Genomic DNA, 111,506 nt, shown 5'->3' on the forward strand with positions numbered 1-111,506 from the left:
ACCCAGGTGGGTTGGAATCCCTCTCCACGGAGGGGGAGGATGCCAAATATACGGCCTCACCGCCTCCGTGAACGCCCCGCCTCGGCGGGGCGCTTCCATCCTGCCCCCGTTGTCCCGGACGTCTTCCTCACAGCGACCCAGACGCACCGCAGCACTACCCTCTACGTGGCCCCACCGATCGTCCTCGCCCTCGCCAAGCACCCGGCCGCCGAGCGCTACGACCTCTCCACGGTCCGGCACATCCTCTCCGCCGCCGCGCCCCTCGACGCGAAGCTCGCCGCAGCCTGCTCCGCCCGCCTCTCCCTGCCGCCCGTCGTCCAGGGTTACGGCATGACCGAACTCTCCCCCTGCTCCCACCTGGTCCCCCTCGTCCAGGCCGCCGTCGCGCCCCCCGGCACCGTCGGCAAACTCATCGCCGGCACCGAGATGCGGATCGTCTCGCTGGACGACCCCGGCAAGGAGGTCGGCGTCGGTGAACCAGGCGAGATCGTCATCCGGGGCCCGCAGGTCATGAAGGGCTACCTTGGCCGCCCCCGGGCCACCGCCGACATGATCGACGCGGACGGCTGGCTCGCCACCGGCGACATCGGCCATGTCGACGCCGACGGCTGGCTGTATGTCGTCGACCGGGTCAAGGAGCTGATCAAGTACAAGGGCTTCCAGGTCGCCCCCGCCGAACTCGAAGCCCTCCTCGTCACCCACCCCGGCATCGCCGACGCCGCCGTCGTCGGCCACTACAACGACGACGGCAACGAGGTGCCGCACGCCTTCGTCGTCCGCCGGCCCACCGCCCGGGACCTCTCCGAGGGCGAGGTGATGATGTACGTCGCCGAACGCGTCGCCCCCTACAAACGCGTCCGCCACGTCACCTTCGTCGCCGACGTGCCCCGCGCGGCCTCCGGGAAGATCCTCCGCCGCGAACTCAGGGAACGCCTGTGACCGACCTGATCCACCGTGCCCACGACCGGGGCATCACCACCCTCACCCTCGACTCCCCGGCCAACCGCAACGCCCTCTCGGCGAGGCTGGTGGGGGAGCTGTCGGACGCGCTCACCCGGTGCGGCGAGGACGACGACGTACGCGCCGTCGTCCTCACCCACACCGGGAACACGTTCTGCGCGGGCGCCGACCTGCGGGACCCGCCCGACCCGAAAGCCATGGTCACGCTGCTCCGCCAGATCCTCGAACTGCCCAGACCCGTCGTCGCCCGCGTCACCGGCCACGTCCGCGCGGGCGGCCTCGGCCTGCTCGGCGCCTGCGACATCGCCGCCGCCGGACCGCAGGCCGGGTTCGCGCTCACCGAGGTCCGCATCGGCGTCGCGCCCGCCGTCATCTCCCTCACCCTCCGCCCCCGCACCGACCCCCGCGCCCTCGCCCGCTACTCGCTCACCGGCGAGACCTTCGGCTCCGCCGAGGCCGCCCGCATCGGGGTGCTCACCACGGCCGGCGCCGATGTCGACGACCTGCTCGAACCCGTGCTCGACGGACTGCGCCGGGCCTCACCGAGGGCCCTGGCGGAGACGAAACGCCTGCTCACGGCTAAGGTGCTGGAGAACTTCGACCTGGACGCGGGCGAACTGACCAGCCTCTCGTCCCGGCTGTTCGCCTCCGCCGACGCCCGCGAGGGCATGACGGCGTTCCTCGAAGGACGGGACCCGGGATGGGTGTTGTGAGCGTGACGGAAACAGGCCCTGGTGTGGATCGCGGCCCCAAGCAGGACCGCAGCCGCGTCACCCGTCAGCGCCTCCTGGAAGCCGCCGTGGCCTGCCTCGCCGAACACGGCTGGGCCGGCTCCACCGTCTCCGCCGTCGCCGAACGCGCCGGCGTCTCCCGGGGCGCCGCCCAGCACCACTTCCGCACCCGCGAGGACCTCTTCACCGCCGCCGTCGAGTACGTCGCCGAAGAGCGCTCCCTCGCCCTGCGCGCCCTCTTCCCCGAGGGCGCCGCCGACCGCGGGGACGTCGTCGCCGCCGTCGTCGACCTCTTCACCGGCCCCCTCTTCCGCGCCGCCCTCCACCTCTGGGTCGCCGCCTCCAACGAGGAACAGCTCCGCTCCCGCGTCACCGAACTCGAAGCCCGCGTCGGCCGCGAGACCCACCGCATCGCCGTCGACCTCCTCCGCGCCGACGAGACCGTCCCCGGCGTCCGCGAGACCGTCCAGGGCCTCCTCGACATGGCCCGCGGCCTCGGCCTCGCCAACCTCCTCACCGACGACACCGGCCGCCGCGACAAGGTGGTGGCCCAGTGGGCGGCCATCCTCGACGAGAAACTCGGCTGAGCCGCCCCGGGACATCAAGGGCTCGACCTCAGGAGCTCGACCTAAGGAACTCGACCTGACCTCGAAGGCGCATCCGTGAGCCGCAACTGGGCCCCGGGGTGCGGCCGTTCCTACCTGACGATCAACCGCATGCCCTCCGGCCAGCCGTCCAGATTGTGCGCCCCGTCGTTCCAGGACTCCGCACCGCACTGACCGCTTCAGGTGACACGGAAGACCGGCCAGCCGATCTCGGTGCGCCACGCAGCGGGATCGCTTGTGTCACGGGGGCCGACAACGTAGACCTCCCGTACCGGCCCGGCCACCGACATCGCGTTCTCCACCACCCAGGTCCCGAGTTCGCCGTACGTGACCTCGACGCCGTCGTGCTCGCCGACGTGGGTGGTGACGGCCAGTTCCGCGGCCGGCAGAGTCATGGGGTGCACGCGTCCGGTGCGAGGTGGCGCAGCGGTCGGCAGGTAGACGACCGCGTGGCCGCGCTCCTGCTCGAAAAGAGCGTTGTCGTAGCTGCCGCCCGGCGGTCCGGTCACGGCGGCGCCGACGGCTGCCTCCAATTCGGCCATCGCGCCTGCGTACCAGGTCGCGATGTCGCGATGTCCGACTACGGCCTCTACCGCCGCGACCGTCCGGGCGGGCTCCGCACGCAGCTCGACGTCGATCGGCGCGGGGTCGGGCCGGAGCAGGCGGCGCAGCGACACGACCGCGGCCCGGGTGCGGTCGAGCGTGTCCTCGAGGCGTTGCAGGTGGTCCGTCACCAGGGCCGCCCGGACACCGGGGTCGGGGGTCCGCAGGATCCGCTGCACATCGCTCAGGGGGACGTCGAGCTCGCGGAGCCGGTGGATGACCTGTGCGGTCGGGATCTGGTCCACGCCGTAGTAGCGGTAACCGGTGGTCTCGTCCACTACGGCGGGTTCCAGCAGGGCCGCCTCGTGATACCGGCGCAGGGTCCGTACGCTCAGGTGGGTCAGCCGCGAGAAGTCGCCGATGGTCAGCATCCCGTCATTCTGAACGCTCCCCCTGGGGGAGAGTCCACGGCTTGACCCTCCCCCGCCGTGAGGTCACACGGTGGGCTCATGACACAGCACACCGATCTCCCGTCCGATCTGCTCCCGACCACCGTGCGCGAGTTCTTCGCCGCCCACATCGTCCGCGACGCCGACACCGCCTCGTCGTTCCTCGCCGAGGACGCGGTGATCGTCGACCAGGACGAGACCTTCCGTGGCCGAGAGGAGACCTACGCGTTCCTGCGGGACGCCGGGTCCGAATTCGCATTCACAACCGAGCAGATCGGCGCTCACCGCGTCGATGACGCCCACTGGGTGGTGACCGTGCGGCTCGAGGGCACCTTCCCGGGGGGCGTCGCCGAGCTCGACTACCGGTTCGCGCTGCGGGACGACCTCGTCGCCGAACTCGTCATCGCCAACCACCCAGCCTGACCGAATCCGCACCACCCCGATCTTCAGTGGAGAGAAACATGTCTGGTTCGGATCGCGATCGTCTCGACGGTCGCCGGGCGCTGGTCACGGGCGGTTCGAAGGGCTCGGGGAAGGCCGTCGTGGAGAGACTGCGAGAGATGGGTGCCGATGTGTACGTGGCGGCGCGGACGATGCCCGACGGGTACGAGCACCCTGACCGATTCATCGAAGCGGACCTGTTGACGATCGAAGGCACCGATGCCGTGGCCGCTCGCATCGCAGAGGCCGGCGCACTCGACATCCTGGTGCACGTCGTCGGAGGGACGTCGACGCCGCCTGGTGGATTCGCGGTCATCACCGATGACCAGTGGCTCACCGAGCTGAACCTCAACCTCCTTGGAGCGGTGCGGCTGGATCGAGCTCTTCTCCCGGCAATGATCAGGGCCGGGTCGGGCGTGGTGCTGCATTTCACCTCGATCCAGCGTGAACTGCCCCTGTATGACGCGTCCTTGGCGTACGCAACAGCGAAGGCCGGGCTGCGCACATACAGCAAGGGACTTGCCAATGAGCTCGCACCGCGCGGCGTACGGGTCAACGCAATCAGCCCCGGCGGAATCGAGACCGAAGCCTACGAACAGTTCGTGGACCGGATCGCCGAGGGCAACGGACTCACACGCGAAGCGGCCAAGCAGACCATCTACGACTCCCTCGGAGGGGTACCCCTGGGACGATTCGCGAACACCGAGGAGATCGCGGACCTGGTCGGGTTCCTGGTCTCGGACCGCGCCTCGGCCATCGTAGGAGCCGAGTACGTGATCGACGACGGCACCGTCCCTACCGTCTGAGCCGGGCACCGGCTCCGAGCAGCCACTCGCGAACAGCTCGATCCCAGGCGGAACCCCCTCCTTTTGACCACCAGATGGCGGGCCGCATCGGCCACGTGACATCTGTCGACGACCCGTGAGCCGGGGCAGGCAGACACCCAGTCGACCACCGCAAGGAGAACACATGACCACTCACTTCACGGACCGGTCATCCGCCCAACTGGTCGGACCGCCCCCGCCCTTCGACCCGGAGCTCGCTCCCGTGCTTGCCCGTGCGGCAGACCTCTCCGGTCTGCCGTCCACGTTCATCGACGTCGGGTCGGCCGAAACGTTCCGGGACGAGGGCGTCGCCTACGCAAGCCGTATATGGCAGGCGGGCGGCCGCCTCGAACTGCACGTGTGGCCCGGTGGGTTCCACGGGTTCGACGTCGTGGCCCCCCATGCCGTGATGTCGCAGGACGCCATCGCCGCCCGAGTGGCATGGCTGCGCCGTCAGCTCTTGGTCTGACACGCAGCCTCGGCCGGGTAACGCGAAAGCGCGAGGCCAAGGAGCCCTCAGGGACTCAGCCGCTCCACCCGCCACGACCCGTCCGGCTCCGCCACGTACCGCAGCCGGTCGTGCAGCCGGTTCCACCGCCCCTGCCAGAACTCCACACTCTGCGGCACCACCCGGAAACCACCCCAGTGCGGTGGCACCGGCACCTGCTCGCCCTCCGGATAGCGCGCGAGCAACTCCTCGTACGCGGCGTCCAGTTCGGCCCGCGAGGAGATCACCGACGACTGCGCGCTGGCCCACGCCCCCAGCTGCGACCCGTGCGGCCGCGTCCGGAAGTACGCCGCCGTCTCGTCCCGCCCGGTCCGTACCGCCGTCCCCGTCACGATCACCTGCCGCGCGAGCGCGTGCCAGGGGAAGAGCAGCGTGACGTACGGGTTCACCGCCAGGTCACGGGCCTTGCGCGAGTCGTAGTTCGTGTAGAAGACGAAGCCACGCGCGTCGTAGGCCTTCATCAGCACCGTACGGGAAGCGGGGCGCCCCTCGGCGTCGGCCGTCGACACCACCATGGCGTTCGGCTCGAACACCGCCCCCTCCTGCGCGGCCTGGAGGAACCACCGCCCGAACTGCTCCATGGGACCGGCGGCCAGCTCGCTCTCGTCGAGCCCGTCGGCACGGTACTGCTTGCGCATGAGAGCCGGATCGTGATCGTTCACATGGTCATCCTGCCGTATGAACGGCAGGCCGGAGGAGAAGTGGCACTGAGTGCCGCCGACCCTCCCCAATCCTGGCACTCAGGCGTATGGTGCAGGAACCGCCTGTCGCACACATCAAGAGGAGCCGCCTGATGTCCGACTTCGTACCCGGGCTCGAAGGAGTCGTCGCGTTCGAGACGGAGATCGCCGAACCGGACAAGGAAGGCGGCGCCCTCCGCTACCGGGGCGTCGACATCGAGGACCTGGTCGGCCACGTCTCCTTCGGCAACGTCTGGGGCCTCCTCGTCGACGGCGCCTTCCGCCCCGGCCTCCCGCCCGCCGAGCCGTTCCCCATCCCCGTCCACTCCGGCGACATCCGCGTCGACGTCCAGTCCGCGCTCGCCATGCTCGCCCCCGTCTGGGGCCTCAAACCCCTCCTCGACATCGACGAGGAGCAGGCCCGCGCCGACCTCGCCCGCGCCGCCGTCATGGCCCTCTCCTACGTCGCCCAGTCCGCCCGCGGCCAGGGCCTGCCCATGGTCCCCCAGCGCGAGATCGACAAGGCCCAGTCCGTCGTCGAACGCTTCATGATCCGCTGGCGCGGCGAGCCCGACCCCAAGCACGTCGCGGCCGTCGACGCCTACTGGACCAGCGCCGCCGAACACGGCATGAACGCCTCCACCTTCACGGCCCGCGTCATCGCCTCCACCGGCGCGGACGTCGCCGCCGCCCTCTCCGGCGCCGTCGGCGCCATGTCCGGCCCCCTCCACGGCGGCGCCCCGTCCCGCGTCCTCGGCATGATCGAGGAGATCGAACGCACCGGCGACGCCGACGCCTACGTCAAGCAGGCCCTCGACAAGGGCGAACGCCTCATGGGCTTCGGCCACCGCGTCTACCGCGCCGAGGACCCCCGCGCCCGCGTCCTGCGCCGCACCGCCCGCGACCTCGGCGCCCCCCGCTTCGAGGTCGCCGAAGCCCTGGAGAAGGCCGCCCTGGCCGAACTCCACGCCCGCCGCCCCGACCGTGTCCTCGCCACGAACGTCGAGTTCTGGGCGGCCATCGTCCTGGACTTCGCCGAGGTCCCGGCGCACATGTTCACGTCGATGTTCACCTGCGCCCGCACCGCCGGCTGGTCGGCCCACATCCTCGAACAGAAGCGCACCGGCCGACTCGTGCGCCCCTCCGCACGCTACGTGGGACCGGGCACGCGCAGCCCCCAGGAGATCGAGGGCTACGCGGACATCGCCGCGCACTAGCGGACGGGACCGTACCGTCACGCGGGGCTGAGCAGCCCCGCGTGATGCCGCTCGGCGACGAGCGGATGCGCCCGCAGCTTCCCCTTCAGCTCGTTGAACCCGTACTCGGCGAACAGCGGGTTCCCCGGATCGTCGGTCACACCGGGCGCGGTGGAGGCGTACGGAAAGACCAGCGGCTCCACCCGGGCGTCGAGCCGGGGGTTGTAGAAGAACGGCACGGAGAACCGCTCGGTCGCCCCGGGCGGACTGACGACCCGGTGATGGGTGGCGAGCAGATAGCCGTTCGTCGCCACCTCCAGCAACTCCCCGAGGTTCACGACGAACGCCCCCGGAATCGGCGGCACGTCATGGAACAGCCCGTCCGCCCGCTCCACCTGGAGCCCACCGACCTGGTCCTGCAACAACAGGGTCAGGAACCCGTAGTCCTTGTGGGCGCCCACCCCCTGATCGGCCCCGTCCCCCGCACTCCCCGGATACCGCACCAGCTTCAGATGCGGATGGGCCCCCTCCCCGAAGATCGGGTCGTAGAAATCGGCGGGCGCACCGATCGCGACCAGCAACTCCCGCAGCAGCCGCTGTGCCACGGCACTGAGCCGGTCGATCCACGCGAGCGCGGCGGTCCGCAGCTCCGGCAGGGACGCGGGCCACTGATTGGGGCCCTGGAGCCACCAGTACGCCGGCTCCCCGGGCCCGGGACGCCGGACGGCCCGCTCGGCGCCGATGTCCAACTGGTCCCGCCAGTCCCGACTGCCGCCCGTCCGCTCGTCCCCGGTCCGCGTATAGCCCCGGAAATGCGGCGAGTTGACGTTGTCGAGGGCGAGCCGCTCGGCCTCGGGCAACGCGAAGAACGCCCGCATGGCCGTGTCGAGCCGCCGGATCTCCTCCTCCCCGATCCCGTGCCCGACGAGTTGGAAGAACCCCACGTCGTGCGCGGCACTGTGCAACTGCGCGTGCAGCAGCGCCCGCGCCTCGGGCCCGCGGTCGGCGGCGGAGAGATCGATGATGGGCAACTGGAGGTACGACGACGTGGTCGCTGAGTTCGTCATGAGATGCGTCCGTGCGTGAGAAGGAGGAACTGCCGGAACCGGGCCCTGAGATCAAAGATCCAAAAGATCGCTGATCTGAACCTGGACCTGAACTGGACCTGAACTGGACCTGAACTGGATCTGGGATTCAGCCGGAAGCCCGACAGCCCATGCTCGTGACGCGCACGAAGTCCACGTGCCGGCGTCGAACGAGTATCGGAAGCATGGTGAAAGCATACTGCGCCCTACGAAACGCAGACGACCCGCAGACTCTGGGTCCCTCCGCCCAGAAGGCGAAGAAGCCGGCCGGACGTACCGGCGAGTCTGCGGGTCGGGTGACTACTTGAGATTGGGCCGGCTGCGCGCTCAGTACGCACTGGTCCGGCACCGCACTGTGTGTGGTGCAGGGCCGCTAGCCCGCAGCCACCTCGTGCGTCCGGGTTTCATACATGTACCCGATCACCTCCCTTCTCACGTGCCCATCACTCTAGGAAGCGAGGTGGAGGCGTTCAAGCGCTTTTTTCGCAGGGATTCTCGAGGATGCCGTCGCGCCTGGCGTAGCTGTAGCCGTCGCCCCGTTGCAGCAGCCGAAGATGCCGGTGGCTGACGTTGATCCGGCCGACGGGCGCGGCGAGATTGTGCTGGCCCCGGGCCCGGACGGAGATGTGCCCCACCCACGTACCCGCCCACTTTCCGGACGGCACCGTGGCCTGCGCGAGATCCCCGCTGACGAACCCGTAGGGCCGCTTGCTTCGAGCCCTCCTGAGCCGCGGAAGCCGCCCGCCGGACCACCCGCGAGGCGTTTCCCGGCGACCCCCGGCCCCTGCCTTCCGACCCTCGCCGCCGCGCTTGCCTCGACGGCTCGCCGAGTCTCCCCCGGCGACCCTGCGGTTGCCTGCTCCGATGCTTGCCCGTGTCTCCCGGCGACCCGACCCAGCCGCGTCCGCTCCGACGGCTCGTGGTGCTGCCGGCGTCCTGCGGTGCCTGTTCCGATGACCTGCCGAGTCTCCCGCCGACCCCGCCGCGCCTACTCCGACGACCGTTCCAGTGCCTCCAGGTCCAGGGCCGCCGCGATGTGTATGGCTACGTCCTCCGCGTAGATCGCGTCCGTGCGTTCGAACGGGGTGCGGCCCGCGCCGCGGAGGAAGGTGACCACGCCGAGGGTGCGGCCGCGGCTGCGGAGGACCGCGCAGAGGGCGTGCACGGTCTCCGGGGGCCACTGGCGTCCCATGGCCCAGTCGCGGGCCGTCTCCGGTGCGGCCGTACCGGCGCTGGCGCGGACCGAGCCGGCGCGCTCCACGCACTGCAGGGCGGGGTGCCCGGGGCCGTAGCGGACGGGGATGCCGGCGTGGCCGGCGAGATGGCTGGGGCCGGGCCGGCCGGAGGGTGTGGCGGCGGCGCGGACGAGCCGGGCGGGCCCCTCGCCGTCGGCCATCGACCCTCCGGCCACGCGGTCGATGAGGGCGTGGTCGGCGAAGCCGGCGAGGGCGAAGTCGAGGTGGACGGTGGCGGCCTCGCCGGGGTCCTCGCACTCGGAGGCGGCGCGTGCGGCCCGATGGAGCTGGTTGACGCGGAAGCGGAGCTGCGCGGCCTCCTGCTCGGTCTGTTTGGACTCGGTGATGTCCTGGAAGAGCCAGCCGACGCCGAGCGGTACGGGCTCCTCGGCGAGGGGCGAGGCGAGGCGGAGGAATCCGCTGCGCCAGCACCGCCGTTTCTCGCCGTCGGGGGTGCGCACACCGACCCAGATCTCCGCGGGCGCGGGCGGAGCGCCCTCGGCGAGGACGTGGGTGAGGGCGCTCTCCAGTTCCTCGGCGCCTTGGGCGAGCAGCTCGCCGAGGGGGCGCCCGAGGACGGCCGTGCGGCCGATGCCGAGGGAGCGGGCGGCGTGGGCGTTGACGACGGCGGGGCGCAGGTCGGCGTCGACGAGGACGACGCCCCAGGAGGCGTCCTCGAAGAGGGCCTCGCTGAGCGCGATGGACCGTTCGAGGTCGATCTGGGCGTGGACCTCGCTGAAGGCGCAGTAGAGGCCGGCGGGCTTGCCGTCGGGTCCGCGTACGGCGGCGGACTGGGTGCGGACCAGGACGCGCCCGCCGTCCTTGGTGACCAGGGCGAACTCGTGCACCTGCCGGCCGCTGGCGTGCATGGCGGCCATCAGCCGCCCCTCCACCTCCTCGGCGTCGGCGGTGCGCACCGCCCACCCGGCGAAGCCGCGGCGGCCCACGGCCTCCTCGGCGCTCCAGCCCAGGATGCGTTCGGCCTCGCGGTTCCAGTGGGTGACGACGCCGTCGGCGTCGAAGGCGCAGAGGGCCGCGTCCATCCCGTCGAGGAGGGCGGCGAGGAGGTCGGAGCCACCGAAGTCCGTGGAATCCGTGGAGCCCTCGGTGCCTTCGGTGTCCTCGGTGTTCACCGTGCCCTCGATGTCCTCGGTGTCCTCGGTGTCGTCGTTCGTCGGGCCGTCCCGCTCGGGCTTGTCGGGCCCGAGTTCGTCGGTGGCCCCAGTACGCCGGGAAGCACTCACCTGAACCCCCTGCAGGCTGCGTTGCGTCCGCATGTACGGCTGGTACGGCGCGTCGGTTCGCTCACTCGCCATCATTCAACTCGAACGTGACCCAGCCCACATCCGCTTCACGCAAGATTTGGACGAAATCGTTGTACGCCGGATTTCCTCCTCACCCTTCTCAGCGTTCCCACGATTCCAGGGATGCAGTCAGCGGAGGTAGAAGATCCGATCTCCGTACTCGCGCATCACCCGGTCGTTCCAGTCGAGCCCGCCGTCGACGTTGCCGGAGCGCAGGAGGGGTGGTTCGACGCCCCGATCCGCGAGGGAGGCGGCGGCGGTGGCCATGACCGACTGCAGGATCGCCGAGGTGACGACGGTGGAGGCCGGGGCGAAGGGGGCGGGGATGGTGTCGAGGGTGAGTTCGGCGTCGCCGACCGCGATCTTCGAGTCGAGGACGAGGTCGCAGTGGTCCTTGAGGAAGGTGCCGGAGGAGTGGCGGGACGTCGTGCGCGTGGCGTACGCGACCGAGGTGACGCCGATGACCTTCGCGCCCAGTTCGCGGGCGTGCGAGGCCATCTCGACGGGCAGCGCGTTGCGGCCGGAGAGCGAGATCACCACGAGCAGGTCGCCGGCCCGCAGCGGGCTGCTGTCGAGCACGGCGGTCGCGAGCCCGTCGACCCGTTCCAGCGCGGATCCGAGGGTGGCGGGCACCACGTCCACGCCCACGGCGCCGGGGACCGCCAGCAGGTTCATCAGCGCGAGTCCGCCGGCCCGGTAGACGAGGTCCTGGGCGGCGAGCGAGGAGTGGCCGGCGCCGAAGGCGAACAGGCGTCCGCCGTCGACGACCGTGTCCGCGATCAGCTCTCCCGCCGCGGTGATCGACTCCGTCTCCTCGTCCCGTACGCGTTCGAGCAGCCCGATCGCCGCGTCGAGGAACCGCCCACCCGCCGTGCCGCCGTCCAGTCCCATGCGCCGACCCCTCCGCCTTCCGCGAGTCCTTGGTGACGCCGATCACGTTAGTGGTCTGGACCAGTGGGGTGTCAATACCGAGGGCACGGGCGCAGCCCCTGCTCTCCAGGGGTGCCGGGAAGTGCGCGAGCAGCCCCACTCACCCGCACCCGCATCCCGGCCTCGGCCGCCCACCCTCAGGGGCGAGCCGGCCCCGGAAAGTGGGGCGCCAGGTCACAAATCGGCCACCTGACCGGGCTCATACCGTCGTCGTTCCCCCGGCGCCGCCCGGTTGTCAGTCGGATGCGTAAGAATTGGGTCCAGGGCCAGCGCAGCAAGCCGCAGCAAGCCGGTGTGGCCGTCGCAGCCTCCGGCTGAATCTCATCGAGGGGCACGTATGTCCGGACTGATCGATACGACGGAGATGTATCTCCGCACCATCCTCGAGCTGGAGGAGGAAGGTGTGGTCCCCATGCGCGCCCGGATCGCCGAGCGGCTCGACCAGAGCGGCCCCACGGTGAGCCAGACGGTCGCGCGCATGGAGCGCGACGGCCTGGTGTCCGTCGCCGCGGACCGTCACCTGGAGCTCACCGAGGAGGGCCGTCGGCTGGCGACGCGTGTGATGCGCAAGCACCGCCTCGCGGAGTGCCTGCTCGTCGACGTGATCGGTCTGGAGTGGGAGCAGGTGCACGCGGAGGCGTGTCGCTGGGAGCACGTGATGAGCGAGGCGGTCGAGCGCCGCGTCCTGGAGCTGCTGCGCCACCCCACGGAGTCGCCGTACGGCAACCCGATCCCGGGCCTGGAGGAGCTGGGCGAGAAGGACGGCGCGGACCCCTTCCTGGACGAGGGCATGGTGTCGCTGGCCGACCTCGACCCGGGGACCGAGGGCAAGACCGTCGTCGTGCGCCGTATCGGCGAGCCCATCCAGACGGACGCCCAGCTGATGTACACGCTGCGCCGCGCGGGCGTGCAGCCCGGTTCCGTGGTGAGCGTGACGGAGGCGGCCGGCGGTGTCCTCGTGGGCAGCGGCGGCGAGGCGGCGGAGCTGGAGGCGGACGTCGCCTCCCACGTGTTCGTCGCCAAGCAGTGACCCTCCCGGGCCCGTAGCCGGGCCCGCACCGGGCCCACACCCGGGTCCGTATCCGGGCTCGCACCGGCATCCCGCGCTCGCCCGTGCCGCCCGCCAGCCCAGCGCCCATGCCCGTCCCTCGCGCCTGCCCCTCACCCCGTCGATCCTCGTCGGGGTCGGCCCGCGCACCCGCTGTTCGACGCGTGTCGGCGGATGTCCGTATCGCCCGCCAACTCCCGGTGCGCAAGGGGGAGTTGTGGTGTAGGAGGCCCGTGTCCGGGAACCCGTCCAATCCAAGATTCAGTGCGCTGAATCGCAGCGCTCGGGCCGTTCGCGTGCGAGGCTTGCGCGTGAGGCATATGACCTGAGGGGCTCTTGGCCGCCCGAGACGAGGATCCCGGGTGGTGAGGGAGGGGGCGGGGCGGATGTGCCGTGGACATGAGGAGGGCCCCGGCGCCGTGCGGCGCCGGGGCCTGTCCTCCCCTGTGCTGACCCGGAGCCCCGAGCTCCCAGGGTCATTCCCCTCGGACCGTTTTCCCCGAGCGGTCCGCCTCCCGTTGAAGATCTCCCCTCGGCGGCGGCGGGCAATCCTTGAGGGAGGTCACTCGAATGAGGGGTGTTGTCGCCAAGAGCGGCATCTTCGAATGTGTATTCGATAACGTGGGTGGCGTGTCGCTGTGTGACCCGCAGCATGACTGATGCGAGCGCCCCACACGTAACGTGTCAACCGATATGCACGCTGTAACACAAGTGCTCGCCGTCCGAGCGGCGCGCACGGCGCACGACAGCAGCTGGAGCAACGGCGAGGCGACGGCGAGAGCCAGGGCGGAAGCGACAGCGGATGCGGTACGGAAGCAGCACGACAGCGGTACGACAGCAGTTGGGACGAGTGGACCGGCCGGCTCGAAGCGGGAGCGAGAGGCGGGAGCGAGCGGTCCGGGCGGGAGTCTGGGGGGTGCCAATGGTGCGGCGCATCGACGTGAGGGGAGCGGGCGGCGTGAGTCTCGCCGCCTGGGAGTTCGGCGACCCGCCCAAGACCGGCGAGAACGAACCCCGGCCGGGGGTGCTGTTATTGCACGGCCTCATGGGCCGCGCCTCGCACTGGGCCCCCACCGCCCGCTGGCTCTCCGAACGCCACCGTGCCGTGGCGCTCGACCAGCGCGGACACGGCCAGAGCGAGAAGCCCGAGCAGGCCGCGTACACCCGTGAGGCCTACGTCGAGGACGCCGAGGCCGCCGTCGAACAGCTGGGCCTCGCCCCGGTCGTCCTGATAGGCCATGCCATGGGCGCGCTGACCGCGTGGCAGCTGGCCGCGCGCCGCCCCGACCTGGTGAGCGGACTGATCATCTGCGACATGCGGGCCTCGGCGCTCGGCGCGGCCTCGCAGCGCGAGTGGGAGAACTGGTTCAAGGCCTGGCCGCTGCCGTTCGCCACCCTCGCCGACGTCCGCAAGTGGTTCGGCGAGGACGACCCCTGGGTGGAGCGACCCAGCCCGTCCCGGGGAGAGTTCTACGCCGAGGTCATGCACGAGGGGCCCGACGGCTGGCGGCCGGTGTTCGAACCCGAGCAGATGCTGACGACCCGTGAGACCTGGGTCTACGACGCGCACTGGGAGGAGCTGACCCAGGTGCGCTGCCCGGCCCTCGTCGTCCGCGGCCTCGACGGGGAGCTGGGACGCGCCGAGGCCCAGGAGATGGTCCGGGTGCTGCCCCACGGCCAGTACGCGGAGGTCGCCGACGCGGGCCACCTGGTCCACTACGACCAGCCGGACGCGTGGCGCGCGGCGATAGAGCCGTTCCTGGACGGCTTCCCGGACTGAGCGCGAGGGCCCAGACACGCTCCTGGCCCCCTTCCAGGTCGCACGGCGGGACACCGCTCCACGGCTCCACCGCACCGCACCGTCCACTGCACAGTCCGCCGCACCGCTCTACCGCACCTCTCTCCCGCCCGTGCCGAAAATCCGTGAAGGTCACGGCACGGCGGCCACCCGCGAGCACGCTACGTCGTGTCACCTATCGCGGAGTCGCCGATGCCGTGCAAGCCCCCGCTCCTCGACGTCGGGACGGTCGCCGAGCTCTACTCGCAACTCGCCGGCGTGCTGGCCGGGTTCGCGCTGGCGGCCGTCTTCATCGTCATCTCCCACTTCCTGGGCGACGCCGCGCCGACCGGCCGCCGGGAAGAAGCGCTCGGCCAGGCCCTTCCCGCGCTCCTCGCGGCCCTGCTCGGACTGATCCTGAGTTCGCTCACCTACTGCATCGTCGCGGCCGACGGGGAGAACGCCGGCCGGGGTGGTGTTCGCCGTGTCCGTCCTCGGCTACGTGGCGTACGGCCGTCCCGGTCTGAACGGGATCCGGGTGCCCGGGGGCGGGGCCATCCGGACGATCGTCGTGGGCGGCCTGTCGGTCGTGGCCCTGTGCCTGCTGGGGGTCGTGACGACGATGGGTCTCGCCGACGCGGGCTGCTCCGTGCCCCTCGGTGCCGTGGTCGCCGTGCTGCTCTGCGGATTCCTCGCGGCCGTCGGCATGTGTGCCTGGCTCTTCACCACCCGCCCACCCCGCCCCACGGCCCCGGTCCCGTCACCCACGACGGCGTCCGTCGGCCAGGCCGTGTCCGTCGGTGCCGTCAGCCTCGTCGGAGGCGCTGTACCGGTCCTGGGGCCCACAGCCATCCGCGGGCGCGGGACCGTCCCACGATGTCGGCGCTGTGCACGGCCGCCACCACCATCATGACCGGCCACGCCAGAAAGGTCGTCCCGAGCTGTGCGTACGCCCCGTCCGTGCCCAGCGCGACGACCACGAACTCGGCCGGGAAGACCAACGCTCCGAGCAGTGCTCCCACGAGGGAGAGCCCCCACACGCGAGTGACGCCGCGAGAAGCCAGAGCCAGGCCCCCAGTGAGGACCAGGCCCATCAACACCCCGGCCACCAGGCTTCCCCCGGAGAGCACAGCCGCGTACCGCAGGTCACGGGCGGCGAGCCGGGTGCCCCCTCCTCCGAGGAGTTCCACAGGGGCCATCACCAGGGCGAGAGCGGCCCAGGGCAGGCTCGGAAGGCAAGCCATCAGCAGACCGACTCTCATACCGCGCCGCAGGATGCCCTGCCTGTCCATACGCCCCCCAGTCTTCGCACGAGCTGCCCGAAGGAGATCACGTGCGTGGCCTGGTCGCCAGTGGGGGGCGGGGCGCGGGGAACCGCGCGGCCGACCACGACCGAGAAGCCCGGTCGTGAAGCCGAGCCGCAGCCCCGACCCGGTGCGTCAGCGGCGGCCGTCCCGGCCGCACGCGTAGGCGAGCGGTGAGATCAGTTCTTCCGCGTCCGGCAGCCAGCGGTTGGCCGGGGTGGGGCGGCGGGCCCACTGCACGGCGCCCCGGGATCCGTAGCGCGTCGGCGGGGCGGCCACGAACTCGCCCTCGCCCAGCGCCTTGAGATCGAGCGCGAGCGGCGACCAGCCCAACTTCCGTACCAGGTCAGGGACTTTGACCGACGCGCCCGGGAGCACGAAGAACTGCATACGGCGGTCCGGCGTCCAGGTCACCGGCCCGAGCGTCAGCTCCATGCGTTCCATACGGGCGAGCGCCAGCAGGCCGGCGGTCTCGGGAACGTCGATCGTGTCGAACGTACGGCCGGTCGGCAGCAGGATCGACGCGTTCGGCTGCTTCGACCAGAGGCGGCGTGCGACGGTCGCACTGCCTGTCGCCTGGGTCGCCCAGTCCTCGCGCGCCGGGTGCGCGCCGGGGGTCGCGCACGCTGCGTTGCCGCAGGAACAGATCTGCACCCCGTCGACGGCTTCCAGCCAAGTGCCGGGGAACACGTCCCAATGGCGCTCTTCGGCGTATCGAACGGCGGTGTCCAGCAGCGATTCGCCACGCTGCTTCGGGATTTGGGCAGCTTCAGGGCCCGCGATGGTCTCTTCCACGATGAACACAACTCTAGCGGTCATCAGGGGTTACGGATGTCACATGCGCGGGGGAGAGCATCGTCAACGGGCCCGGGGCGCATGGGTGCATGTCCGGGGGCGCGCGAGAGGGATCACGAAGTGAGCCGGGTAGCCACGTGTGGGGTACAGCATCCGTGTTTACCCCGGCAATCCTGGCATGTCTCGCATCTTCGGTATGTCGGCGGGGCATTGATCTTCGAGGCCGGATCTTTTCGATACGTGGGTACACGTATGCGACGGGACGCGGTCACTGAAGGCACGTCAACTCGGTGCGTGGGCAAGGCACCACAGCCACAGGGGGTACGCCATGGCCGCAAGGCCGCTCGTCGCCAGGCAGCCGAACGAACGACTGCAGGCGCTCATCCAGGAAGCGGGCTGCTCCAACGCGGGGCTGGCCCGGCGGGTCAACATGTGCGGCGCGGAGCACGGACTCGACCTCCGCTACGACAAGACGTCCGTCGCGCGCTGGCTGCGCGGACAGCAGCCGCGGGGCCGGGCGCCCGCGATCATCGCCGAGGCCCTCGGCCGCAAGCTGGGCCGTACGGTCACCATCGACGAGATCGGCATGGCCAACGGCAAGAACCTGGCGTCCGGTGTCGGCCTGCAGTTCTCGCCCACAGTGCTGGGAGCCATCGAGCAGGTCTGTGAGCTGTGGCGCAGCGACGTGGGCCGGCGGGACTTCCTCTCCGGGTCCTCCGTGGCCGCCTCCGCCCTCGTCGAGCCCAGCCGTGACTGGCTGATCTCGGCGCCGGACTCGCAGGTGGCCCGCTCGGCGGGGCCCAGGGTGGGGCTCGCCGACGTGGCGGCCGTGCGCGCGATGACCCAGGCGCTCGTGGACCTCGACCACCAGTACGGCAGCGGGCACGTCCGGCCGGTCGTCGTGCACTACCTCAACAGCGTCGTCTCGGGACTGCTGGCCGGCTCCTACCGGGAGGCCGTGGGACGGGAGTTGTTCGCGGCGGTCGCCCGACTCACCGAGCTCGCCGGGTACATGGCCGTCGACACCGGTCAACCCGGACTCGCCCAGCGGTACTACATCCAGGCGCTCCGTCTCGCCCAGGCCGCGGGCGACCGCGCGTACGGCGGCTATGTCCTCGCCGCGTCCATGAGCCACCTCGCCGCGCAGCTCGGAAACCCGCGGGAGATCTCGCAGTTGGCACGCGCGGCCCAGGAGGGGGCGAGGGGGCGGGCGACTCCGCGCGCGGAGTCGATGTTCCACGCGGCGGAGGCGCGCGGGCACGCGTTGATGGGGGACGCGCGCGGTGCGCAGGCGGCTGCGGGGCGGGCCGTCGACGCGTTGGAGGCGGCGGATCCGTCGTCCGGGGACGACCCGGTGTGGATCAAGCACTTCGACGAGGCCTATCTGGCGGACGAGTTGGCGCACTGCCACCGGGATCTGGGGCAGGCGGAGGCTGCCGCCCGGCGGGCCGAGGAGTCCTTGGCCAAGCATCCGGAGTCGAGGGCGCGGCGGCGTGCCATCGGGTACGTGCTGCTCGCCACGGCACAGGTGCAGCAGCGGGAGGTCGAGCAGGCCTGCCACACCGGGTTGAAGGCGGTGGAGTTGCTGGGGTCGCTGCGGTCGAATCGGGGCGCCGAGTATCTGGAGGACTTCCAGCAGCGGTTGGAGCCGTTCCGGGAGGAGGCGGTGGTCCGGGAATTCGGTGCGCGCATGGACCTGCAGGCGGCGTAGGCGCTCCGCTCTGAACAGGGGGCCGCAGTTGTTTCGCGGCCGTGGGCCCGGTGGGGGCTGGTCGCGCAGTTCCCCGCGCCCCTTGGAGGGGCTTCGCCCCTCGGCAGGGCGGCGAAGCCGTCCTGCTCGGGCGCGGGTGGTGCGTGGGGTGTCGTTCGGACCCGGTAGCGTGAGTCGACGATTCCACAAGTCCCCCATTCGTAGGAGTCTCGGTGACGCAGAGTGGACAGGGCGAGGAGCCCTCGGCGCGGACCGCGCGCGAAGGCATCGTGCTGCCCTCGGACGGTGGGGCGCCGCTCCACCCGAGAGATCTGCCGCCGGCCCCGCTGCCGCCTGCCCCGGTTCGGCCGTGGGACCAGCAGCGGCAGTGGGGCTCCGAGGAGACCCCGGCGCCGTCCGCCCAGCCGCAGGCCGACCATTGGAACAGTGCGCCCCCCGCGCCGGAGTGGGGAGCGCACGGGGCGCAGGACGCGTACGGCACGGCGGGTGGACACGCCGGGTACGGCGCCCAGGGGGCGTACGCGCCCCAGGGTGACGCGGCCGGTCAGGCGTACGGGGCCTACGACGCCCCGGCCGCTCAGGGCTACGGCACCCAGGGTGGGATGCCGCTGCCTCCCGAGGGGGCGCCAGGGGCGGCCTACGGGGGCGCGGGGTATGGCGGGGCGGGGACGGGTGCGCCGTTGCCGCCGGTCGCGGGAGAGGTGGCCGTGCCGTCCGCCGGGGCGGCGCCCCAGGCACAGCAGCCGCAGCAGCAGCCGCAGAGCGCGCCGCTGCCGCCCGTGGACGAGGGGGCGACCCAGTACATCCCGTTCGTGCCGGCGGCCGGGGCCATGCCGGGGGACGAGGCTGCGACGCAGTTCATACCGCCGGTGGTCGCCCAGGCGCCCGCAGCCGAGGCCGCCACGCAGTTCCTGCCGCCGGTCGGGCCGGGCGCGCTGCCGCCGGAGGCGTCGGGGGACGCGACGGCGTATCTCGGGCGGGTCCCGGACCACGGCACCGGGCATCCGGACGAGGCGGCGACGCAGTACATACCGCCGGTGGCCGCGCAGACGCAGCCGCGCGCCCGGTCGTACGGCGCGCCGGGTTCGCAGCAGGGTCAGCAGCAGCCGGACGTGTTCGACAGCCTCTTCCGGAACGAGCCGGGGGCCGGTGGCGCCCCCGGGTCCACCCAGCAACTGCCGAAGATCGACCCCGGTCATGCCCCGCAGCCGCCGCGGGGTCCGGGCGGCCACGGCGGACCCGGCGGTCACGGAGGCCACGGAGGCCATGGTGGGCATGCCGGGCGGGCCTCCCAGAGGCGAGAGAGCGGGGGCGGCGGGGGCGGTCGTACGAGATCGCGGGTGCCGTTGATCGCGCTCGTCGGTGTGGGGATCGCGGTGCTCGGGATCGGGGCGGGCGCGCTGATGGCCGGGTCCGGGGACGACTCGTCGCCGAGCGACAACAGGCCGGTGTCGGCGTCCGGGGCGCCCGAGGAGTCGGCGTCCTCGTCGGCGGATCCGGCGCGGGAGCAGGCGGTCGCGCTCGACAAGCTGCTGGCGGACAGCGGCGACAGCCGGAGCAGCGTGATCAAGGCGGTCGCGAACATCAAGACCTGCTCCAACCTGGGCCAGGCCGCCACGGACCTGCGGGACGCGGCGAAGCAGCGCAACGACCTGGTCACCCGGCTCGGTGAGCTGCCCGTCGACCGGCTGCCGGACCACGAGGCCCTGACCACCTCGCTGACCAACGCCTGGAAGGCGTCCGCCTCCGCGGACAACCACTACGCCGCGTGGGCGGACCAGACCGCCAGGAAGAAGGGCTGCAAGAAGGGTCAGGCCCGCACCACCGGCCAGACCCAGGCCGGCAACCAGGCCAGTGCCACGGCCAGCGCCGAGAAGACCAAGGCCGCCGAACTCTGGAACAAGATCGCCAAAACCTACACCCTGACCGAACGCCAGGCGGTCCAACTGTAGAAGCCCGGCCCCGGGGCTGCTTGCCGACGGCACCCCGGGTCCCTTGGCGGCCGCACTCCGGGCCCCTTTGCCAGCCGCGCACCTGGGGTCTTTCGCCCGTCCCATCCCGGGCCCTTGGCCGGCCGCGCCCGGGGCCCTTCGCTGGCTGTACCCGGGGCCTCTTGCCAGCTGTACCTGGGGCCTTTCGCCGGTCGCCCGGGCCCTTGGCCAGCCGCACCCTGGGCCCTTGGCCGGTCGCACCCGGGGCCTTTTGCCGGCCGCGCCGGGCCTTTCGTCCGTCCCATCCCGGGCCCTTGGCCGGCCGCACCCGGGGCCTCTTGCCGGCCGCACCCCGGGGCCCTTCGCCGACCGCGCCCGGGGCCTCCCGCCGGTCGCACCCGGGGGCTTTTTGCCCGTGACGCCCGGGGCCCCGTCCGTCACCCCCGGGGGCGTTCGTCGGTCGTGACTCGATCGCGTGACTTCGGCGGTGCGGTCAGTTTGCTGCCTCCACCAGGGTCTTCTCCACGTTCACGAAGTCCCTTCGGGCCGCGATCAGTTGGCCCTTGCGGACGATCTGGAAGGTGACTTCGGGGTTGATGAGGCGGGGGAAGCCGGCGGAGGCGATGAGGTCCTCGAAGCGCCAGCTGAGCGGCGGGGTCAGGCCGCCGGTGCCGACCTTCAGACCGTCGTCGAGGACGCGCCGGATCGCCTGCGCGGTCACCTCTCCGTCACCGATCTTCCGGAGGACGGCCGTCAGCACGGTGTACGCGATCCACGTGGTCTGCACCCCCGGGTCCGCGGGATCGATCCGGTTGTCGCCGAACGCGTGCTCCCGGATCACCTCCTTCATCCGGTCCCACCGCTTGTCGCTCTCCACCGGGTACCAGCCGGTGACGTACGCCCCCTCGTACGGCCCCGACTTCCCCCCGGTCGCGTCGATCACCGTCTGGTCGACGCTGCCCAGGACCGTCCCCGTACGGACGTCCGGGAAGTCCGCGCGGTCGCGGCGGAAGGAGTCCATGAAGGTGAAGGTGCGGTCGCCCAGGGCGGGGACCACGCACCCCTCCGTGCCCGGCTCGGTGCTGGCCCGCCGCAGCGCCTCCCGGGCGTGCCCCCCGTACTCGGTCGCGTCCTCGGCGGCCAGCTGGTCCTCCGACGCGCCGTGGCCGCCGGACCGCAGTCCCGAGTTCAGCAGCAGCGGCAGCTGGTCGCCGGCTATCGAGTCGGGGCGGACGAGGGCGACCGGGCCGCAGTCCTCGGCGAGCTGCTCGCCGAGGCCGGCCATCAGGGAGGCCTGTCCGCCGTTGACCGGGTACGACAGGGCGCTGGCGAACTCGGCGTCGGTGACGCCGTAGCCGCCGATGTACGGGATGCCCGCCGACTCCAGCGGAGTGAGGAAGGAACGGCCGTGCTGACTGTACGATCCGACGACCGCGACGACGTCCTCGTCGGCGGCGCGGCGGGCGCACTTCGCGGCCGTCACCGTCTCGTTCCGGTCGTTGCAGGTCAGGATCCGCAGCTCGCGGCCGTTGATGCCGCCGTTGGCATTGACCCAGCGGGCGTACGCCTTGGCCATCGCGGGCATGCCGGGCTTGTTGGTGGCGGCGGTTTTCTCGGGGGCCCAGGTCATGACGGTGACGGGGCCGTCCCCGGTATCCCCCGTGGTACCGGGGACGACCCCGCACCCGGCGACGAGTGAGGCACACGCCGCCAGCGTGGTGGCTCTGACCAGGCGTGTGGCAAGGCTTGGGGGAGGGCCTGGGATCTGTGGTGTCCGTTGTGCCTGGAAGCCAGTCATGGCTCTGCACGATTCCGCCACACCACCAACCGGGGCGTGACGGACGGTCAACGTGAGGTGACCGGGGGGTGAATTGCGAGGAGCTACGATCGTATTTTCGAGTGGTTTCAGAGAGGAATGCGTGATCGATGACCGTCCAAGGCCCGGAGACCCCTTCCCGTCGTGGGCGTCGCTCGTTCACCATGGGCGGCATGCCACTGAATGACATGCCGTGGTGGCGCTGGCGCAGCAATGTGCGCTCCGCGCTGCACATGCTCTCCGACCCCGCGTTCCAGCAGAACGTCTGGCTGGCCGGTGCCGACGGGTACGGGGACGTCACCGACGCCGTGTACCGCCTGGTCGAGGACACCTGGCTGGACAACTGGTCCGCCGAGAAGTACGTCGGCACGATCTTCCGTGACGCCCAGGAGGCGGCCCTCGTCGACACCGCCGTGCTGCGCGTGCTGCGGATCATGCACCAGGTGGGTCCGGACGCGCCCGTCTCCGCGTACCTCGACCACGAGGCCTGGCCCGAGGCCGTCCGCGCCGCCCGCGAGGCCCACGTACGGCTCTCGATGAGCGACGGCGAGGACCCGGACACACCGCCGCGCACGCTCGAAGTGCTGCGGATCATGACCAGGGCGGCGTAGGGGGCCGTCCGCGGTCCGGCCCTCGGGACGGTTGCCGACGGGGGTACGCCATATGGGACCCTGTCGGGCATGAACGAGCAGTCCACCCGAGCCGCGGCGCCCGCCGACCAGTACGTCCTCACCCTCGCCTGCCCCGACAAGCCGGGCATCGTGCACGCCGTGTCGAGCTACCTCTTCATGACCGGCGGGAACATCGAGGACAGCCAGCAGTTCGGCGACCACGACACGGGTCTGTTCTTCATGCGCGTCCACTTCTCGGCGGACGCCCCGGTGAACGTGGACAAGCTGCGGGCCAGCTTCGCCGCGATCGGTGACTCCTTCCAGATGGACTGGCAGATCAACCTGGCCGACGAGAAGATGCGGATCGTCCTGATGGTCAGCAGGTTCGGGCACTGCCTGAACGACCTGCTCTTCCGGGCGAGCACGGGCGCGCTGCCCGTGGAGGTGGCGGCCGTCGTCTCCAACCACACCGACTTCGCCGAGCTGGTGGGGTCGTACGACATCCCCTTCCACCACATCCCGGTGACCAAGGAGACCAAGGCGGACGCGGAGGCGCGGCTGCTGGAGATCGTGCGCGACGAGAACGTCGAGCTGGTCGTGCTGGCCCGCTACATGCAGGTCCTCTCCGACGACCTCTGCAAGCAGCTCAGCGGGCGCATCATCAACATCCACCACTCCTTCCTGCCGAGCTTCAAGGGCGCGAAGCCGTACCACCAGGCGCACACGCGCGGGGTGAAGCTGATCGGCGCGACGGCGCACTATGTCACCGCCGACCTCGACGAGGGGCCGATCATCGAGCAGGAGGTCGAGCGGGTGGGCCACGGCGTGACGCCCGAGGGGCTCGTCGCGGTCGGGCGTGACGTGGAGTGCCAGGCGCTCGCGCGGGCGGTCAAGTGGCACGCCGAGCGGCGCATCCTGATGAACGGGCGCCGGACGGTCGTCTTCGCCTGAAGCCGGGCGGATGAGTGCGAGCCCGGGCCCGCCGACGCGCTCTACCCGGGTTCCCCGTGGACGTGAGCCGCGGTGAGCGGCGGATCCGGTACGCGGACCCCGGGTCCCTCACATACGGCTCAGGGCCGCCGCCGCGAAGAGCACGTCCCTGATCGCCTCCCGGTCGCCGCCCTGTCCGGCGGCCGCCTCCTCCGGAGGTACGTGCCCGGCGGCGAGCCGGCAGAACTCGACGCCGTCCAGGGCCACGTGGGCCACTTCGTGGTCGGCGGAACCGAGGGCCGCGGGGGAGTCGAGCGGGATCAGCCACTCCCCACCGCCGGAGCCCTCGATCTCCAGGCGGAGGCTGCGGCCGGGGGTGCCGGCCGGTACCAGGTGGCGGCCGGGCGGGGGCGGGGACGCGAGCCCGGTCCTGCGGCGCTCGGCCAGCGACGCGGGCAGCATGCGGGCCGCCAGGTCGATCATGCCGTGCAGATGGCGGCCGGAGGGCGGCTCGTACGGGTAGTCCACGGCCTCCGCGATGTCCTCCGCGTGAATCCAGCACTCGAACGCCCGATCGAGCATCGCGTCCTGGAGGGGAAGCTCGAAGCCGCCGTACGGGACGGTCAGGCGGCCTGACGTGCCTGAGGCGCCTGAGTTGCCGGGGGTGCCGGAGCCGTCGGGGTCGTCGCCGCCCGTGAACGAGGTGGTGCGGACGATGTCGTGGCTCTGTTGCCGCCAGGGGGCGCGCAGGGCGCGGGTGGGCGGGAAGTGGGACGCCTTCCAGTACGCCTCGGTGCGAGCCGCCGGGGAGAGGGCGACGGCGGACTCGCCGGGGCCCGGTTCGAGCCCGTCGTCCGGTCCGAGCGCCGCGAGCGGATCGTCCAGGCCGAGCGCCGCGGCGACGAGCCCGTCGACGGTGAGCAGGTGCGCGATGACCCCGGCGACGGTCGTACGACGGTTCACCGGGCCCGCGCCCTCGAACCAGCGCAGCCGGACGGGGGCGTGCCAGTCGGCGGCGCCGATGTCCTGGAGCAGGGCGTCCAGCCGGGCCGTCTCCGCGTCGTACGGGGCGGCCCAGCGGGGGACGGGGATACGAGGTGGGCGGCGGCGCAGGCAGGCGTCCAGTACCTGGGTGCGCAGGGCCGGGTCGAGGTCCAGGCTCTCCGGCGGGTGCAACAGCCCCACGGCCTCCCGCAGCCGCCGGGCCTCGTCGGCGCAGCCTCCGCACACCCCGAGATGCTCCTCCACCGCCAGCGCCTCATCGGCGGAGCACACCGCGAGGGCCCAGGCCCCGAGCAACGCCTTCAGCACCCGGTGCTCCAGCACGAGGGGAGGGCGGGAGCCGGGGGCCCCGGAAGAACCGGGCGGCACGGGGGTACCGGGGAGAGGGGAAGCCGGCGGAGGCGCTGCCGGGGTGGGGTGCGGCGTTGCGTCGGGCCGTGGGGGCGTCTCCGGGGTGGGGTTCGGCACGGCGTCGGGCAGAGGCATTCCGGTGTCCTCCACGGAGGTGCGCGGCAGCGGTATGCGGGGCGGCCCCACCGGCTCACCACCGCCATCCTGAGGCCCACGCGGCTCGCCCGGCTCCCCGGGCCCGCCCGGTTCGCCCGGCTGGCTCGGTCCGGCTGCCTCACCCGGCCTGCCTGAGCCGTCCGGGCCGTCCGGCTCGCCTGAGCCGTGGGACTCGCCCGGCTCGCCCGGTCCGCTCGGCTCCCCCGGTCCGTCCGACCCGCTCGGGCCGCCCATGCCGCTCGCCATGGTCGGTTCGCCGCGGCCGGTTCCGGGGCCCTCGCCAAGCTCGTTGCCAGCCCTCTCCGAGAGTCCTTCCTCGGGTCCGTTCCTGAACCCTTCCGCGGGCCCTTCCCCGGGTCCGTTCCTGAACCCTTCCGCGGGCCCCTCCTCGAATCCGTCCTCGTCCCGCTCGTCGGGGCCGGTTCGGCCGGCCGGACGGCTTCCGTGGTCGGAGGCGGGTCGTGCGGTCGGGTCGGCGGAACCCGGCCCGGTCGGGCGGGGCGGGGTGGGGGTTCCCCCGTTCTCCGGCTCGGGCGGTTCGTGCGGGCTCGGTGTGGTGGTCATGTGCGGGGCCCGGGTTCGGGTGGGGTGCCGGAGGGGCGGGTGTCGTGGGCGGTGGAGAGGAGCTGGAGGCCGAGGCGGAGGCGGCGTCGGGCCTCGTCCTCGGTGACGCCCAGGTCGGTGGCGGTCTGGCGGTAGTCACGGCGCTGGAAATAGGCCAGTTCCAGCGCGGCCCGCAGCGGGGCGGGCATGGCCTGCACGATGTAGTCCGCGCGGGCCGCCACCGACGCCTGGTGGACCTTGCGTTCCAGGTCCTCCGCCGTGCCCTCGCCGCCCCGGGCGAGCGCGGCGGTCTCGTCGGCCCGCAGCCGCTGGACCGCCAGCCGGTGGGTCAGCGCCGCCACCCAGGACCGCAGCGGCCCCTGCTTGGGGTCGTACGCCTCGGGGTTCTCCCAGAGCCGCAGGAACACCTCGCGCGTGATGCCGTCGGCGCCCCGCTCGTCGCCGAGGACACGGTGGGCCAGCCCGTGCACGAGGGACGCGAACCGGTCGTACAGCTCACCGAGCGCCGCCGCCTCGCCCCGCGCCAGCCGCTGCTGCATCTTGCGGTCCCAGCGGGGCGGTGCGTCCATCGTCGCCATACAGCCCCTCACCCTGCTCTCACCTGCGCCGTTCCTGATGACCGCCCGGTCCGCTGTCGGTCGGCCGTCGGCTGCCCTCCGACCCGATTCCAGCCTGTGCGCACCGCCGTCCCGAATGTAGTCGGCACCGCTGACCGCGCACGCCCCTTTATGGCAATGCGCGCCCCTCGCGGGGCCGGAGGTGGTATGCACCTCACGGGTAAGCCGTTTCCACACCGCCCACGTGGGCGTCCGCCCGCCTTCCGTATGCCTGTACGACCATATGAGGTGCCTGATCTGCACGAATCCAACCGAGCTGGGCCCGTCTGAGTCCAGATCGGATCGATCCTGAAGCCATTCGTGATCAAAGTTCGATCACATGCGACCGTACTCGATGGAAAACGCACCGAAAAGGGCCTGGAATTGGCTCGCTTACCCCGCGCTTTCGCCGGGCCCTCGGTGTTTCATGGAACGACGGCGGGGCAGCCGCGCAGCAGGAAGCGGTGCAGTGGCTTCCGGTTCGGCGACTGAGAGGCATCGCGGTGGCGTTCGAAGTGACCGACGGCGAGCAAGGCGAATGGGCCGTACTGCATGTGTCCGGGGAGATGGACCTGGTCACCTCGCCCGTGCTCCGTCAGCGGGTGCACGAGGCGGTGGCCGACGGCCGCCGAAGTCTCGTCCTCGACCTCTCCGCCGTCGTCTTCTGCGACTCCAGCGGCGTGGGCGTACTGGTCGCCACCCGCCGTCTGATGCGCTCCTGCCGGGGACGGCTCCGGCTGATCCTCCCCGCCGACGGCCGCGCGGGCGGCGGCCCGGCGGAAGGGGCGCACGTCAACCGCGTCCTCGACGCCCTCGGCGTCCGCCGTCTCTTCGACGTCCATCCGGACGTCCCCTCGGCGGTCGCGCCGGACGCGGACGACCGGGCCGACCCCCTGTCGGCCTGACCCCGCACCCCTCCCATGAGCAGTACGTACGTGTGATATGTCCCACTTGGGGTGTCTCGGCGGCCACACAGTTGTCCCGGAATTCCCGCAGTCTTGGTACAAGCGCCGCTTTCCGCTCCGCCCGGGCTTCTGACGTCGTACGCTCCGTCCGAGAAGCACCCCACTTGACGTAAGGCGGGCCCGAGGAGACATGGTCAGCAGCGAGTACGAGCGCAGGATCGCCGCCCGGTTCGCCACCTTCGACCAGGACGGCAACGGCTGGATCGACCGCGAGGACTTCAGCGCGGCGAGCAAGGCGGTTCTCAACGAGTTCGGCACCACCGCCCGTTCGGACAAGGGCCAGGCCCTGTACGGCGGCGCCGAGGCCTTCTGGCAGGGCATGGCCGGCATAGCGGACCGGGACGGCGACCAGCGCATCACCCAGGACGAGTTCGTGAACGGCGCGGTCAAGCGGCTGCGCGACAACCCCGGCCGTTTCGCCGAGATCGCCCGCCCCTTCCTGCACGCGGCCCTCGCCGTCGCGGACGCCGACGGGGACGGCAAGGCCACGGTCGAGGAGACCGCCCGGGTCCTCAAGGCCCTCGGTGCCCCTGAGGAGGTCGCCGCCGCGGCCGCCGCCACCCTCGACACCGACGCCGACGGCAAGGTGGACGAGGTGGAGGTCGTCGACGCCTTCGCCCGCTACTTCACCGTGCCGGAGTAGGCGGGCGGCCGAGAGCGGCCGGCGTCGGCGGTCATGAATAGCGTTCGCGCAGCTTGTACTTGAGCACCTTCCGCAGGGTCTCGTTGCGCGGGAGGGCGTCCACCAGCTCCAGTCGCTCCGGCAGTTTGTGGACGGACAGCCCTTCCGCGCGCAGCCAGCCCGTGACGTCCGGCAGCGTCAGCGCATCGGCTCCCGGCGGCTGTTCGACGACCGCGCACACCCGTTCCCCGCGCTCCGCGTCCGGCAGCCCGATCACCGCCACGTCCTGGACGGCCGGATGCCGGTGCAGCAGGTCCTCGACCTCCTTGGCCGAGATGTTCTCGCCCTTGCGGATGATGACGTCCTTGAGGCGGCCGGTCAGCACCAGATGGCCGCTGTCGGTGAGATGCCCGAGGTCGCCGGTGACGAAGAACCCGTCCGCGTCGAAGGCCGCCGCCGACTGCGCCGGGTCCAGGTACCCCTGGCAGACGGCCTCCCCGCGCAGCCGCACCTCCCCGTCCGGCGCGATCCGGATCTCCATCCCCTCCGGCGGCCGCCCCTCCGTCGTCGCCAGGTTCTCCGCCGAGTCGTCCGGCGCCCCCATCGTGATCATCGGCACCTCGGTCATGCCGTACCCATGGGTGAGCTGGACGCCCATCTCCCGCACGACCGCGTGGTAGAGCTCGGGCGGCTTGGGGGCGCCGCCGCCCGCGAGCAGCCGCAGGGAGGGAATCAGCGGTTCGCCCGGCTGCTTGCGCTGCTCGGTCAGGAACATCGAGTAGAACGCCGTCGACCCGCCCGCCACCGTCACCCCGTGCTTGCGGTACGCCTCCAGCGCGGCCGGCAGCGCGAAGTGCTCGAACAGCACGGCCGGGAAGCCGTAGAGCAGGAGCATCACCATGTAGTCGGGGCCGCCTATGTGCGCGTACGGGAAGGCGATCGAGCCCACGTCGGCCGCGCCGAGCCGCAGGGCGTGGGCGAGGCAGGAGCCGCCCGCGATCAGTGAACGGTCCGTGTGCAGGACGCCCTTGGGGTCGGAGGTGGTGCCCGAGGTCCAGTAGATCCAGCGGACGGAGGTGCCGTCGGCGGGTGGGGCGGGCAGCGTCGCGGGGTCCCCGTCCGGGAGGCGGTCGTACGCCTCGAAGATCCCGCGCGCCTCCAGCCGTCGGGCCATCTCCGTGTGGTCGAAGCCCCGCCACTCGCCCGGGACCGCGAAGAACTCCGCCCGGGACTCCCGGAGCGCGAAACCGACCTCGCGGTCGCGGTAGAAGGGGATGACCGGCGACTGGACGGCGCCGAGGCGGGCCAGGGCGAAGGAGAGCAGGACCGTCTCGATCCGGGTGGGCAGCTGCCAGGCGACGACCGTGCCGGGACGTACGCCCCGGTCGTACAGCCCGGCCGCCACCCGCTCGGCGCCGGACCGCAGTTCGCCGAAGGTCAGAGTGCGGTCGTCCTGGAGGAGCACGGGCCGGTCGGGGGTGAGGCCGGCGCGGCGGTCGAGGAGTTCCCAGAGGGTGCCGGACCCGCTGAGTACGTGGGCGGTATCGGCGGCCTCGGTCGCCTCGGTCGCCTCGCTCACATCGGTCACATCGGGCGCATCGGTCACGGAGGGCCCCCTGCCGCATTCAACTGACGATGTGTCAGATCGTGGGCAGAGCGTAGGGCCGGGCGCCTTGTCGGTCCAGAGGTGCGCCACTAGCCTGCTGGAGAGGACCTAGCTGACGGTCCGTCAGAAATGGCTCGCTGGAGGGGACCCATGACCGAACTGCCCCGCATCATCAGCGTCGACGACCATGTGATCGAGCCCGCGCACCTCTTCGAGACCTGGCTGCCGGAGAAGTACCGCGACCGGGGCCCCAAGCCCCTCACCGCCGGAATCGGTGAGCTCGCGTACGTCGGGGGCAAGTACCAGATCACGATGGACCCGGACGGACCGCCGACCGACTGGTGGATCTACGAGGACCTCAAGTTCCCGTACAAACGGAACATCGCGGCCGTCGGGTTCGACCGGGACGAGATGACGCTGGAGGGGATCACCCGCGCGGAGATGCGGCGCGGCTGCTGGGACCCGAAGGCGCGGCTGGCGGACATGGACCTCAACCACGTCGAGGGCTCGCTCTGCTTTCCGACCTTCCCGCGCTTCTGCGGCCAGACCTTCGCCGAGGCGCACGACAAGGAGGTCGCCCTGGCCTGCGTCCGCGCCTACAACGACTGGATGGTCGAGGAGTGGTGCGGCGACAGCGGCGGCCGGCTGATCCCGCTCTGTCTGATCCCCCTGTGGGACATCGACCTCGCGGTCGAGGAGATCGAACGGAACGCCGCCCGGGGCGTCCGGGCCGTCACCTTCTCCGAGATCCCCACCTACCTCGGCCTGCCCTCCATCCACTCCGGCTACTGGGACCCCTTCTTCGCGGCCTGCCAGGACACCGGCACGGTCGTCAACATGCACATCGGCTCCAGCTCCCAGATGCCGGCCGCCTCCCCCGACGCGCCCCCCGCCGTCCAGGCCTCGCTCTCCTTCAACAACGCGATGGCCTCGATGATGGACTTCCTCTTCAGCGGGGTCCTGGTGAAGTTCCCGACCCTCAAACTCGCCTACAGCGAGGGTCAGATGGGCTGGATCCCGTACGCCCTGGAGCGCGCCGACGACGTCTGGGAGGAGCACCGCGCCTGGGGCGGGGTGCGCGACCTGATCCCCGAACCGCCGTCGACGTACTACTACCGGCAGATGTTCTGCTGCTTCTTCCGCGACAAGCACGGGGTCGCCTCGCTGGACGTCGTGGGCCGGGACAACGCGACCTTCGAGACCGACTACCCGCATGTCGACTCGACCTTCCCGCACACCAAGGAGGTCGCCCTCGACCACGTCAAGGGCCTCGACGACGAGACGGTCTACAAGCTCATGCGCGGCAACGCGATCCGCATGCTCGACCTCGACTTCGACCGCGACCGCGGCCTCGGCACGTAGGGCCCCGGCCGATGGATCTCGCGTACAGCCCGGAGGAGGAGGCGTTCCGGGCGCGGCTGCGGGAGTGGCTGGCGAAGACGCTCCCCTCGCTGCCGCCGAAGCCGTCGCCCGACGACTGGCCGGGGCGGCGCGCCTACGACCTCGGCTGGCAGCGGACGCTGTACGACGCCGGGTACGCCGACGTCCACTGGGACGCCTCGCCGACCATCCGGCTGATCTTCCTGGAGGAGACCGAGAGGGCGGGTGCCCCGTACGTGGGCGCGGGGTTCGTCGGGCTGCTGCACGCCGGCCCCACCATCGCCGCCGAGGGCACCGCCGAACAGCGGGCGCGCTGGCTGCCGCCGATCCTGCGGGGCGAGGAGGTGTGGTGCCAGGGGTTCAGCGAACCGGACGCCGGGTCCGACCTCGCGGCGCTCCGGACGCGCGCGCGCAGGGAGGGCGACGAGTACGTCGTCAGCGGGTCCAAGATCTGGACCTCGCACGCCGAGGTCGCCGACTGGTGCGAGCTGCTGGTGCGGACGGACGGGCAGGCGCCGAAACACCGGGGCATCTCCTGGCTGGCGATGCCGATGGACGCGCCCGGAGTGACCGTACGGCCGCTGCGCACCCTCGCCGGTTCCACGGAGTTCGCCGAGGTGTTCCTCGACGAGGTGCGGGTGCCGGTCGCCAACCGGGTGGGCGCGGAGAACGACGGCTGGCGGGTGACCATGGTGACGCTGTCGTTCGAGCGGGGCACGGCGTTCGTGGGTGAAGTGGTCGCCTGCCGACGGGTGTTGGGGGAGGTCGCGAGACAGGCGCGGGCGAACGGGGTCTGGGACGACGCGGGTGTGCGGCGGCGGCTCGGGCGGTTGCACGCGGAGTTCCGGGCGCTGTGGCGGCTCACCCAGTGGAACGTCAGCGAGGGGGAGGCCTCCGGCGGGGTGCCGGGGGTGGGGGGCTCGGTGTTCAAGCTGCGGTATTCGCGGGCTCGGCAGGAGTTGTACGAGGCGGCTGCGGAGGTGTTGGGGGCGGGTGCGCTCGATCTGGGGTGTGGGTGGGTTCTCGACCGGCTGAGTTCGTTGTCGTACACGATCGCCGCGGGGACGTCGGAGATTCAGCGGAACATCGTGGGGGAGCGGATCTTGGGGTTGCCGAAGGGGTGAGGTGGGACGAGGGCGCCTAGTGGGCTGGGGGCTGGGGTGGGCTGGCGGGTGCTGGTTCGGTGGGGGTTCTCGCGCAGTTCCCCGCGCCCCTGGAAGCGGCGCGTGTCGCACTGCTCGGCGTTGGAGAGGGGCTGTGGGCTTGTGCGGTTTCGACTGACCGAGGATCAGCGGGTGTTGAAGAGCGGCTTCCGGGAGGTGCTGGCCCGGCGCTTCGGGGCGGAGGAGTTGCGGGCCGCCGTCGACGGGGGTGGCGGGCTGGACCGGGGGCTGTGGCGGGAGTTGGGGGAGGTGGGGTTGTTCTCCCTGCGGCTGGCCGAGGACGAGGGCGGGGTCGGGCTCGGGGTGCCGGAGGCCGTGTTGGTGTTCGAGGAGGCGGGGCGCGCACTGCTGCCCGGGCCGCTCGTGGCCACCCATCTCGCGGCGGGCGTGGTGCCGGGCGCGGCGACGGGGGAGACCGTGGTGACCGCTGTCGGGGGTGGCGGTCTGGTGGAGTGGCTGGACGAGGCCGATGCGGTGACCGGCGACGCGGCCGGGGCCGTACCGCTGCGATCGGTGGACCCGTTGACGCCGTTGCACCGGGTGCCGGGGGGCCGTTCCGCCGTCCGCCCTGATGATCTGTTCGTACTGCTCACCGCCGCCGAGCAGGTGGGCACGGCCGTGCGGGCCTGCGAGGCCGCCGTGGAACACGCCCGGACCCGGGAGCAGTTCGGGCGGCCGGTCGGCGCCTTCCAGGCGGTCAAGCACCTCTGCGCCGAACTGCTGGTCCGGGTGGAGGTCGCGCGGGTGGCGGTGTACGCGGCGGCCGTGACCCTGGACCCGGTCGACATAGCGGCGGCCCGGCTGCTGGCCGACGAGGCGGCGGTGCGCGGCGCCCGCGACTCCCTTCAGGTCCACGGTGGTTCGGGGTTCACCTGGGAGGCCGACGTACACCTGTGTCTGAAGCGTGCGTGGGTGCGGGCGGAACGTGGCGGATCAATTACGGAGAGTGAGGAGATGTTGGCGGGAGAACTGCTGAGCGACGCGAGTTGAGCGCGCTGACCAGGGCGGGAAGGGGAATGCGTGGCAGTCGCCCGGTCGAATGTCGCGGAACGTGGCATACCGGAATTACCGAGCGTCGATATCGTGTTGTGTCCTAGGCGTGACTTGTCACGGCCTGGAGTCGGAGTTCCGCTCCGGTACCTTCTGGTGGATGCGAGTGGTTCCGAGGTCGAGCCGAGCCGGTGTTGCCCCTGTGGCGGCCCCGGATCCGGCGGTGCCCGGCGCTCGTGAAGTGGGCCGGAGTCTCGACGCCCCGGTCTGTTCGACTCCCCGCGGCGAGCGTCGCACAGTATGCCGTATGCGTACTCCTTCGCGCTGGAATATGCCCGAAGCGCTTGTTGGGGTGACTGTACGTCAACCATGCTGTCCTGTAAGGGGATCACGTTCCGTGATCCCGGTGCCGATGGTGTCGACGGCGGTGGCGTCGGCCAGGCAGCAGATGACCACGATCGTGGCCCCAGAGGGGCGTGCGGCGATGTGTCCGCCGGTTCGGATGGTGTGAGCGGTGCAGGTGCTTCAAGTGCAGCTGGAGATCCGGCCCGACCCCGCAGAGGTGGGTCGCGCACGGAGATGGGCCCGTGCACGGCTCTCCGGGTCCGGTATAGGGGACGACGAACCGCTCGCCGAGACGCTGATCCTCCTCGTCTCCGAGCTGGTCACCAACGCGGTCGTGCACACCGGGCGTCCGGCGGTGCTGCGGCTGCTGCTGTCCGGCCTCCGTGACGGCATGATCGGCAAGGTCCGCCTGGAGGTCGTCGACGGCAGCGCGTGTCCGCCGGCCCCGCGGTGCGCCGACGGGGACGAGACGGGCGGGCGCGGCCTCGCCCTCGTCGACGTCCTCGCGGACCGCTGGGGCTGGAGCCACGAGGGCGTCGGCAAACGGATCTGGTGCGAACTGGACCGGGTGGTGCCGGGGGCTTCGGGGGCGGCGAGCGGTGTGGGCGCCTCGGGCTTCGGAAGCGGTGGAGGCGTGGCGACGACTCCCGCGGTCTATCCGGCGTGCAGCGCGGCCACGGGTGTGGCGGCGGTGGCCCGGGAGAGCCTGGCGGTGCGCGAGGGGTTGGCGTACGAGGCGGTGTAGGCCGGGGCGAGGAGGCAAGGAGCAGGGGCCGAAGCCCCTGCTTTCAGGGGACGAAACCTCTGCTTCCAAGGGGCGCGGGGAACTGCGCGATCAGCCGCATGTCACCTGGGGTCGCGCGGCGAGGCGCACTCCCGAGTCAACAGGCGCACTCGGTCACCCACATGTGCGCCGCACACGCCTGCGCGTGAGCGCGCTGCGTTGGTCGGCCCCCGGCGGTAGCCGAACCGTGCGCCGGGACGTGCTCCCGTACGCACCGCCGCTACGCCGGTTCCACGCGGCCGAGCCCCCAACGGGTGTTGACGCGCCATGTCCGTTTGATCACGCTTGTGTTCAGCGATTCGCCGCGAGGGGACGACGAGGGTCACGGTCACGGAGGCCCTCGACGAGTGTGGGTCGTGATTCGGCACCGGCTCACCGCAGGGCCCGGGGAACAAGGGCGGGTACGCCGAAGCCGGATGGCGGCGCGCGGTGCCGTGCTCGGGGCGGGCGGCGCGCCGCCAGTCGGCCTGCGCGCCCGCGGGAGGCGGTCTACAGGATGGCGATCGGCGCCACCGGTGTGCCCGTCGCCCCGACGAACGGCTCCGGCATCGCCGAGAGCAGGAAGTCGTACCGCCCTGCTTGTCCACAGGCTGTGGACAACTCCTCCAGGTTCCAGTTCTGGCCCTGCGGCATCCCCATCTCGACCAGGTCGAGCGCGTGCACCGGCAGCCACAGGTCCTCGACCTCCGGAGGGAAGATCTCGAACGTCAGGGTGTCATTGGCGACGGCCGCCACATCACGCGCGTGGAACCACTCGGGGGTGCGCAACGACAGCCCCGGCGACGGGAACGCGTACGCGTGCTTGTCCCCGGCGAGATAGGACCGGATCTGCCCGGTGCGGACCAGCACGATGTCGCCCGCGCGGACCCGGGTGCCCGCCAACTCCTCGGCGGCGTCCAGGTCTTCCGGGGTGACGGCGTGGCCGCCGGGCAGCCGGTCGTCGGCCAGCCCCAGGGCGCGCGGAACGTCCAGCAGGACGCCGCGCGAGACGATGTGCCGCGCCTTGTCGATACCGGCGAAAGCCGCGCCGCCGTGCGGGGTGATCGTGTCCGCGGGACGGCCGTTGTAGATCCGGCCCGAGTGCGAGACATGGGTGAGCGCGTCCCAGTGGGTCGCCGACTGGAGCCCCATGGTCACCGCGTCGTCGCTGCACGCGACCGTGCCCGGACCGAAGATCTCCTGGTTGATCTGCACCATCGCGTGCAGCGGGTTCACCCGGCCCGGCATCATCCCCGTCTGCACGCCGTCCTGCTGCAGGGGCAGCGCGAGCGGCACGCGGCGACCGGAGCGCACCGAGGCGGCGGCCTGCCGGACGACCTCGTCGGTGATCAGGTTGAGGGTGCCGATCTCGTCGTCCGCCCCCCAACGCCCCCAGTTGTTCACGCGCTTGGCGATGTCCGTGAACGCGGCGAACTCCGTGGGCGATGACATCGGGCCTCCCCGGGGGCTTGTGGTGGCGTATCCGGCGGGTCGTAGAATCGCCGTACGAGCAAATCTAACGACCCGTCAGATAACAGTGCATCAGATGTGCGCGACATCGGGTAGCGGTCCGGCAGGCAGCGATTCGGTGATCGGTGGTCCGGCGAGCAGTGGTTCGCCGGGGGACGTGATGAGGGGAAGGGCTCGGGGTGGGACATTTCCTGGCAGACAAGGTCGTCGCCGTCACCGGAGCGGGGCGGGGGATCGGCCGGGCGGTCGCCCTCGGCGCCGCCGCCGAGGGAGCGCGCGTCGTCGTCAACGACTACGGCGTCTCCGTCGACGGCTCCGAACCCACCAGCTCCGTCGCCGAGGCCGTCGTCAAGGAGATCGAGGCGGCCGGGGGCGAGGCGGTCGCCGTCGCCGACGACATCTCCACCATGGCCGGCGGGCAGCGCGTCGTGGACACGGCGGTCGAGACGTACGGACGGATCGACGGGGTCGTGTGCGTCGCCGGGATCCTGCGGGAGCGGATGCTGTTCAACATGGCCGAGGAGGAGTGGGATCCGGTGATCGCCACGCACCTCAAGGGCACCTTCACCGTGTTCCGGGCCGCGTCCGCCGTCATGCGCAAGCAACGGGCCGGGACCCTGATCGGGTTCACCAGCGGCAACCACCAGGGGTCCGTCTCGCAGGCCAACTACAGCGCGGCCAAGGGCGGGATCATCTCGCTGGTACGCAGCGCCGCGCTTGGCCTGCACCGGTACGGGGTGACCGCGAACGCGGTGGCGCCAGTTGCGCGTACGCGGATGTCGGCGGGGGTGCCGATGGAGCTCACCGAGATCGGCGAGCCGGAGGAGGTGGCCGCGTTCGTGGTGTATCTGCTGTCCGAGCGGGCCCGGGAGGCGGGGATCACCGGGCAGGTGTACACGGTCGCCGGGCCGAAGATCGCGGTGTGGGCGCAGCCGCGGGAGTTGCGCGCCGCGTACGCCGAAGGGGGCTGGACGCCGGAGCGGATCGCGGAGTTCCTGCCGGGGGCGGTGGGGGTGGATCCGATGCCGATGCTGGAGCGGGTGGAGGGGATGGCTCGTGCGGCGGCGGATGGGGCGCGGCCGAACGCGTGAGGGGGTGGGGGTGCCTGTGCGTCGGCGGGTACGGGTGCGTCGTGGTTGCTCGCGCAGTTCCCCGCGCCCCTGAAAAGCCGGGGCTGCGCCCCGTGCCTTTCGGCCCGCCGCCGGTCGCCGCACGCGACGGCACACGGTCATCAGCTCGGCGGTCATCCGCTTGGCGGTCATCTTGGAGGCGGCATGGACTTCGGGTTCAGTGATGAGGACGAGGCCTTCCGGGCGGACGCGCGGGCCTGGTTGGGGGCGCACGCCGGGGTGCGCGTGGAGCGGCGGGTCTGGGAGCGGACGCTCGGTGCCGCCGGGTGGGTCGGGCTCGGCTGGAGCGAGGGCGGGTACGGGAACCGGACGGCCACGCTCGTCCAACAGGTGGTGTGGGCCGAGGAGTACGCGCGGGCGGACGTACCAGCCCGCTCCGGTCACATCGGGGAGAAACTGCTCGCGCCGACGCTGATCGCGTTCGGGAGCGAGGAACAGAAGCGGCGGTTCCTGCCGGCGATCGCGCGCGGCGACGAACTCTGGTGCCAGGGGTACAGCGAGCCCGGCGCCGGGTCCGACCTCGCCGGTGTGCGGACGAAGGCGGAGCGCGCGGGGGACGGGTCGTACCGGATCACCGGGCAGAAGATCTGGACCTCGCTCGCCCACGAGGCCGACTGGTGCTTCGTGCTGGCCCGGACCGAGGCGGGCTCCGAGCGGCACCACGGGCTGTCGTTGCTGCTCGTGCCGATGGACCAGCCGGGGCGGATCGAGGTGCGGCCCATCCGGCAGATGACCGGGACGAGCGAGTTCAACGAGGTGTTCTTCGACGGGGCGCACGCCCGCGCGGAGCATGTCGTCGGGGGCGACGGGAACGGCTGGCGGGTCGCCATGGGCCTGCTCGGCTTCGAACGCGGGGTGTCGACACTCGCTCAACAGATCGGGTTCGAGCAGGAGTTGGGCAGCGTCGTGCGGGCCGCCGTGGACAGCGGGGCGGTGGACGACGCCGTCGTACGCGATCGACTCGTGCGGCAGTGGGCTGAGTTGAAGACCATGCGGTGGAACGCCCTGCGCACGCTCGGCGGGGCGGAGGGCGGCGCGGAGCCGGGCGCGCCGAGCGTGGCCAAGCTGCTGTGGGGGCGGTGGCACCGGCGGCTCGGGGAGCTGGCGATGGAGGTGCGGGGCGCGGAGGCGGCCGTCGGACCACGGGAGTGGTCGGCGGCGGAGCCGTACGCACTGGACCCGTCGCAGCAGTTGTTCCTGTTCAGCCGGGCCGACACCATCTACGGCGGTTCGGACGAGGTGCAGCGCACGATCATCGCCGAGCGGGTGCTCGGTCTGCCGAGGGAGCCGAGAGGCTGAGAACACCGAAGGGTGGAGGCCATGCGCGGAGTGGTGTTCGACGGGAAGCGGGCCGAGGTCGTCGACGATCTGGCCGTGCGCGAGCCGGGGCCCGGTGAGGTGCGGGTCGCGATCACGGCCGCCGGCCTCTGCCACAGCGATCTGTCGGTGGTGGACGGGACCATTCCGTTCCCTGTTCCCGTGGTGCTCGGGCACGAGGGCGCCGGGGTCGTCGCGGAGGTGGGGGCGGGGGTCCGGCACGTCCGGCCCGGGGACCACGTCGCCCTGTCCACCCTCGCCAACTGCGGGGCCTGCGCCGACTGCGACCGAGGGCGGCCGACCATGTGCCGGCGGGCGATCGGGCGGCCCACGCGGCCGTTCTCGCGGGGCGGGCGGGAGGTCTTCCAGTTCGCCGCGAACTCAGCCTTCGCGGAGCAGACGGTGGTCAAGGCCGTGCAGGCCGTACGGATACCGGAGGACATCCCCTTGACCTCCGCCGCGCTGATCGGGTGCGGGGTGCTGACCGGGGTGGGGGCCGTGCTCAACCGGGCCAAAGTCGACCGGGGGGACAGTGTCGTCGTCATCGGGACCGGCGGGATCGGGCTCAACGTGGTGCAGGGCGCGCGGATCGCGGGAGCCACGCGGATCGTCGCCGTGGACGCGAATCCGGAGAAGGAGGCGGTGGCGCGGCGGTTCGGCGCCACGCACTTCCTGACGTCCGTGGACGGGGTGCGGGACATCCTCCCCACCGGCGCCGACCACGCGTTCGAGTGCGTCGGCCGGGTCGACCTCATCCGCCAGGCCGTCGACCTGTTGGACCGGCACGGGCAGGCGATCCTGCTCGGGGTGCCGGCCGCGACCGCCGAGGCGTCCTTCCTCGTCTCCTCCCTCTACCTGGACAAGTCGATCCTGGGCTGCCGCTACGGATCGTCGCGGCCGCAGCGGGACATCGCCCTCTACGCCGACCTGTACCGGGAGGGGCGCCTGCTCCTGGACGAACTGGTCACGGCCACCTATCCGGTGGAGGACTTCGCGAAGGCGGCGGAGGACGCGGGGGAGGGGCGGGTGGCCCGGGCGGTGCTCACGTTCTGAGGGGCTTGGGTGCGCTGGAAATTGTGGTTTCGGCGGTCGCGGTGGTTGCGGTGGCTTCGGCGGTGGCGGGGGCGGTCGCGGTGGCGCGGAACGTCCGCCGGTACGCCGTCGGGGTCACTCCCAGCGCCCCTTGCAGGTGCTGCCGCATGGACTGGGCAGTGCCGAAGCCCGCGTCATGGGCGATCTGGTCGATGGTGAGGTCGGTGGATTCCAGGAGGTGGCGGGCGCGTTCGACGCGCTGCTGGGTGAGCCACTGGCCCGGGCTGACACCGACCTCCTCGCGGAAGCGGCGGGTGAACGTGCGTACGGACATGGACTCCCGCGCGGCCATGTCCCGGAGCTGGATCGGTTCGTGGAGCCGCCCCAGGGCCCACGCGCGGGCGGCGGTCGTGGTCGCGCTCTGCGGCTCGGGCAGCGGGCGCTGGATGTACTGGGCCTGACCGCCGTCCCGGTGCGGTGGCACGACCGTGCGCCGGGCCACGTCGTTGGCGACGGCGGTGCCGTGGTCGCGGCGTACGAGATGCAGGCACAGGTCGATCCCGGCCGCGACGCCCGCCGAGGTGAGGACGTCGCCGTCGTCGACGAAGAGGACGTCCGCGTCGACCCGTACCTTCGGGAAGAGCCGCTGGAAGTGCTCCGCGTGGTACCAGTGCGTGGTCGCCGGGCGGCCGTCGAGGAATCCGGCCGCGGCGAGGACGTAGCCGCCGGTGCAGATGGAGACCAGCCGGGTGCCGGGGCGGACGTGGGCGAGGGCGGCGGCCAGTTCGGGGGTGAGGACGCCCTCCTCGTAGACGGGGCCGAGTTCGTACGCGGCGGGTACGACGACCGTGTCGGCGGTGGCGAGGGCCTCCGGGCCGTTCGGGACGAGGACCGCGAAGTCGGCGTCCGTCTCCACCGGGCCGGGCGGCCGGATCGAGCAGGTGACGATCTCGTACAGCGGCCGTCCCGCCGCGTCCCGCGCCTTGCCGAAGATGCGCTGCGGGATGCCGAGCTCGAAGGGGAGCAGACCGTCGAGGGCGAGCACGACGACGCGGTGCGGGGCGGTGGGCATGGCCCGATCCTAGCGAATGCTGTCCTTTCGGCCACTCGTCCGGGATGACCGCAGGTCGGAAGCTTGACGGCATGACCCAGACAGCCGACGAGGCGGACTCCCGAGCCGCAGCCGACTCCCCTACGGCCGCTGAGCCCCGTGCCGCCGCCGACTCCCGATCCGACGCGGGTGCTGATGATGGAACGGGTACGGGAACGGGAGCCGGAGCCGCTGCCCGGCCGGGCCGGATCCACCGGGCCTGGTTCGTCGCCGCCGTCACCTTCGTGACGATCATCGGCGCGGCGGCCTTCCGTTCGCTGCCGGGGCTGCTGATCGATCCGCTGCACGCGGAGTTCGACTGGTCACGGGGCACGATCGCGTCGGCCGTCTCGATCAACCTCGCGCTGTACGGGCTGACGGCCCCCTTCGCCGCCGCGCTGATGGACCGCTTCGGCATCCGACGGGTCGTCGCGGCGGCGTTGACGGTGATCGCGGTCGGGGCCGGTGCCACGGTGTGGATGACCTCGGCCTGGCAGTTGATGCTCTGCTGGGGGCTGCTGGTGGGGCTGGGGTCCGGCTCGATGGCGCTGGCGTTCGCGGCGACCGTGACCGACCGCTGGTTCACCGAACGGCGGGGTCTGGTCTCGGGCATCCTGACCGCGGCCTCGGCGTCCGGGCAGCTGATCTTCCTGCCGCTGCTGTCGTGGATCGTCTCCGAGCGCGGCTGGCGGCCCGCCTCCGTGACCGTGGCGCTCGCCGCGCTGGCCGTCGTGCCCTTCGTCTGGCTGCTGCTGCGCGACCATCCGGCGGACGTGGGGCTGAAGCCGTACGGGGCGCGGGAGTTCGTGCCGAAGCCGGGGCCTGTGCACGGGGCCGCGCGGCGGGCGGTACGGGTGCTGTCGTCGGCGATGCGGACGGGGCCGTTCTGGCTGCTGGCCGGCACGTTCGCGATCTGCGGTGCGTCGACCAACGGCCTCATCCAGACGCACTTCGTGCCCGCCGCCCACGACCACGGCATGCCGATCACGGCGGCGGCCTCGCTGCTGGCGGTCATCGGGGTCTTCGACGTCCTCGGCACGATCGCCTCGGGCTGGTTCACGGACCGCTTCGACTCACGGCGGCTGCTGGCGGTGTACTACGCGTTCCGGGGCGTCTCGCTGCTCTTCCTCCCGATGCTGCTGGCGCCCGAGGTCCATCTCCCGATGGTCTTCTTCATCGTCTTCTACGGCCTCGACTGGGTGGCCACCGTGCCGCCCACCATGGCGCTGTGCCGCGAGCACTACGGCGAGGACAGCGCCATCGTCTTCGGCTGGGTCCTGGCCTCGCACCAGGTCGGCGCGGCCCTCGTCGCCTTCCTCGGCGGCCTCGCCCGCGACGTCTTCGGCGGGTACGACGTGGTCTGGTACGCCTCGGGCGCGCTGTGCGCGGCGGCGGCCCTGATGGCGCTGGTGATCCGGCGAGGACCGGTGGGGCGGACGGGGGTGCCGGTGGGGGCCTGAGGTGCCGGGCGGACGCGGCCGGGAAACCGTGCGGCGCAACGGATTCGGCCGTGGCAGCCTCCCTGTAAGTGGGGAGGGGTGCTGGTGATGTTCAAGGCGGGGACAGCCGGGGTGCCGGACGAGGACGGGGGCGAGAGAGGGGCTCGCGCGGGCGCGGCGCCGTCCGCTGTGTCCATGGCAGTACTGGGCGCGGAGGGCGGGCTGTCGTGCGCGGTCCTTCTTCTGGTCGGACTCGACTCGGGGCGGGCGCCCGCAGCGTCCTTAGGGCTGTTGCTGCTCTCCCCGCTGCTGCTCCTCCTGATTCTTTTCGCTGCCGCCCTCATGAGCGTGGCGTACGTGCTCCCGGCCGTGGCGCTCGCGCACTGGACGGCGCGGCAGCTCACCGGCAGGGTCGCGTGGTGGTGGATCCCGCCCGCCTGCAGCCTCTGGGTGCTGCCCGGCCTGGCCGTACCGTCCTGGCTGCTCCCCGGCCTTGTGCTGTACGCGGCGGCCCTGCCTCCGGCCATGGTCACCCACCACACCCTTGTACGCGCCGACAGGGGCCGCCCGGTGCAACCCTGCGCGGCGATCATCCTCTGGGGCACGCTGGCCACTCTGTGTCTGCTGCTCGTGGGCGGGGCGGTGTCGGCGGCCTAGTCGAGCGTCAAGCCGCCGAATCGGCCCCGGTGGAACAGCAGCGGTGGTGTCGCTTCGGTGTCGGTGCCCAGGGACTCCACGCGGCCCACCACGATCAGGTGGTCGCCGCCCGGGTGCACGGCCTGGATCGTGCAGTCGATCCAGGCGGGGGCGCCGGTGAGGCGGGGGGAGCCCGTCGCGGGGGCCGGGGTGTGGTCGACGTCGGCGAACTTGTCCGCGCCGCTCACCGCGAACCGCCGGCACAACTCGCCCTGGTCCGCGCCGAGTATGTTCACGCAGAACACGCCCGCGCGGGCGATCCGGGGCCAGGTCGTCGACGTACGGCCGACCATGAAGACGACGAGGGGCGGGTCGAGGGAGAGCGCGGAGAAGGACTGGCAGGCGAAGCCGGCGGGGAGGTCGGAGGGTTGACCGTGGAGGTCGCCGTCGGCGTGCGCGCCGGTGCGCTCACCGGGACGCGTGCCGGTGCGTTCACCGGGGCGCGCGGCGGGGGCGTCGGCCGGTGGGGTTCCCGGGGCCGTGATCACCGTGACGCCCGTCGCGAAGTGGCCCAGGACGCGGCGGAACTCGGCCTGGTCGACCGGTGCCCGCTCGTGCTCGCCGACGCAGCGCAGGTCCGGGCGGGGCAGGGCGTCGACGACCGGGGGCGCGTGCGCCGCCCCACGGACCCTGTCCGCCGGGGCCGCTCTCAGATAGCGGACGGCGGCTGCCGCCATTCCCGCGTGTCCCATCACGTGAGTCATTAGAGCTGACGGCCCGTCAGAAGTGAAGGCTCATGCCGACGCGGCCTCAGCCGTCAGCGGCCCTCGAAACGCGGTGTCCGTCGATCCACGAAGCTCGCTACGCCCTCCTGGGCGTCGGCCGTCGTCATGTTGATCTCCTGCGCGGCGGCCTCGGCGGCGAAGGCGGTGGCGCGGTCGGTGTCGAGGGAGGTGTTGACCAGGTGCTTGGTCGAAGCCAGGGCCCGGGTCGGGCCGGCGGCCAGGCGTTCCGCCCACGCGCGGGCCGTCTTCTCCAGGTCCTCGGCGGGGACGACACGGTTGACGAGGCCGAGGCGCTCCGCCTCGGCGGCGGACAGGGCGTCGCCGAAGAACATCAGCTCCTTCGCCCGCCGCGGGCCGATGAGCCGGGGGAGCAGATACGCGCCGCCGCCGTCGGGGACCAGCCCGCGCCGGACGAACACCTCGATGAAACGGGCCTCTTCGGCCGCCAGGACCAGGTCGCAGGCGAAAGCGAGGTGCGCGCCGATACCGGCCGCGGTGCCGTTCACCGCCGCGATCACCGGCTTCTCGCAGTCGAGTACGGCCGCGATCAGGCGCTGGGCGCCGAGCCGGATGACGCGCGCCACGTCACCGGGCACCCGCTCCCCGCCGTCCGTCGCCGAGCCCCGCAGGTCCGCGCCCGCGCAGAAGCCGCGGCCCGTGGCCGTGATCACCACCGCGCGCACGGTGTGGTCGGCGGAGGCCTCGCGGAGGAGCCGGATGAGGTGTTCTCGCTGGTCGGGGGTGATGGCGTTCATCGCCTCGGGGCGGTTGAGCGTGATCCACGAGACGGCGTTGTCAGTGGCGTGCCGTATCAATGAGTCACGGGATTTTTCGGGATGTTCAAGGGGGGAAGCGGACATGTGGGTGCTCCGATTCTTACGGGGAGTGATCGTTCTCCTGGGTGTGTGCGGTGCCTTCCTCGCGCGTCGGCGCTCAGCGGCACACTGCCAGCGCGTCCAGGGCCACCGCCCCCTGCCCCCTCGGCAGCACCATCAGGGGGTTGATGTCCAGCTCCGCTATCTGGTCCCCGAGTTCGAGCGCCATGCGCTGCACGCGGAGCACGACCTCCACGAGGGCGTCCACGTCGGACGGGGGAGCCCCGCGCACCCCGTCCAGCAGGGCCCGCCCGCGCAGTTCGGCGAGCATGGCGTGGGCCTGGTCCTCGCCGAAGGGCGGCACCCGTACGGCGGAGTCGCGGAGCACCTCCACGAGGACACCGCCGAGGCCGACGGTGACCGTGGGCCCGAAGAGGTCGTCGTGGGTCACGCCCACGACCATCTCCACGCCCCGCTCCACCATCTGGCACACCAGTACCCCGTCGAGGGAGACGTCCTCGTAGCGGGCGATGTCGGTGAGTTCGCGATAGGCGTCGCGGATCTGGCTCGCGGAGGTCAGGCCGATCTTCACCAGGCCGAGCTCCGTCTTGTGGGCGATGCTCGCGCCGGACGCCTTCATCACCACCGGGTAGCCGACGAGGCTCGCCGCGCGTACGGCCGCCGCCGCGCTGGTCACCAACTGCTCGCGCGGCACGCGGATGCCGTACGCCCGCAGCAACTGCTTGGCCGCGTGCTCGCTCAGCTGCTGCCCCGGCCGCATCAGCGCCTGCGCCTTGCGGAAGGAGGGCGAGGGGGAGCGGGGTGCCTCGTCGAAGGGGGAGCGGTAGGCGGCCGTGAAGCGGGAGTGGTCGAGGTGGGCGCGGACGGCCGTGATGCAGTTGGCGAAGGTGCGGAAGGTCGCCACCCGGGACGACCCGAGCAGCGTCTCGCGGTACGCGGCCTCGGTGCCCACCGGCGACCCCCACACCACGCACACCAGCTTGTCCGTCCGCTCCGCCGCGTCCACCAGGTCCTGGGCGAGCTTGTCGCTCATGGGCGGGAAGGGGCCGGTGATGGGGCAGATCAGCACCCCCACCTCCGGGTCGTCGAGGATCGCGTCGAGGATGCGGGGGCCGCGCCAGTCGCCCACCGGGTGGCCGCCGTTGTCGACGGGGTTGGCGACGCTCAGATAGTCGGGGATCCACTGGTGCAGCTCGGCCTGCTTGGCCTCGGAGAGTGTGGGGAGGGGCAGTCCGGCCTCGGTGGCCAGGTCGGCGAAGTGCGCGCCCGTGCCGCCCGAGATCGAATAGACGACGACGCCTTCGGGCCTCGCCACGGGCGACCCCGGGACGCGCGGTCGCCCCGCCCGTGCCAACAGGGTCGCCGTGTCCTGGAGTTCGTCGAGCCCGTCGACGCGGATCACTCCGAACTGCCGCATCGCCGCGTCGACGACTGCGTCCGCGCCGGTGAGCTTGCCGGTGTGGGAGGCGGCGGTCCGGGCGCCGGTCTCGGTGCGGCCGACCTTGACGGCGACGACGGGGACACCGCGCCGGGCGGCACGGTCGGCGGCGAGGAGGAAGGCGCGGCCGTCCTTGAGGCCCTCGACGTACGCGGCGATGGCGCCCACCTCGGGGCGTTCGGCGAAGTAGGAGATGAAGTCGGCGGTCTCCAGGTCGGCCTCGTTGCCGGTGGGGGCCCAGTGGGAGAGGCGGATGCCGAGTTCCTGGAGGGAGAAGACGGGGCGGCCCTGGTGGCCGGACTGGGTGATCAGTGCGATCGCCGGGCCGTCGAGGTCGTCGCGGAAGCGCTCGAAGGCGTTGAGGTTGGTGTTGGGGCCGAGCAGCCGCAGGCCGTCGGCCCGGGCCACGGCGGCGGCCAGCCGCTCCTGGGCGGCGGCGCCCTCCGCGCCGGTCTCGGCGAAGCCGGAGGCGAAGGCGACGGCGAACTTCACCTTGGCCTCGGCCAGTTCGCCGATCACGGGGAGGGGGTCGGAGACGAGGAGGACGGCGAGGTCGACCTGTTCGGGCAGCGCGGCGACGGAAGGGGCGCAGGGGATGCCGAAGACCGACTCGCGGGTGGGGTGCACGGGGTGGAGCCGGGCGCCGACGCGTTCGGACCAGGCGAGCAGTTGGCGGGTGATCCCGGTGTTCGGCCGGCCCTCCGCGTCCGAGGCGCCGACGACGGCCACGGACTCCGGCCGGAAGAAGCGGTCCAGATCGGGGACGCCTGCGTACAACGGGCGTCCGCTGACATCGAGGTCGCCGGCCTCGGCGGGCCTGCCGTGCACGACCTGTGCGGGGTGCTCGCCGCACGCGATGGCCCGGGCCCGGCGGGAGTCGGTGGTGAGGGTGCCGTGGGTTGATCCAAGCATCGGTCCGCCCGCTCCTGTGTGACAGCCAATTCAGTGACGTGGCGACGTTCACGTATCTGACGACACGTCAGATTTCAGACTACTGAACTGACGCCCTGTCAGGAATGGGCGTGCGAGCAAAGCTACGCGGCAGTAAGGAGGTTGTACCCATGCTGGGCGGCGGTCAGACCTGTGACCGGGGCGTCCGGCGAACGACGATCCGGCGATCGGGGGCGTCCGCAAACGGCGACTCGGAGATCGGGGTCGCCCGCGAACGACGACTCGGTGATCGGGGATCGAGCTCGCCCGACGCGGGGTGCGTCCGATGCCGACGGGGCCCGCCCGTCGCGGGCGCGCGGGCGCCTGGAAGCGTTCGCCGGCGTTGGGGCGGTGGCCGGACCGTTGGGGCGTTCGCCGGGCCGTGGGGGCGGTGGCCCGGTTGGTCAGCGTGCGGTGCGGATTCGTACGGTGATCGCGTCGAGGGTGGCCACCCCGCCGGTCCTGGTGACCGCCTTGGCGATCTTCTCGGCGTCGAGGGCGAGTTCGCGGAGCATGCCGCTGATGGGGTTGGTGAAGCCGGTGAAGTACAGGCCGGGGGCGTTCGCGGGGGTGCGGGCGCCGTGTACGACGGGCTTCCCGCGCTCGTCGAGCACGTCGAGGTGTCCGACGAGTCCCTCCAGGGCCCGCCGGTAGCCGGTGGCGGCGATCACGGCGTCGGTCTCGACGCGGGTGCCGTCGCCGAGGGCGACCTTGCCGTCCTCGAACCCCTCGACCGGGCCGACGATCTCGACCTTCCCCTTCCGTACGGCGTCGATGAGGCCGACGTCCTGCACGGGGACGGCGCCCTCGTGCACGCGGGAGTAGAGGCCGGTGTCGGGCCGGGCCAGGCCGTGTGCCGACAGGTCCGGCACGCTGAGTCTCGCCATCGGCTTGGCGAGCCGGTCCACGAGGGCGACCGGCAGCCGCCGTACGAGGACACCCGTGTACTGGGCCGCCCACCCGGCGGTCGACCGGCGCACGATGTGCGGGGCCGTCCGCACCGCGAGCCGGACGCGCGCAGCCCCGCCCTCGACGAGGTCGACGGCGATCTCGGCGCCGGTGTTGCCGATGCCGACGACGAGGACGTCCCGGCCGGCGTAGGGCTGCGGGTTGCGGTACTCGGCGGCGTGCACCAGCTCGCCCTGGTACGAGTCCCGGCCGGGCCAGTCGGGGATGTGGGGCGTGTGGTTGTAGCCGGTGGCGACGACGACCGCGCCGCCGGTCAGCTCGCGGCCGCCGGTGGCGTGCAGCAGCCAGCCGGTGCCGTCCGCGCCGCGCTCGACGCGGGAGACCTCGACGCCCGTGACGATCTCCAGCCGGTGCACCTCGGCGTACTTCTCCAGGTACCGCACGACGTCGTCCCGGGAGGTCCACCGGCCGAAGCGGCGCGGCATGGGCAGGCCGGGCAGCGCCGACAGGCGCCGGGTCGTGTGCAGGCGCAGCCGGTCGTAGTGCCGCCGCCAGGACGCCCCGACCTTGTCCGACTTCTCCAGCACGACCGCCCGCACGCCCCGGGCCCGCAGCGCGTACGCGACGGCCAGTCCACCGGGTCCGCCGCCGATCACGTAGACGGGGCGGTCGGCGGGGGCGGGGGTCGCGGGCCCCGCGGACGCGGTGGAGTCGGCGGGGGCAGTGGAGTCGGCCATGTGCCTGAGCGTATTCACCTGCTCACTTGTTGGGTCTCGGTCAAGACCGGAATTGGTTGCGGATTGATCACGGGTGTAGGAGGGGTGGGTGGGGTCGGTGGCGTAGTCCGCTCGGAATGTGGGGGGAGGGTGTCTCCGAGCGAAGTGCAGGTGTTAGGAGTATCCTCCTTAGGGATGTACTCCTAAGGAGGGCCGTGCAGCAGGGACCGCCGGGTAAGCCGTCACACGTATTCGACCGGGCCGCGGAGTGGAACGCCCTCACCGCCTTCGCCGGACGCACGCTGTCGCACGCCATGCTCGGGATCGTCAGCGGCAGACGGCGCATGGGCAAGACCTATCTGCTGCGGGCACTCGTCGAGGAACGGGGCGGGTTCTACTTCGGGGCGACGGCCGGGACCGCGGCGGAGTCCCTGCGTCAGTTCAGCGCCGCGCTCGCTGATTTCGTGGGGTCCCCCGTGCCTTTCTCGTTCGCCGACTGGGACGACGCGGTCTCCTATCTCTTCGGACTCGCCGTGCCCGAGGCGGCGGCCGCCCCCGCCCAACGGGGCGTCCCGGCCGCCGGTCGGCAGGGTGCCGACGCGTCTTCGAGGTCCGGTGCGTCTTCGGCGTCCGGAGCATCATCGGCGTCCGGCGCGCCGTTCCTCGTGGTCATCGACGAGTTTCCGTACCTGGCGAAGGTCGCCCCGGAGCTGCCGTCGCTCATTCAGCGTGAGATCGACCGTTTTCAGGCCGAGCGGAGCACGATGAGGCTTCTGCTGTGCGGTTCGGCGATGTCCGTGATGGGTGGGCTCCTCGCGAGCACCGCACCCCTGCGCGGCCGGGCGCAACTCGAACTCGTCGTACGCCCCTTCGGCTACCGGGCGGCAGCCGACTTCTGGGGTGTCGCGGCCGAACCCGCCCTGGCCGCCCGGCTGCACGCCGTCCTCGGGGGGACGCCCGCCTACCGTCGCCAGTTCCTGGCGGACGACGTTCCGGTGAGCCTGGGGGACTTCGACGACTGGATCTGCCGCACGGTCCTGTCGCCGTTCAGTCCACTCTTCCGGGAAGCGCGCTATCTGCTCGCCGAGGAGGCCGACATCCGTGATACCGCGCTGTACCACTCGGTACTCGCGGCGGTCGCCCAGGGAAACACGACGCGCGGTGGCATCGCGGGCTACATCGGTCGCAAGTCCGTCGACATCTCGCATCCGCTCAACGTCCTGGAGGACAGCCACCTGCTCGCCCGCGAGGCGGACCTCTTCCGGGCGGGGAAGTCGCAGTACCGAATCGTCGAGCCACTGATCAATTTCTACGAGGCGGTCATGCGTCCTTCCTGGACGCGGCTGGAGAGCGGGCAGGCCGCGGAGGTCTGGGCCGGCTCGGCGGAGCGCTTCGCGGCGCAGGTGACAGGGCCGCACTTCGAGGCGATGTGCCGGGAGTACGTGCTCGGTCCGGGGCGGTCCTTGCTGCGTAGCTCCCTGGGGGAGGTCGGCGGCGGTGTGGTGAGCGATCCGAAGACGCGTCGACAGATCCAGGTCGACGTGGCCGTGGTCGAGCAGGGAAGCGGAGGGAGCCGTCCGGCCGTTGCCCTGCTCGGCGAGGCCAAGTGGGGGACCGTCATGGGGATCCCGCATCTGGAGCGGCTGCGTCGGGCGAGGGACCTGCTCGTGGGGCGGGGCATGGACGCGGGGCACTGCCGACTGGTGTGCTTCGGCGCGGCGGGTTTCAGCGACGCGCTCCGAGCGGAGGCGGAGGGCGGACACGTGTCGCTCGTCGGACTGGACGAGCTGTACGGGCGCGCCATGCCGATGGGGTTCGTTCCGTAGAACACGGGGCGGACGGGACTTCGCGGGAGCGCCTGCGGGTCCTGTCGGCCGGTGCGCGTCTCTTGCGCATCCATCCCCCATCCGCTGAACTGACGTACCGTCAGATTCCCGCGTGGGTGCGGAAGGGCGATGTCCATGGAGACGATCTGGCTCAGCGGTGCCGAATGGGTGGCCGTGCTCCGTATCGGGCTCGGGCTGTGGTGGCTGGAGAGCTGGCGGCACAAGGACAAGAGGGCCTGGTTCCAGGAGGGGGCCGGGATCGCCTGGGCGGCGGGGGTCGCGGAGAAGCATCGGTGGGGAGCGGTGCGCGGTGGGTTCGACGTGGTGGTCAGGCCTCGGCAGAAAGTCATGGCCTATGTCGTCGTCTACGCCGAACTCGCCCTCGGGCTGGGGCTGGTGCTCGGATTCCTCACGCCGATCGCGCTCGTCGGCGGGCTGGTGCTCAATCTCCTCTATCTCGTGCTGATGATCCACGACTGGGCCGAGCAGGGGCAGAACTCGATGATGGCGCTCATCTCGGTCGTGGCACTGTTCGGGATGTCGTGGCAGACGTGGTCGGTGGACAGCGCGTTGGGGCTGTTCTGACGCGGGAGGGGAGCCGGATGGTGAGGGGTGGCGAGGGCGTGCGGTTCGATCAGCCGGAGGCCGACGGCCTCAGTCGTACGTACTGGGACGCCGCCGCCGACGGGCGGTTGCTGCTGCGGCGGTGCGGGGCGACGGGCTGTGGACGCGCCCACCACTACCCGCGCGAGTTCTGCCCCTACTGCTGGAGCGAGGACGTGCGGTGGGAGGAGGCCTCCGGGCGCGCCGTGCTCTACACCTGGTCCGTCGTCCACCGCAACGACCTGCCGCCCTTCGGCGAGCGGACTCCGTACGTCCCCGCCGTCGTCGACCTCGTCGAGGGTCCCCGGATGATGACCGAGGTCGTGGAGGAGCCCGGGGAGAAGGTCGGCGAGAAGACCGGGGAGAAGGCCGGTGGGCTGCGGGTGGGGATGGAGCTGGAGGTGGTGTTCCGGGAAGCGGGGGAGTTCGTGGTGCCCGTATTTCGCGCGCGTTCGTGAGGCGGTACGCGTTTCAATGGGCGGGTGAGCCGTACTGATGAGTGTGTGCCGGATCCCTGCCCTGAACCTACTCCCGAACCCTCTCCCGGCCCTTCCACCGGAACGTCCACCGACTCGTCCACCGGCTCTTCCGCCGAGCCGTACGGGCACGGACTGCGCCTGTGTGCCTGGGACGCCGAGTCCGACGCCGATGTCGAGGCGTGGCTGCGGGGGCGTACCGACCCCGATTTCCGGCGATGGAACACCCCTCTGGTGTGGGACGCGAGTTTCGAGGGCGCCCGGGAGTCGCTGCGGCGGCGCGCCGAGTCCGACGCGGAGGGCACGACCGTGGCCTTCCGGATCGCGGACGTGGAGAGCGGCGCGACCCTCGGGCAGGTCGGGCTGAGCGGGATCGACGCGCACATGCGCCGGGCCGTCGTCGGCTACTGGGTGCTGCCCGAGGCCCGTGGCCGCCGGGTCGCCACCCGGGCCCTCGACCTCGCCGCCCGCTGGACGTTCACCGAACTCGGCATCCACCGGCTCGAACTCGACCACGTCGTCGGCCATGCCGCGTCCTGCCGTATCGCCGAGCTGTGCGGGTTCTCGTACGAGGGGCTCATGCGCGGGGCGGCGTTCGCCGAGGGGAGCCAGGACGAGTTCCGGGACGCCCACCTGCACGCCCGACTGGCCACGGACCCGACCCCGGAGGGGATTCGATGAGCTCGGACAACGGAAACGGGAGCAAGAGCGAGAACGAGAGCGGGAACGGGAGCGGGAGCGGGAGCGGGAGCGGGAGCGGGGACGGCATCGTGGACGAGTACGAGACTGTCGACGACCCCGACGGGTACTTCGGGGAAGCCGTCGCCGCGCACTACGACGGCCCCTCGGACGACCCCTCCGACGAGGTGTTCGGCGCGGACGCCGTCAACCCTGTCGTGGACCTGATCGCCGGCCTCGCGGGCGCGCCGGGAGGGGACGCGCGGGCGTTGGAGTTCGGGATCGGCACCGGGCGGATCGCGCTGCCGCTCGCCCGGCGGGGCGTGCCGGTGCACGGGATCGACCTCTCGCGGGCCATGGTGCGGCGGCTGCGGGCCAAGCCGGGCGGCGACGGCATCGGCGTCACCGTCGGGGACTTCTCCACGGCACGGGTCGGCGGTCCCGGGTTCACCGTCGCCTACCTGGTCTTCAACACGATCGGCAATCTGACCACGCAGGACGCGCAGGTGGAGTGCTTCCGCAACGCCGCCGCCCATCTCGTGCGGGGCGGTCACTTCGTCATCGAGGTCGGGGTGCCGGACCTGCGCAGACTGCCGCCGGGGCAGAACGCGGTGCCGTTCCGGGTCGGTCCGCAGCGGCTGGGGTTCGACACGTACGACGTGGCGACGCAGGGGATGCGGTCGCACCATGTGACGGTCGTCGACGGGCGGACGGAGTACCGGTCGATCCCGTTCCGGTACGTCTGGCCGGCCGAGCTGGACCTCATGGCGCGGCTGGCCGGGATGCGGCTGCGGGACCGGTGGGCGGGGTGGAAGGGGGAGCCCTTCACGAACGACAGCACCAAGCACGTGTCGGTGTGGGAGAAGGTCTGAGGGCGAGATGTCGTTCGGTCGACGGGCCCGTGGACATGTCGGCGGGCGTGCCGGTCGACGGGCCGTGGACACGCCGGTGCGTGCCGGTGGGCGTGCCCCTCGGCGGCCTCAGGGCCACAGTAGCTCCGTGGCCCAACCACCGCTTGTGCGAAGGTAGTTGAGCCGTACGTGGCGGCGCTTCGCGTCCCCCTGGAAGAACTCCACCTCGTCCGGCTCCACGACGTACGCCGTCCAGGAGGGCACGGGCACGTCCGGTTCCCGCTCGGCCCGTGCCCAGGCGGCCTCCGAGGCGCGCTCCAACTCCTCGTACGAGGACAGGACCTCGCTCTGGTGCCCCACGAGGGCGGCGGCCAGCGCACCCGTCGACCGGGCGTGCAGGTCGGCGTGGGCGACCTCGGCGGGCTCGACCGCGACAGGGCCCCGCACCCGTACCTGGCGGCCGAGGAGGGGCCAGTAGAAGCCGAGGGACGCGTACGGCCGGTGCGCGAGCTGCCGGCCCTTGCGGCTTCCGGCGTGGGAGGCGAAGTGCCAGCCGCGCGCGTCCACGTCGTGCAGCATCACCGTACGGACGTCCGGCCGCCCCTCCTCGTCGGCCGTGGCCAGCGACATCGTGTGCGGCTCCACCTCCCCGGCCGCCACGACGTCCCCGAACCAGGCGGCGAAGAGCGGCACCGGCTCGGCGGGGGCCGTGGCCGGGTCGAACAGGGGCAGGGCGCTGACCTGCGGATCCCAGACGCGCAGCCCACGCAGCGCCTGGACGAACGCGGACGGCTGGGACGGGGTGGGTGCGGATGCGGATGCGCGGGCGGATGAGGGTGCGGCCTGGGCGTGGAACTCGGGCTGGGGGCGGGAAGGGGGCTCGATCATGGGTGGGACGGTCTCACACCGTGCCCAGGTCGGACGAGACCCACCGTTCGGGGCGCATGTGGATGACGACCTGGTCGCCGTGGTTGGCGGAGGAGAAGTCCACGTACCCGTCGACCTTCTCGGGCGGGAGGTAGCGGGCGGAGATCTCCCGGAGCTCGCCGAGGGTCGCGGGGGTCGTGTCGGTGACGGGGCCCTCGACGGAGACGTAGCGGATGGTGGGCTCCAGCCGGTCGATCATCAGGGTGAAACGTCCGGCGGCCTGGATCAGCCGGTTCTTGCGGGAGTCCCGGCCGGTCATGACCCAGATGTCGCCGCCGGGCTCGTACTGGTACCAGATCGGCACCGTGAGCGGGGCCCGTCCGTCCCCCGCGTCCACCGCCAACGCGGCCACATGAGCCTCGGCCAGAAACTCCTCGCGCTCCTTGCGGGACAGTGCCATGTCACTTCCTCCGGAATGCCTGGGGCGTTCTCTCTGCCGAGTCACCTCAGCAACCCGGCTCCGCCGCCTGTTCCCGGCCGCTCACCCCCGTCCCAGCACCACCGTCCCCGACGAGCAGAACCAGCCACCCGTGCCCGAGGCGACGGCCAGGCCGGGGAGGGCGCCGCTGGGGGTGTGGATCTGGTGGGATCCCGCCTCGCCGCGTAGTTGGCGTACGGCCTCCACCAGCAGGAAGAGGCCGCGCATGCCGGGGTGTTGGGCGGAGAGGCCGCCGCCGTCGGTGTTGACGGGGAGGTCGCCGGTCAGCGTCAGGCGGTCCTTCTCCACGAAGGCGCCGCCCTCACCCTTGGCGCAGAACCCTAGGTCCTCCAGGGCCACGAGGGTCATGTACGTGAAGGCGTCGTAGATCTCGGCGAAGTCGATCTCCGCGGGTCGCACTCCGGCGCGTTCGAAGGCCAGGCGCCCGCTGACCGCCGCCGGGGAGACGGTGAAGTCGGGCCACTCGGACATGGTCGTGTGCGAGGTGTACTCGCCGGTGCCGAGGATCCAGACGGGGGTCGTCGGCCGGCAGTCCCGCACGTACTCCTCGGCCGCCAGCACGACCGCCGCGCCCCCGTCGGAGCGGATGCAGCAGTGCAGCTTGGTGAAGGGGTCGGCGATGGGCGCGGACGACAGCACGTCGTCGACCGTGATCGGCGTGCGGAACATCGCCTCGGGGTTCGCCGCAGCGTTCGCCCGGGCCTGTACGGCCACCGAGGCCAGCTGTTCCAGGGTCGTGCCGTACTCGTGCATGTGGCGGCGCGCGGCCATGGCGTACTTGGCGATCAGGGTGTGCCCGTAGGGGACCTCGTACTGGAGGGGACCGCGCGCCCCGAAGGAGAGGGTGCCGGTCCGGCGCCCCGCCTTGATGTCCGCGCGGGCCGTGGAGCCGTAGACGAGGAGGACGACGTTCGCGTGCCCGGCGGCGATCGCGTCCGCCGCGTGCGCCGCCATCACCTCCCAGGTCGAGCCCCCGACGGACGTGGAGTCCACCCAGGTGGGTCGCAGGCCCAGATACTCCGCCACCTCCACCGGGGCCAGCGTCCCGAGGCCGGCCGAGGCCAGGCCGTCGATCGCGGTGCGGTCCAGCCCCGCGTCGGCGAGGGCCCGGCGGGCCGCCTGCGCGTGGAGCGCGTACGCGGTCGCGTCGTCCACCCGGCCGCAGTCGGACAGGGCGACGCCGGCGATCGCGACGTTTCGTCGGCTCATGAATCTGACGGTACATCAGATCTGGGGTTCGTGAACCTGGGCGGCCTGGGCGGCCCGGGCAGTCTGTGTTGCCTGTGTCGACTTCGTCGGTGACTCTGCGCGCCAGCCCTGTGCTTCGGTGGGCTTCCGGCCTAATATGACGGACCGTCAGATCCGGAGAGCGTAGCTGGGGGAACGGAAGGGGGACCGTCCATGGATGCCCGCTTCACCGCCGAGCAGGAGGAGATCCGGCGCACCGTAAGGGAGTTGCTGCTCAAGCGCTGTGGTCCGGAGGAGGTCCGGGCCGCCGTGCGGACGGAGGCGGGGTACGACGCCGGGCTGTGGGCCGCCCTCTCCGACCAGCTCGGGCTGCCGGGGCTCGCACTTCCCGAGCCGTACGGCGGCGTGGGGTGCTCGATGACCGAACTCGCCCTGGCGGGAGAGGAGGTGGGGCGATCGCTGGCGCCTTCTCCCTTGCTGTCCACCTCGGTCCTCGTCGCTCCTCTGGTCCTCGCCCTCGGCAGCGAGCGGCAGCGTGCCGAACTGCTGCCTCTGCTCGCCTCCGGTCGGCTCACCGGCGCCCTCGTGGTGGCGGGCGGCGCTCTCTCCATCGCGCTGGCCCTGACCGGGGACAACAGGGGTGCCTGGTCGGGCGGCGGTCGGGCCGGCGGCGTCCAGGCACGCAGGGACGGGGACGGGTGGCGGCTCTACGGGGAGGCCGGGCAGGTACTCGACGGGCACAGCGCGGGACTGCTGGTCGTCGCCGCGCACGTCGGGGGGTACGCCCGCTCGCGGACTCTGCTGTTCGCCGTACGGGCGGGGAGAGGGGAGGGTGGGGACGGTGTGGGGGTCGGTCCCGGGGTCGGCGCCGGGGACTGCGGCGGGGACGGCGGTGGGCTCGTGCGGGTGCGGCAGACCTCCGTCGACGAGACGCGACCGGTGGCCCGGCTCGAACTGCGCGATGCGCGGGGCGAGTTGCTGGGTGACGATGACGAGGCTGACGTGCCGGGCGCCCTGGCTCGGGTCGGGGACGCGGCGGCGGCCGTGCTCGCCGCGGAGGCCGTGGGCGCCGCCGACCGGGTGCTGGAGCGGACGGTCGCGTATGTGATGCAGCGGGAGCAGTTCGGGCGGCCGATCGGGTCGTTCCAGGCGGTGAAGCACCGGCTCGCGGAGGTGTACGTACGGGTGCGGGCGGCCCGGTCGGCGGCGTACTACGCGGCCTGGGCGGCCACCGCGGCCCCCGGAGCGGGTGGTCGGGGCGGTGAACGGGGCGGCGAGCGGGTCGGTGGGCTGGCGCTCGCCCAGGCGCTGGAGGCCCTGCGGGTGGCCGCCGGGGAGGGGATCCAGCTGCACGGCGGGATCGGGTTCACCTGGGAGCACGAGGCACAGCTGTACTTCAAGCGGGCGGCCGGGGACGAACTGCTCTTCGGGCCGGTGCACCGGCTGCGGGGGCGGGCGGCCGACGTGGCGGGGGTCTTCACGGGCGAGGGGCGGGCTCGCGACGGTCGGGCCGGCGAGGACTGTGACCGTGCGGGCGGGGAACGTGACGGCCAGGGTGTCGGTGGACGGGGTCCCGGTGGGCGGGAGCCCGACGGGCGGGGTGTACGCGAGGAGGTGCGGGGCTGATGGCTTCGAGAGGTGCTGCGGGGATGACCGTGGGGATCAAGGACATGGGCGTACGGCTGGTGCAGAAGGTGTCCTCGGCACCCGTGTTCGCCCGGGTCGCGCCGCACGTCATACCCGCTCTGGACCGTGCTGTGCACCGGGTCACCCGGGGCCGGGTGCTGCTCAGCGCGCAGTTGCTGCCCGGGGTCGTGCTGACCGCGACCGGTGCGCGCAGCGGCGTGCCGCGTCGTACGCCGCTGGCCTGTATGCCCGAGGACGCGGGCGGCAGTTGGATCCTCGTGGGGTCGAACTTCGGTCGCCCCGGTCACCCTGCCTGGAGCGCCAACCTGCTGGCCCACCCCGACGCCGAGATCAACTGGAAGGGGCAGGACATCCCCGTCACCGCGCATCTGCTGGCCGGTGAGGAACGGGCCGCGGTGTGGAAGGAGTTGCTGCGGTTCTGGCCGCCGTACTCGACGTATCAGGCCCGGGTGGACCGGGAGATACGGGTGTTCCGGATCGTGCGCCGCTGAGGGTTGCCGAGTGCTGCGGGTTGTCGAGCGCTGAGGGCAGCCGAGCGCCGAGGGCAGCCGAGCGCTGAGGGGCCGGTCCCGTGAACGCGGCAGGCGGCACTCCTCGGGTGAGGGTGCCGTCTGCGTGACAGGAATCGCGTCCGGGGGCGTGCCCGGGGGCTCCTGGCTACTTCGTGGGCTTCTTGCCGGTGATGCCCAGGTGGACCAACAGGGCCAGGTTGGGCTTCAGTTCGGCCTGCTTCACGCCCCAGGTCTGGAAGCCCTTCTGGTGGCCGGAGACCGAGGCGAGCATGGCGACGAGGGAACCGGCGAGGGCCGCCGGGTTCACGTCCTTGTCGACGCGGCCCTTGGCCTGGAGCTCGGCGACCGTGTCCGAGAGGGAGTTGGTGACCGAGTTCAGGATCTTCATGCGGATCTTGTAGAAGCGTTTGTCGCCCTCGGCGGCGCCCAGGTCCACGACGCGGAGGATGGCGTCGTTCCTGCGCCAGAACTCCAGGAATCCGTCGACGAGTTCCTGGGCTGTCTGCCAGCCGGCCTTGCCCACCCAGGAGCGGCCTTCGAGGAGACGCGTCAACGTGGCGCCCTCGGCGGCCATTTGCTCGGCAATCTCCAGGACGGCGCCCTCGACGTCCGGGAAGTACTGGTAGAAGGTCGCGGGTGAAGTGCCCGCCTTCCGGGCGACATCAATGACTTTGACGTCCCGGTAGGGCGACGAGCTGAGCATCTCGCTGAGGCAGTCGAGCAGCTTCTGCCGAGTCGCCTGCCCTCGTCGGCCGGCCACGCGGCCGTCGACGGTACGCACTTGTCCTGTCATGCCGTCAGCTTACCGAGGGGTGATCGGAGCGCGATTCGGCCGAGTGCAAATGGGGAGTGTGGGCTTCACCAAGGGGTTCGGGGGGTGGGGAGGGGGTGGTTTGGCCAATTTCTTTCGCCCCCGCCGCCCCTACCCGTCCCATCCTCAAGGGGCTGTGCCCCTTCGACCCCCCAGGTGTCCGTCCGGTGGGGGCTGGTCGCGCAGTTCCCCGCGCCCCTGAAAAGCGGGGCTACGCCCCTGCTTTTCCCCTGGAAAGGGCCGCAGGTCCCTTTCCAGGGGCGGGGGAACTGCACGAGCAACCCCCACGCACCCGCGGCCGCCGGCGCACCCGTACCCCGAGTTCCCAGGCGCCCCACCCGGAGGGCACCCCACGCGAGCGGACGCGCCCGGCGCGCGCGCCGTCACGTACGCCTTTAGCTTGGGCCTATGGCCGATGAGACCCCGTATCCCGAGGGTGTCCCCTGCTGGGTGGACGCCCAGTTGCCCGATGTGGAAGCGGGCAAGCGGTTCTACGGCGAACTCTTCGGGTGGACCTTCGCGGTGGCCCCCGGGAACGGCGCGCACGAGGTGTGGGCGCACGTCGAGGGCGCCCCCGTCGCCGCCCTCGCGCCCAAACCCGACGGCCGCCTCCCCACGGTGTGGACGGTCCACTTCGCGACCCCGGACGCGCTCGCGCTCACCGCCCGGATCGTCGCGGCCGGCGGTCAGGTGATCACCCCGCCCACCCCGGTCGGCGGCCTCGGTACCGCCGCGCTCGCCACGGACCCGGAGAGCGCGGTCTTCGGCCTCTGGCAGGCCGCCGCGCACCCCGGCTTCGGCCGGCGCCACGAGCCCGGCACGTTCGCGTGGGCCGAGCTCTACACCCGTGACACCAAGGCGGCCAACTCCTTCTACGCCCATCTGTTCCACGAGGCCCTCTTCGGCCCGGACGCCACCCCCGACTTCGGCCGCGCCACGCTCACGGACGTCTTCCCGGCGGAGATGCCGCCGCACTTCCTGGTCCACTTCGGCACGGAGGACTGCGAGGCCGCGCTCGGGACCGTCAGCAGGCTCGGGGGCCGGGTGCAGGTGCCGCCGTTCGACACCTCGTACGGAAATGTGGCGGTCGTCACGGACAATCAAGGGGCGTCGTTCGCGCTGCTCCAGCGGACGGACGACAACGGCTGGCGGGAGGCCCCGCAGGCGGCGGATCAGGCCGAACAGCGTCCGGACGAACTGCGCCAGCGAGGGGACGACCGGCGCGAGGACGAGACGCGGTCGGCGGGGGAACGCGCGGCGAACGGCCCGGAGGGTGAGGGCTGACCAGCGGGAAGACCGCCGAGTTGCGCGTTGTGGACAGTGTTGCGGCCGGTTGCGCCTCTGCGGCCATGGGGGAGTGAAGAAACCCGCGGGCGGGCAGGCGTACTGGGTTGTGCGCCGGTGGTACGTCGCCCGCCGAGCAGTCCCACCATCCGGGCTCCCACTTCCCGAGGGGTGGACGACGTGGTTTTGTCCTGAGACACCCCGATCCGCACCCGGGTTAGCAACCTGCCCCCGGTAGCAGGAAGAATCGGGGTGCGTGCCGCCATGGCGGTGCGGTGGTGAGACGCTGCACGGGGTCGCGCGCACAACGTGGGTGACGCGGTCCGTACGGGGAGGTGGCAGGGCAAGTGGTGGATCAGCTGACGCAGCACGATCCGCGGCGGATCGGGCCGTTCGAAGTGCTGGGACGGCTGGGGGCCGGCGGCATGGGGCTGGTCTATCTGGCGCGCTCGGCGTCGGGTCGGCGCGTGGCGATCAAGACCGTGCGGACCGAGCTCGCGGAGGACCAGCTCTTCCGGGTCCGATTCACGCGTGAGGTCGAGGCGGCCCGCGCGGTGTCCGGTTTCTACACGGCCGCCGTGGTCGACGCCGACCCGCGTGCCGCCGTGCCGTGGCTGGCGACCGCGTACGTCCCCGCGCCCTCGCTCGAGGAGATAGTGAACGACTGCGGGCCCATGCCGGTCCAGGCCGTCCGCTGGCTCGCCGCGGGGGTGGCCGAAGCCCTCCAGTCCATCCACGGCGCCGGACTCGTCCACCGTGACCTGAAGCCCTCCAACGTGCTCGTCGTCGAGGACGGGCCGCGCGTGATCGACTTCGGCATCGCCTCCGGGGTGTCGAACACGCGCCTGACGATGACGAACGTAGCCGTCGGTACACCGGCGTACATGTCGCCCGAGCAGGCGAAGGACTCGCGGAGCGTGACCGGCGCGAGCGACGTCTTCTCGCTCGGTTCGATGCTCGTCTTCGCCGCCACCGGGCACGCGCCGTTCCACGGCGCCAACCCGGTCGAGACCGTGTTCATGCTGCTGCGGGAGGGGCCGGACCTCTCCGGGCTCCCGGACGATCTGCGCCCCCTCATCGAGTCCTGTATGCAGATGGACCCGACCGCGCGCCCCAACCCCGCCGACCTCCAGGCGCAGCTCGCGCCCCACCTCTTCGGCTCCGGCTCGGACGACAGCGGTACGGCGTCGGCGTGGCTGCCCGAGAAGGCGGTCAGTCTGATCGAGACCCGCCGGGGCGGACGGCCCGCCGCCAAGCCGCAGCAGGCCTCCGGCGGCCGCAGCGGCGGCGGGGCCCGCCCCGCGCCCGTACCGCCGCCCCCGCCCTCGTACGACCCCGCGCCCGTCGGGCTCGGCGCCCCCGACACCGGGCCGGTGCGGCTCGCCGGCGGTCAGGTGCCCATCGGGCCCGGTCCGCGCGTCGCCGACGCCCGCGCCGCGGCCGTGAAGGCGCCCCCTCCCGAGGCCGGTCTCGCCGCGTCCTGGTCCCGGCCGCGCGCCGGCGTGAACGGCGCCGACCCCGCGCCGGCCGTGGCCCCGCCCGCCCCGGAACCGGCCGCCTCCGGCTGGCGCCCCTGGCGTTTCCGCATGTCGAACGACGTCTGGGGCACCCCGTCCGTCGCCGACGACCTCGTCTACGTCACCTCCTTCGAGGTGCACGCCCTGGACGTGGGCACCGGACGGCGCCGCTTCAAGACCCGGGACGTCGCCTGGTCGATGGCGGTCGCGGACGGACGTATCCACGCCTCCGACGGCCCGACCCTCTTCGCGCTCGACGCCCGCGAGGGCGCCGACCTGTGGCGGCTGTCCACGGACGCCTGGGTGTACTCGCTGAAGGCCGACCGGGGCACGGTGGTCACCGCCACCCGGGGCGGCGGCGTCCAGGGCTGGGAGGCGTCCAACGGGCAGAAGCTGTGGGAGCTCACCGGCGCGCAGACCGACTTCGAGACCCCGGAGGCCGGGCCGGTCGTCCAGGACGGCACGGTCTACGTCTGGAAGGACGCCCGGCTGCGCGCGCTGGAGGCCCGTACGGGCGAGGAGCGCTGGTCGTACCCGATCGGCGACGCGGCCTCCTGCGGGGGCGTCCCGGTGCGGCTGACACCGGCCTCCGACGGCTACGTCTACATCGCCGCCGGCAGCCGCGTCCTCGCCGTCGACATCGCCGGCGGCCATGTCCGCTGGCACTTCGAGGCCCCGGCGGTGTTCCTGTCCGCCCCCACGTTCGCGCCGGGTCCCGCCGTGACGGGCGGCGGTGTCTACCTCGCCGACTACCTCGGCACGGTCTACGCCCTCGACGCGACCGACGGCCGTGACCGCTGGCGCATCGCGACGGAGTCCCGCTCCTCCCTGGAGCCGGTGCTGGTGGCCGCCGGGCACGTCCACGTCGGCAGCGGCAAGGGCCTCTACACCCTGGACGCGGTCACGGGAACGCCCAAGTGGCGCTTCCAGGCGGGCGGCGAGATCGTCGGCGCCCCGTCGGTGGCGGAGGGCCGTATCCACTTCGGCTCCACCGACCACCTCCTCTACACGCTGAAGGCCGACGACGGCCGACTGCGGTGGAAGCTCGCCACGGGCGGAGAGATCACCGGATCGCCGGTCGTCAAGGACGGCGTCGTCTACGCCTGCAGCAAGGACCGGTGCGTGTACGCGCTGGACGCGGAGAAGGGCACGGGGACGGCCCGGACGAGCTGACGGCGGCCCCGGGGCCCGGGGCCCCGGTAACGGCGAAGCCCCTGAAGGAGCGAAGCTCCTTCAGGGGCGCGGCGCCGTGGTGCGGACGCCGTGGGTCAGACGCTGCCGGGTCAGAGAGAGACGCTGACGCTGGCGTGGTTGTACTGGGCGAGGGTGCCCAGGACCTCGTTCTTGACGCCCTCGACCTGGCTGACGAGAGTCGCGTCGCTGACAGCCGTGGGGCCGACGACGAGGCTGGCGTGCGGGTCCAGGCCACCGGAGACGTTGTCGAGCTCGGCGTCGGAGATCTCAACGGTCTCGAACAGGGGAGCGGAGTTCATGAGGAAACTTCCCTTCGCATGGATGATCCATAAGGGGGGTGGCACCGCTGGGGACTAGCGGGCCTCGGCCGCAGGATCAAAGCACGGAGCACGCCGGGCAGCCAGTCAACCGGACTACGCATCCAGTCAGTCGAACGAGAAGGCGACGCATCTGTGCGTGCGCGCACACGACTTGAGGACACCTTCTCCATGTGTGGCGCGGTATCGGACGCGACCGAACACTGCCACCGGCATTCCCGAGCAGGGCACTTCACACCAACCTCACCGATCACACCAACCACAGCAACATTCGGCATGCCCTTGCGCGGACGCGTCGCGCGGCGTGATCCGCCCATGGATTCGCTGTGCAGATTTTCGGAAGCCCGAAACCGAGCCGCCGCCTCGGGCACGGCAGATGCCGCGCGCAGGAGGGTGGAGGGTTACGGAGAAGGAGGGTTACGGAGGCGGTGGGCTCCGCCGCGCCCCGCTCGCCGCTCTCTCGGCCTCGCGGTACCGGTCGCCGGAGGGTCCGCTCGGGCCGTAGGAGGGCTCCCTGTGCTGTTAGGGTGACGTGCGCCTGCCAGGGGACGTGGGTCCTGTTTGCAGGTGTGACATCAAATCGACGCTACTCAACGGGGGTTGAGCTACGTGCAGTCTCGTCATGTCCGGGCAATAGCGGTCTTCGGTATCGCCGTGTTCGCGCTCACCGGAGCACGCGGCTCCGGCGGAGCAGGCTGCTCCGGTGGCTCCTCGTCGTCCAGTTCGTCCAGCTCCAGTGGGGGCGGCAGTGACAGCGGCGGGACGAGCACCACGGGCGGGAGCACCACCACGGGGACGGGCGGATCGTCCAGCTCCAAGGGGGCCGCGCGCGATCTGAAGATCGAGACCTGCGAGTACGACAACGGCCTCGCCGCCCGTGTCCGCGCCACCAACAGCAGCGCGACCAGCACGTACACCTACAAGTTCGAGGTCAAGTTCACGGACACCGACGGCAAGCACGTCGCTACGACCGAGGGCGGCGCCATCCGGTCCGTGCCCGCCGGGGAATCCGACGTCCTCAGCGTCAAGGTGATCGAGGGCTCGGTGGACGACAGCGCCTTCGCGGCTGGTGGCGGCACCTGCAAGCTGACCAACCTGTCGCGTACGGCTGAGTGAGGGCGTCGCTCATGCACGAGCAAACACGGGCGCGCGGACTGAAGTTCGCGGCGATGACGGTGATCGTCGTGCTCACGCTGACCGGATTCTCGACCCGAAGCAGTGGCGGCACGAGCTCCAGCGGCGGCAGCAGCGACGGCGGCGGCGGAGGTGGCTGCAGCAGCTCCTCCCAGGACCACGACAGCTCGTCCTCCTCGTCCGGCGGCAGTACGTCGGGCCTGGGCAAGAGCGATGACGACTACGACGACGACTCGTACGACGACAGCTATGACGACTCGTACGACGACTCGTACGACGACAGCGGTACCGCCAAGCCCCAGGACTCCCCCGAGGACGGCACCGCCAAGCTGATCAGCTGTGCGACCGTGAAGACGCCGTACGCGACCGTCGAGGTCACGAACCCGAACGCGTACGAGGCGGACTTCCTGGTCGAGGTGACCTTCGACGACGGAAAGGACACCTTGGTCGACTCGGTCACCCAGAAGGTCACCGTGCCCGCGAACGGCACGGCCGAGGCCGAGGTGAACGTGGATGCCGGTGTGGTCGCCTCGGTGAAGGAATGCGAGGTCGACTCCCGGGCCCTGTGGACGAGCAGTTGACGGACGCTCCTACCGGACGCGGGCCTCGCCACTCGACCGGCGGCTCGTGAACAACTCGGCCTGCCGGTCCGGCGACTGGTTGCCCAGCGACACCAGGTGCGGGGCGTACGCGAGAGCGTGCGCCCTGGCCGCTTCCTGGGCGGCCCAGCAGGCGCGGACGGTGCCCTGGACCGCCTCCGGGGGGTATCCGGCGATCACCTCGGCGCACCGTAGGGCCGCCGTGACCGCCCCGCCGGGTTCCGTCAGCTCCGAGACCAGCCCCACCTCGTACGCCCGCCGTGCGGACATTCGCTCGGCGGTGCCCATCAGTGCCATGCGCGCTGCCTCGGCGAAGGGCATCCGCTGGGCCATCAGGATCGACTCGAAGGCGCTGACCATGCCGTAGGTGGTGTGGGGGTCGAAGAAGGTGGCGGAGGGGTCGGCGACGAGGAATTCCGACTCGCCCAGGAGGTAGAAGGCTCCGCCGCAGGCCATGCCGTTGACGGCGGCGATCAGGGGTTTCCAGCAGTCGTTGGACTTCGGGCCGATCCTGAGGAGGGGGTCCTCGATCGTGTAAGGGGAGTTCGGCTGCGGGACGGCGCCCGCCGCGTCCCGGTCGAGGCCCGTGCAGAAGGCGCGTTCGCCCGCGCCGGTCACGACGACCGCCCGTACCGTGTCGTCGAACCTCAGCTCCTGCCAGAAGAGGGACAGTTGTTCCGCCGTCGGCAGGTCGATCGCGTTCAGCCGGTCCGGGCGGTCCAGGGTCAGCACCGCCACGCCCGTGGCCTTGTCCGTCGTCGTGCGCAGGGTCACGGCCGCTCCAGTACCCACTGGGGGAGGCCGGTGGAGGTGAACACCACCTGCACCCTGGCCCCGATCCGGATCCGTTCGGCCGGTACCGAGTCCAGGCGGGCGCCCGGCCCGCTCACCAGGTTGCCGACGAGACGGATGCGCGGGGCGTCGGCCAGTTCGACCAGGACGACGTGGTACGGGGCCTGCTCCGCGTAGTCGGGGAGCAGGGGCGGGTGGGGGCGGACGTACGACCAGATGCGGCCCCGGCCCGAGACCCGGCGCCACTCGGCCGCGAAGGAGCGGCAGTGCGGGCAGCAGGGGCGGGGCGGGAAGCGGAACTCGCCGCAGTCGGCGCAGGCCTGGACCCGTAGTTCGCCCTGCGCGGCGTAGCCCCAGAACGGTGCGCCGTCGTCGTCCACCACTGGTGTGAGCATCACAACTCCCGTCGGCCGATGGCTTGTTCAGTTGCGGAGCAGCAGAGCCGAGGTCGGTACCCCCTCGCCCGCCGTCACCAGGCAGGTCGCCGCGTCCGGGACCTGGGCGGTGCTCGTGCCGCGCAGCTGCCGTACGCCCTCGGTGATCAGGTTGAAGCCGTGCACGTACGCCTCGCTGAGGCCGCCCCCGGAGGTGTTGAGGGGGAGCCGGCCGCCCGTCTCCAGGGCGCCGCCCTCGGTGAACGCGCCGCCCTCGCCGCGCGCGCAGAAGCCGTAGCCCTCCAGGGAGAGGGGGATGAGGGCGGTGAAGGCGTCGTAGATCTGGGCGACGTCGATGTCGTCCGGGGTGATGTCCGCGTGCTTCCACAGGTGCCGGGCGGCGGTCCAGGCGGGGCCGGTCAGCGGGTCGTCGTTCCAGTAGTTGACCATGCCGTGGTGCTGGGCGGGCAGGCCCTGGGCGGCGGAGTGGACGTAGACGGGGGTGCGGCGGCAGTCGCGGGCGCGCTCGGCGGAGACCACCACGCAGGCCAGCGCGCCGTCCGTCTCCAGGCAGTTGTCGAAGAGGCACAGGGGTTCGCTGATCCAGCGGGAGTTCATGTACATCTCGCGGGTCAGCGGGCGCTCGTACATGATCGCGGCCGGGTTCTGGTTGGCGCGGTTGCGGCAGGCGAGGGCGACGTTGAAGAGGTGGTCGCGCGTGGTGCCGTACTCGTGCATGTGGCGGCGGGCCAGCATGGCTATCTCGTCGGCGGGGCGGAGCAGGCCGTAGGGGCGGGTCCACTGGGCCGGGGTGGGCAGTTGGACCGTGGTGTTCTTCCACGGGCGGGGGCCGGAGCCGCGTTTGCGGGACCGCCAGGCGACGCCGACCGTGGCTTGGCCGGTGGCGATCGCGGCGGCGAGGTGCGCGACCGTGGCGCACGAACCGCCGCCGCCGTAGCCGACCTTGCTGAAGAAGGTGAGGTCGCCGAGGCCCAGCGCCTTCGCCACCTCGACCTCGTCCGTCTCCTCCATGGTGTACGAGGCGAGCGCGTCGACCTCGTCCGGCGCGATCCCCGCGTCGTCGAGCGCGGCGAGGATCGCCCGGCACGCCAACGCCCGTTCCGTTTCCGGGAGTTGCTTGGCGAAGGGGGTCTGGCCGATGCCGACGATCGCCGTCGCGTCCTTGAGCACGGCCATGGGCGCACACCTCCGCACAGGCTCTGGCGCTGGGGATTCGGGCTGCTGACAGTCCGTCAGGGTACAGCTAATCTGACGGGTAGTCAGCTACCGGTTCGCGGTACGGAGGCCTGCGGTGAGCGGTGACATGGAGGCACGGCGCGGTGAGGCACGGCGCGGTGATCTGGAATGGGGGACCGTCCCGGGGCTGGTCCGCGCGGCGGCCCGGCGGTTCGCCGGGGTCGAGGCCGTCGTCGACGGGCGCACGCGGGTGTCGTACGCGGAGCTGGGCGCCCGGGTGGAGCGCGCGGCGGCCGCGTGCGTCGCGAACGGCGTGCGCGTCGGCGACCGGGTCGCCCTCTGGGCGCCGAACTCCCTGGACTGGATCGTCTCCGCGCTCGGCGCGGTCTCGGCGGGCGCGGTCCTCGTCCCGCTGAACACCCGCTTCAAGGGCGGCGAGGCGGCGGACGTGCTGGCGCGCAGCCGGGCCAAGCTGCTGTTCGTCACCGGCACGTTCCTCGGGACCTCGTACGTGGCCTCGCTCCGGCGCGCGGCGGGCGCGGACGGGGGGCGGCTGCGGGCACCGGGCGCCGGGAGCGTGTGCGAGCGGCCGGGGCCGCTGCCCGGACTCCCGCACCTGGAACAGGTGGTGGTGCTCTCGGACGACGCCCCCGCCGACTTCCGCACCTGGAAGGACTTCCTCGCGAGCGGCGACGGGGTGGGCGCGGCGGAGGTACGGGCGCGGTCGGACGGCCTGACGGGGGAGTCCCCCTCCGACATCATCTTCACCTCCGGGACGACCGGCCGTCCCAAGGGCGCGGTGATCACCCACGCGCAGACCCTGCGGGCGTACGAGGTGTGGAGCGAACTGGCCGGGCTCCGGGAGGGCGACCGCTATCTCATCGTGAACCCGTTCTTCCACACCTTCGGCTACAAGGCCGGGGTGATCGCCTGCCTCATGCGGGGCGCGACGATGATCCCCCAGCCGGTCTTCAACGTGGAGACGGCGATGGCCAACGTGGCCGCCGAGCGGGTTTCGGTGCTGCCCGGCCCGCCGACCCTCCACCAGTCCCTGCTGGACCACCCCGCCCGCGACGACTACGACCTGAGCGCCCTGCGTCTGGTGGTGACGGGCGCGGCGGTGGTGCCGCTCCGGCTCGTCGAACGGCTGCGGACCGAACTGCGCGTGGACACCGTGCTGACGGCGTACGGCCTGTCCGAGGCGTCCGGCATCGTCACGATGTGCCGGCGCGGCGACGAGCCGTCGGTGATCGCGTCGACGTCCGGGCGGGCGGTCCCGGGGGCGGAGGTGCGCGTCGTCGACCCGCTGGGCTCCCCGCTGCCGCCCGGTTCCCCCGGAGAGGTCCTCGTGCGCGGCTTCAACGTCATGCGCGGCTACTTCGAGGATCCCGCCGAGACCGCGCGCACGGTCACCGCCGACGGCTGGCTGCGCACCGGCGACATCGGCGTCCTGGACGAGGACGGCAACCTGCGGATCACCGACCGGGTCAAGGACATGTTCATCGTCGGCGGCTTCAACGCGTATCCCGCCGAGATCGAGCAACTCCTCGGCCTCCACCCGGACGTCGCGGACGTGGCCGTCGTCGGCGTCCCCGACGCCCGCCTCGGCGAGGTCGGCAAGGCGTTCGTCGTCCGCCGCCCGGGATCCCTGGTGACCGCCGACGACCTCATCGCCTGGTCCCGTCGGGAGATGGCCAACTACAAGGTACCGAGAACGGTCACGTTCGTGGGCGAACTGCCGCGCAACGCGAGCGGGAAGGTGGTCAAGGGGGAATTGCGAGGAAAGACAGGCTGACGGCGCTCGTTCCTGAGCGGGTCCGAGGGCGAGGCATGCCCGGTATCACCGGATAGCACGGCCTGGTATCTGGTGATACCGTCCTGGCATGGCCAAGACGCAGATCAACATCCGCATGGACGACGACACCGCCGAGATGGCGCGGCAGGCGGCGGCCACCCGGCGGATACCGGTCAACGAGTATGTCGAGCAACTCATCAGGAACGACAACGAGCAGGTGCGTGCCGTCTTCATGGCTGCCGCGCAGGAGGTGCTCGACGAGTACGGCGATCTCCTCGACGAGATCGAGGGGGAGTCCGGTAGGTGAACGTCGACATCGACCTCGCGTGGATCCTGGAGGTCGCGCAGCGGGCGGGCCAGGGCGACCCCGCCATCGACGACTACGGAGTGGCGGTCGCCGCCGTGGAACGGCATCGGGCGGTGCTCGTCGGTCAGGACGTGTACCAGGGTGTGTACGCCAAGGCGGCGGCCCTTGCCCACTCCCTCGGCCGCATGAGGTGGCTGGAGCGCTCGAACCTCCGGGTGGCGGTCGCGGTCGCCCACGCGTATCTGATCGCCTCCGGAGCCCCGGCCAAGCTGGATCAGCGGCGGGTTTCCGCACTGGCGACCGAGCTGAGGAAGGAGAGCTGCACCGCCGCAAGCGTGGCCGAGGTTCTCCGGTCGTGGGCGGTCTAGGCCCTGTCGTCAAATTCCCGTCGTCGCCCGAAGGGCGGCCCCGCGGCGTCAGGTGCGTGCTCTCGGCGTGCCGGGCACTGACCCGCGTACTGGACGTACTCGGGTCAGTGCCCGGTGCGTCGAGAGTGCGTGCATGGCGTCGCGGGGCAGACGGGAATTTGACGACAGGGCCTAGGGCCCCGGACACACCTCGGCCGCGGTGGCTCCCCCTCCGCGCCACCGCGGCCGATCCCCGTGGATACGGAAGTCCGGTGTGCCTACTTGCCGCCGTCGAGGTCGAGGGCGGGCGGGGCCGGCATGCTGTTGTCCAGGGTGGTGATGGCCTCGGTCCCGACCGGTTCGCTGGGCATGCTGTTGTCCAGAGGCTTGGCGACCGGCTTCTTCGGCGGCGTGGGCATGCTGTTGTCCATCGTCGTGATGGTCGCGGCATCGGTCTTGACCGGTTCGCTGGGCATGCTGTTGTCCTGGGTGGTGTTCTCCGCGTCCGTCTTCTTGTCGCTCATGGCCTGAGTTCCTCTGCTGTGGTGATGGGGCAGGAACGCCCGTCCGGAAGCTCCCCCGAGGGCCGCCGGACGGGCGAACCGGAGCGCACCCTAACCGGTGGCGCCCCAGCTCAGACCGTCTGCCCCCCGACGCGACGGTCTGGCAGGTAAGAGACTGCCTGGCGGAGATAAACGAATACTGAACGTCCGGGAGCCGACGCTCAGACCGCCGGGGAGCGGGCGATCAGCTTGCGCACGGCCGCCGCCTCGTCGGTGGCGCCGCTCTGCTCGTACAGGCTGATCGCGTCTCGCCAACAGGCGCTCGCGCGGTCCGTCTGGCCCACCGTGGACAGGGCCCGCCCCAGGAGCGTCACGATGTGACCGCGCATCCGGTCGCCGCCGACACAGCCCAGGGCGAGGGCCTGTTCGGCGTGCTGGGCGGCGCGCGCGGGACGGTGCGCGGCCAGATGCACCTCCGCCTTGCGGAAGTGGGTGTTCCCTTCCCAGAGCCGCTGCCGGTGCTCGGCGAAGATGTACTGGGCGTCCGAGAACTCGTCGAGCGCCTCGTCGTGCCGGCCCGCGCTGGTCAGCGCCAGACCGAGCGCGAGGTGGGCGTTGGCCCGGCGCATCGGGCGGCCCATCTCGGCGTGCACGTCGAGGCTGTGCCGGGCGACGTCGATCGCCTTCTCGACATTGCCCATGCCCAGGTGGGCGCGGGAGAGGTTGGCCAGGGTGACCGCTTCGTTGAGCCGGTTGCCGGCCGCCCGGTAGCCCTCGATCGCCTGCTCCAGGAAGGTCTTGCCGTCCGCGTAGCGGCCCTGGTGCATGGAGATGAGCCCCCAGTCGTTGGCGACCCAGCTGGCGGCGACGTCCTGGGCGGTGGCCGTGAGGTCCATGGCGAGCCGCGCCTGGTCGCCTGCCTGCCGGATGCGCCCGGACACCAGCAGCACGTTGGTCAGCATCATCCGCGCCCGCCCCTCCGCCCGCGCGTCCCCCGCCGTCCGCGCGGCGTCGCACATCGCGTGCGCCGTCGTCTCGTACTGGTGGGAGTTGGCGCCCGACTCGGTGAGGTCCTTGGCGGCCCAGAGCAGGTCGACCGCGCGGCGCAGCCGGTCCGTGCCGGCGGACTGGCTTACGCAGGCCAGGAGGCAGGACGCCTCCGTGTAGAGCCAGTCCAGCGCGGCGGAACCCTCGGTGAAGCGCAGGCCCGGGTAGACGGTGGGCTCCAGGTGGTCCACGAGCCGGTCGCCGGGGCGTTCGATCGCGTAGACCTGGGAGGCCGTGGCGAGATAGAAGTCCAGCAGCCGCGACATCGCCGACTCCCTCTCGCCCGGCGGCTGTTCGTCACGTTCCGCGCATGCACGCGCGTAGAGCCGCACGAGATCGTGGAAGCGGTAGCGGCCGGGCGCGGCGGATTCGAGGAGGGACGTGTCGACGAGGATCTCCAGGAGGTCCTCGGTCTCCTCCGGCGGCAGGTCCAGTACGGCGGCCGCGGCCGCCAGCGAGATGTCCGGGCCGTCGGCGAGGCCGAGGAGCCGGAAGGCGCGGGCCTGGGCGGGCTCCAGCTGGCCGTAGCCCAGCTCGAAGGTGGCCTTCACCGCGAGGTCCCCGGCCTGGAGTTCGTCCAGGCGGCGGCGCTCGTCGGCGAGTTTCGCGGCGAGCACGGAGACGGTCCAGGTTCTGCGCGCCGCCAGCCGGGACGCGGCGATGCGGATGGCGAGCGGGAGGAAGCCGCAGGCCGCGACGACATCGAGGGCGGCGGTGCGCTCCGCCGCGACACGTTCCTCGCCGACGATCTTCGTGAAGAGCCGCAGGGCCTCGTCGGGGGACATCACGTCCAGGTCGACGAGATGGGCGCCGGCCAGGTCCACCATGCGCACCCGCGCGGTCACGAGGGCCGCGCAGCCGGCCGTCCCCGGCAGCAGGGGCCGTACCTGCGCGGCGTCGCGCGCGTTGTCGAGCAGGACCAGCACCCGGCGGCCGTCCAGGACCGACCGGTACAGCGCGGCCCGCTCCGCCAGGGAGTCGGGGATCGCCGAGTCGGCCGTGCCGAGGGCGCGCAGGAAGGAGCCGAGGACCGTCTCCGGCTCGGCGGGGCGGGCGCCGGCGCCCTGGAGGTCGACGTACAACTGGCCGTCCGGGAAGGACGGTCTGACCTGGTGGGCCACGTGCACCGCGAGGGTCGTCTTGCCGACGCCGCCGATGCCGGCCAGCGCGGACACGGCCATCACCTGGCCCTGGGCGCCGGAGGCCGCCGCCAGGACCGCGCTCAGGTCGTCGACGAGCCCGGCACGGCCGGTGAAGTCCGGCACGGTGGCGGGCAGTTGGGCGGGGCGGACCGGGGTCGCGGTGGGCTCGGGAGCCGGAGCGGCGGAGGGGGCGGCGAGGCCGGGGTCCGCTCGCAGGATGCGCTGCTGCAACTCCCGTAGGCCGGGGCGCGGGTCCACGCCGAGTTCGTCCGCGAGCAGACGGCGGGTGTCCGCGTACACGGCGAGGGCCTCCGCCTGGCGTCCGCTGCGGTACAGCGCCAGCATCAGCAGTTCGCGCAGTCGCTCCCGCAACGGGTGCGCGGCGGTGAGGGCGGTCAGCTCGGAGACCGCCTCCGCGTGGCAGCCCTGCTCCAGGTCCATGTCCAGGCGGGACTCGACCAGTTGGAGACGCCATTCGTCGAGCCGGGCCCGCTGGGTCTCCGCGTACGGGCCCGGAACGCTCGCCAGGACCTCGCCGTCCCACAGCCCGAGCGCCTCGTTCAGCAGGCGGCGGGCGTTGCACAGGTCCCCGGAGTTCTTGGCCTTCTCCGCGTCGGTCGCCAGTTCCTGGGCGACGGCGAGGTCCAGGGCGCCGGGGGGCAGCGCGCGGACCGCGTAACCACCGGACTCGCTGACCAGGACGCCGGGGGAGAGCGCCTTGCGCAGCCGGGAGGCGTACGTCCGTACGGCGGCCAGTGCCTGGGGCGGCGGCTTGTCGCCCCACAGCGCGTCGATCAGCTCGCTCGCGGTGGCGGTACGGCCCTCGCGGAGCAACAGGGCGGCGAGCAGGGCACGTTGCTGTGGCGAACCGGTGGCGAGGGGTTCGGCGCCGCGCCAGGCCCGCACGGGTCCGAGCACGCTGAAGCGCAGCTCGGCCGGGCCCTCGGAGGCCGGCTTCGTGGTCTCGGCGTCCACAGCGGTCCTTTGCTCCGGCACTCGCGGCCCATCGGCCTCCGGCGCTCGCGGCCCACCGACCTCCGGCACTCTCGGTCCACCGCCCATCGACAGCCCCCTCAGCCCTACCTGACAACCAGGCCAGTTTGCCTTGTTCATGGCGGATCCGTCAGCCGTGCGAGAGCTCGATCGCAGGGAGCCGCGCGGGGATGTCACCAGGTCTGCACAGTCTCTCCTCCTCTCCTCGGACCCGAGCGTCCCGATTCCCGCAGCCGCGCGGCCGGTCCCGTGTCACCGGCGGTGCTACCGCCGGTGCCGCCGACAGCATTGCTGACGGACCGTCAGATCAGCGCTACCGTGACGGACATGGACACCTTGGAGACGAGCGCCATGGATGCCGACAGCCCCACTCCCGCCCCCACCCCCTTCCCGAAGATCATCTCCGTCGACGACCACACGGTGGAGCCCCCGAACGTCTGGCAGGACCGGCTCCCCAAGAAGTACCTGGACACGGGCCCCCGGGTGGTCCGCGCGCCGCTGAAGGAGATGACGTTCCTCGGCGGCCGTTTCAAGCCCGTGATGGGCGCCCCGGGCGACGACGGCCCCATCGGCGACTGGTGGGTCTACGAGGACCTGCACCGCCCGCTGACCCGCCTGGACACGGCGGTTGGCTACAGCCGGGACGAGATCAAACTGGAGATCATCACCTACGAGCAGATGCGTCCCGGCTCGTACGACGTCTCGCAGCGCCTCGCCGACATGGACGTCAACCACGTCCAGTCGGCCCTCTGCTTCCCGACCTTCCCGCGCTTCTGCGGCCAGACCTTCACCGAGGCCGCCGACCGCGAACTCGGGCTGCTCGGCGTCCGCGCGTACAACGACTGGATGGTGGAGGAGTGGTGCGGCCCCGAGGCGCGGGGCCGGCTCATCCCGCTCACCCTCATCCCGCTCTGGGACGCGGAGCTGGCGGCGGCGGAGGTCCGCAGGAACGCGGCGCGCGGGGTCCGGGCGGTGGCCTTCTCCGAGATACCCCCGCACCTGGGCCTGCCCTCCGTCCACACCGACGACTGGGACCCCTTCCTCGCGGCCTGCGACGAGACCGGCACGGTCGTCGCCATGCACATCGGCTCCTCCAGCCGTATGCCGTCCACCTCCGAGGACGCGCCGCCCGCCGTCGGCTCCACCATCACCTTCGCCAACTGCTGCTTCTCGATGGTCGACTGGCTGATGAGCGGCAAGTTCGAGCGCTTCCCCAACCTCAAGGTCATGTACGCCGAGGGCCAGATCGGCTGGATCCCGTACATCCTGGAGCGCGCGGACGTCGTCTGGGAGGAGAACCGGGGCTGGGGCGGCGTCGCGGACAAGGTCCACCGCCCGCCGTCGGAGCTGTTCGCCGACCACGTCTACGGCTGCTTCTTCGACGACGCGTTCGGGCTCCGCAACCTGGACGCGATCGGGGTCGGCAACGTCCTCTACGAGACCGACTACCCCCACTCCGACTCCACCTGGCCCGAGTCCCGCCAGGTGGGCGAGGCCCAGATGGGCCACCTGGACCCGGACGTGGTGGACCGGATCGTTCGGCGGAACGCGATCGAACTGCTGGGACTGACGGAGGACGGGTTGTGGGCGGGGCCGGGGAGCGTCCGTTGAGCGCGGCCGGGGGCCCGACTCCGGGTGAGGCCGGGGGGCGGCTCCCGGGCGGGGGCGGGGAGGGCCCGTCGGACGAGACGGGCGGTGGGTTCCGCTACGGGATGCAGCTCCCCGTCCAGTCGCAGAGCACCCTCTACGCCGAGCCCTGGGAGGCGGACGCCGGTCCGGAGGACCTGGCCGAGCTCGCGCGGGCCGCCGACCGGGCCGGATTCTCGTACGTCGCCGTCTGCGACCACGTGGCCATCCCGCGTCGCCTCGCGTCCGCGATGAGCACGGTCTGGTACGACCCGGTCGCCACGCTCGCCTACCTGGCCGGGATCACCGAACGGGTCCGGCTGCTCAGCCACGTCGCGGTCGTCGGCCTGCGCCACCCACTCGTCACGGCCAAGCAGTACGCCACTCTCGACCACCTCTCCGGCGGCCGGCTGATCCTGGGCGTGGGCGCGGGGCACGTACGGGAGGAGTTCGAGGCGCTGGGGGTGGACTTCGACCGGCGGGGAGCTGTCCTGGACGAGTGCGTGGATGCGCTGCGATCCGCCCTCGGCCCGGACGAGTTCCCCTCCCACCACGGCAAGCTGTACGACTTCGAGGACCTGGGCCAGCGGCCCCGGCCCGCCCAGGCCCGGGTGCCCCTCTGGGTGGGCGGCTCGTCCCCCGCCGCCGTCCGCCGCGCGGCCGTTCGCGGCGACGGCTGGCTCCCGCAGGGCGACCCGCGCGACCGCCTCCCGGCCCAGATCGCCCGCCTGCGACGGCTGCGGGAGGAGGCGGGGGCCACCGGGCCCTTCACCGTCGGCGCGATCACCGAGCCGCTGTACGTGGGGGAGCCGGGCTGGGACGTGGGGCGCCGGACCCTCACCGGGAGCCCGGAGGCGCTGGCCGAGTCCTTGCACGCGTACCGGGCGATGGGGGTGGACCAGATCCAGGTGCGGTTCCGAAGCCGTGACGTGGGTGAACTCGCGGATCAGATGGGAGCGTTCGGGGCCGAGGTGGGGCCGCTGCTCCAAGGGGACCCGGCGAGGTCTGCGTGAGGACCTCGTAGAGGCTGTACGCGCGCACGTGGGATTGGGATCAGGAGGCTTCTCTGCCTCTGTGGCCGAAGCGCTGGAACAGCGCGTGGCCATGGGCAGACTCCGTGAGGTGGTCAAGGTCTGATCGTGGAATCCGAGGGAGCCGCCTGCCTCATGCCGCCGACGCGGCAGAGGACAGGCGGCCGGCTGTGTCGGCTCACGGCAGCTTCGGAAGTTGCCCGGATCGGCAGCCGGAGCAGCTGCAGGGTGGCCAGTCGAGCGACTCCCGAACGCGTTCGGGGTCGTGGGCCCTCAGGACCGTGAGCTGTCGTACGGAGTCGACGCGCTCACTGTCGGAGTCGACGCGGTAGACGCGGACGGTCAACCGGGAGGCCCCGTTCTCGGGGTACCGCCCAGCCTTCACCGCGCCGCCTCGCCCGTCAGCGGCGGCCTCAACACGCCACCACCTGCTCGGCGCCGACGACATGACGGTCGAGATCGATGCCGAAGTCGGCGGCGAGGACGAGCGCGAGTCGCCGCCGCGACTGCCGTGCCTGCTCCCGCTCGACGGCGACGAGGTAGGGGCGCACGAGGGGGGAGGCGGCGCCGTCGAGCGGGGAGTCCGCGTCCAGGCTGTACGGAGATCGCGGGGTCACCAGCCGCGACGGGGATGGAACGGGTGCTTCGGGCAGCGGCGTTGGGTGAAGGGCGCGTCGGATATCTCTCCGTCGCCTGCCGGTGCCGGGCACGAAGATGCCCAGCATCCAACGCAAGAACGCGTGGATAATGCTCATTGTCGTCAGCTCCTCTTCAGCTGGGGGCCATGCCCCGGGGCCGTGCCAGGCCGCCGGGGTTCTGACTGTGCTGAGCATACGCGTATTCGCGCATTCGCGGTCGCTCGATTACGCGAAGACGCATACGTTCGAACCATGGATCTTGACCGTGGCAAGCCTGTGTGGCCCCAGCTCGCGGATGAGCTGCGCCGCCGGATCGACGCCGGTACGTACGCTCCCGGTAGCCGCTTCCCCGCTGTGGTGGACCTGGCCACGGAGTTCGACGTCGCCGCGTCGACAGTGCAGAAGGCTGTGGCATCCCTCCGCGCGGAGGGCAGGCTCCGTACCGTGCTGGGGCAGGGGTCGTTCGTCGTTGATCCGGGGGCCTGACCCGCGTGTGATGAGGCTGCCGCTACTGCCGCGGCCGCATCAGGCGCAGGTCCTCGCCCCACCCGTCCAGCACCGCCCCGTGCCCGGCCGTCCGGGCCACGGCCTCGACCCGGGCGAACAGGTCGCGCTGTGCGGCCGCGTCGCCCGTCGCCGCGATGTGGGAAACGGTGTCGAGGAGGTGGCCTGTGTCCCAGTCGGGGAGGGGGAAGCGGGACAGTTCCCAGTGCAGGTACTTGTTGTACGGGCGGGGGCGGCGGTCCAGGGTGAAGAGCAGTTCCAGCAGGTAGCGGACGCTGTCGGCGGCGTCCAGGAGGGACGCGAGCCGCTGGCCGTCACGGGCGTTCTTGACCGAGCGGTAGAGGGAGTTGGCGTAGGCGTCGAGGTGCGTGGCCGCCTCCCGGCGGGCCTCGTCGACGTCGAGCCGGGCCTTGGCGGACAGGATGCGGGCGATCTCCCCGTCCAGCCGGTCGAGCACGACCCGGGCTCGGGCCAGGGCGTACCGCTCGAACCCGGGCATCCCGGCGGCGCGGAACTCGTCGAGGGTGAGGATCACGAGGTCGAGTTCGGGCGTGCGGTGCCCTGCGTACCGGGTGAGCCCAGTTGCCGCGCCCGCCGCGAGGACGACGTACAGGTCGTGGTCGGAGTGTTCCGTGCTCATGCCCTCGTGGGCCCGGGAGCCCTTGAGGACGAGGCCGACGACGGCGGGATCGGCGGTGGCGGTCTCCACGAACGAGTCGTAGGAGATGAGGGGTCGCTGAGCGGTCATGGCGTGATCTCCGGTGTGGCGGACGACGGGTAGGCCAACCGGGCGGCCCCGGGACTCGCCGGGGTCGCCCGCACCCTCTGCGGTGGCAGTGGCCACCGCCCGGCGGATCAACGCACACCGGGACCCTACCGCCCCGCCCGGTCGTCTCACGAGTCCCGTCCCGCACTCGTCCTTGCCTGCGCGCACCTGAAATCCCTTGCCTCTTGGGGGAGTTCAGGACAGGCGGGTTCCGGCCGTCGCCGTGGCCCGGGCGGTGAACCTGTCAGACAGCTTGCCGTTTCGTTCTTGAAACTTCGAACAACTGACGTCGGAGGCACGTATGTAGGGGAGTCATGGCTTCGGCGGAAGGACACGCGAGGTGCGATCCCCCCGGCACGTCAGAACGTCCCAGTACGCAGGCACCCCCGTTTCGGCTGTTCCCGCACAACCCTCCCGGGTCACGGAACGCCCTCCCCGCTCGACGGCACCCTCGCCTCCCAGCCTGTCGGTCGCCCTGGCCTGCGAACCGGGCCGATGGCCGCACGAGGGCTGGCCGGGCCCCGACGACCGGTACGTGAGCAGCGCCCTGCTCGTCCCGCCGCCCTACCGTGAACTCCGCGAGACGGAGGTGGACGTCGTGGTCCTGCGCTGCGAGGACCCGGCGGTCTCCTTTCCGGGACTGCGGAAGACCATGGGCTCCATGAGTGCCCCGGTGATCGTCATCAGCCCTCGTCGGGACGCCGACACGGTGGTGGAGGTGTTCCGGGGCGGGGCCGGCTATCTGGTCGAGGGCGACTACTGCACCTGCATGCTGTCCTCCGCGGTCGTGGCCGCCACCGTGGGCCACACCTCCTTCTCGCCCGTGGCCTGCGCCGCCATCCGGGACGCGGCGCGGCAGATGCCGGAGCACGGGCAGGCGACGGAGCGTCTGCGCTCCCTGCTCTCGCCCCGCGAACGCCAGATCATGGAGCTTCTCTCCACCGGCCTCGGCGCCCAGGAGATCGGGCTGCGGCTGACTCTGACCGAGAAGACCGTCCGCAACAACCTCAGCAACATCTACGCCAAGCTGGAGGTCCGGGGGAGCACGGAGGCGGTGCTGCGGTGGCTGGGAGCGGCCACCGGCGTTCGCGTATGAGAAGACCTGAATGAGCGTCCGAGGCAGCCCGAGGGAACGCCTGAGGGAACACTTCGGCGCCTTTCGCAGACCGCATGAAAAATCCCCCGCGCCGGGCACGGGGGATTACTCTGCTTTCTCCGGGTGCTATTGAATGGTGACCTCGGAGAGCGGAATCTCGATGTCGGTCACATTCTCGCCGCCCTGCTCGAAGCCCGGTTCGGCGCGCGCACTGTTCCCGCTGTTGAGGATTCCATCGGCCTGGGGTGTGCCGCACTGCACATTGCGCAGCCAGAGCCGGCCGTCCGGCGTTCCGCTGGGCAGGAGTTGCGGGTAGAAGACGTGGACGGCGGTGGAGTTCTCGCTGGGCGAGAAGAACACCGTCTGGCCGTCCTGGGCCTCCTTGTACGTGGCCTTGAGGAAACCGCTCACGTCGGTGCGCTTGTGGGACCACATGAAGAACGCGATGTGGTCCGCCTTGACCGTGTCGGACCTGGAGAAGGAGAACGAGGACGTGGTGTCGTCGCGCTTGATGTTGAATTCCTGCGTGGCGAACTTGACGCCGATCTCGAAGACGGAGTTCCCCAGCTTGGTGCTGCCGTCCGTGTTGAAGCCGTCCTCCAGCTGAATGACGCGGGTCACGGACGCCGAGCCGCTGAAGGTCTTCGTCGCCGCGGTGCTGACCCCGCAGTTGTCGGTGACCGAGGTGACCCGCTCGTTGGGGCCGAGGCTGTCGCGCCTGACCTGGACGTCGACGAACTCGCAGTTCTCCAGCTTGTCCGAGTCCGTGCGGCAGTCGGTGGCCACCTCGTCGGGGGTGGCGGCGCCCGCGCTGTACATCAGCGGGACGGCCAGTCCGAGGGCGACGACCGGCGCCAGCGCGAGGGTGATGCGCTTCTTCTTGCTGCGGTGGTTGCCGCTGCGCCCGGTGCGTGTCATGGGGTCTCCTGCGAGGGTGAGGGGGGAAAGTGCTGGTGGGAAGGGGTCTGCCGGAAGGGAAAGGGGATCCGGCGCGAGGTGGGGCGGGGGCGACCGAGAGCCTTCGGCCGGCCGGCTCGGGTCAGCAGTCCTCCAGGACGACCTTGGTGGTGCCGTCCGCGAGTCCGGGCGTGCCCGCGGCGCTCTCCAGGATGACCGGCCCCTCGACGACCTCCGGTGCCACGAAGTTCTTCTCGGGGGAGGGGTTCACGGCGAAGCTTCCGGGGTCGGCGTCGAGGTGCACCCGCCATTCGCCGGTCATGCGCTGCATCTTCGGCGTGAAGGTGACGTGCATGACCTTGCCGACCGGGACCTCCCGCACTTCCGACTCGCTGGCGGTGGCCGTCTTGACGGTCATGTCCAGCGTTCCCTTGTGCTTCACCCAGCCACCGCTCAGAGCTCCGAAGAGACCGCCGAGGGCGCCCTGCTGGGTGGCGGTGTACTTGCCCTGACCCTGACCCACCGCCTTCGAGAACTCGGTGGTCACCTTCGACGGTTCGGTGGCGTTCGGCTCGCAGTTCGGGAAGTCGACGGTGACCTTCTCCGTGGGGCCGTCGAAGGTCTCGAAGTTCGTCTCGACGAAATCACAGGTGTCGGATTCGAAGCCGTCCCCGAGACCGCCTCCGAAATCGCTCGTCGACTGCTGCTTTCCGTTGAGTTTCGCTGTCCTTTCACACATCCGCATGATCTGCTCGACGGACGGCTCGTCGGCGGCGTTGGCCGACGGCAGAAGTATGGTGACGGTGGCCGCGCAGGTCGCGAGTGAGGCGCCGATCGCCAAGTATCGGACCTTCTTGTTCCTGAAGCGCCTCTTGGCTGCCATGACTGTCTCTCCTTGGGGGATGCTTTACCTGCCGATGGAGGATTATTGGGGTTCTGTACATTCGGTGGACAGAGTCAAATGTCCCTACTCTCCGGTCACTTGCGATCACAGATGCAATCAGTTGTCGCCTATCTGACGTTGCGTCAGATCTAGCGGTACCCTGACCTCGACCAACACACCGCGATGGGAGTCCCCATGGGCAAGCTCGACGGACGTGTCGTCCTCGTCACAGGTGCCGCGCGCGGCCAGGGCGAGCAGGAGGCGCGGCTCTTCCGGTCGGAGGGGGCCGAGGTGGTCGTCGCCGACGTTCTCGACGACCAGGGGGAGGCCCTCGCCAAGGAGATCGGCGCGCTCTACGTCCATCTGGACGTGAGCCGCGAGGACGACTGGACGGCCGCCGTGGCCGCCGCCAAGGGGGCGTACGGACGCGTCGACGGACTGGTCAACAACGCCGGCGTGCTGCGCTTCAACTCCCTCGTCGACACCCCTCTCGACGAGTTCATGCACGTGGTGCGGGTCAACCAGGTCGGCGTCTTCCTCGGCGTCAAGACCCTGGCCCCGGAGATCGAGGCGGCCGGCGGCGGCACCATCGTCAACACCGCCTCGTACACGGGGATGACGGGCATGGCGTACGTCGGCGCGTACGCGGCGACCAAGCACGCCATCGTCGGCCTCACCCGGGTCGCCGCGCTGGAGCTGGCCCGCAAGGGCATCCGGGTCAACGCGGTCTGCCCCGGTGCCGTCGACACCGCGATGACCGACCCGGGCGACGAGGTGTCCGCCGAGGCCGTCGACAAGCTCTACCGCAAGCGCATCCCACTCGGCCGGATCGGACTCCCCGAGGAGGTCGCCCGCCTCGTCCTCTTCCTCTCCTGCGCGGACTCCTCCTACATCACCGGGCAGCCGTTCGTGATCGACGGGGGCTGGCTGGCCGGAGTGAGCCTCTGACCGCCCGCCCGGGGCGTGCATCTGACGGTACGTCAGCTATTGACGCCCCACGGGGCCGGTGGAACAGTCGGCCGTGTCGATATCTGACGGACAGTCAGAAGCAGCAGAGGATCTGACCGTGGGACGGTGAACCTCCTTGGAATTCGGGCTCTTTGTACAGGGATACGTGGGCAAGCGGGCCGAGACCGACCCCCTCGCGGAGCACAAGGCGCTGATGGAGGAGACCGAGTACGTCATCCAGGCGGACAAGTCCGGCTTCAAGTACGCCTGGGCCTCCGAGCACCACTTCCTGGAGGAGTACTCGCACCTCTCGGCCAACGACGTCTTCCTCGGCTACCTCGCACACGCGACGGACCGCATCCACCTCGGCTCCGGCATCTTCAACCCGCTCGCCCAGGTCAACCACCCCGTGAAGGTCGCCGAGAAGGTCACCATGCTCGACCACCTCACCGAGGGCCGCTTCGAGTTCGGCAGCGGGCGCGGGGCCGGCTCCCACGAGATCCTCGGGTTCATCCCCGGGGTGACCGACATGAACTACACCAAGGAGATCTGGGAAGAGACCATCGCCGAGTTCCCCAAGATGTGGCTCCAGGACGAGTACGTCGGCTTCCAGGGCAAGCACTGGTCGCTGCCGCCGCGCAAGATCCTGCCCAAGCCGTACGGGAAGTCCCACCCCGCGATGTGGTACGCCGCCGGGTCGCCGCCGTCGTACTCCATGGCCGCGCGCAAGGGGCTCGGGGTGCTCGGCTTCAGTGTGCAGAAGGTCTCCGACATGGAGTGGGTGCTGGAGAAGTACAAGACCGCCATCGTCGACGCCGAGCCCATCGGGGACTTCGTCAACGACAACGTGATGGTGACGACGACCGCGATCTGCGCGCCCACGCACGACGAGGCGGTACGCATCGCGGTCAACGGCGGGCTGCACTATCTGCCCTCGCTCGTCTTCCGGTACCACGACACGTTCCCCCGGCCGGACGGCTTCCCCGTGTGGCCGGAGACGCTGCCCGAGTACAACGAGGAGTTCATCGAACTGCTCATCGAGGAAGAGCTGTTGATCTGCGGGGACCCGGACGAGGTGTTCCGGCAGTGCAAGCGGTGGGAGCAGGCCGGGGCGGATCAGCTGAGCTTCGGGCTGCCGGTGGGGGTGCCGAAGGAGGCGACGCTGCAGACGATCAGGTTGGTGGGGGAGCACGTGATTCCGAAGATCGACACGGATCCTGTGCATCGGACGTCGCGGTTCCGGGCGGCGGGTTGAGGTTGTACGGCGAGTGCGGGTCGGTGGGGGCTGGTCGCGCCGACGCGGCGAAGCCGCACATCGACCAGGCCCCGCGCCCCTAAAAGCATGGTGGTACCCCGTTCTTACTAGGCGCCCGGAGGGGAGAGGCATGCTCGACCACGTCATCAAAGGTGTGACGGTCGTCGATGGGACAGGTGCGCCCGCGTACACGGCCGACGTCGGGATACGAGATGGGCGTATCGCTGTCATCGGGACCGTCACGGAGGAGGCCCGTACGGTCGAGGACGCCGCCGGGCTCGTGCTCGCGCCCGGGTTCGTCGACCCCCACACCCACTACGACGCGCAGCTGTTCTGGGACCCGTACGCGACGCCGTCCCTCAACCACGGGGTCACCACCGTCGCGGGCGGGAACTGCGGGTTCACGCTCGCGCCGCTCAACCCCGCCCGGCCCGAGGACGCCGACTACACGCGGCGGATGATGTCCAAGGTCGAGGGGATGTCGCTGGTCGCGCTGGAGGAGGGCGCGCCCTGGACCTGGCACGGCTTCGGGGAGTACCTGGACGCGCTCGAAGGGCGGATCGCCGTCAACGCCGGTTTCATGGTGGGCCATTGCGCGCTGCGGCGGTACGTGATGGGGCCGGACGCCATCGGCGGACAGCCCAGCGCCGAACAACTGGACGCCATGCTGCGGCTGTTCCACGAGGCGATGGACGCGGGCGCCTGGGGCCTGTCGACCACGCAGTCCTCGACGCACAGCGACGGCGACGGGCAGCCGGTCGCCTCGCGGCACGCGAAACCCGACGAACTGATCGCGCTGTCGCGGGCGGTGGGCGAGCACGAGGGCACCCAGATCGAGGCGATCGTCGCCGGATGCCTGGACCAGTTCAGCGACGACGAGATCGACCTCTTCGTCGAGATGAGCGCCGTGGCCGGGCGCCCCCTCAACTGGAACGTACTGACCATCGACTCCGCCGTCCCCGAACGCGTGCCGAGGCAGCTGGAGGCGAGCGAACGGGCCCGGAAGGCGGGCGGCCGGGTCGTCGCCCTCACCATGCCGATCCTCACGCCGATGAACATGTCGCTGGGCACGTTCTGCGCACTGAACCTGATCCCCGGCTGGGGCCCGATCCTGGGACTGCCGGTGCCCGAGCGGATCGCGCGCCTGCGCGATGCCGAGGTGCGGGCCGAGATGCTGCGCCGGGCGGACTCGAAGGAGGCGGGCGTCTTCCGGCGGCTCGCCAACTTCGGGCGGTACGTCATCGGCGACACCTACAGCGAGGCGAACGAGGGCCTCACCGGACGGGTCGTGCGCGACATCGCCGCCGAGCGGGGACAGGAACCGTTCGAGTGCCTGGTGGAGATCTGCGCCGCCGACGACCTCCGCACGGTCCTGTGGCCCATGCCGACCGACAACGACCCCGACTCCTGGACCCTGCGCGCCGAGACCTGGCGGCACGAGGACGTCCTCCTCGGCGGCTCCGACGCCGGCGCCCACCTGGACCGTATGTGCGGCGCCCCGTACACCACCCGGTTCATCGGCGACTGTCTGCGCGGCCGGAAGCTGGTCGGGCTGGAGCAGGCGGTGAAGATGCTCACGGACGACCCGGCGCGCCTCTTCGGCCTGCGGGAACGCGGTCAGGTGCGGGAGGGGTGGCATGCGGACCTCGTGCTCTTCGACCCGGAGCGCGTCGACGCCGGCAAGGCCACCCTGGTGCACGACCTGCCGGGTGACAGCCCCCGCCTGGACTCCAGGGCGATCGGCGTACGGGCGGTCTGGGTCAACGGTGTCGAGGCGATCCGCGACGACGTGGTGACCGGCGCCGTCCCCGGGAAGGTGCTGCGCAGCGGGCGGGACACCCGGACGGTGAGTACGCGGTGAGCGGGCCGGGGTCTTCGGCGGGCGCCGCGGAGGAGTCCGCGCGGCGCCGGCTGTTCATCGGCGGCACGTGGGTGGAGCCGGACGGCGGGCACTACGAGGTGGTCGACCCGGCGACGGAGGAGGTCGTCGGGTGGGCGCCGGAGGCCTCGCGGGCCCAGACGCACGCGGCTGCCGCCGCCGCCCGGGAGGCCTTCGGCCCCTGGTCGAGGACGCCCGCCGCCGAGCGGGCCGCGATCCTCGCCCGTACGGCGGACCACATACGACGCCATCTCGTTCCGTACGCCGAACTCGCGCAGGCCGAGAGCGGTGCGACGACCGGGACGGCGCGGGCCATGCAGGTGGGGGTGGGCGCCGCCCGGTTCCAGCGGTACGCGCGCGTGGAGCCGGTGGAGGAGCCGATCGCGCCCCAGATCAACGAGGCCGGGCCCTTCGGGAGGGCGGCCGTGATGGGCGCCCTCGCCGTACGGCAGCCCGTGGGTGTGGTCACCTGTGTCACCTCGTACAACAACCCCTGGGCCAACCCGGCCGGGAAGATCGCCCCCGCCCTCGCCATGGGTAACACGGTGGTCGTGAAGCCCGCCCCGCAGGACCCGCTCTCCGTCTACCGCATGGCGGAGGCCCTGGAGGCCGCCGGTCTTCCGCCGGGTGTGGTGAACGTGGTGAGCGGGTCGGGGGCTGAGGTCGGTGAGGCCGCCGTGGACTCGCCGGACGTCGACATGGTCAGCTTCACCGGCTCGACGGCGGTCGGGCGGCGGATCGCGGAGGTGTGCGGGCGCGGGATGAAGCGCCAGCTGATGGAGCTGGGCGGGAAGGGCGCGGCGGTCGTCTTCGACGACGCGGACCTGGGCGCGGCCGTGGCCGGCATCGCCACCACCTTCACCTTCTACAGCGGGCAGATCTGCACGGCGCCGACCCGGGTGATCGCGCAGCACGGCGTCTACGACCGGCTGGTCACCCAACTGGCCGCCTACGCGGCCCGGTTGCCGGTCGGCGACCCGCGCGAGCCGGGCACGGTGGTCGGGCCGGTGATCTCGGCGGCCCACCGCGACCGCGTCGAGTCGTACGTCGAGCTGGGCCGCAAGGAGGGGGCGCGGGTGGTCGCGGGGGGTGAACGGCCGCCGTACGAACGGGGTTTCTGGGTGGCGCCGACCCTGTTGGCCGACTGCGCCCCCGATATGCGGGTCGTCCGCGAGGAGATCTTCGGCCCGGTGGTCGTCGTCCTCCCCTTCGACGACGAGGACCAGGCCGTCGCGCTCGCCAACGACAGCGACTACGGCCTCATCGACTACGTCTGGTCCGGCGACGTAGCCCGAGCGTTCCGGGTGGCGCGGCGCCTCAGGGCGGGGGGCGTGGGCGTGAACACGGTCGGCCGCAACATGGAGGCCCCGTTCGGCGGGTTCAAGCAGAGCGGGGTGGGGCGCGACGTGGGTTCGTACGCGCTGCACGCGTACAGCGAGACGCAGGCGATCGTGTGGCCGGGGTGAGTCGCCCCTCTCTGTCGCCTCGGCTTGCCGGTGACGCGATGATGTTCGAATGCGTAGGTCGGGTGGGGAGAGCGGGTCGAGCGGGTCGAGTATGTCCGGTGGGGTCGGCGGGGTCAGTGGGGTCGGTGGGGCTGGTGGGCGTCCTCTGCTCTACCTGGACGTGGACGGGCCCCTGAACCCGTACGCCGCGAAGCCGGAGCGGCGGCCAGCCGGGTACTCGACCCACCGGATGAAGCCGCAGGGCTGGCTCGACCAGCATCCGGGCGAACCGGCGGCGTACGTCAAGCCGTTGCGGGTCTGGCTGAACGAGGAGCACGGGCGCCGGCTGCTGGAGCTGGGGGGCCTGTACGACCTGGTGTGGGCGACGACGTGGGGCGCCGAGGCGAACACGTACATCGGACCGGTGCTCGGGCTGCCGGAACTGCCGGTGCTGGAGTGGCCGGTGGTGGAGCGGACGAGGGCGGCCCGGGACCGGCCGCCACCGACGGGTACGCCGTCCTGGCCGGCAGGCCTGTTCTGGAAGACCCCGCATCTAGTCGAGCACGCGGCGGGGCGTCGTTTCGCGTGGGTGGACGACGAACTGACCGCCGTGGACCGGAACTTCGTCACCGACCATCACGGCCTGCCCGCCCTGCTGCACCGTATCGACCCCCGACTGGGCCTGCGGGAGCCGGACTTCACGGCCCTGGCCGAGTTCGCACGAGCCACCGGTCGACCGGACGAGTGACGAGGCGTGACACGGACGAGACAGGCAGACCAGGACTGGTCGACGTGGCCGCGCTTCACCGGCCCGCTACTCGAACCCAGCGTGCCAGGGTGTCCTCCTCGCTCTCAGTGTGCTCTGCCGAAAGCGCCCTGATTCCGGCCGCGGCCCGCACTTGAGCGGACCTCTCGAACTCCTTGGCGAGCATCTGTCGACGCAGTGTCCGGGCCGTGTACGTGGAGGCGTTCCCCTTCGCCTTCACGAAAGCGGGCACGTCATCGGGCAAGCTCTTCGTCATATCGACCGCCATGCCAAGGATCATTTTCCGCCGCACTTCTCCCATCCTCCCACCTGGCCGAGCTGGTGTTGAAGCGGTTGGGTGCGTGAGGGTGTGACGATGACTGCGACACCGACCGACCCCGTCGACCATGAACTCGTCCGGGCTGCGGCCGACGTCGCCCGCACGCGGTGCCGGGGCGACAACCACACCATGGCCGCCGCGGGGCGCGCCCGGGACGGCCGGATCGTCACCGCCGTCAACGCCTATCACTTCACCGGGGGCCCCTGCGCCGAGCTGGTCCTGATCGGCACGGCGGCCGCCCAGGGCGCGTACGAACTGGACGTGATCGTCGCCGTGGGCGACCGCGACCGGGGTGTGGTTCCGCCGTGCGGCCGGTGCCGGCAGGTCCTTCTCGACTACTTCCCCACCCTCAGGGTCATCGTCGGCGAGGGCGACCGCCTCCGGACCGTCCCCATCACCGACCTGCTGCCCGTGAGCTACATCTGGGCGGAACATCAGCTCGACACCGAGAACGCCTCAGAAGAGTCCTAGTCGCTGGGGTTCAGCTCCGTCGGCTCGCCCCGGCCCACCGAGAGGGACCAGTACACCCCCGCGGCGGCGGTGACGGAGACCGTGCCCGCACGGTCCGAGTCGTCGAGGTCGAACTCGTTGAGGATGTTCGTCACTTCGCCGTCGAGGCACTCCATGGGGAACGAGGCGCTCATGGGGCGGAGCACGACCTCGATCTTGCCGTCGCCTTCGCAGCTCACGGCGACGGACAGGGCCGTGCCCTCCCCCTTCTTCGCCGCCCCGAACGGCAGGTGCGCACTGTCCCGCGTCTTGTTCTGACGCAGAACCACGCGATCGGCGATGGGGTCCAGGGCCTCGTCCGCCACCTCGTGAGCCGTGTCGCCCTCGCCCGCGTCCGAGTCCGCGTCCGAGGCCGGGGTCGCCTTCGCCCGAGGCTGCTCGACCGACCCTCCGGGCCGTCGTTCCGGTGATCCGGTGTCACCGTCGGAGCCGGACGAGCAAGCGGTGGTGGAGAGGAGAGCGGCCGCCGAGGCGAGCGCCAGGACAGCGGTGCGCGCGCGGTTCCGCCTGCGTGCTGGTGATGCCATGAACGACCCCCGTGTGTCGGCCCGTTGGTGGTGGGCGAGGCCGTGATCGTGACACCGGTTCGAGAGCGTCAACAAGGCGGTGGGGCGGGTTCAGAGCAGAATCTGAGGTTGCCCGCCACCTGGCGGACACGCACGCCTCAGCCGCGCGAGGAAGGGCCGTTGGGTGCGGGCGCCGACGCGGTGCGGATGTGCTCCGTATGGTCGGCGGTAGGCCACGCCCCCTACCTTGGGTCGCATGGCTGACGAGATCTTCCGTGACCGGCGGCTGGCCGAGCTCTACGATCCGCTCGACCCCGATCGCGGCGACCTGGACGCCTACCTCCTGCTCGCGGAGGAGTTCGGCGCGAGGAAGGTGCTCGACATCGGCTGCGGGACCGGCGTGTTCGCGCTGCTGCTGGCGGACCGTGGGGTGGAGGTCGTCGGGATCGACCCGGCCGGCGCCTCCCTCGATGTCGCGCGGGCCAAACCGGGGGCGGACCGGGTCCGCTGGATCCACGGGGACGCGACGGCCCTTCCCCCGCTCCAGGTCGACCTCGTGACGATGACGGCCAACGTGGCGCAGGCGATCACGGACCCGGAGGGATGGCGGCGAACGCTCGCGGGCGCCTACGAGGCCCTGCGACCAGGCGGCCACCTGGTCTTCGAGACCCGCGACCCGGCCAGGCGGGCCTGGGAGGCGTGGAATCGCGAGGACTCGTACGGGGTCACCGAGGTGCCTGGCTTCGACACGGTCGAGAGCTGGGTGGAGCTGACCGGGGTCACCGGCCAACTGGTCACCTTCCGATGGCACTACACCTTCGACGGCGGCAAGAAGCGGCGCATCTCCGACTCCACCCTCAGATTCCGCGAGCGGCACGAGATCGAGACGGAACTCGCCGATCACGGATACGTGCTGGAGGACATACGGGACGCTCCCGACCGGCCCGGCCGGGAGTTCGTGTTCGTGGCGCGTCGGCCGCCGGCGGTGTGACGGACGCGGCCGGGCGTCGTACCGGATCACCCGGAACCGACTCACCGAGCCTGCCTTCGGCGAACCGGCTGGACCCCGGGAATTCAGGTGTGCATCAGCGCCAGCGCCTGTTTGAGGTTGTGCTCGGCGATGCCCGCCATGAACGCCCGGTCGGGGAAGTCCCCGTCGAGCAGCCGCAGCGGCCCCGCCGTCAGCGAGAGCCGCTGCGCGAGCATGTAGAACGCGAGCCGGTCCTCGTCCAATCCGTCCACCGCCAGGGGCCGGTAGGCGTCGTGCAGGCGGATCCGCAGAAACACGTGCTCCCACTCGACGTCGAAGTACATCGATCCCTCGATGTCGATCGCCACGGGGTTCCCGTCCCCGTCCACCAGCACGTGGTCGGGCCCCAGTTCGCCGTGCACGACCGCGTACTCCGTGCGCGGCCGCACGGCTGCCGCCAGGCCCAGCAGCCGCTCCTCCAGCCGGTCGCGGGCGTCCGCGATCCGTGCATCGCGGGAGGCTGCCTCGGTGAGGTCCCGCAGCGCGCGCTCGAGAACGACACCTGCACACGACGTACCGCGCGACGTTCCTCCTGCGTCGACCACGGCGACCTTGCCGTACGCCGGTGCGCGGTGCAGTCGCATCGCCTCCAGCGACTCCGCGAGCCGGGCCATGACCGGAGCAGCCGCCCGCCGGTCGCGCGCGAGCAGCGCCTCCAGGCTGTCGCCCCGAAGATCCTCGACGATCGCGAGGTCGCCCGGCCAGTGGGCGCCGTCGCGATCGACGAGACGAATCGCCGGGACGCGGACGCCGAGCGTGTCCAGCCGCGTGTGTGCGGCCACGAACAGACCGAGCCCGAGGCCGGGTGAGAACGGGTCGGTGAGGTCGTCGTCCCCCTCGGCCGTCGGCCAGTAGTTCTCGGCGTCGTCCCACAGGTAGGCGATCGCCGTCGTCGCGTCGTCCATCACCAGGCGGTACACGCCCTTCTTGCTACCGCCCGTGACCCGCTCGACCGCCTCCAGCCGCCGTCCGCCGCCCAGCGCGGCCCGCGCCGCACCCGCCAACTGCTCCCGTGCCACTGACCTGCAAGCCACGCTCCGAACCGCCTCTCCGCCACGACCATCCGTCCGGCGCTCAGTTGAACACGGGAGCCCGCCGGTACGCGGAGGATGTCAGTCGCGACGCCGGTACTTGTCCAAGTGTGCTTCGGCGTCCAGGAGTACGGGACCGTGGAGCTGGTCGAGTTGGACGGTGCCCAGTCGCGGTACGGGGCCGTACGCGTAGTGATCGACTGGCCCGAACCAGGGAAGGCGCCGATGACGAAGGGGAGCACGCGCAGGGTGATGTGCTCCTGCTCACTCATGTGGATGAGGTGCTGCAGCTGCGCGTGGGCGACGGTCGCGCCACCGACTCGCATGTGCAGGGCCGCTTCGTGGATGACGGTGCGGTACGGCGTGGCGGCTGCCTTGTAGAGCACGTCCTGGCGCTTGATCCTGAACGACATGCGGTGCTCCACCTCGGGCGACGTCGGAGCCGGGATCACATGGCGGAGCTGTTGGCCACAGAGTTGCTGCTGGTGCCGCTGCGCCCCAAGGTGAAGCGGACCGGCCGCGGCTCGCTCCGGGGACGGATCCCCATCCCCGACGACTTCGACGAGCTGCCCGACGACATCGCCGACGCCTTCGGGATGCGCTGATGCGACTGCTTCTCGACACTCATGTCGTCCTCTGGTGGCTGGACGACTCCCCCGAGCTGTCCGGTGAGATCAAGGATCTCCTCGACACCGAACCGGCGGCATACGTCAGCGCGGTGTCGCCCTGGGAGATCGCCATCAAGCAGTCGCTCGGAAGGCTGGAGGGCCCCGAAGACCTGGCCGAGCGCGTACGCGACAGCCAGTTCAGCGGCTTGCCCGTGACCGCCGGGCACGGCGTGCGTGCGGGCCGGCTTCCGGCGCACCACCGGGACCCCTTCGACCGGATACTGGTCGCTCAGGCACAGATCGAAGGGATGACTCTCGTGACGCGTCACAAGTGGATCCCGCAGTACGACGTGCGGGTCATGCCCGTGTGAGTCCGCGCCGATCGCAGGACGGGCGACGCCGTCCTCGGTCCGCCGAGCGGTCTGCGGTCTGCGGTGAGCGGTCAGAATCGGCCGCGATTCCCGCCCGGGGTGGGATGAGCGTCACGAGCCATGCAGCCAGATCCGCAGCGGACCTAGGGGCTCGAAGCCATGGCGGATGGCGGCCACCAGGTCGTCGCCCTGCTCGTAGCCGACCACCGGCAGGGCGGGGAACAGTCTGTTCACCGCGTTCAGTACGACCGGCCAGGCCGTGTCAGGGGCGCCGTCCGACGCGAAGACATTGGAGATGCCGACCACTTGGTCGCTGCGGCTCGCCACGGCCCCGGCGACCACTCGGCCGTCGGCGGACCGTCCGGCGAGCACGAAGGTGTCGGGGTCGTCGAGCAGTTCGGGCCGGAAGAGGTCAGCGTTGCCCGCCCCGTCGTCCCAGGCGAGCGCCCAGGCGCGCAGTGTGTCCGGGGCGCCCACCACGCACCAGTCGAGACCCGGCGTAACGGCGGGCGCACTCGCCGGGCGGTGGATCCACTGCGCCTCGAACAGCACCCGGAAGCCGGCCTCCGTCAGGTCGAGGTCGGTGAAGCTGTCCTTGACGGAGGCGCCCGGTCGGGTGGTGTCGATCCGGGCCGCCAGCGCGGCCGGGTCGGCGTTCGGGACCAGCGTCACCGCGTCGGGGTAGTAGAGCGGCGTGCGGGACGGAGCGGCCCATGCTTGTGGCCCGAATGCGCCCGCCAGGCCGTGCGATCGGCTCATCGCCGCGCACCACTCGGCGTTGTTGCGGGCGGCGGCCTGGACCAGGAGTTGTTTCGGCGCAGTCGTCACGAGCGCTGATCATGACGTGTACGGCCCGGGTCGTCGAACGGATTTTCGCCGTGCGCAAGAGAGACGCACGCGCCGAGGGACCGGCTATGCGCCGCCGAACCGGCTGTGCCCCGCCCAACCGGCTACGTGCCCCTCCGCTCCGCCAGATCCACCCGCACCGTCAGCAGCCGTGAGCCCAGTACCCGTACCGCCGTGCTGTTCATGCGGGGCAGCGTGCGCAGGCGGGCGATCGGGTCGTCGTCGGGGAGGAGGTGGGCCGTGCCCTCGTGCCAGCGGCCCCGGATGCGGACGCGGACCGAGGGGTCGGCCTTGATGTTGCGGATGTAGTGGGAGGCGTCGCCGTACTCGGAGACCAGCCAGAAGGAGTCGCCGACGCGGCGGCCGCCGACGGGGGTGCGGCGGGGCAGGCCGGAGGTGCGGCCGGTGGTCTCCAGGAGGGTCTGGAGAGGGACCCTGCGCAGGAGCGGGTTGGCTACGTGGCGCTGGAAGGCAGTCACCAGGCGTTGCTTGCGATCCGTCTCGCGGGACATCGGCTTGGTTCTCCTCGGGGGGTGGGAGGTACGGAGTACAGATCGGGTGCGGGGCGAAGGCGGTGGGTGGCCGGTGCGGGTCGTGACGTGGAACCTGTGGTGGCGGTTCGGGCCGTGGCAGGAGCGGCAGAAGGCGATCCTCGCCGTGCTGCGCGAACTGCGCCCCGATGTCGTCGGGTTGCAGGAGGTCTGGGAGCAGCGCGGAGAGGGGCACGGGGAGGGTCGCGTAGAGGGTGAGGAGTGCGGGGAGGGCAATCTTGCCGGATGGCTCGCCCGGGAACTCGGGATGCACTGGGCCTGGGGCGAGTACGGCGACGCCGAGCGCTGGCAGCGACGGATCGGGGACCCCGGCGTCGGCATCGGTGTCGCCGTGCTGAGCCGGTGGCCCGTGCTGGAGAGGGCCGCCATCGGGCTGCCGACGGCGGAGGGCGGCAGCGGGCGCGGCGCGCTCCACGTCCTCCTCGACGCGCCCGGCGCGCCCGTGCCCTTCTTCACCGCTCACCTCAGCTCGGAGACCGACGCGTCCGCGCAACGCTGCCGACAGGTCACCGCGCTGGCCGAGTTCGTGGCCCGGCACCGGGGCGGGGCCACCGGCCACCCGCCCGTGATCACCGGCGACTTCAACGCCTGGCCCGACTCCGACGAGGTCCGGCTGTTCGGCGGCTACAAGACCGCGCCCGCCGTGCCCGGACAGTGCTTCTTCGACGTCTGGGAGTACGCCGAGCCGGGCGCCCCGTCGGCCACCTGGGACCTCGCCAACCCGTACGTCGCCGACTCGCACGGGCCGAGCGTACGGGTCGACTACATCCACGTCGGCCCACCGGGCCCCGGCGGCCTCGGCCACGTACGGGCCGTGACGAGAGCGGGCGACGCCGCCGTGGACGGCGTATGGCCCTCCGACCACGCGGCTGTCGTGGCGGACCTGGCGGACCTGGCGGACTTGGCGGACTTGGCGGACTTGGCGGACGGGAGCGGGGCCGGGGCGCGCTGAAGCCCCCGGCCACGTACACCGCCCGCCGCCTTCCCTACGGCTTCCGGCCCACCCCGCCGTGCTGTCCGATCGGCTTCGGCTCGCCCGCCGTCGTGTCGTCCGGGTGCCACAGCGGGACGGAGACGACGCCCGGCGGGAGCAGGTCGAGGCCGTCGAAGTAGCCGGTGATCTGGTCGATCGGGCGGAGGAAGTACGGGACGGCGCCCGTCTCGTTGTAGGCGTCCTGGGCCCGCTCGTAGTCGGGATCGGTGCCCCGGGAGCCCTCGTTGATGTTGAGGTAGCTGCCGGAGGGGAGACCGGCGAGCAGGCGCTGGACGATGTCGCGGGCCTCGTCGTACGAGGCGACATGCCCCAGGATGCCGCTGAGGATCAGCGCCGTGGGCCGGGACAGGTCCAGCGTCGCGGACGCGGCCTCCAGGATGCGCTCCGGCTCGTACAGGCTGGCGTCGACGTACGCGGTGGCGCCCTCCGGGGAGGAGTACAGCAGCGCGCGGGCGTGCGCGAGGACCATCGGGTCGTTGTCGACGTAGACGATCCGCGCGTCCGGCGCGCTGCGCTGGGCGACCTGGTGGGTGTTGTCGGCCGTGGGCAGCCCGGTGCCGACGTCCAGGAACTGCCGGACGCCCTCCACCTCCACCAGGTGCCGGATGCTGCGCCGCAGGTAGGCGCGGCTGCTGCGGGCGATGGTCACGATGCCGGGGAAGGCGCCGGCGTACGCGTCGCCGGCCGCCTCGTCCACCGGGTAGTTGTCCTTGCCGCCCAGCCAGTAGTTCCAGATGCGGGCGGAGGCGGGCACCGAGGTGTCGACCCTCTCCTTCGCCGCCGGAGCCGCCGCCGGGTCGGGCGTCGTCGCGTGATCGGTCATGGGCGCCGTCTCCTCCGCCGTGCAGGTGCGCCGTCGCACGGACGGACGCACGTGTTGTGTCGAGCCAAACATAAGGCTCAACACAGTTGTTTCGTACGCGGGTTCCCCCTGTCGGTCTTCCTGTCGGTCCCACTGTGGGTCCCGCTGTGGGTCCCGCACCTTGCAGGTGACTGCTACCGCCGCCCCAGGAAGATCGGGTTGGTGAAGGCCGCCAGCGGGCCCGGGAACCCCGGGACGATCGGCGGCCGGCGGACCTCGGCGCGCACGTACGCCGCGTACGAGGCCGTCGTACGCCACTGGGCCGCGCCCGTGCCGGACTCCGGGATCGCGGGCGAGGTGAACAGGACGCCCTGGTCGGTGACGAAGCGGATGGTGCAGCCGGCGGAGCCCGTCGCCTCCAGACGGACGGTGACCGGGGTGTCGCCGTCCACCTTCAACCGCTCGCCGATGCCCGCGTGTTCGCCGCGCGGCCCGGACGCCGTGAACGACACGGACACGTCCTTGGACTCGGCGACGTACGAGCGGCCCGCCCGCAGCCCCTCCTGGATCGCCTCCCGGCTCAACTCCTCGGCCAGGACGACCGTCTGAGGGCGGCCGACGGGGTCGGGATCGCGGTGGGCGTCGCTGTTGCCCATCGCCGGGATCCAGTCCTGACGGCCCTCGCGCACCGCCGCGACGAGCATGCCGTCCCAGTCGGCCAGCGCCACCTCGTCCTCCGGCGAGTACGCCCCGTTCCACACCTCCACCGCGTCCGCCTCGCCGAAGCCGAACTTCCAGTTGCAGCCGATGCAGGTGGCGTGCGGGTGGGCCGGGACGACCAGACCCCCGGCGCGGCGGATCTGCCGCGCGTACTTGCCGAACCGGTTGTCCCGCGCCCGGTAGCGCCAGTCGACGAACGTGCCCGGGTCCACGCCGAGCGCCACCACGTGCCCGTTGCGCGTGGTGACCTCCTCGCCCAGCATGATCAGCAGGTCGTCACCCGCGTGCTCGGCCCAATGGGCGTGCGCGGACTGGGTGTTGTGCTCCGAGCTGTTGATGAAGTCCAGTCCCGCGGCTCGCGCGAGCGCCGCCAGCTCGGCGGGCGTGCGGCGGCCGTCGGAGTACCAGGAGTGCAGATGGCAGTCGCCCCGGTACCAGGCCCGGCCCCGCCCCTTGGCCCGCTCCGGCGGGTACACCGGCCGCACCGCCGCGGCGGGCCTGCCGTACGTCAGGGTGATCGTGATCTCGTACGGCAGCCCGTCCGGTGCCACCGTGTACGGGCCCAGCGCGATGTGCCAGGTCCCGGGGCGCACGGGGCCCGGGAGGTAGCCCGGGGTCGCCTCGTCGGTCCGGATGAAGAACTCGGTGCGGGCGCCGCCCGACCAGCCGCGGAAGCCCTTGCCGCCCAGTTCGGTGCCGCGCTCGTCGAAGACGCCGATGTCGAGGGCGTTGCCCATCGTGCCGGCCGGGACGGTCGTTCTCTCGTAGCTGTAGGAGACCCTGAACTCCCTTACTCCGGAGGGTACTTCGACCGGCAGATACACGAAGTCGGGGGAGCCGGTGGGGAGGGTTCCCCTGATCGTCCTGGTCTCCTGCTCGCCGTCCGCGGCCTCGGCGCCGCTCGTCCCAAAGGTCACGCTTCCCAACGTAAGCGCGGCCGCCGCCGACGTCACGAACAGCGCGCGCCTTCCCAGTCCGTTCCCGTCACCGTGGTGGTCGTCGCACATGCTGCTGCTCCCCAGGTCGGTCGTGAGTGACATGGCGTGGGTGGTGCGTGGAGTGGTGCGGGGGTGGTGCGTGGTGTCCGCCACCTTCGTATGTGGTGGTGAACTGCGGGGCAAGGGAAAGGAATCGCCAGTTTTCGATACGCGACAGCGCGGGCGAGCGACAGGGTGAGAGAACGGGGGAGCGCGCGTGTGGACACCGATCTGTGTGCTGGGCGGAGCCGGTGTCACCGACCGGGTCGCGCACGGCCATGACGCGGACCGGTTCGTGGAGATCGGCTCCCTCACCAAGGTGCTCACGGGCACCGTCCTGGCCCGGCTGGCGGTGGAGGGGGACCTGGGCTTCGACACCCCGCTGGAGGAGTGCCTCGACGAGGTGCCGAGGGGGACCGGCATCACCCTGCGGCACCTCGCCGAACACACCTCGGGCCTGCCCCGGATGCCCGCCGGACTCACCGGCCTGCCCACGGGCCCGCCCGACGACCCGTACGCCGGTTTCACGGAGGCGGTGCTGCGGGAGTCGCTGCGCGACCTGGACCGGGCGACGGCGGGACGGCCGGGCCGGGAGGAGTACTCCAACCTCGGCTATGCCGTGCTCGGGCTCGCGCTCACCACCGTCACCGGCCGCTCGTACCAGCAACTGGTGGACACGCACGTCCTGTCGCCGCTCGGGCTGGGCGCGGGGGCGATGGCGGCGAGCCCGCCGGAAGGGCGACGGCTCGTGCCGCGCGATCTGTTCGGCCGGCCTCGCCCCCTGTGGACCCTGACCGGGGCGATTCTGCCGGCCGGCGGCCTGTGGTCCGGTTGCCGGACGCTGGCGGACCTCCTGGTGGCCCTGCTCGTGGAACGCCGGTTCGGCGACCCGGCCCCGTCCTGGCGACGGGCCCGCTCGCTGCGCTGGCACGACGGCTCCACCCGCGGCTCGTCCGTCGTGGCCGCCGCGTACGACGACGGCCGATGGATCCTCGTCCACCGCCTCGGCCCCATGCCCGGCACGAGCACCGCCGCACAACGCGCCCTACGCGCGGCCGCACCCCCGCCGACGCCCCGCAGCACCAGCAGGCAAGGGTGAGCACTCCTGAGTTCCGACCGATCCCCTCCCCCTCCCCCCCAGAGCCGACCCACCGCCTCCGCTGGGCCCCGTTCAGCTGCTCCCTGCGCAGCCCACCGCCCGCAGTGCCGGTGAGCACCGGTGAGCACTGATGCGTGCCGACCGGCCGGCTCCCCTGAGTGCCGACCGGTCGGTATGGACATCCCTGTCCATAGCCGCTAGAGATGACACATGCGCATCTCCGTGACGATCTTTCTCACCGACGAGACGATCACTCCGACCCGGCTCGCCCGTGAGCTGGAGCAACGCGGTTTCGCGGGGCTCTACCTCCCCGAGCACACGCACATCCCCGTCGAGCGGACGACCCCGTACCCGGCCGGCGGCGACCTGCCGCGCGAGTACGGCCGCACCCTCGACCCCTTCGTCGCGCTCGGCCAGGCCGCCGCCGTCACCGAGCGGCTCGGGCTCGGCACCGGGATCACCCTGGTCGCCCAGCACGACCCGATCGACCTCGCGAAGCAGATCGCGACCGTCGACCACCTCTCCGGCGGCCGTCTCACCCTCGGCCTCGGCTACGGCTGGAACGTCGAGGAGGCCGCCGACCACGGGGTCGAGTGGCGCACCCGCCGGGAGCTGGTGCGGGACCGGATGGCGCTGATGCGGGCGCTGTGGGCGGAGGAGCCGACGGCGTACGAGGGGGAGTTCGGGAGCGTACGGGCGAGCTACGCGTACCCGAAGCCGGTGCAGAAGGCGCGCGGGCCGGTGGTGGGGCCGCGCACGCTGATCGGCGGGGCGGCGGGGCCGAAGCTGTTCACGCACATCGCCGAGTACGCGGACGGCTGGCTGCCCATCGGGGGGCGGGGGCTCGGGGAGGCGCTGCCGGTGCTGCGGCAGGTGTGGGCCGACGCGGGGCGTGATCCCGCCGGGTTGCAGGTCGTGCCGTACGCGGTGCAGCCGAGCGCGGGGAAGCTGGCGTACTACGCGGAGCTGGGGATCGAGGAGGCCGTGGTGCAGCTGCCGCCGGCGGGGGAGGCGGAGGTCCTGGGGCTGCTGGACGAGTACGCGGGGTTCCTGGGCGGCGGCGCCTGAGAGCCGAAGCGGCCGCGTCCTCGCGGGAGGACGCGGCCGAGGCGACTACCGACTACTTCGCCGGACCCACCCGGATCGTGACCGTGGAGCCGTCCTTGGCCTCCTTGACGATCTGGATCCTGGTGTTGGTGTTGGTGATCTTGACTCCGCCCGTGGGGTTCTCTTCGTCGTAGTAGGTGTGCGTACGGTCGTTGAACACCGAAACACCCTTCTTCGACGTGACCTTCAGCGTGACCTCCTGGCCCCAGTGGAGCGTGAACGCGTCCGTGCGGCCCAGGGTGAACGTCGAGTCGTGCGTCTGGTGGTCGTTGCCGGCCAGCACGCCGTCGGACCACTTCAGGGGCTTCGGATGGGCGTCCACCGGCAGCAGCAGGCCGACACCGGGGTGCTGGCTGGTGTTGTTGTCCTGCTGCGAAGTGTCCCACTTCCAGATCAGCAGGCCGTTCTGGTAGGGGTAGCGCTCCACCCAGCTCGGACCCGTGGAGTTGATCGCGAGCTTGAGGGCCTTGTCGTACGACACGTACTGACGGTTCTCAGCGACGTAGTACTGCTCGTGCTCGGTGGTGTAGGAGCCGCCGAAGCGGGAGAAGCCGGCTGCCGTCCAGGCGGGGTCAGCGGTCTCGGCCTTGTCCGAGAAGAGGGGCGAGCCGTCGGCCGTGAAGGTGATCAGGTCGGCCACGAAACCCTTCTGGGCCACGTACTGGTCGGTCTGGTAACGGAAGCGCAGATCGATCTTCCGACCCGCGTAGCCGTCCAGGGAGTACGACAGCTTCCTGAAGCCGTCCGTCGTGCCGTCCAGGGCCGGCCTGCCGCCACCGTCACGGCCGATCGGCAGGTCGTCGGCGGTGCCGTCGATCGCGGTCCAGGTGGCGCCGCCGTCCGTGGAGACCTCGGTGTAGAGGTAGTCGAATCCCTTCTCGATGTCCCACCAGCCGTCGAGCGTGAGCGCCGCGGAGGTCTTTCCGGTGAGGTCCACGGAACGGGTCAGCGTGTTCGACAGGCTGTTGGCGCTGCCGCTCCACCACTGCAGCGAACCCTCCGAGGGCTGCACGACCTCGACCTTCACCTGCTTCTTGGGCAGCTCGACCACGAGGGCCTGCTTGTCCTTCGTGTTGTACTCGGCGATGCCCAGCTTGTGCGTGGACTTCGTTGCGGCCTTGGCCGTGTCGTAGTTCAGCCAGCCGAGCTGCAGCTTGTCCCAGGCGGTCATGTCCCCGGGCAGGTCACCGATCTCGGTCGTGCTCTGCCCGAGCCAGGAGCCGCCCGACATGAGGGTCCAGGAGCCGGTGGAGTTGCTGCCCTTGTTGGTGGTGTCGTAGTGGTCCGGCAGACCGAGGTCGTGGCCGTACTCGTGAGCGAAGACACCGAGGCCGCCGTTCTCCGGCATGACCGTGTAGTCGCCGACCCAGATGCCGGTGTCGCCGATCGGGGCGCCACCGCGCTTGTTGCCCTCGGGACCGGTCTTGTCCCAGTCGTCGCCGAACGCGTACCAGCGGTGGGACCAGATGGCGTCCTCGCCCTGCGTTCCCCCGCCGGCCTCCTCGCCCTCACCGGCGTGCACGATCTGGAAGTGGTCGATGTAGCCGTCGGGCTCGTTGAAGTCGCCGTCGCCGTCGAAGTCGCCGCGGTCCCAGGTGTCGAAGCCCGCCAGGTCCGTCTTGATCTCGGCGTCCGTGCGTCCGGCCGCCTTCTGCTGCTCGACCCAGGCGGTGACGCCGTCCGCGACGACCTGCCAGGCGCAGGTGTCGGGCTGGCACTTGTTCGAGCCGTAACGGGCCTCGTTGTAGGGGACCTTGACCCAGTCCGAGACCCCGCCCTCGATCGAGTAGCGGCCCGAGGACTGCTTCTCGTAGTACTTCTTCATCGACTCGGTCTTCTTGCCCGTGCCGAAGAGCAGCTGCTCGTAGTGCTCGCGGTTGTAGTCGGCCCGCCACGCCGTGGTGTTGTCCTTCTCTCGGTCCGGCTCGGCTATCCGATTGTGCAGGGGGCCGGGCGTTCCGCCGTAGGTGTCGTCCATGCGGTCGCCGAACTCGACCAGGATCGTGAAGATCCGGTCGGTCTTCTCGCGCCCCAGCTCGACGTACTTGGGGTCGCCGTTCTTGCTCTTCAGCCGCACGACCTGGGAGCCGTCGCGGTCCTTGACCGTGGCGTCGCCGGATATGACCTGATTCAGCGCCTCCTCGCGCTGGGCGGCCTGTGTCCTGCTGAGCGGGCTTCCGAGGTCGTGCTCGTGCTGGTGCGCGGTGTGGGTACGGGTGCGGTGGGTGGGGCCGTGGGCTTCGGCGGCCTGCGTGCCGGTGACGGTGGAAAGCGTGAACGTCGCCGCGGCGGTGGCGAGGGCCACACCGGTCGCTGCGGCCCTGAACGTCCAGCGGTTGCTGGTCACTTGGTGGGGGGTCCTTCCTGTACGCGGTCGGCCGTGCGGGCGGGCGGACGGTCCTGTCCCGTGACGCCCGGGGCCTGTGACACGCGTGATGGTTCAAGTGAACGTATTTGACCGGAGGTTGCGAGAAAAGGAAAGTTCGCAATCGTCCGTGGCACGAGTAACTCCGTTGTCGGACAGCCGAATTCGGCCGCGCGCACAAACTGTTCACTGGTCCCGCAAATGAGCCGCAAAACTACCCGCTGGTATTACAGGGAGGTAAGGGGCGGCGGTAATGGGTGGCGGTAATTCACGGCGGGTATGCGGCGCCGATGCCGGATGTCGGCGGCGGCCGAATGTCGCGGGTGGCGGGCTGTCTGGCGGTCGCCCGCCACCGAGTCACCGCGCCGCCGATCACGCTGCCGATTACACCGTGTAACGAATCCCGGTCCATCCGGCCCGCCGTGCCTGTCTGGGCCGATCCGGTCGCTCGTATGCTCGACGGATGACGACTTCCGCGACCTCTGGAAACGGACCCACCGACTCCACCAGCTCCACCGGCTCCACCGCTCCCACCGGGAACTCGATGCGGCGCGCGCTCAAACGCGCCCGCGACGGCGTGGCGCTCGACGTGAGCGAGGCGGCGGTGCTGCTCCAGGCGCGCGGCGCCGACCTGGAGGACCTCGCCGCGTCGGCGGCACGGGTGCGGGACGCGGGGCTGGCCGAGGCCGGGCGGCCCGGTGTCATCACGTACTCCAAGAGCGTCTTCATCCCGCTCACCCGGCTCTGCCGGGACAAGTGCCACTACTGCACCTTCGTCACCGTCCCGGGCAAGCTCCGCCGGGCCGGCCACGGCATGTTCATGTCGCCGGACGAGGTGCTGGACGTGGCCCGCAAGGGGGCCGCGCTCGGCTGCAAGGAAGCGCTGATCACGCTCGGCGACAAGCCGGAGGACCGCTGGCCGGAGGCGCGCGAGTGGCTCGACGCGCACGGCTACGACGACACGATCGCCTACGTCCGCGCCATCTCCATCCGCATCCTGGAGGAGACGGGCCTGCTCCCGCACCTCAACCCGGGTGTGATGAGCTGGACGGACTTCCAGCGGCTCAAGCCCGTCGCCCCCTCGATGGGCATGATGCTGGAGACGACCGCGACCCGGCTGTGGTCCGAGCCCGGCGGCCCGCACCACGGCTCCCCGGACAAGGAACCGGCCGTCCGGCTGCGCGTGCTGGAGGACGCGGGCCGCTCCTCCGTCCCCTTCACCTCCGGCGTGCTCATCGGCATCGGCGAGACGTACGAGGAGCGGGCGGAGTCCCTCTTCGCCCTCCGGAAGGTCTCCCGCGCCTACCACGGCATCCAGGAACTGATCATCCAGAACTTCCGCGCCAAGCCGGACACCGCGATGCGCGGCATGCCGGACGCGGAGCTGGACGAGCTGGTCGCCACGGTGGCCGTCGCCCGGCTCATCATGGGCCCCTCCGGCTGCATCCAGGCGCCGCCGAACCTGGTGGACAGCGAGTACGAGCGGCTGATCGGCGCCGGGATCGACGACTGGGGCGGGGTGTCGCCGCTCACCATCGACCATGTGAACCCCGAGCGCCCCTGGCCGCAGATCGAGGAACTCACCGAACGCTCCCGGGCGGCCGGCTTCGAACTGCGCGAACGCCTCTGCGTCTACCCGGAGTTCGTGACGCGCGGCGAACCGTGGCTCGACCCGCGCCTGCTGCCGCACGTCCGGGCGCTGGCCGACCCCGAGACCGGGCTCGCGCTGCCGGACGCCGTCGTCGAGGGCCACCCGTGGCAGGAGCCCGACGAGGTCTTCGTCGCCGCCGGACGCACGGATCTGCACACCGCCATCGACACCGAGGGCCGCACCGGCGACCGCCGTGAGGACTTCGACTCCGTCTACGGCGACTGGGGCGCCCTGCGCGAGGCGGCGGCGCCCGGGATGGTCCCCGAGCGCATCGACACGGACGTACGGACGGCGCTGGCGACGGCGGCCGACGACCCGACGAAACTGACGGACGCCGAGGCGCTCGCCCTGCTGCACGCGGACGGTCCGGCGCTCGACGCGCTCACCCGGATCGCGGACGACGTCCGCAGGTCGGCCGTCGGAGACGACGTCACGTACATCGTCACCCGCAACATCAACTTCACCAACGTCTGCTACACCGGCTGCCGCTTCTGCGCCTTCGCACAGCGCCGCACCGACGCCGACGCGTACACGCTCTCCCTGGACCAGGTCGCCGACCGCGCCCAGCAGGCCTGGGACCTCGGCGCGGTCGAGGTGTGCATGCAGGGCGGCATCCACCCCGACCTGCCGGGCACGGCCTACTTCGACATCGCGAAGGCCGTGAAGTCCCGCGTCCCCGGCATGCACGTCCACGCCTTCTCCCCGATGGAGGTGGTGAACGGCGCGACCCGCACCGGGATGTCGATCCGCGAGTGGCTGACGGCCGCGAAGGAGGCGGGCCTCGACTCCATCCCCGGCACGGCGGCGGAGATCCTGGACGACGAGGTCCGCTGGGTCCTGACCAAGGGCAAACTGCCGACGGCGACCTGGATCGAGGTGGTGACGACCGCCCACGAAGTGGGCATCCGCTCCTCCTCGACGATGATGTACGGCCACGTCGACCAGCCCCGGCACTGGCTGGGCCACCTCCGCACCCTGGCCCGCATCCAGCAACAGACGGGTGGCTTCACGGAGTTCGTGACCCTCCCCTTCATCCACACCAACGCGCCCGTGTACCTGGCGGGCATCTCCCGCCCCGGCCCGACGACCCGCGACAACCGCGCCGTCACCGCCATGGCACGCCTGCTGCTCCACCCCCACATCCCCAACATCCAGACCAGCTGGGTGAAGCTGGGCACGGAGGGCGCGGCGGAGATGCTCCGCTCGGGCGCCAACGACCTGGGCGGCACCCTGATGGAGGAGACCATCTCCCGCATGGCGGGCTCCTCCTACGGCTCGTACAAGTCGGTCAAGGACCTGATCGCGGTCGCGGACGCGGCGGGCCGCCCCGCCCGCCCCCGCACCACGCTGTACGGGGCCGTCCCGGAGGAACGCCGCAGGGCGGCCGAGGCCTCGGACGGCCATCTGCCGGAGTTGCTGCCGGTGCTGGACTGACGCGCCGTCGGTTCCCGCCCCCGGCCGACCGGAAGGTGAGGGCGACCGCCCGCCCGGGTACCTTCGGGGAGACCGGGCACGGGGGGTGGGACCGATGAGGCCGACGCGGCCGACGATGCAGGAGCTGATCGCGCGCCGGAAGCGTGCCGGGTTCGTGGGGCGCCGCAGGGAACTCGACCTGTTCCGAGGGAACTTCGACACCGCGCCCGAGGACGAACGGCACACGTTCGTCTTCCACGTCCACGGCCCGGCCGGGGTCGGCAAGTCCTCACTCGTCCGCGAGCTGGAGGCCGTGGCGACCCGGCACAAGGCGCTCACCGCCCGCACCGACGAGACGGTCAACAGCGTGCCGGAGGCGATGGCGGCCATCAGCGCGCAGTTCGCCCGGCAGGGCGCCGAGCTGAAGGCGCTGGACAGGCTCCTCGGCACCTACCGCCAGCGCCGGCACGAGGCGGAGACGGCGTCGGCCGCGCTGGACGCGGGGCCCGACGCCGGCGCACCCGCCGCGCCCTCCGCGGGCAGCCTGGCGGCCACTCAGGCCGGGCTCATCGGGCTGGGCATGGTCCCGGTCGTGGGGGCCTTCGCCGGTGCCGTCGACCCGGCCCAGGTCGCCCACCGGACGGACCGGCTGCGGGCCGCGCTGAGCGCACGGTTCCGCAACCACGACGACGTACAGCTCGTGCTGGAGCCCCTGAAGGCCCTCACCCCGGTCTTCGTCGCGGAACTGGACCGGGTGGCCGCCGACGTCCCCTGGATCGCCCTCTTCTTCGACACCTACGAACGGACCTCGCCCTTCCTCGACGCCTGGCTCCTGGACCTCGTCACGACGGACCGCTACGGCGCCCTCCCCGCGAACGTGATCCTCACCCTCGCGGGCCAGCACGGCCCCGCCCCGGCCCGCTGGGGCGACTACGCGGGCTTCGTCACCGAGCTGGCCCTGCGCCCCTTCACGGAGTCCGAGTCCCGCCAACTGCTCGCGGCGCGGCAGGTCGTGGACGAGAACGTCGTACGGGAGGTGCTGCGGCTGTCCGGCGGGCTCCCGGTGCTCGTGTCGACGTTGGCCCAGAACCCGGGCGGCGGTGCGGGCACGGTCGGCGACCCCTCCGCCACGGCCGTGGAGCGTTTCCTGAAGTGGGAGCGGGACCCGGCACGGCGGGCGACGGCGCTCGCGTGCGCGCTGCCGCGCTGGCTGGACGAGGACCTGCTCGGGGCGGTGGCGGACGGGGAGGAGACCCAGGAACTCTACGAGTGGCTGTGCGGGCTGCCGTTCGTGAGTGAGCGCGCCGGCCGGGCGGAGTTCCACGGCGTCGTGCGGACCGCCATGCTCCGGCTCCAGCGCGCCCGGACGCCGAAGCGCTGGACCGAGCGGCACGCGCGACTGGCCGAGGCGTTCGGCGAGCGCCGGGCCACGGCCGGGGAGGGGCTGGACCCGGCCGGCCTGTGGCTCGACGAGTCCTGGCGCGAACTGAGGATCGAAGAGCTGTACCACCTGCTGTGCGCCCGCCCGCAGACCGCCCTGGCGCAGGCGCTGCGGGACGTCGTCGACGCGTGCGACGCCGACGAGGGGGCGGCGCGGGGCTGCGCCCAAGCCCTGGCGGACGCCGGGGAACAGACGGAGACGGAAGCGGTGGGCGCGTGGGGACGCGACCTCCTCGTGGCCCTCGCCGAGGAGCCGGACGGGGTGCTGCCCGCCCTGGCGCTGCTGCTGACCCGGGCCGACCTCGACCCGCCGGTACGGGCCAGGGCGCACGGCGTACGGGGGCGCGAACTGCGCTGGGCGGGGGAGTACGAGCGTGCCCTCGCCGAGTACGACCGGGCCGTCGCGCTGGACCCGGAGTCGGCGGACGCGTACCAGGGGCGGGGCATCACGCACCGCAGACGCGGCGAGTACGCGGCCGCCCTGGCCGATGTCGACCGTGCCGACGCGCTGCGTCCCGGAACCGCCCATACCCTCGGCGTACGCGGGGACATCCTGCACGCCATGGCCCGCTACGAGGAGGCGGTGGCCACCTTCGACCGCGTGCTCGAACTGGATCCCGCGCACGGACCGGCCCTGGCGAGCCGGGGGCAGAGCAGACACCGCCTCGGCGACGACGAAGGGGCACTCGCCGACTTCGACCGGGCGCTGGAGAACGATCCGGAGTATCTGTGGGCCCTGGTCCACCGGGCGGAGCTGCATCTGGACCGGGACCGCCACGACGAGGCCTTCGCCGACCTCGACCGGGCCGTGCGGATCGCTCCGGACAGCGCGTGGATCGCCTCCGAGCGGGGTGACGCCTACCGGCTGGCGGGCAGGAACGAGGAGGCCGTCGAGGAACTCGGGCGGGCCTGCCGGCTCGATCCCGCCCATGCCTCCGCCCACGGGAGCCTCGGCTACGCGCTGGCACGCCTGGGCCGTCACGAGGAGGCCCGCACGGCCTTCGACCGCGCGATCGAACTGAACCCGAGGTACGCCTGGGCCATGGTCCACCGGGCCGCCCTCCTGGGCGAACTGGGCGACCAGGAGGGGAAGTTCGCGGATCTGGACTGCGCGGTGGCCGCCGACGGGTCGGGCACCTGGGCGCTGGGCCAACGGGCTCTGGCCCACCAGTACGCCGGCCGCTATCAGGAAGCGCTGGAGGACTACGACCTCGCACGGGAACGCGAACCCGACCGCTGGGCCGCGGAGAAGGCAGCGGTGCTGCGCGCCCTGAGCGCTGACGACGACGCGGTCGCCGAACTCGACCGGGTGCTGGACCGCGATCCGGACGACGCGGCCACGCTGGCGAACAGGGGCGTGGTGCGCCTGCGGCGCGGACAGTACGCGGCGGCGCTACGGGACCTGGACCGGGCGATCGCGCTCCGCCCGGACACGTCGGGTCCGTACGCCGCCCGGGCGAGGACGTACATCGCCTGCGGGCGCCTTCCGCAGGCGCTCGCCGACCTCGGGCAGTGCGTGGAACGGGGGGAGGAGCCCGACTGGGCGACCCGCAGGAGCGCCGAGGTGCTGCTGTGGTGCGGACGCCACGACGAGGCCCGGCACCTGCTGGACGGCCTCGGGGACACCGCGGGGCAGTCGGACGACGCGGAGACGGTGACGACGCGCTGGTACGTCGCCGGCGTGAGCGACCGGTGGGAACGCGCGCGGCACGTCGGTGATCCGGAGGCGGCCTTGAGACACACCCTCCGGCTCATCAGGGCGCAGTCGTCCCTCCTGCTGGGCCGGTCGCGGGAGCTGAGCGTGGCCGAGGAACTGTCCCGTCTCCTTCAGCCGATCACCACGCGGGTGGAGGAGAGCACCGACGCCACCGCCTCGTTCGAGGAGGTGCTGGTCGCCTGCGCCCTGGGCGACGGGCCGCGAGCCGAGTCGATGCTCTCCGAGGGGCTGGCACGCGACCACGACTGGGAGGACCTGGCCGACCTCACCCTCCGGCTGACCCTCCTGTCCCGCGCCCCCGACACCGACCCGGCACCCTTCGGCCCGCTGATCGCCAGGGCCACCGAGGCCCGGGACGCCTTCCGGGACCGCGTCCGGGGGTGACCGCCCCCGGACGCCGTGGCACGGCCCGGCTGTCGGTCAGCCGGCCGCGCGGTCGTTCGCCGGCAGGTACGTCACCAGCAGGACCACTCCGCTCAGCAGGAACACGCGCAGGGCCGCGTCGAGGCCGTTCCAGTCGCTGGACTGCCACATGACGAAATATTCGCCGCCGATGGCGATGAAGCCGGCGCCGAAGAGCAGAAGGACCATGAGGAGACCGGCGGTGCTGTAGCGGCGGGCCGTGCTGAAGGTGCGGTGGCCGAGGGCGCGGGCCCAGAAGTAGGTGGCGGCGATGAGCAGCAGCGCCGCCACGGTCTCCCAGGCGATGATCAGGACGTACGCCGCGTCCTGGACGCCCTTCGACTCGATGGCCCGCCACATCAGATCCTCGTCCTTGAACGTGGTGTCCATGGCGAAGACATGACGGACGAACTGCTGGTTGGTGCCGAAGTCGGTGATGTTGCTGAACGCGACGAGCGCCATGTAGAGGGCGACCGTGCCGACGAGCAGGGTGGAGGCGAGGGGGAGAAGTGAGCCGCGGGGGGTCTGGGTTTCAGCCATGGTCCAACTATGTGCGTGATCATGGGCCAACCCCAGCCGTTTTTCGGTGCGTTGGATCTACGCCGGAGCCGCTGATGGCCGAAAGACGGACCCCCCCGTGGCCGGGGGCCCCCGACTCGGCCCTCGGGCCTGCCTCGCGACTCCGCCCCGACTCGCGGCCGCACTGTTCCTGAGGCTGCCGACAAGGCCGCCACGGATGCCGCCACGCATGCCGCTGCGCGCGGGCACGGATTCTCCAGTTCTCCGGGAATTGGACCCGGTTACGGCGGCTGCTCGCATCCGCCCGTTTGGTGACTGAAGTCGATCAATGGCTGTGGCGTAAGAAACGTTTAACGCTCATCTAGAGCCCTGAACGGACCGTTCCCATTCCATTACAGTGCTGGACTGTCGAGCCGTACGGGCGTACGGATGTACTGACGTACTGACGTACGGGTCGGGCAGGGGCCGTGAGGAGGCCGGGGTGGGTGCGACAGCCGGTGCCGTCTGGGGGCGGGTCGAGCAGCAGGATTTCCGCAGCCGGGTGCGCGGGACGCTGCTGGGCGCGGCCGTCGGCGACGCGCTGGGCGCGCCGGTCGACCAGCTCACCCTGGCGCAGATCGGTGAGGCGTACGGCCCGGAGGGGCTGACCGATCTGGCCTCCGCGTACGGCAGGCGCGGCGCGATCACCGACCTCACGCAGCTCACCCTGTTCACCGTCGACGGCCTGATCCGTGCCCAGGTGCGCCGGGACACCGGCGTCTGGCACCCGCCGACCGATCTGCACCGGGCGTACTTGCGCTGGGCGGCGACCCAGCGGGACTGGGGCCCCGACGAACGCCGCAAGGACGACGGCTGGCTCGCCCGCGAGGAGTGGCTCTACGCGCGCCGCGACCCGTCCCTGATCTGCCTGCTCGGCTTCGGCGACGGCACCATGGGCACCCTCGACGCCCCGAAGAACCCCGGCGCGTCCGGTGGTGAGGCCGCCGGCCGCTCCGCCCCCTTCGGGCTCCTCGTCGGCTGGGAACCCCAGCTCGTGTTCCAGCTGGCCGTCGAGTGCGCGGCCCAGACCCACGGCCACCCGGTCGCGTATCTCACCGCCGGCTCGTACGCCGTCATCGTGCACGCCCTCGCGCGCGGGGAGAGCCTGGACGCCGCCGTCCAGAAGACCCTGGTGCTGCTGGCCGCCCGCCCCGGCCACCAGCCGGTCACCGAGGCCCTCCAGCAGGCCGTCGCCGCCGTCCGCCAGGGCACGCCGTCCCCCGCCGTGGTCGAGCAACTGTCCGGCGACTGCGCGGCCGCCGGGGTCCTGGCCGTCGCCGTGTACTGCACCCTGGTCGGCGAGGACATCCGCCAGGGCCTGTGCCTCGCCGTCAACCACGGGGGCCCCTCGGGCGCCGCGGGTGCCCTGACGGGCGGCCTCCTCGGCGCCCTCCACGGCGAGACGGCCCTGCCACCGGCCTGGGTCGCCGAACTGGAGGGCCGCCCCACGATCCTCGTCCTCGCCGACGACTTCGCCCTGGAAATGACCCAGGGCCCGGCCCTCCACGCCCCCACCGGAGCAGTCTCAGGCTGGCTGACCCGCTACCCCCGAGCCTGACCCACCCCACCCCAAAGGGACGTGGGGAACTGCGCGCTCAGCCACGACGCACCCGCACCCGGCAACCGACGGAAGCCAATCCCCCGGAGGCCGCCCGCCCAGACGACGCAACCTCGCGCTTCAAAGCCCCCGGCCCGAGCCCAAAGGGGCGCGGGGAACTGCGCACCCAGCCACGACGCACCCGCACCCGGCACACCACAGAAGCCCCCAACGGCCCCGAGGCGGAAGCCCACCGGAGCGGTACCGTGACGATCGTGGCCGACTGGAACATACGCCCCGCAACAACGACGGACCTCACCCTCGTCGCCGAGCTGCGCGCCACCGTCATGCGGCCCGACCTCGAACGCCTCGGCCGCTACGACCCCCACCGCGTCCGCCAACGCTTCCGCGACGCCTTCGACCCGGCCCACACCTGGATCATCGAGGTCGCCGACACCTTCGCCGGCTGCGTGGCCCTCCGCCCGGCCGCCGACGCGCACTGGCTGGAGCACTTCTACCTCGCCCCCCACCTCCAGGGCACAGGCATCGGCACAGCCGTCCTGCGCACCCTCCTCACCCGCTGCGACCACGACGGCGTACCCGTCCGCCTCAATGTCCTCCAGGGCAGCCCCGCCAGACGCCTCTACGAACGCCACGGCTTCCTCCTGGAGACCGAGGACCCGGTGGACGTCTTCATGATCCGCCCGCCGACGAACCCGCTGAGGAACCCACCGACGAACCGGCCGCCGAAATAGGTTTCGCGCCGCGGCCGAGCCGCCCTACCGTGACCCGATGACCACCCAGATGATCATCCTCAACGGCGGCTCCAGCTCCGGCAAATCCGGTCTCGCCCGGTGCCTGCAAGCCGAACTGCCCGACCCGTGGCTCACGTTCGGGGTCGACTCCCTCATCGACGCCATGCCCGCGAGGATGCAGACGTCGGACGGCGGCATCGAGATCTCCCCCGACGGCGCGGTCGCCATCGGCACGGACTTCCGCGCCCTGGAACAGGCCTGGGCCCGGGGCATCGTGGCCATGGCCCGCGCGGGAGCCCACATCATCGTCGACGACGTCTTCCTCGGCGGAGCCGCCTCCCAGCAGCGCTGGCAGAAGGTCCTCGACGAGGGTGACAGCGCCCTGGACGTCCTCTGGGTCGGCGTCCGCTGCGACCCGGCCGTCGCCGCCGCCCGCGAGATCGCTCGCGGGGACCGGGTCCTCGGTATGGCCGCCGACCAGGCGGACCTCGTCCACCAGGGCGTCCACTACGACCTGGAGGTCGACACCACCCACACCGAGTCCCTGACCTGCGCCCGCACGATCGCGGTCCACCTCGCCCGCCACCGCACCCAGCCGAGCCAGTCGGCCCAGCCGAGCCAGTCGGCCCAGCCGTGAGGGCCGCTCCCGGCCTCCTGGGGAACGGCCCTCGACCGGATCGGGATCCCCCTCACACCCCGCTCGGGCTGGACGCGTCCTTCCCCCGCGCGGGCACCGGCGCCACGGCCCCGGCCCCGGCGCCGCCCTTGCCGTCACCGTCACCGTCCGAGTTGATCGTCTCGATGATCGCGAGCCGCTCGGGCGTGTCCTCCGGCTTGATGAAGCCGATGACGACGTACAGGACCAGCGAGACGGCCAGCGGAATGGACACCTGGTACTGCAGGGGCACACCGCCGTCGATGTTCCAGTGGATCGGGTAGTTCACCAGCCAGAAGGCGAACAGCCCGCACGCCCAGCTGGTGAGCGCCGCCGTCGGTCCGGAGCGACGGAACGGCCGCAGCAGCCCGAGCATCATCGGGATGGCCATCGGTCCCATCAGCCCCGCCACCCACTTGATGACGACGGTGATGATGTCCTTGAAGGCGGGCGAGTTGACCTGGGTCGCCGCGGCCATGGACAGACCGAGGAAGACGACCGTCGCGATCCGGGCGACCCGCAGCCCCTGCCCCTCGCTCCAGGTGCGGGCCCGGCGCCAGATCACCGGCGCGCAGTCCCGCGTGAAGACGGCGGCGATCGCGTTCGCGTCGGACGAGCACATGGCCATCGTGTGGGAGAAGAAACCGACGATGACCAGGCCCAACAGGCCGTGTGGAAGAAGCTGTTCGGTCATCAGGGCGTACGAGTCGGAGCCGTCGCCCTTCTCCGAGGTCACCAGCAGCGGTGACATCCACATCGGGAAGAACAGCACCAGCGGCCAGATCAGCCACAGGGCCGCCGACAGCCGGGCGGAGCGCTCGGCCTCGTACGGGGTGGCCGTGGCCATGTAACGCTGGGCCTGGTTGAGCATGCCGCCGTTGTACTCGAAGAGCTTGATGAACAGGAAGGCGAGCAGGAAGACCGTGCCGTAGGGGCCCACCAGCGGCTCGGCGTGGCCCTCCAGCTTCGGGTGGTCCCAGACGCCGAAGAAGCCGCCGTAGTCTCCCAGTTTCACCACCACGGCGATGAACATGGCGACACCGGCGAGGAGTTGGATGACGAACTGCCCCAGCTCGGTCAGCGCGTCGGCCCAGAGGCCGCCGATCGTGCAGTAGACGGCGGTGATCGTGCCGGTGATCAGGATCCCCTGGTTCAGGGACACACCCGTGAAGACCGAGAGCAGGGTCGCGATCGCGGCCCACTTGGCACCGACGTCGACGATCTTCAGCAGCATGCCGGACCAGGCCAACGCCTGCTGGGTGCCCAGGTTGTACCGGTTCTTCAGGTACTCCAGCGGGGAGGCGACGTGCAGCCGCGAGCGCAGCCGGTTGATGCGCGGCGCGAACAGCTTGGAGCCGATGGCGATACCGAGGGCGATCGGGAACGACCAGGTCACGAAGGAGGTGACGCCGTAGGTGTAGGCGATGCCGGCGTAGCCGGTGAACATCACCGCGCTGTAGCCCGACATGTGGTGTGAGATCCCGGAGAGCCACCAGGGCATCTTGCCGCCGGCGGTGAAGAAGTCGCTGACGTTGTCCACGCGCTTGTGCGACCAGACGCCGATCGCGACCATCACACCGAAGTAACCGATGAGCACGGCCCAGTCGAGACTATTCATGGGCCCCCTTCCAGGGTCCGCCGCCAGGTTCAGACTTGGGTCAGG

Annotated in this window: 100 protein-coding genes and 1 pseudogene (1 of these 101 running past the window's edge); 59 read left to right on the forward strand and 42 right to left on the reverse strand. The window is 71.6% G+C overall.

Going from position 1 to position 111,506, the window contains the following annotated elements:
• From ACZ9QC_RS23580 to ACZ9QC_RS23590, 3 genes and pseudogenes are all read left to right on the forward strand, one after another.
• A pseudogene (locus ACZ9QC_RS23580) lies at positions 1–939 on the forward strand (AMP-binding protein); it begins 596 nt to the left of the window's first position.
• Positions 936–1,673 carry an enoyl-CoA hydratase family protein gene (locus ACZ9QC_RS23585; protein WP_472914933.1) on the forward strand — a complete coding sequence of 246 codons (738 nt, stop codon included), beginning with the start codon at positions 936–938 and terminating at the stop codon, positions 1,671–1,673. Before ACZ9QC_RS23580 ends, ACZ9QC_RS23585 begins: the two are co-directional and overlap by 4 nt.
• A complete protein-coding gene (locus ACZ9QC_RS23590) occupies positions 1,661–2,278 on the forward strand; it encodes a TetR/AcrR family transcriptional regulator (protein WP_472914934.1) in 618 nt (205 codons plus the stop codon). The genes ACZ9QC_RS23585 and ACZ9QC_RS23590 overlap by 13 nt, the downstream gene beginning before the upstream one ends.
• A 197-nt stretch (positions 2,279–2,475) precedes the next feature.
• Here the strand turns inward: ACZ9QC_RS23590 and ACZ9QC_RS23595 are convergent, their stop codons facing one another.
• Positions 2,476–3,270 (reverse strand): MerR family transcriptional regulator, encoded by a 795-nt coding sequence (locus ACZ9QC_RS23595; protein WP_472914935.1) that lies wholly within the window; start codon positions 3,268–3,270, stop codon positions 2,476–2,478.
• A gap of 78 nt (positions 3,271–3,348) precedes the next feature.
• On the opposite strand from ACZ9QC_RS23595, the gene ACZ9QC_RS23600 reads away from it, so the two are divergent.
• The 3 genes from ACZ9QC_RS23600 (at position 3,349) to ACZ9QC_RS23610 (ending at position 5,022) form a co-directional block, all read left to right on the forward strand.
• Positions 3,349–3,711: a nuclear transport factor 2 family protein gene (locus ACZ9QC_RS23600; RefSeq protein ID WP_472914936.1), complete on the forward strand. Its 363-nt coding sequence runs from the start codon at positions 3,349–3,351 to the stop codon at positions 3,709–3,711.
• Between the two features lie 38 nt (positions 3,712–3,749).
• Positions 3,750–4,535 carry an SDR family oxidoreductase gene (locus ACZ9QC_RS23605; protein WP_472914937.1) on the forward strand — a complete coding sequence of 262 codons (786 nt, stop codon included), beginning with the start codon at positions 3,750–3,752 and terminating at the stop codon, positions 4,533–4,535.
• A gap of 115 nt (positions 4,536–4,650) precedes the next feature.
• A complete protein-coding gene (locus ACZ9QC_RS23610; RefSeq protein WP_472914938.1) occupies positions 4,651–5,022 on the forward strand; it encodes an alpha/beta hydrolase in 372 nt (123 codons plus the stop codon).
• A gap of 47 nt (positions 5,023–5,069) precedes the next feature.
• On the opposite strand, the gene pdxH is transcribed toward ACZ9QC_RS23610, so the two are convergent.
• Complete coding sequence (gene pdxH, locus ACZ9QC_RS23615; protein ID WP_472921778.1) at positions 5,070–5,699, reverse strand: pyridoxamine 5'-phosphate oxidase; 630 nt, start codon at positions 5,697–5,699, stop codon at positions 5,070–5,072.
• 155 nt (positions 5,700–5,854) lie between these two features.
• On the opposite strand from pdxH, the gene ACZ9QC_RS23620 reads away from it, so the two are divergent.
• Entirely contained in the window at positions 5,855–6,958 is a 1,104-nt protein-coding gene (locus tag ACZ9QC_RS23620) for a citrate synthase 2 (protein WP_045556076.1), read from the forward strand.
• Between the two features lie 17 nt (positions 6,959–6,975).
• On the opposite strand, the gene ACZ9QC_RS23625 is transcribed toward ACZ9QC_RS23620, so the two are convergent.
• The 4 genes from ACZ9QC_RS23625 to ACZ9QC_RS23640 form a co-directional block, all read right to left on the reverse strand.
• Positions 6,976–8,004, reverse strand: a complete 1,029-nt coding sequence (locus ACZ9QC_RS23625) for an isopenicillin N synthase family dioxygenase (protein WP_472914939.1) — start codon at positions 8,002–8,004, stop codon at positions 6,976–6,978.
• 488 nt (positions 8,005–8,492) lie between these two features.
• Positions 8,493–8,657: a hypothetical protein gene (locus tag ACZ9QC_RS23630; protein WP_472914940.1), complete on the reverse strand. Its 165-nt coding sequence runs from the start codon at positions 8,655–8,657 to the stop codon at positions 8,493–8,495.
• A 353-nt stretch (positions 8,658–9,010) separates the two neighbouring features.
• Positions 9,011–10,501, reverse strand: a complete 1,491-nt coding sequence (locus ACZ9QC_RS23635) for a PAS domain-containing protein (RefSeq protein WP_472914941.1) — start codon at positions 10,499–10,501, stop codon at positions 9,011–9,013.
• A 189-nt stretch (positions 10,502–10,690) separates the two neighbouring features.
• On the reverse strand, positions 10,691–11,452 hold the full coding sequence (locus ACZ9QC_RS23640; protein ID WP_472914942.1) for an SIS domain-containing protein: 762 nt from the start codon (positions 11,450–11,452) through the stop codon (positions 10,691–10,693).
• Between the two features lie 376 nt (positions 11,453–11,828).
• On the opposite strand from ACZ9QC_RS23640, the gene ACZ9QC_RS23645 reads away from it, so the two are divergent.
• Both ACZ9QC_RS23645 and ACZ9QC_RS23650 read left to right on the forward strand, forming a co-directional pair.
• Entirely contained in the window at positions 11,829–12,521 is a 693-nt protein-coding gene (locus ACZ9QC_RS23645; protein WP_316727666.1) for a metal-dependent transcriptional regulator, read from the forward strand.
• Between the two features lie 940 nt (positions 12,522–13,461).
• Positions 13,462–14,319, forward strand: a complete 858-nt coding sequence (locus tag ACZ9QC_RS23650) for an alpha/beta fold hydrolase (protein WP_472914943.1) — start codon at positions 13,462–13,464, stop codon at positions 14,317–14,319.
• Between the two features lie 803 nt (positions 14,320–15,122).
• Here the strand turns inward: ACZ9QC_RS23650 and ACZ9QC_RS23655 are convergent.
• A complete protein-coding gene (locus ACZ9QC_RS23655) occupies positions 15,123–15,560 on the reverse strand; it encodes a hypothetical protein (protein ID WP_472914944.1) in 438 nt (145 codons plus the stop codon).
• 195 nt (positions 15,561–15,755) lie between these two features.
• Positions 15,756–16,415 carry a bifunctional DNA primase/polymerase gene (locus ACZ9QC_RS23660; protein WP_472914945.1) on the reverse strand — a complete coding sequence of 220 codons (660 nt, stop codon included), beginning with the start codon at positions 16,413–16,415 and terminating at the stop codon, positions 15,756–15,758.
• A gap of 328 nt (positions 16,416–16,743) precedes the next feature.
• Here ACZ9QC_RS23660 and ACZ9QC_RS23665 point away from each other — a divergent pair, with 328 nt between their 5' ends.
• Together ACZ9QC_RS23665 and ACZ9QC_RS23670 are read left to right on the forward strand one after the other, a co-directional pair.
• The gene (locus ACZ9QC_RS23665) at positions 16,744–18,126 is read left to right on the forward strand and encodes a transcriptional regulator (protein WP_467291093.1); all 1,383 of its coding nucleotides are present in this window, start codon (positions 16,744–16,746) and stop codon (positions 18,124–18,126) included.
• A 212-nt stretch (positions 18,127–18,338) separates the two neighbouring features.
• Positions 18,339–20,078: a hypothetical protein gene (locus tag ACZ9QC_RS23670; RefSeq protein WP_472914946.1), complete on the forward strand. Its 1,740-nt coding sequence runs from the start codon at positions 18,339–18,341 to the stop codon at positions 20,076–20,078.
• A 472-nt stretch (positions 20,079–20,550) separates the two neighbouring features.
• Here the strand turns inward: ACZ9QC_RS23670 and ACZ9QC_RS23675 are convergent, their stop codons facing one another.
• Entirely contained in the window at positions 20,551–21,855 is a 1,305-nt protein-coding gene (locus tag ACZ9QC_RS23675; RefSeq protein WP_472914947.1) for an ABC transporter substrate-binding protein, read from the reverse strand.
• A gap of 128 nt (positions 21,856–21,983) precedes the next feature.
• Between ACZ9QC_RS23675 and ACZ9QC_RS23680 the strand changes: the two genes are divergently transcribed.
• Positions 21,984–22,484, forward strand: a complete 501-nt coding sequence (locus ACZ9QC_RS23680) for an SCO4402 family protein (protein ID WP_215456258.1) — start codon at positions 21,984–21,986, stop codon at positions 22,482–22,484.
• 69 nt (positions 22,485–22,553) lie between these two features.
• Positions 22,554–23,435, forward strand: coding sequence for a formyltetrahydrofolate deformylase (purU, locus tag ACZ9QC_RS23685; RefSeq protein WP_472914948.1), 882 nt, complete (start codon positions 22,554–22,556; stop codon positions 23,433–23,435).
• 108 nt (positions 23,436–23,543) lie between these two features.
• Here purU and ACZ9QC_RS23690 read toward each other — a convergent pair whose 3' ends face one another.
• Together ACZ9QC_RS23690 and ACZ9QC_RS23695 are read right to left on the reverse strand one after the other, a co-directional pair.
• Positions 23,544–25,157 carry an MDMPI N domain containing protein gene (locus ACZ9QC_RS23690; RefSeq protein WP_472914949.1) on the reverse strand — a complete coding sequence of 538 codons (1,614 nt, stop codon included), beginning with the start codon at positions 25,155–25,157 and terminating at the stop codon, positions 23,544–23,546.
• 326 nt (positions 25,158–25,483) lie between these two features.
• Positions 25,484–26,065, reverse strand: a complete 582-nt coding sequence (locus ACZ9QC_RS23695; RefSeq protein WP_472914950.1) for a sigma-70 family RNA polymerase sigma factor — start codon at positions 26,063–26,065, stop codon at positions 25,484–25,486.
• Positions 26,066–26,580: 515 nt separating this feature from the next.
• Between ACZ9QC_RS23695 and ACZ9QC_RS23700 the strand changes: the two genes are divergently transcribed.
• Complete coding sequence (locus ACZ9QC_RS23700; protein ID WP_472921779.1) at positions 26,581–26,988, forward strand: STAS domain-containing protein; 408 nt, start codon at positions 26,581–26,583, stop codon at positions 26,986–26,988.
• A gap of 190 nt (positions 26,989–27,178) precedes the next feature.
• Entirely contained in the window at positions 27,179–27,691 is a 513-nt protein-coding gene (locus tag ACZ9QC_RS23705) for an EF-hand domain-containing protein (protein WP_472914951.1), read from the forward strand.
• A gap of 31 nt (positions 27,692–27,722) precedes the next feature.
• Here the strand turns inward: ACZ9QC_RS23705 and ACZ9QC_RS23710 are convergent, their stop codons facing one another.
• Positions 27,723–29,276, reverse strand: a complete 1,554-nt coding sequence (locus ACZ9QC_RS23710; protein ID WP_472914952.1) for a class I adenylate-forming enzyme family protein — start codon at positions 29,274–29,276, stop codon at positions 27,723–27,725.
• A gap of 150 nt (positions 29,277–29,426) precedes the next feature.
• On the opposite strand from ACZ9QC_RS23710, the gene ACZ9QC_RS23715 reads away from it, so the two are divergent.
• From ACZ9QC_RS23715 to ACZ9QC_RS23730, 4 genes are all read left to right on the forward strand, one after another.
• Positions 29,427–30,638 carry an amidohydrolase family protein gene (locus ACZ9QC_RS23715; RefSeq protein WP_472914953.1) on the forward strand — a complete coding sequence of 404 codons (1,212 nt, stop codon included), beginning with the start codon at positions 29,427–29,429 and terminating at the stop codon, positions 30,636–30,638.
• 11 nt (positions 30,639–30,649) lie between these two features.
• Positions 30,650–31,780 carry an acyl-CoA dehydrogenase family protein gene (locus ACZ9QC_RS23720; RefSeq protein WP_472914954.1) on the forward strand — a complete coding sequence of 377 codons (1,131 nt, stop codon included), beginning with the start codon at positions 30,650–30,652 and terminating at the stop codon, positions 31,778–31,780.
• Positions 31,781–31,921: 141 nt separating this feature from the next.
• Positions 31,922–32,809, forward strand: coding sequence for an acyl-CoA dehydrogenase family protein (locus ACZ9QC_RS23725; RefSeq protein WP_472914955.1), 888 nt, complete (start codon positions 31,922–31,924; stop codon positions 32,807–32,809).
• Positions 32,810–33,323: 514 nt separating this feature from the next.
• The gene (locus ACZ9QC_RS23730) at positions 33,324–33,899 is read left to right on the forward strand and encodes an ATP-binding protein (protein WP_472914956.1); all 576 of its coding nucleotides are present in this window, start codon (positions 33,324–33,326) and stop codon (positions 33,897–33,899) included.
• 528 nt (positions 33,900–34,427) lie between these two features.
• Here ACZ9QC_RS23730 and ACZ9QC_RS23735 read toward each other — a convergent pair.
• Positions 34,428–35,369, reverse strand: coding sequence for a cyclase family protein (locus ACZ9QC_RS23735; protein ID WP_472914957.1), 942 nt, complete (start codon positions 35,367–35,369; stop codon positions 34,428–34,430).
• A gap of 197 nt (positions 35,370–35,566) precedes the next feature.
• On the opposite strand from ACZ9QC_RS23735, the gene ACZ9QC_RS23740 reads away from it, so the two are divergent.
• From ACZ9QC_RS23740 to ACZ9QC_RS23750, 3 genes are all read left to right on the forward strand, one after another.
• Positions 35,567–36,478 carry an SDR family NAD(P)-dependent oxidoreductase gene (locus tag ACZ9QC_RS23740; protein WP_472914958.1) on the forward strand — a complete coding sequence of 304 codons (912 nt, stop codon included), beginning with the start codon at positions 35,567–35,569 and terminating at the stop codon, positions 36,476–36,478.
• Between the two features lie 183 nt (positions 36,479–36,661).
• Complete coding sequence (locus tag ACZ9QC_RS23745; RefSeq protein WP_472914959.1) at positions 36,662–37,816, forward strand: acyl-CoA dehydrogenase family protein; 1,155 nt, start codon at positions 36,662–36,664, stop codon at positions 37,814–37,816.
• A gap of 21 nt (positions 37,817–37,837) precedes the next feature.
• A complete protein-coding gene (locus ACZ9QC_RS23750) occupies positions 37,838–38,887 on the forward strand; it encodes a Zn-dependent alcohol dehydrogenase (protein ID WP_472914960.1) in 1,050 nt (349 codons plus the stop codon).
• Here the strand turns inward: ACZ9QC_RS23750 and ACZ9QC_RS23755 are convergent.
• Positions 38,877–39,938: a GlxA family transcriptional regulator gene (locus ACZ9QC_RS23755; RefSeq protein WP_472914961.1), complete on the reverse strand. Its 1,062-nt coding sequence runs from the start codon at positions 39,936–39,938 to the stop codon at positions 38,877–38,879. The two genes, ACZ9QC_RS23750 and ACZ9QC_RS23755, sit on opposite strands and share 11 nt — an antisense overlap.
• 71 nt (positions 39,939–40,009) lie before the next feature.
• Here ACZ9QC_RS23755 and ACZ9QC_RS23760 point away from each other — a divergent pair, with 71 nt between their 5' ends.
• Both ACZ9QC_RS23760 and ACZ9QC_RS23765 read left to right on the forward strand, forming a co-directional pair.
• Positions 40,010–41,416: an MFS transporter gene (locus ACZ9QC_RS23760; RefSeq protein ID WP_472914962.1), complete on the forward strand. Its 1,407-nt coding sequence runs from the start codon at positions 40,010–40,012 to the stop codon at positions 41,414–41,416.
• Positions 41,417–41,590: 174 nt separating this feature from the next.
• Positions 41,591–42,052: a hypothetical protein gene (locus tag ACZ9QC_RS23765; protein WP_472914963.1), complete on the forward strand. Its 462-nt coding sequence runs from the start codon at positions 41,591–41,593 to the stop codon at positions 42,050–42,052.
• Here the strand turns inward: ACZ9QC_RS23765 and ACZ9QC_RS23770 are convergent.
• The 4 genes from ACZ9QC_RS23770 to ACZ9QC_RS23785 all read right to left on the reverse strand — a co-directional run bounded on the left by ACZ9QC_RS23770 (position 42,049) and on the right by ACZ9QC_RS23785 (position 47,666).
• Positions 42,049–42,783: a flavin reductase family protein gene (locus ACZ9QC_RS23770; protein ID WP_472914964.1), complete on the reverse strand. Its 735-nt coding sequence runs from the start codon at positions 42,781–42,783 to the stop codon at positions 42,049–42,051. The genes ACZ9QC_RS23765 and ACZ9QC_RS23770 overlap by 4 nt on opposite strands.
• 65 nt (positions 42,784–42,848) lie before the next feature.
• Entirely contained in the window at positions 42,849–43,676 is an 828-nt protein-coding gene (locus ACZ9QC_RS23775; protein WP_472914965.1) for an enoyl-CoA hydratase/isomerase family protein, read from the reverse strand.
• Positions 43,677–43,749: 73 nt separating this feature from the next.
• Positions 43,750–46,002: an acetate--CoA ligase family protein gene (locus tag ACZ9QC_RS23780; protein ID WP_472914966.1), complete on the reverse strand. Its 2,253-nt coding sequence runs from the start codon at positions 46,000–46,002 to the stop codon at positions 43,750–43,752.
• Positions 46,003–46,424: 422 nt separating this feature from the next.
• On the reverse strand, positions 46,425–47,666 hold the full coding sequence (locus ACZ9QC_RS23785) for a flavin-containing monooxygenase (protein ID WP_472914967.1): 1,242 nt from the start codon (positions 47,664–47,666) through the stop codon (positions 46,425–46,427).
• A 323-nt stretch (positions 47,667–47,989) separates the two neighbouring features.
• Here ACZ9QC_RS23785 and ACZ9QC_RS23790 point away from each other — a divergent pair, with 323 nt between their 5' ends.
• From ACZ9QC_RS23790 to ACZ9QC_RS23810, 5 genes are all read left to right on the forward strand, one after another.
• Positions 47,990–49,471, forward strand: coding sequence for an AAA family ATPase (locus ACZ9QC_RS23790; protein WP_472921780.1), 1,482 nt, complete (start codon positions 47,990–47,992; stop codon positions 49,469–49,471).
• A 135-nt stretch (positions 49,472–49,606) separates the two neighbouring features.
• On the forward strand, positions 49,607–50,056 hold the full coding sequence (locus ACZ9QC_RS23795; RefSeq protein WP_472921781.1) for a DoxX family protein: 450 nt from the start codon (positions 49,607–49,609) through the stop codon (positions 50,054–50,056).
• A gap of 17 nt (positions 50,057–50,073) precedes the next feature.
• Positions 50,074–50,532: a Zn-ribbon domain-containing OB-fold protein gene (locus ACZ9QC_RS23800; protein ID WP_316727692.1), complete on the forward strand. Its 459-nt coding sequence runs from the start codon at positions 50,074–50,076 to the stop codon at positions 50,530–50,532.
• A gap of 24 nt (positions 50,533–50,556) precedes the next feature.
• Positions 50,557–51,231, forward strand: a complete 675-nt coding sequence (locus ACZ9QC_RS23805) for a GNAT family N-acetyltransferase (protein WP_472914968.1) — start codon at positions 50,557–50,559, stop codon at positions 51,229–51,231.
• A complete protein-coding gene (locus ACZ9QC_RS23810) occupies positions 51,228–52,100 on the forward strand; it encodes a class I SAM-dependent DNA methyltransferase (RefSeq protein ID WP_472914969.1) in 873 nt (290 codons plus the stop codon). The genes ACZ9QC_RS23805 and ACZ9QC_RS23810 overlap by 4 nt, the downstream gene beginning before the upstream one ends.
• Positions 52,101–52,208: 108 nt before the next feature.
• On the opposite strand, the gene ACZ9QC_RS23815 is transcribed toward ACZ9QC_RS23810, so the two are convergent.
• The 3 genes from ACZ9QC_RS23815 to ACZ9QC_RS23825 all read right to left on the reverse strand — a co-directional run bounded on the left by ACZ9QC_RS23815 (position 52,209) and on the right by ACZ9QC_RS23825 (position 54,654).
• On the reverse strand, positions 52,209–52,967 hold the full coding sequence (locus ACZ9QC_RS23815) for a pyridoxine/pyridoxamine 5'-phosphate oxidase (protein WP_472914970.1): 759 nt from the start codon (positions 52,965–52,967) through the stop codon (positions 52,209–52,211).
• 13 nt (positions 52,968–52,980) lie between these two features.
• Positions 52,981–53,406: a pyridoxamine 5'-phosphate oxidase family protein gene (locus ACZ9QC_RS23820; RefSeq protein ID WP_472914971.1), complete on the reverse strand. Its 426-nt coding sequence runs from the start codon at positions 53,404–53,406 to the stop codon at positions 52,981–52,983.
• A gap of 81 nt (positions 53,407–53,487) precedes the next feature.
• A complete protein-coding gene (locus tag ACZ9QC_RS23825; protein WP_472914972.1) occupies positions 53,488–54,654 on the reverse strand; it encodes a thiolase C-terminal domain-containing protein in 1,167 nt (388 codons plus the stop codon).
• Positions 54,655–54,846: 192 nt separating this feature from the next.
• Between ACZ9QC_RS23825 and ACZ9QC_RS23830 the strand changes: the two genes are divergently transcribed.
• Together ACZ9QC_RS23830 and ACZ9QC_RS23835 are read left to right on the forward strand one after the other, a co-directional pair.
• The gene (locus ACZ9QC_RS23830) at positions 54,847–56,259 is read left to right on the forward strand and encodes an acyl-CoA dehydrogenase family protein (protein ID WP_472914973.1); all 1,413 of its coding nucleotides are present in this window, start codon (positions 54,847–54,849) and stop codon (positions 56,257–56,259) included.
• Positions 56,260–56,282: 23 nt separating this feature from the next.
• The gene (locus ACZ9QC_RS23835) at positions 56,283–56,771 is read left to right on the forward strand and encodes a nitroreductase/quinone reductase family protein (protein ID WP_472914974.1); all 489 of its coding nucleotides are present in this window, start codon (positions 56,283–56,285) and stop codon (positions 56,769–56,771) included.
• Positions 56,772–56,937: 166 nt separating this feature from the next.
• On the opposite strand, the gene ACZ9QC_RS23840 is transcribed toward ACZ9QC_RS23835, so the two are convergent.
• Complete coding sequence (locus tag ACZ9QC_RS23840) at positions 56,938–57,585, reverse strand: TetR family transcriptional regulator (RefSeq protein WP_472914975.1); 648 nt, start codon at positions 57,583–57,585, stop codon at positions 56,938–56,940.
• 426 nt (positions 57,586–58,011) lie between these two features.
• On the opposite strand from ACZ9QC_RS23840, the gene kbpA reads away from it, so the two are divergent.
• Both kbpA and ACZ9QC_RS23850 read left to right on the forward strand, forming a co-directional pair.
• Positions 58,012–58,887, forward strand: a complete 876-nt coding sequence (gene kbpA / locus ACZ9QC_RS23845) for an AfsK-binding protein KbpA (RefSeq protein ID WP_472914976.1) — start codon at positions 58,012–58,014, stop codon at positions 58,885–58,887.
• A gap of 347 nt (positions 58,888–59,234) precedes the next feature.
• Positions 59,235–61,577: an outer membrane protein assembly factor BamB family protein gene (locus ACZ9QC_RS23850; protein WP_472914977.1), complete on the forward strand. Its 2,343-nt coding sequence runs from the start codon at positions 59,235–59,237 to the stop codon at positions 61,575–61,577.
• A gap of 110 nt (positions 61,578–61,687) precedes the next feature.
• Here the strand turns inward: ACZ9QC_RS23850 and ACZ9QC_RS23855 are convergent, their stop codons facing one another.
• Entirely contained in the window at positions 61,688–61,897 is a 210-nt protein-coding gene (locus tag ACZ9QC_RS23855) for a hypothetical protein (RefSeq protein ID WP_472914978.1), read from the reverse strand.
• A gap of 627 nt (positions 61,898–62,524) precedes the next feature.
• Between ACZ9QC_RS23855 and ACZ9QC_RS23860 the strand changes: the two genes are divergently transcribed.
• The gene (locus tag ACZ9QC_RS23860) at positions 62,525–63,031 is read left to right on the forward strand and encodes a hypothetical protein (RefSeq protein ID WP_472914979.1); all 507 of its coding nucleotides are present in this window, start codon (positions 62,525–62,527) and stop codon (positions 63,029–63,031) included.
• Between the two features lie 11 nt (positions 63,032–63,042).
• A complete protein-coding gene (locus tag ACZ9QC_RS23865; protein ID WP_472914980.1) occupies positions 63,043–63,630 on the forward strand; it encodes a hypothetical protein in 588 nt (195 codons plus the stop codon).
• A 9-nt stretch (positions 63,631–63,639) separates the two neighbouring features.
• Here the strand turns inward: ACZ9QC_RS23865 and ACZ9QC_RS23870 are convergent, their stop codons facing one another.
• Genes ACZ9QC_RS23870 through ACZ9QC_RS23880 form a run of 3 tightly spaced genes read right to left on the reverse strand, consistent with a single transcriptional unit; the run spans position 63,640 to position 66,011 of the window.
• The gene (locus ACZ9QC_RS23870; RefSeq protein ID WP_472914981.1) at positions 63,640–64,422 is read right to left on the reverse strand and encodes an enoyl-CoA hydratase/isomerase family protein; all 783 of its coding nucleotides are present in this window, start codon (positions 64,420–64,422) and stop codon (positions 63,640–63,642) included.
• Positions 64,419–64,835, reverse strand: coding sequence for a Zn-ribbon domain-containing OB-fold protein (locus ACZ9QC_RS23875; protein WP_472914982.1), 417 nt, complete (start codon positions 64,833–64,835; stop codon positions 64,419–64,421). The genes ACZ9QC_RS23870 and ACZ9QC_RS23875 overlap by 4 nt, the downstream gene beginning before the upstream one ends.
• 27 nt (positions 64,836–64,862) lie before the next feature.
• Positions 64,863–66,011 carry a lipid-transfer protein gene (locus ACZ9QC_RS23880; protein ID WP_472914983.1) on the reverse strand — a complete coding sequence of 383 codons (1,149 nt, stop codon included), beginning with the start codon at positions 66,009–66,011 and terminating at the stop codon, positions 64,863–64,865.
• 127 nt (positions 66,012–66,138) lie between these two features.
• Here ACZ9QC_RS23880 and ACZ9QC_RS23885 point away from each other — a divergent pair, with 127 nt between their 5' ends.
• The 3 genes from ACZ9QC_RS23885 to ACZ9QC_RS23895 all read left to right on the forward strand — a co-directional run bounded on the left by ACZ9QC_RS23885 (position 66,139) and on the right by ACZ9QC_RS23895 (position 68,481).
• Positions 66,139–67,806 carry a fatty acid--CoA ligase family protein gene (locus tag ACZ9QC_RS23885; RefSeq protein WP_472921782.1) on the forward strand — a complete coding sequence of 556 codons (1,668 nt, stop codon included), beginning with the start codon at positions 66,139–66,141 and terminating at the stop codon, positions 67,804–67,806.
• Positions 67,807–67,894: 88 nt separating this feature from the next.
• Positions 67,895–68,113 (forward strand): hypothetical protein, encoded by a 219-nt coding sequence (locus tag ACZ9QC_RS23890; protein WP_215456223.1) that lies wholly within the window; start codon positions 67,895–67,897, stop codon positions 68,111–68,113.
• Positions 68,110–68,481, forward strand: a complete 372-nt coding sequence (locus ACZ9QC_RS23895) for a fic family toxin-antitoxin system, toxin component (RefSeq protein WP_215456222.1) — start codon at positions 68,110–68,112, stop codon at positions 68,479–68,481. The genes ACZ9QC_RS23890 and ACZ9QC_RS23895 overlap by 4 nt, the downstream gene beginning before the upstream one ends.
• A 257-nt stretch (positions 68,482–68,738) precedes the next feature.
• On the opposite strand, the gene ACZ9QC_RS23900 is transcribed toward ACZ9QC_RS23895, so the two are convergent.
• Positions 68,739–68,984 (reverse strand): hypothetical protein, encoded by a 246-nt coding sequence (locus ACZ9QC_RS23900; protein WP_472914984.1) that lies wholly within the window; start codon positions 68,982–68,984, stop codon positions 68,739–68,741.
• Between the two features lie 200 nt (positions 68,985–69,184).
• Positions 69,185–72,214, reverse strand: a complete 3,030-nt coding sequence (gene afsR, locus ACZ9QC_RS23905) for an SARP-family global regulator AfsR (protein WP_472914985.1) — start codon at positions 72,212–72,214, stop codon at positions 69,185–69,187.
• A gap of 258 nt (positions 72,215–72,472) precedes the next feature.
• On the opposite strand from afsR, the gene ACZ9QC_RS23910 reads away from it, so the two are divergent.
• Positions 72,473–73,756, forward strand: coding sequence for an amidohydrolase family protein (locus ACZ9QC_RS23910; protein WP_472914986.1), 1,284 nt, complete (start codon positions 72,473–72,475; stop codon positions 73,754–73,756).
• 101 nt (positions 73,757–73,857) lie between these two features.
• On the forward strand, positions 73,858–74,784 hold the full coding sequence (locus ACZ9QC_RS23915) for an LLM class F420-dependent oxidoreductase (protein ID WP_472921783.1): 927 nt from the start codon (positions 73,858–73,860) through the stop codon (positions 74,782–74,784).
• Between the two features lie 431 nt (positions 74,785–75,215).
• On the opposite strand, the gene ACZ9QC_RS23920 is transcribed toward ACZ9QC_RS23915, so the two are convergent.
• Entirely contained in the window at positions 75,216–75,419 is a 204-nt protein-coding gene (locus ACZ9QC_RS23920) for a hypothetical protein (RefSeq protein ID WP_472914987.1), read from the reverse strand.
• 273 nt (positions 75,420–75,692) lie between these two features.
• Between ACZ9QC_RS23920 and ACZ9QC_RS23925 the strand changes: the two genes are divergently transcribed.
• Positions 75,693–75,926 (forward strand): GntR family transcriptional regulator, encoded by a 234-nt coding sequence (locus ACZ9QC_RS23925; protein WP_472914988.1) that lies wholly within the window; start codon positions 75,693–75,695, stop codon positions 75,924–75,926.
• A gap of 22 nt (positions 75,927–75,948) precedes the next feature.
• Here ACZ9QC_RS23925 and ACZ9QC_RS23930 read toward each other — a convergent pair whose 3' ends face one another.
• Entirely contained in the window at positions 75,949–76,692 is a 744-nt protein-coding gene (locus tag ACZ9QC_RS23930; protein WP_472914989.1) for a hypothetical protein, read from the reverse strand.
• A 553-nt stretch (positions 76,693–77,245) separates the two neighbouring features.
• Between ACZ9QC_RS23930 and ACZ9QC_RS23935 the strand changes: the two genes are divergently transcribed.
• Positions 77,246–77,806, forward strand: a complete 561-nt coding sequence (locus ACZ9QC_RS23935; RefSeq protein WP_472914990.1) for a LuxR C-terminal-related transcriptional regulator — start codon at positions 77,246–77,248, stop codon at positions 77,804–77,806.
• Positions 77,807–77,932: 126 nt separating this feature from the next.
• Here the strand turns inward: ACZ9QC_RS23935 and ACZ9QC_RS23940 are convergent, their stop codons facing one another.
• A complete protein-coding gene (locus ACZ9QC_RS23940; RefSeq protein WP_472914991.1) occupies positions 77,933–78,724 on the reverse strand; it encodes a hypothetical protein in 792 nt (263 codons plus the stop codon).
• A gap of 121 nt (positions 78,725–78,845) precedes the next feature.
• A complete protein-coding gene (locus ACZ9QC_RS23945; protein ID WP_472914992.1) occupies positions 78,846–79,586 on the reverse strand; it encodes a hypothetical protein in 741 nt (246 codons plus the stop codon).
• Positions 79,587–79,781: 195 nt separating this feature from the next.
• On the opposite strand from ACZ9QC_RS23945, the gene ACZ9QC_RS23950 reads away from it, so the two are divergent.
• From ACZ9QC_RS23950 to ACZ9QC_RS23975, 6 genes are all read left to right on the forward strand, one after another.
• On the forward strand, positions 79,782–80,534 hold the full coding sequence (locus ACZ9QC_RS23950) for an SDR family NAD(P)-dependent oxidoreductase (RefSeq protein ID WP_472914993.1): 753 nt from the start codon (positions 79,782–79,784) through the stop codon (positions 80,532–80,534).
• Between the two features lie 166 nt (positions 80,535–80,700).
• Positions 80,701–81,789 carry an LLM class flavin-dependent oxidoreductase gene (locus ACZ9QC_RS23955; RefSeq protein WP_472921784.1) on the forward strand — a complete coding sequence of 363 codons (1,089 nt, stop codon included), beginning with the start codon at positions 80,701–80,703 and terminating at the stop codon, positions 81,787–81,789.
• A gap of 130 nt (positions 81,790–81,919) precedes the next feature.
• A complete protein-coding gene (locus ACZ9QC_RS23960; RefSeq protein ID WP_472914994.1) occupies positions 81,920–83,650 on the forward strand; it encodes an N-acyl-D-amino-acid deacylase family protein in 1,731 nt (576 codons plus the stop codon).
• On the forward strand, positions 83,647–85,134 hold the full coding sequence (locus ACZ9QC_RS23965; protein WP_472914995.1) for an aldehyde dehydrogenase family protein: 1,488 nt from the start codon (positions 83,647–83,649) through the stop codon (positions 85,132–85,134). Before ACZ9QC_RS23960 ends, ACZ9QC_RS23965 begins: the two co-directional genes overlap by 4 nt.
• Positions 85,135–85,225: 91 nt before the next feature.
• Positions 85,226–85,861: an HAD domain-containing protein gene (locus ACZ9QC_RS23970; protein ID WP_472914996.1), complete on the forward strand. Its 636-nt coding sequence runs from the start codon at positions 85,226–85,228 to the stop codon at positions 85,859–85,861.
• A 373-nt stretch (positions 85,862–86,234) separates the two neighbouring features.
• Positions 86,235–86,669, forward strand: coding sequence for a cytidine deaminase family protein (locus ACZ9QC_RS23975; RefSeq protein WP_472914997.1), 435 nt, complete (start codon positions 86,235–86,237; stop codon positions 86,667–86,669).
• Here ACZ9QC_RS23975 and ACZ9QC_RS23980 read toward each other — a convergent pair.
• On the reverse strand, positions 86,666–87,235 hold the full coding sequence (locus tag ACZ9QC_RS23980; RefSeq protein ID WP_472914998.1) for a hypothetical protein: 570 nt from the start codon (positions 87,233–87,235) through the stop codon (positions 86,666–86,668). The genes ACZ9QC_RS23975 and ACZ9QC_RS23980 overlap by 4 nt on opposite strands.
• A gap of 235 nt (positions 87,236–87,470) precedes the next feature.
• On the opposite strand from ACZ9QC_RS23980, the gene ACZ9QC_RS23985 reads away from it, so the two are divergent.
• A complete protein-coding gene (locus ACZ9QC_RS23985; protein ID WP_472914999.1) occupies positions 87,471–88,205 on the forward strand; it encodes a class I SAM-dependent methyltransferase in 735 nt (244 codons plus the stop codon).
• Positions 88,206–88,288: 83 nt separating this feature from the next.
• Here the strand turns inward: ACZ9QC_RS23985 and ACZ9QC_RS23990 are convergent, their stop codons facing one another.
• Both ACZ9QC_RS23990 and ACZ9QC_RS23995 read right to left on the reverse strand, forming a co-directional pair.
• Complete coding sequence (locus ACZ9QC_RS23990; protein WP_472915000.1) at positions 88,289–89,263, reverse strand: phosphotransferase family protein; 975 nt, start codon at positions 89,261–89,263, stop codon at positions 88,289–88,291.
• Entirely contained in the window at positions 89,149–89,688 is a 540-nt protein-coding gene (locus ACZ9QC_RS23995; protein WP_472915001.1) for a Scr1 family TA system antitoxin-like transcriptional regulator, read from the reverse strand. Before ACZ9QC_RS23995 ends, ACZ9QC_RS23990 begins: the two co-directional genes overlap by 115 nt.
• A 39-nt stretch (positions 89,689–89,727) precedes the next feature.
• Between ACZ9QC_RS23995 and ACZ9QC_RS24000 the strand changes: the two genes are divergently transcribed.
• Both ACZ9QC_RS24000 and ACZ9QC_RS24005 read left to right on the forward strand, forming a co-directional pair.
• A complete protein-coding gene (locus tag ACZ9QC_RS24000) occupies positions 89,728–89,880 on the forward strand; it encodes a hypothetical protein (protein ID WP_472915002.1) in 153 nt (50 codons plus the stop codon).
• Positions 89,880–90,254, forward strand: coding sequence for a type II toxin-antitoxin system VapC family toxin (locus ACZ9QC_RS24005; RefSeq protein ID WP_472915003.1), 375 nt, complete (start codon positions 89,880–89,882; stop codon positions 90,252–90,254). Before ACZ9QC_RS24000 ends, ACZ9QC_RS24005 begins: the two co-directional genes overlap by 1 nt.
• A 111-nt stretch (positions 90,255–90,365) precedes the next feature.
• Here ACZ9QC_RS24005 and ACZ9QC_RS24010 read toward each other — a convergent pair whose 3' ends face one another.
• The gene (locus ACZ9QC_RS24010) at positions 90,366–91,013 is read right to left on the reverse strand and encodes a hypothetical protein (RefSeq protein ID WP_472921785.1); all 648 of its coding nucleotides are present in this window, start codon (positions 91,011–91,013) and stop codon (positions 90,366–90,368) included.
• 191 nt (positions 91,014–91,204) lie between these two features.
• Entirely contained in the window at positions 91,205–91,612 is a 408-nt protein-coding gene (locus tag ACZ9QC_RS24015) for a nitroreductase/quinone reductase family protein (RefSeq protein WP_472915004.1), read from the reverse strand.
• Between the two features lie 73 nt (positions 91,613–91,685).
• Between ACZ9QC_RS24015 and ACZ9QC_RS24020 the strand changes: the two genes are divergently transcribed.
• Complete coding sequence (locus tag ACZ9QC_RS24020; protein WP_472915005.1) at positions 91,686–92,603, forward strand: endonuclease/exonuclease/phosphatase family protein; 918 nt, start codon at positions 91,686–91,688, stop codon at positions 92,601–92,603.
• Between the two features lie 34 nt (positions 92,604–92,637).
• On the opposite strand, the gene ACZ9QC_RS24025 is transcribed toward ACZ9QC_RS24020, so the two are convergent.
• Entirely contained in the window at positions 92,638–93,468 is an 831-nt protein-coding gene (locus ACZ9QC_RS24025) for an SAM-dependent methyltransferase (protein WP_472915006.1), read from the reverse strand.
• Between the two features lie 173 nt (positions 93,469–93,641).
• Positions 93,642–95,174: a CehA/McbA family metallohydrolase gene (locus ACZ9QC_RS24030; RefSeq protein ID WP_472921786.1), complete on the reverse strand. Its 1,533-nt coding sequence runs from the start codon at positions 95,172–95,174 to the stop codon at positions 93,642–93,644.
• A gap of 187 nt (positions 95,175–95,361) precedes the next feature.
• On the opposite strand from ACZ9QC_RS24030, the gene ACZ9QC_RS24035 reads away from it, so the two are divergent.
• The gene (locus ACZ9QC_RS24035) at positions 95,362–96,243 is read left to right on the forward strand and encodes a serine hydrolase domain-containing protein (protein ID WP_472915007.1); all 882 of its coding nucleotides are present in this window, start codon (positions 95,362–95,364) and stop codon (positions 96,241–96,243) included.
• Between the two features lie 210 nt (positions 96,244–96,453).
• A complete protein-coding gene (locus ACZ9QC_RS24040) occupies positions 96,454–97,311 on the forward strand; it encodes an LLM class F420-dependent oxidoreductase (RefSeq protein WP_472915008.1) in 858 nt (285 codons plus the stop codon).
• 52 nt (positions 97,312–97,363) lie between these two features.
• Here the strand turns inward: ACZ9QC_RS24040 and ACZ9QC_RS24045 are convergent, their stop codons facing one another.
• A complete protein-coding gene (locus tag ACZ9QC_RS24045; RefSeq protein ID WP_472915009.1) occupies positions 97,364–99,697 on the reverse strand; it encodes an immune inhibitor A domain-containing protein in 2,334 nt (777 codons plus the stop codon).
• 481 nt (positions 99,698–100,178) lie between these two features.
• On the opposite strand from ACZ9QC_RS24045, the gene ACZ9QC_RS24050 reads away from it, so the two are divergent.
• Complete coding sequence (locus tag ACZ9QC_RS24050) at positions 100,179–102,800, forward strand: bifunctional FO biosynthesis protein CofGH (RefSeq protein ID WP_472915010.1); 2,622 nt, start codon at positions 100,179–100,181, stop codon at positions 102,798–102,800.
• 94 nt (positions 102,801–102,894) lie between these two features.
• Positions 102,895–106,320 (forward strand): tetratricopeptide repeat protein, encoded by a 3,426-nt coding sequence (locus ACZ9QC_RS24055; protein WP_472915011.1) that lies wholly within the window; start codon positions 102,895–102,897, stop codon positions 106,318–106,320.
• Positions 106,321–106,356: 36 nt separating this feature from the next.
• Here the strand turns inward: ACZ9QC_RS24055 and ACZ9QC_RS24060 are convergent, their stop codons facing one another.
• Positions 106,357–106,878: a DUF2165 domain-containing protein gene (locus tag ACZ9QC_RS24060; protein WP_472915012.1), complete on the reverse strand. Its 522-nt coding sequence runs from the start codon at positions 106,876–106,878 to the stop codon at positions 106,357–106,359.
• Positions 106,879–107,338: 460 nt separating this feature from the next.
• Here ACZ9QC_RS24060 and ACZ9QC_RS24065 point away from each other — a divergent pair, with 460 nt between their 5' ends.
• The 3 genes from ACZ9QC_RS24065 (at position 107,339) to cpt (ending at position 109,825) form a co-directional block, all read left to right on the forward strand.
• A complete protein-coding gene (locus tag ACZ9QC_RS24065; RefSeq protein ID WP_472915013.1) occupies positions 107,339–108,454 on the forward strand; it encodes an ADP-ribosylglycohydrolase family protein in 1,116 nt (371 codons plus the stop codon).
• Between the two features lie 254 nt (positions 108,455–108,708).
• The gene (locus tag ACZ9QC_RS24070; RefSeq protein WP_472915014.1) at positions 108,709–109,188 is read left to right on the forward strand and encodes a GNAT family N-acetyltransferase; all 480 of its coding nucleotides are present in this window, start codon (positions 108,709–108,711) and stop codon (positions 109,186–109,188) included.
• Between the two features lie 37 nt (positions 109,189–109,225).
• On the forward strand, positions 109,226–109,825 hold the full coding sequence (gene cpt / locus ACZ9QC_RS24075) for a chloramphenicol phosphotransferase CPT (RefSeq protein WP_472915015.1): 600 nt from the start codon (positions 109,226–109,228) through the stop codon (positions 109,823–109,825).
• A gap of 52 nt (positions 109,826–109,877) precedes the next feature.
• On the opposite strand, the gene ACZ9QC_RS24080 is transcribed toward cpt, so the two are convergent.
• Positions 109,878–111,461 carry a sodium:solute symporter family protein gene (locus ACZ9QC_RS24080; protein WP_472915016.1) on the reverse strand — a complete coding sequence of 528 codons (1,584 nt, stop codon included), beginning with the start codon at positions 111,459–111,461 and terminating at the stop codon, positions 109,878–109,880.
• Positions 111,462–111,506 lie beyond the last annotated feature (45 nt).

The sequence above is a fragment of the Streptomyces sp. HUAS MS02 genome, from assembly GCF_055702265.1.

What these genes read in the sequence shown, in the direction of transcription:
- ACZ9QC_RS23900 (WP_472914984.1), bottom strand. Translation starts at nt 68,984, where the DNA reads ATGAGCGACAAGAAGACGGACGCGGAGAACACCACCCAGGACAACAGC.
- ACZ9QC_RS23675 (WP_472914947.1), bottom strand. Translation starts at nt 21,855, where the DNA reads ATGACTGGCTTCCAGGCACAACGGACACCACAGATCCCAGGCCCTCCC.
- ACZ9QC_RS23855 (WP_472914978.1), bottom strand. Translation starts at nt 61,897, where the DNA reads ATGAACTCCGCTCCCCTGTTCGAGACCGTTGAGATCTCCGACGCCGAG.
- ACZ9QC_RS23705 (WP_472914951.1), top strand. Translation starts at nt 27,179, where the DNA reads ATGGTCAGCAGCGAGTACGAGCGCAGGATCGCCGCCCGGTTCGCCACC.
- ACZ9QC_RS23605 (WP_472914937.1), top strand. Translation starts at nt 3,750, where the DNA reads ATGTCTGGTTCGGATCGCGATCGTCTCGACGGTCGCCGGGCGCTGGTC.
- ACZ9QC_RS23800 (WP_316727692.1), top strand. Translation starts at nt 50,074, where the DNA reads ATGGTGAGGGGTGGCGAGGGCGTGCGGTTCGATCAGCCGGAGGCCGAC.
- ACZ9QC_RS23880 (WP_472914983.1), bottom strand. Translation starts at nt 66,011, where the DNA reads ATGGCCGTGCTCAAGGACGCGACGGCGATCGTCGGCATCGGCCAGACC.
- ACZ9QC_RS23665 (WP_467291093.1), top strand. Translation starts at nt 16,744, where the DNA reads ATGGCCGCAAGGCCGCTCGTCGCCAGGCAGCCGAACGAACGACTGCAG.
- ACZ9QC_RS23960 (WP_472914994.1), top strand. Translation starts at nt 81,920, where the DNA reads ATGCTCGACCACGTCATCAAAGGTGTGACGGTCGTCGATGGGACAGGT.
- ACZ9QC_RS23945 (WP_472914992.1), bottom strand. Translation starts at nt 79,586, where the DNA reads ATGGCAGCCAAGAGGCGCTTCAGGAACAAGAAGGTCCGATACTTGGCG.
- ACZ9QC_RS24055 (WP_472915011.1), top strand. Translation starts at nt 102,895, where the DNA reads ATGAGGCCGACGCGGCCGACGATGCAGGAGCTGATCGCGCGCCGGAAG.
- ACZ9QC_RS23975 (WP_472914997.1), top strand. Translation starts at nt 86,235, where the DNA reads ATGACTGCGACACCGACCGACCCCGTCGACCATGAACTCGTCCGGGCT.
- ACZ9QC_RS23680 (WP_215456258.1), top strand. Translation starts at nt 21,984, where the DNA reads ATGACCGTCCAAGGCCCGGAGACCCCTTCCCGTCGTGGGCGTCGCTCG.
- purU (WP_472914948.1), top strand. Translation starts at nt 22,554, where the DNA reads ATGAACGAGCAGTCCACCCGAGCCGCGGCGCCCGCCGACCAGTACGTC.
- ACZ9QC_RS23750 (WP_472914960.1), top strand. Translation starts at nt 37,838, where the DNA reads ATGCGCGGAGTGGTGTTCGACGGGAAGCGGGCCGAGGTCGTCGACGAT.
- ACZ9QC_RS24050 (WP_472915010.1), top strand. Translation starts at nt 100,179, where the DNA reads ATGACGACTTCCGCGACCTCTGGAAACGGACCCACCGACTCCACCAGC.
- ACZ9QC_RS23810 (WP_472914969.1), top strand. Translation starts at nt 51,228, where the DNA reads ATGAGCTCGGACAACGGAAACGGGAGCAAGAGCGAGAACGAGAGCGGG.
- ACZ9QC_RS23910 (WP_472914986.1), top strand. Translation starts at nt 72,473, where the DNA reads ATGGACACCTTGGAGACGAGCGCCATGGATGCCGACAGCCCCACTCCC.
- ACZ9QC_RS23640 (WP_472914942.1), bottom strand. Translation starts at nt 11,452, where the DNA reads ATGGGACTGGACGGCGGCACGGCGGGTGGGCGGTTCCTCGACGCGGCG.
- ACZ9QC_RS23695 (WP_472914950.1), bottom strand. Translation starts at nt 26,065, where the DNA reads ATGGCGACGATGGACGCACCGCCCCGCTGGGACCGCAAGATGCAGCAG.
- ACZ9QC_RS23825 (WP_472914972.1), bottom strand. Translation starts at nt 54,654, where the DNA reads ATGAGCCGACGAAACGTCGCGATCGCCGGCGTCGCCCTGTCCGACTGC.
- ACZ9QC_RS23770 (WP_472914964.1), bottom strand. Translation starts at nt 42,783, where the DNA reads ATGGGACACGCGGGAATGGCGGCAGCCGCCGTCCGCTATCTGAGAGCG.
- ACZ9QC_RS23720 (WP_472914954.1), top strand. Translation starts at nt 30,650, where the DNA reads ATGGATCTCGCGTACAGCCCGGAGGAGGAGGCGTTCCGGGCGCGGCTG.
- ACZ9QC_RS23950 (WP_472914993.1), top strand. Translation starts at nt 79,782, where the DNA reads ATGGGCAAGCTCGACGGACGTGTCGTCCTCGTCACAGGTGCCGCGCGC.
- ACZ9QC_RS23940 (WP_472914991.1), bottom strand. Translation starts at nt 78,724, where the DNA reads ATGACACGCACCGGGCGCAGCGGCAACCACCGCAGCAAGAAGAAGCGC.
- ACZ9QC_RS23885 (WP_472921782.1), top strand. Translation starts at nt 66,139, where the DNA reads ATGGAGGCACGGCGCGGTGAGGCACGGCGCGGTGATCTGGAATGGGGG.
- ACZ9QC_RS24080 (WP_472915016.1), bottom strand. Translation starts at nt 111,461, where the DNA reads ATGAATAGTCTCGACTGGGCCGTGCTCATCGGTTACTTCGGTGTGATG.
- ACZ9QC_RS23930 (WP_472914989.1), bottom strand. Translation starts at nt 76,692, where the DNA reads ATGACCGCTCAGCGACCCCTCATCTCCTACGACTCGTTCGTGGAGACC.
- ACZ9QC_RS23600 (WP_472914936.1), top strand. Translation starts at nt 3,349, where the DNA reads ATGACACAGCACACCGATCTCCCGTCCGATCTGCTCCCGACCACCGTG.
- pdxH (WP_472921778.1), bottom strand. Translation starts at nt 5,699, where the DNA reads ATGCGCAAGCAGTACCGTGCCGACGGGCTCGACGAGAGCGAGCTGGCC.
- kbpA (WP_472914976.1), top strand. Translation starts at nt 58,012, where the DNA reads ATGGCCGATGAGACCCCGTATCCCGAGGGTGTCCCCTGCTGGGTGGAC.
- ACZ9QC_RS23785 (WP_472914967.1), bottom strand. Translation starts at nt 47,666, where the DNA reads ATGGCCGACTCCACTGCCCCCGCCGACTCCACCGCGTCCGCGGGGCCC.
- ACZ9QC_RS23780 (WP_472914966.1), bottom strand. Translation starts at nt 46,002, where the DNA reads ATGCTTGGATCAACCCACGGCACCCTCACCACCGACTCCCGCCGGGCC.
- ACZ9QC_RS23755 (WP_472914961.1), bottom strand. Translation starts at nt 39,938, where the DNA reads ATGCCCACCGCCCCGCACCGCGTCGTCGTGCTCGCCCTCGACGGTCTG.
- ACZ9QC_RS23645 (WP_316727666.1), top strand. Translation starts at nt 11,829, where the DNA reads ATGTCCGGACTGATCGATACGACGGAGATGTATCTCCGCACCATCCTC.
- ACZ9QC_RS24010 (WP_472921785.1), bottom strand. Translation starts at nt 91,013, where the DNA reads ATGAGCCGATCGCACGGCCTGGCGGGCGCATTCGGGCCACAAGCATGG.
- ACZ9QC_RS24060 (WP_472915012.1), bottom strand. Translation starts at nt 106,878, where the DNA reads ATGGCTGAAACCCAGACCCCCCGCGGCTCACTTCTCCCCCTCGCCTCC.
- ACZ9QC_RS23650 (WP_472914943.1), top strand. Translation starts at nt 13,462, where the DNA reads ATGGTGCGGCGCATCGACGTGAGGGGAGCGGGCGGCGTGAGTCTCGCC.
- ACZ9QC_RS23760 (WP_472914962.1), top strand. Translation starts at nt 40,010, where the DNA reads ATGACCCAGACAGCCGACGAGGCGGACTCCCGAGCCGCAGCCGACTCC.
- ACZ9QC_RS23815 (WP_472914970.1), bottom strand. Translation starts at nt 52,967, where the DNA reads ATGATCGAGCCCCCTTCCCGCCCCCAGCCCGAGTTCCACGCCCAGGCC.
- ACZ9QC_RS23795 (WP_472921781.1), top strand. Translation starts at nt 49,607, where the DNA reads ATGGAGACGATCTGGCTCAGCGGTGCCGAATGGGTGGCCGTGCTCCGT.
- ACZ9QC_RS23915 (WP_472921783.1), top strand. Translation starts at nt 73,858, where the DNA reads ATGCAGCTCCCCGTCCAGTCGCAGAGCACCCTCTACGCCGAGCCCTGG.
- ACZ9QC_RS23620 (WP_045556076.1), top strand. Translation starts at nt 5,855, where the DNA reads ATGTCCGACTTCGTACCCGGGCTCGAAGGAGTCGTCGCGTTCGAGACG.
- ACZ9QC_RS23765 (WP_472914963.1), top strand. Translation starts at nt 41,591, where the DNA reads ATGGCAGTACTGGGCGCGGAGGGCGGGCTGTCGTGCGCGGTCCTTCTT.
- ACZ9QC_RS23715 (WP_472914953.1), top strand. Translation starts at nt 29,427, where the DNA reads ATGACCGAACTGCCCCGCATCATCAGCGTCGACGACCATGTGATCGAG.
- ACZ9QC_RS23890 (WP_215456223.1), top strand. Translation starts at nt 67,895, where the DNA reads ATGGCCAAGACGCAGATCAACATCCGCATGGACGACGACACCGCCGAG.
- ACZ9QC_RS24030 (WP_472921786.1), bottom strand. Translation starts at nt 95,174, where the DNA reads ATGTGCGACGACCACCACGGTGACGGGAACGGACTGGGAAGGCGCGCG.
- ACZ9QC_RS23590 (WP_472914934.1), top strand. Translation starts at nt 1,661, where the DNA reads ATGGGTGTTGTGAGCGTGACGGAAACAGGCCCTGGTGTGGATCGCGGC.
- ACZ9QC_RS24015 (WP_472915004.1), bottom strand. Translation starts at nt 91,612, where the DNA reads ATGTCCCGCGAGACGGATCGCAAGCAACGCCTGGTGACTGCCTTCCAG.
- ACZ9QC_RS23735 (WP_472914957.1), bottom strand. Translation starts at nt 35,369, where the DNA reads ATGTCATCGCCCACGGAGTTCGCCGCGTTCACGGACATCGCCAAGCGC.
- ACZ9QC_RS23835 (WP_472914974.1), top strand. Translation starts at nt 56,283, where the DNA reads ATGACCGTGGGGATCAAGGACATGGGCGTACGGCTGGTGCAGAAGGTG.
- cpt (WP_472915015.1), top strand. Translation starts at nt 109,226, where the DNA reads ATGACCACCCAGATGATCATCCTCAACGGCGGCTCCAGCTCCGGCAAA.
- ACZ9QC_RS23820 (WP_472914971.1), bottom strand. Translation starts at nt 53,406, where the DNA reads ATGGCACTGTCCCGCAAGGAGCGCGAGGAGTTTCTGGCCGAGGCTCAT.
- ACZ9QC_RS23655 (WP_472914944.1), bottom strand. Translation starts at nt 15,560, where the DNA reads ATGGCTTGCCTTCCGAGCCTGCCCTGGGCCGCTCTCGCCCTGGTGATG.
- ACZ9QC_RS23985 (WP_472914999.1), top strand. Translation starts at nt 87,471, where the DNA reads ATGGCTGACGAGATCTTCCGTGACCGGCGGCTGGCCGAGCTCTACGAT.
- ACZ9QC_RS23840 (WP_472914975.1), bottom strand. Translation starts at nt 57,585, where the DNA reads ATGACAGGACAAGTGCGTACCGTCGACGGCCGCGTGGCCGGCCGACGA.
- ACZ9QC_RS23595 (WP_472914935.1), bottom strand. Translation starts at nt 3,270, where the DNA reads ATGCTGACCATCGGCGACTTCTCGCGGCTGACCCACCTGAGCGTACGG.
- ACZ9QC_RS23790 (WP_472921780.1), top strand. Translation starts at nt 47,990, where the DNA reads ATGGGCAAGACCTATCTGCTGCGGGCACTCGTCGAGGAACGGGGCGGG.
- ACZ9QC_RS24005 (WP_472915003.1), top strand. Translation starts at nt 89,880, where the DNA reads ATGCGACTGCTTCTCGACACTCATGTCGTCCTCTGGTGGCTGGACGAC.
- ACZ9QC_RS23925 (WP_472914988.1), top strand. Translation starts at nt 75,693, where the DNA reads ATGGATCTTGACCGTGGCAAGCCTGTGTGGCCCCAGCTCGCGGATGAG.
- ACZ9QC_RS23875 (WP_472914982.1), bottom strand. Translation starts at nt 64,835, where the DNA reads ATGCTCACACCAGTGGTGGACGACGACGGCGCACCGTTCTGGGGCTAC.
- ACZ9QC_RS23865 (WP_472914980.1), top strand. Translation starts at nt 63,043, where the DNA reads ATGCACGAGCAAACACGGGCGCGCGGACTGAAGTTCGCGGCGATGACG.
- ACZ9QC_RS23970 (WP_472914996.1), top strand. Translation starts at nt 85,226, where the DNA reads ATGTCCGGTGGGGTCGGCGGGGTCAGTGGGGTCGGTGGGGCTGGTGGG.
- ACZ9QC_RS24025 (WP_472915006.1), bottom strand. Translation starts at nt 93,468, where the DNA reads ATGACCGATCACGCGACGACGCCCGACCCGGCGGCGGCTCCGGCGGCG.
- afsR (WP_472914985.1), bottom strand. Translation starts at nt 72,214, where the DNA reads ATGGGCGGTGGACCGAGAGTGCCGGAGGTCGGTGGGCCGCGAGCGCCG.
- ACZ9QC_RS23625 (WP_472914939.1), bottom strand. Translation starts at nt 8,004, where the DNA reads ATGACGAACTCAGCGACCACGTCGTCGTACCTCCAGTTGCCCATCATC.
- ACZ9QC_RS23690 (WP_472914949.1), bottom strand. Translation starts at nt 25,157, where the DNA reads ATGGGCGGCCCGAGCGGGTCGGACGGACCGGGGGAGCCGAGCGGACCG.
- ACZ9QC_RS23980 (WP_472914998.1), bottom strand. Translation starts at nt 87,235, where the DNA reads ATGGCATCACCAGCACGCAGGCGGAACCGCGCGCGCACCGCTGTCCTG.
- ACZ9QC_RS23775 (WP_472914965.1), bottom strand. Translation starts at nt 43,676, where the DNA reads ATGTCCGCTTCCCCCCTTGAACATCCCGAAAAATCCCGTGACTCATTG.
- ACZ9QC_RS24000 (WP_472915002.1), top strand. Translation starts at nt 89,728, where the DNA reads ATGGCGGAGCTGTTGGCCACAGAGTTGCTGCTGGTGCCGCTGCGCCCC.
- ACZ9QC_RS23745 (WP_472914959.1), top strand. Translation starts at nt 36,662, where the DNA reads ATGGACTTCGGGTTCAGTGATGAGGACGAGGCCTTCCGGGCGGACGCG.
- ACZ9QC_RS24040 (WP_472915008.1), top strand. Translation starts at nt 96,454, where the DNA reads ATGCGCATCTCCGTGACGATCTTTCTCACCGACGAGACGATCACTCCG.
- ACZ9QC_RS23995 (WP_472915001.1), bottom strand. Translation starts at nt 89,688, where the DNA reads ATGTCGTTCAGGATCAAGCGCCAGGACGTGCTCTACAAGGCAGCCGCC.
- ACZ9QC_RS23830 (WP_472914973.1), top strand. Translation starts at nt 54,847, where the DNA reads ATGGATGCCCGCTTCACCGCCGAGCAGGAGGAGATCCGGCGCACCGTA.